Below are 115,343 nucleotides of genomic sequence, written 5' to 3' on the forward strand. Positions count from 1 at the left end.
ATGAGGGCAGGCCGTGACAGTCATCGACCCATGACTCTGAGCTCAAGTACTCTAAATTAATCCAGCTTGGCGGTTTATCTAAACGTTCTAGCTCACTGGTAACACTTGAAGGTAGTTCACAAGCAAACGCCTCAATGAGTACGTCACCTGCTTGCCACTTAATAACGAGCGGATTTTGCCAGTGAATAATGGTCACCCCTTGATGGGTCTGACTATCTAACGCAGGATCTAAAGCTGGTAAAATATGGGTAAAGCTATTGAGATCATCGACCCATAGGCGGACCGAGATGTTGAAGTCATTTGAAAGTTGCCTAGCTAAGCGCCACGTAACGCCTATATCCCCATAGTTATCGATAACCGTACAAAATATATCCCAGTGAGTGGAAGAACTATCAAATTTGGTCATCATATACTCAGCGGTTTAATGGTTAGAAAAAATGCCCTCAGATTGAAGACAACAAAAAAGCGGCGCTATTGCTAGTCGCCGCTTTTTCTTAGGTTAGAAGCATTAATCTTCTAATTCAGCAAGACACATCTCTTCATATATCTGCTTAACCCAAGCATCGACGCGCTCTTCAGTCAATTCAGGTTGTCTATCTTCATCAATACCTAAACCTACAAAGTGCTTCTCATCAGAGGTTAGTCCTTTAGAGGCTTCAAAATCGTAACCTTCGACTGGCCAATGACCGATAACAATGCCACCTCGGCCCTCAACAATCTCATTAACCATGCCCATAGCATCAAGGAAGTACTCAGCGTAATCTTCTTGATCACCACAACCAAAGATTGCGATTAACTTATCTTCGAAATTGATCTGTTCAAGTTCAGGGAAGAAGTCGTCCCAATCACATTGTGCTTCACCGTAATACCAGGTTGGGATACCAAAAAGAAGAAGATCATAATCTTCAATTTGTTCCTTGGTACTTTTGGCGATATCTTTCACCTCAACCATTTTCTTACCCAGTTTTTTCTGGATCATTTTGGCTACGGCTTCAGTGTTACCTGTATCGCTACCGAAAAAAAGACCTACAGTTGCCATTGTCTTTCCTTTATCTTATTCGCTGTAATGTTTTCGTTAACAAAAGCGTTAGGCGCTAACCTGCTTTTGCAATATTAATTCTATTAATTGGCTGCGGCTGATATTACTGGCCAAAGCTTTTTCATTCAAGGCGTCATACAAATCTTGTGACACCTTTAACTCTATTCGTTTTAAACCATTCGCTTTATCGCGTTGGATCTGATTACGCTTATTGATTTTTAGCTGCTGATCTCGAGGTAGTGGGTTACTACGTGGACGACCGCGACGCTTTTCAGTTGCGAATAGATCTATTGTGGTTCTGTCTGATGTTTCTTTTGCCATTGGAACTGTCTTAACCTATGCCTGAACCTTCCCAGGACATCTGAATTAACCCTTTTGCTATGAATCCGGCGCAGCCGAGAAATAAAACTAACCATACGATGTATCGACCAAACTTAGGCACTTGGCCCTGTTTTAGCACATCATGAATGGCCATACCGATAAAGAAAAAAATTGCTGCAAAGAAGAGGTTTAGCCCTAATGCTTCAATTTGTTCCATATGCTGAGATAACATCTATCGCTTCCTCAGGTTCAAAAGAGGCGCGAATATATCATAGTTGAATCCTGTCTGCTATATAGAAGAGCGAGATTTAAGGATCATTCCCTATCATGTTTATTGATAAAGTCACTCACTATTCGATTGAAAATGGTCGGTTTTTGTGCATGAAGCCAATGTCCAGCTCCCTCAATTGTTTTAGCTTGAACACGAGGAAATTGTTTGATTATAGCTTCTCGATGATCCGCAGTAACATAATCAGAATCAGCGCCTCTGATAAACAATGTGCCTTGTTTGTATTGAGCAAAGTCCGTAAGGCTAATATCGTTATACCAGCCGATTAAACTTGGGTAACAGGCTTGCAAACCATCAAGATTCATTTTCCATTTGAAGCCTGTCGCAGTACGGCTTAAATTCTTTAATAGAAATTGTGCTGTCCCCTCATCAATACCGGCACTTGTTAACGCTTGTAGTGCTTGAGTTCTGTCTTGTACTGCATCAAGGTCAATATTTTGTAGCGCATTAAAAATAAGATTATGCCGTTCATGGTAACTAACAGGTGCAATATCGGCGACAACTAAACTAGTGACTTTCTCGGGAGAAGCAAGCGCAGCGGCCATTGCAATTTTCCCCCCCATAGAGTGGCCAACAAGGTGAGCTCGCTCAATATTGTTGTCAGCCATCAGCGCTAAAATTGCTTGGCCAAGTTTTGGGTAGTCCATGGCGTCCCAATGTGGACTTAGGCCATGATTGGGGACATCTACTCGGATAACTTTATGGCTCGACTCTAAGTGTTTTGCCAAGCCTTTTAAGTTATCAAGGTTACCAAATAGGCCATGGATTAGAATTACCACAGAGCCTTCGCCTGATGAGATAAAATGCATGACAGATCCTATTGAGGTTTAAATTACCCCGATTGTGCCTGCATCTGGGTTATCTTGACAAGAATACTTGGTTATTATGAATATAGATGCTGACTTTTTAAACAAACAATAGCTGTTTTAAAGTTCAAATCACGATCTGGTTAATTTTTACTTCGAAGGCTCTTTATTCCTTGCAGCGAGTTGACATACACTTGCTATAGATCGTTGAAGATTAACTTAAACATAATAGATGAAGTGTTTACTTCTGTTCAAATCGAGCAGTTATTCAACAAAATTTCACTTAAGGAAGACTAAGGTCATGAAATATATTGAGGTCGATGAAGAGCTATATCGCCATATTGCAGGAAAAACTGAGCAAATTGGTGAAAGTGCTTCAGATATTCTACGCCGTTTACTAGGGCTAGATGTCGAATCTGTAAATCATGACACGCCTGAAACTATCAGTCATCCTGGTATGGAGGCGGTGACTGCACCTGCTGAAGTCGTAGAAACCCCGCCACAGATAAATACAGACTTTACTGAGTGTATCGATAAAGAGGAGCTGGCAGCCCAAAAGGGTGCTGTTGGACGCTTCCTGTTTATTCTTGAGGCTGTGTACCGTGCTGCTCCCGACCAGTTTTCTCAAGTTCTTCAAATTCAGGGAAGAGACCGCCTCTACTTTGCGACATCTAAAGATTCACTGCTAAAAGCAAGTAAATCAGCGAATCCTAAAGAGATTGGTCAAAGTGGCTTCTGGGTAACGACGAATAACAACACAGCTAAGAAACGCAATATCTTAACTGAAGTGCTGCAGCAATACGGCACAGTAGAAGCACAAATTGAAGCGATCACGAATAATCTGTAATAACTATGTCGCACAATGCACATTAAAATAGCTGAAGTCATTGCTGAATGAATTCAGCTTTTTTATTTGTCGCTATGGTTAAAGAACACGTTTGGTTAAGGAGTCGAGTTTGAGTATTCATGAACGAGCAGGGCAGATCGCACAGCAAAAAGATCTAGTTAACATTCCCAAATTAATGAGTCATTATTTTTCAATTACCCCAGATGTTTCTATTGACGCCCAGCGTGTTTGTTTTGGTACCTCTGGCCACCGTGGAAGCTCATTGAAAACGAGTTTCAATCAACAGCACATCTTAGCAATAACCCAAGCTGTTGTTGATTATAGAGCCAGTGCAAATATTCTTGGCCCGCTATATCTTGGTATAGACACTCATGCCTTGTCTCAGGCAGCTTTTATCAGCGCCATTGAAGTGTTAGTTGCCAATAATGTGCAAGTTGTCGTACATAAAGCGGATGGCTTTACACCTACACCTGTGGTGTCTCATTCAATCATTAATGCTAACCGTTCGAGCAAACTTAATGGTGATGAACTTGCCGATGGGCTTATCGTTACTCCTTCGCATAATCCTCCACAAGATGGCGGTATTAAGTATAACCCGCCACACGGTGGCCCTGCTGAAGGTGAGATAACTCAATGGATTGAAAATAGAGCAAATCAATACTTGAAAGACCAATTAATTGGGGTCAATCGAATTGAGTTCACACAAGCGTTAACGTCGCCTTTAATTGATCAGCAAGATCTGATTACGCCATATGTTGAAGATTTGGCATCTGTTATCGATATGGAAGCAATCGCAAATGCAAATGTCCGCTTAGGAGTCGATCCACTGGGTGGCTCTGGTATTCATTACTGGGCAAAAATTGCTGCGTATTACGGTCTAGATATCACCTTGGTTAATGATAGTATCGACCCAAGTTTCAGTTTCATGCCACTAGATAAAGATGGCAAGATTCGTATGGATTGCTCATCACCTTTTGCTATGGCAGGGCTCCTTAAACAACAAGAACAGTTTGATCTTTGTGTCGGTAATGATCCTGATTACGATCGCCACGGGATCGTATGCCCAGGCTTTGGCTTAATGAATCCTAATCACTTTCTTGCGGTAGCCATTGACTATCTTGTTACCCATAGACCTGATTGGTCTGAAGCGTTAATTATCGGTAAAACCCTCGTCTCTAGCGCCATGATAGACAAAGTGTGTCAGCAGCATGGAAAAACTATGAGCGAAGTCCCTGTTGGCTTTAAATGGTTTGTAGAGGGGTTAGGTAACGCAACACTGGCTTTTGGTGGTGAAGAGAGTGCTGGCGCAGCTTTTTTACGTAGAGATGGTAGTACTTGGTGTACCGACAAAGACGGCTTTATCCTTGCGCTATTAGCCGCTGAAATTCTTGCAGTGACAGGGAAAAGTCCATCTGAGCGATATAACGAGTTAGTGGGCTTACATGGTGAGAGTTTCTACCAGCGAGTCGATAGCCCAGTGGAAGCCAGTAAAAAAGCGAAGTTTGCAGGTATCCTTAAAACGTCAGTTAATATTAATACCTTAGGTACTGAGCAGTTAGCCGGTGAAAAGATAGTAACCGTGCTGACGAAGGCCCCAGGTAATGGGGCTGAGATTGGTGGTATCAAAGTTGTTACTGAAAATGCTTGGTTTGCAGCACGTCCATCAGGTACTGAAGCCTTGTTTAAAATCTATGGTGAGAGCTTTATCAGTCAAGAGCACTTAGAGCAAGTGATTGCTGAAGCACAAGCGATTATTGATGGTTTACTAAGTTAAAAGCTGTCCTAGATAGAAGTGCCTAGTCGCTAGGTCTCGGCACTTCTATTAAAAGATCTGTTATTAAAAAGAGATATGACAGCTTGGGAGGTTATTCTTTTCAAGGTAGTTCTGATGATACTCTTCAGCAAGGTTGAAGGTAAGGGCCGGTACTATCTCTGTTACTATTTGCCTTTCCCCCCATTTAGCGCTTTTGATTAACGCGAGTTTTGATTGCTCTGCAATGTGTTTCTGCTGTTTATCATGGAAGAAGATAGCGCTGCGATATTGGGAACCAATATCACCACCTTGTCGGTTTAATGTCGTCGGGTTATGGTTCTGCCAAAATACGTTTAATAGTGCTTCAAAAGAAACTTGGGTTTCATCATATTCAACTTCAACAACCTCTGCGTGACCTGTGTGGCCAGCTTTTACCTCTGCATAAGTATTACATGCATCGTTTCCACCCATATAGCCGCAACGAGTATGTTTAACCCCTGAGATTTCATTAAAAAAATATTCTACGCCCCAAAAGCAGCCAGCGCCAAACGTTGCAATTGCCATATCAACCTCATTACTGCACTAAATCAAAAATCAAAAATCAATAATCAAACAAAATGCTAACCAGAGATAAAACAGAAATACAACCGTCTGGATGGCTAGACGTCTTGAGTGTGTCTTTTCTGCTAATGATTTGCAAGGCCTAATTCATCATTAAGTAAAGATAATATTTGATGAGCTGATAAATAGCTGACGTGGGGTTATACCAATCAGTATAAGAAAGTGATCTACTCAGAACTATTTTTGGCAAACTAATTCGAGGCGAATAAATGATGCAATGGTGATCCCTTGTGAAGTTATTCAACGAAGAAATAGGCAGCCAAAAAAGCTCCCAAGGGGCGAGTCTTAGCGGTTCTGATGCGGTGTTAACGAATTTGAACGTAGAGCAACTAAGCCCTTCATTCGCTGCCTTGCCTCAGAAGCGCTAAACTCTCGCTGAGCGATCACATCTTTATACTGATTGGTATTAAGTGTTATTATTCTAAGCAATAGATTTTTCATATAAAAATAAATGGATCTTACCTACTGTGAGTGACTTATAGACTGCAGTTCTGGGTAAGGCGATTAAGGAGAATTTTGTGTTACAAGCACTAACTGACTCACAAGACTTTTTGAAGTTCACATTAGATAACCCGCAACATTTTGAGGGCGGCGAGCGTTTTACCATAGGTGAACATACAGACGTAGAAGTGTGGGACACAGGTGTGATTGTTTTTGAACCTAAAAGCATCACAGCGGCCTCTGCTGAACATAAAGATATCGTACTTTCATGTGCTGTTCATGGTAATGAAACCGCACCTATTGAGCTCTGCAATGAATTAGTCAAGGCGCTATTACAAGAAAAGATTATTGCTAAACAAAGAGTGCTATTTTTATTTGGTAACCCGCCAGCAATCATTAACGGAACGCGCTTTATTGAGGAAAATCTCAACCGTTTGTTTAATGGTGCACATTCTGCGGGCGAAGGTCTCGTCAACCCCGAGCGCATAAGAGCGAAGAAGCTCGAGCACTATGTTGATCAGTTCTTTGCTGCATCGAACTCTCCAAAGCAGCGTATTCATTACGATTTACATACGGCGATACGTGCATCAAAACATGAGAAGTTTGCCATTTACCCATTCCGTCCTGGTAGAAAATACAGTAGTGAGCAGATCATGTTCCTGGAAGCTTGTGGCATAGACACCATACTGTTTCATCATGAACCAACTACAACATTTAGCTATTACTCTTCAAAAAACTATCAGGCTGATGCTTTTACCATTGAGCTGGGTAAAGTGTTGCCTTTTGGTCAGAATGATATGACGCGGTTTATAGCACTTAAAGAGATGTTAAATCGCTTAATCACTGACAGCCCTCTAGATCTAGGTGAATTTGATGAAACCAAAGTGAATCTTTATCAGGTTTGCCGCGCGATTAATAAAGGGGTTGAAGATTTTGAGTTCACCTTTGCAAATGATGTCGAAAATTTTACTGCTTTCCCTAAAGGTTACATCCTAGCAAAAGAGGGGGGGACGGCAATTAAAGTTGAGCATGACGTTGAAGCGATCGTTTTTCCAAATGCAAAGGTCCCTGTGGGGCAAAGAACCGTTTTATGTTTAAAGCCTGCGAGCACCGACAATATTGGCTAGTTAGTAAGGGCGTCGACTATGTTGTAAAGCTAAACATACGCATGCACCAAGTGTTAGTTTTTATTCAAGCTAATGCAATGGTTGCTTGCAAGTTTACGTTAACGTAATGTCTTTCCCGCGTATTACAACAAATGCTGATCCGCTCAACAGAGCGATCAATACAGAACAAAGCACTCAGCTGATAAGAGAATATTATGAGCAACGCAACAAGCGATAATGAGACTGTCCATCGCGTCAGTTTTCTCGACAGGGATTCAGTGAATATCCCTATTTTAAAAGTATTGCAAGCCGACGGTACTGTGTACGACAAAGCCGTACTGCCAGCTATTGATGAAGCGTTAGCTCATCGCATTTATGATACATGCGTATTTACGCGTGTTTTAGACGAACGTATGCTCGGCGCACAAAGGCAAGGGCGTATCAGTTTTTATATGACCTGTACTGGTGAAGAAGCCTCTATTATTGGCAGTACAGCATCATTAGATGATGAAGATGTCATTTTAGCTCAGTATCGCGAGCATGCAGCTATTCGTTACCGTGGTTTTACTACTGAACAGTTTATGAATCAGTTGTTCAGTAATGAAAAAGATCTTGGTAAAGGTCGACAGATGCCAATCCATTACGGCAGTGCAGCGTTAAATTATCAAACAATTTCATCGCCGTTAGCGACGCAGATCCCACAAGCAACGGGCGTTGGTTACAGTTTTAAGATGCAAGGTAAGCGCAATGTTGCCATCTGTTATTTTGGCGAAGGCGCAGCATCAGAAGGAGATTTTCACGCTGGCTTAAATATGGCCGCAGTGCTTAACTCTCCAACCATCTTTTTTTGTAGAAACAATGGCTATGCCATCTCAACACCCACTACAGAGCAGTTTTCTGGTAATGGTATTGCTAGTCGTGGCCCTGGCTACGGTATGCACACAATACGCGTTGATGGTAACGACATGTTGGCAGTGCTTGCAGCCACTCAACAGGCTCGCGCTTATGCGGTAGAAAATAATGCGCCTGTATTAATAGAAGCGATGACCTATCGCCTTGGCGCACACTCATCATCTGATGACCCATCAGGTTACCGCTCTAAAGATGAAGAGGCTAAATGGCAGCAACATGATCCCGTTAAGCGTTTTAAACTTTGGATGATTAACAAAGGTTGGTTGACCGAAAAGCAAGATAGCGACATGTACGAAAAGTATCGAAAAGAGGTACTTGAAGAGCTGAAACTGGCTGAGAAGCGACCTATGTGTATGCTTGATACCTTAATCGAAGATGTCTACGACACACCGACGCCTCGCTTACAGCAACAATTAAAGTCGCTTAAAAAGCACCTTAAAAAATACCCGGATTCATATCCACACAGTAAAGGGAGAGTTTAAGCCGTGGCTCAGATTAATATGTTACAAGCCATCAATGATGCCCTGAGTACTGCGATGGAGACGGATGATAAAGCGGTACTTTTTGGTGAAGATGTTGGCCATTTTGGTGGTGTGTTCCGTGCAACTTCTGGTTTACAGGAAAAGTTTGGTAGAGAGCGCTGTTTTAACTCTCCATTGACCGAGCAAGGTATTGCAGGTTTTGCTAACGGGTTAGCTTCAAACGGTATGACTGCAATTGCTGAAATTCAGTTTGCTGATTATATCTTCCCAGCTATCGATCAAATCGTTAATGAGACTGCAAAATTTAGATACCGTAGTGGTAATGAGTTTAATGTTGGTGGTGTTACATTCAGAACCCCATATGGCGGGGGCATAGCTGGCGGTCATTATCATTCTCAATCACCAGAAGCGTATTTCACTCAAACCGCTGGGTTAAAAGTGGTTGTGCCTCGTAACGCCTATCAAGCTAAAGGGCTATTACTTGCCTCTATTCGTGATAATAACCCTGTTATCTTCTTCGAGCCTAAACGCTTGTATCGAGCGAATGTCGGAGAAGTGCCTGATGAAGAATATGAGATTGAACTTGGCAAAGCCGAGATCGTGCGAGAGGGTAAAGATATTAGCTTACTCGCTTGGGGCGCGCAGATGGAGATCATAGAAGCTGCTGCTGATATGGCTGCAAAGAAAGGCATATCATGTGAAATCATAGACCTGAGAACCTTAGCACCTTGGGATGTTGAAACCGTTGCTGCTTCTGTGAAAAAGACAGGGCGATTATTAATTAATCATGAAGCACCACTCACTGGAGGTTTTGCTGGCGAGATAGCTGCAACCATCCAAGAAGAGTGTTTCTTACACCTAGAATCACCTATCGCTCGGGTTTGTGGTCTAGACACACCATATCCTCTTATCCATGAAAAAGAGTACATGCCTGACGCGCTTAAGACTTTTGAAGCGATAAAAGCTACAGTAAATTTTTAGGAGCCAGGCATGATTAAAGATTTTATTCTTCCCGATATTGGTGAAGGGGTTGTTGAATGTGAGTTGGTTGAATGGCTGGTAAACGAAGGTGATATTGTCACCGAAGACCAACCGATTGCCGATGTCATGACCGATAAAGCATTAGTGCAAATTCCTGCGCCTCATGGTGGAGTTATCAAGAAACTTCACTATGCAAAAGGTGAGATTGCCAAGGTACATGCTCCGTTGTACTCTGTTGAAATTAATGGCTCTGAGCAAGTTGTAAGTGAAGGGGATATTTCAGTTGATACACCTGAAGAGCAACATGAGCATAGTTTCAGTGAAAATATTTCACTGCCATTAAATAGCGATATATCAGTTGAGACAGCTGGATTGTCTGTTCAAATAGAAGAGTTCTTATTGCCCGATATTGGGGAAGGCATTGTTGAGTGTGAGCTTGTCGAGTGGCTAGTTAATGAGGGGGATATTGTCGTAGAAGATCAACCCATTGCTGATGTTATGACCGACAAAGCTCTGGTACAAATCCCTGCGATTAAATCGGGAAAAATTGCAAAGCTTCACTACCGTAAAGGGCAACTTGCAAAGGTACACGAGCCGTTATTTTCCGTTGAAGTGGCATCTGAAACAGCTGTTGAGTTAGAGTCTCAAGTTACACAAAGCATACCTAAGCAGGCGACTGATAGCGGTATCAGTGAGCCAGTTGCTCAAGGTAAAGCACTTGCAAGTCCCGCTGTCAGGCGCTTAGCCAGAAGTTTAGATATCAATATCGCTTCTGTCACGGGTACTGGTAAAAATGGTCGTGTATATAAAGAAGACATTGAGCGTCATCATTCAAGTCATCTAGCACAAGGTTCAACCTATGTATCTTCAGAGGATACTCGCAGTGATAAGGTGAGTACCGATACAAGTTATGTCGTAGATCAAACGACGAGTAATGTTAGTAATCGGGTCGAGCCGATACGTGGCGTACAAGCGGTCATGGCTAAAATGATGAGTGAATCAGTATCGACTATTCCTCACTTTACCTATTGTGAAGAGATAGATCTGACAGAGCTTGTTCAGTTACGTGAAGGAATGAAGAAGAAATACTCTACAGATGAGCTTAAGCTCACTATGATGCCTTTCTTTATGAAGTCCTTATCGTTAGCAATCAAAGCATTCCCTGTAATAAATAGCCAAGTGAATAGTGATTGTACTGAGCTAACTTACTTCGCTAACCACAACATAGGTATGGCTGTTGATTCTAAAGTCGGTTTACTTGTACCGAATGTGAAAGATGTACAAAACAAATCTATTTTAGAGATTGCAACTGAGATCACTAGACTAACATCTGCAGCTCGTAGCGGCCGTGTTAACCCAAATGATCTGAAGCAAGGCACTGTGACTATCTCTAATATTGGTGCATTAGGCGGCACAGTTGCCACACCTATTATCAATAAGCCAGAGGTTGCCATTGTAGCCTTAGGTAAATTACAGGTATTGCCTCGCTTTAACGCAAATGGTGAGGTTGAAGCGCGTAAGATTATGCAGGTAAGTTGGTCAGGCGATCACCGTGTTATCGATGGTGGCACAATTGCTAGGTTCTGTAACTTATGGAAGCAGTACTTAGAGCAGCCACAAGAGATGTTACTGGCAATGCAGTGATATCACTCAGTGCCTATCGTTAAAAAAAGAGCGCATATGCGCTCTTTTTTATGGTCTATAGCTCATTTTTAGTTAATTTTTCAATCATATTTACGTATAATCCCGCTAATAAAATCCTCTTTGGTTGTAACGATGAGTCAGTCAGTACCACAAATTGATGCTATTCAATATCCTTTTCCGCCTAAACCACTGCCTTTGACAGAGATTGAGCGTGCACGTTATAAGTCACGTATCAAGCAACTCCTTAAAGACAAAGATGCTGTGCTTGTAGCCCATTACTATACAGATCCAGAGATCCAAGCTTTGGCTGAAGAGACTGGCGGTTGTGTATCTGACTCCCTTGAAATGGCAAGGTTTGGTCGCGATCACCCAGCAAAAACACTTATTGTGGCTGGTGTTAAGTTTATGGGGGAGACCTCAAAAATCTTAAGTCCTGAAAAAACAGTACTAATGCCTGCTTTAGATGCAACTTGCTCTCTTGATGTGGGATGCCCGATAGATAAGTTCAGTGAATTTTGTGATGCGCACCCTGATCATACCGTTGTGGTTTATGCCAATACGTCAGCAGCAGTTAAAGCCAGAGCTGATTGGGTTGTTACATCAAGTATTGCACTTGAGATTGTCGAACATCTTGATAGTGAAGATAAGAAGATTATCTGGGGACCTGATCGTCATTTAGGTAGCTATATCGCCAAAGAAACCGGTGCTGAAATGTTGATGTGGCAAGGGGAGTGTATTGTTCATGATGAGTTTAAAGCTAAGGCTTTACGTGAGCTCAAGCTACAACATCCTACTGCAGCAATTCTAGTACACCCTGAATCACCAGCGAGTGTTGTAGAGTTAGCCGATGCTGTTGGCTCTACCAGTCAGTTAATTAATGCTGCTAAGCAGATGGATAATGACAAATTTATCGTCGCGACCGATAAAGGTATCTTTTATAAGATGCAACAAGCGGCTCCTGATAAGATCTTGATAGAAGCACCTACTGGTGGGAATGGTGCAACATGTCGAAGCTGTGCACATTGTCCCTGGATGGCAATGAATGGACTTCAAGCTATCGAGCAAGCGCTAACAACTCAAGATAGCAGTCTTCATGAGATTTTTGTAGATGATGAATTAAGAGAGGGCGCCTTGATCCCACTCGATAGAATGCTCAATTTTGCTGCTGAGCTAAAAATGCAAGTAAAAGGTAATGCATAAGAGCACACATAGGCATTTTCGGATAAATAGATACTCATAATTACTATGGCTAGCTCATAAAAAAGTATTAAAGTTTGACCAATGTCTCGCTAAATTTGATGTAGAATAAAAAAGCCCTCAATTTGAGGGCTTTTTATTACATTAAGTATTAGTAAACTTAGGTTTATAAACTACACTCTTGCCATATTGTCATTATCCGTTTGATCAAGGAGATCATTTATGAATATTCGATGGATCGAAAATCTAACAATTAGAAACAAACTACTGATTGTTATTCTCCCTCCCATTTTTGGCTGCATCTTTTTTGGGCTTTCTATCGTTTATAACCAGTTTCAACTAAGCCAAAATCTTCGTGGCGTACTAACACTTAGTGAGCTGGCAAGTGTAAATAGTGCACTGGTTCATGAGCTCCAAAAAGAGCGTGGAATGAGCGCTGGTTTTATTAGTTCCCAAGGGCAAGCATTTATTAATGCATTACCAGCGCAGAAGCGAAAGACGGATAGCGCTATCGCCAGCTTTAATCGTTTTGTGGCTAACAAGGAGCTACCGAGCACCTTTGATAGTCAACTTCAACGCGTGGTCACAGCTTTCAATCAGATAAGTCAAATTAGGGACAGGGTGTCAGGGCTGAATATCTCAGTAGCTGAAGAGGTCGCCTTTTATACTGAGCTTAATGCCTCGCTGCTTTCTATCGTTGATCAAACTGCATTAGAGGGAGCGAGCCAGCCAATTGCCATCAAAGCCGCTTCATTTAGTGCTTTTTTACAAATGAAAGAACGTGCTGGTATCGAGCGGGCAGTGTTAAGTTCAACATTTGGCCAACAACAACTTAATGCTAAACGCTTTATCAAGTTTGTGACTTTAGTATCTGAACAAAATAGCTATCAAGAACGATTTATAGCACTCGCAACTGGACTGGTGAAACGTGATTATCAAGCATTGCTTAACAATCAAGCCTCTGCAGATGTTAATAGGTTAAGGGATATTGCGTTTAGTCAAAACCTATCACAAATATCACAACAGAATCCTGAAGCTTGGTTTGAAATATCAACGAGTCGAATAGAGTTACTTAGCCAGTTTGAACAGCGACTCGCTAATAACTTGTTAGGTGATACGCAGCGAGAGCTGTCAGCATCAAATTCACTCATGTATAGCATTATCTTGTTGATGCTTATATCTGGCACTTTAGTCTTTAGTGTTTCAATCATAATTGGTCGTTATATGCATAACAGCGTGCGCAGTATGCACAGGACAGTAATGCAGGCCCAGCAGAATTTTGATTTGAGTCTACGTGTTAACGAGAAGGCAAGTGATGAGCTTGGCCAGCTTGGGTGCGCATTTAACCAGATGATGCAAGATTTTGAGCAAGTGATCTATCGTGTCCGTGATAACAGTACGAGTGTATTAAACGCATCTCAAAAGATGGATAGCTGCGCCACGGTCATGCAAAAAGATGTTGCTATCGGATACAGCGAATCTGAGCAAGTGGCTTCAGCAATGACTGAAATGAGTGCCACAGTGCAAGAGATTGCGCAAAATGCAGTTAGTGCATCTGAAGCGTCAACAGCGGCGAATGTCGAAGCGAAAGAGGGCAGCCGCGAGGTAAGAAAGACTGGCAATAGTATAAAACTTCTTTCACAAGAAATTGGCTCAGCCTCTCAAGCTATTGATGAATTAGACAATGATATACAAGGTATTGTTAGCGTACTTGAGGTGATTAGAGGTATTGCTGAACAAACAAACCTGCTTGCGCTTAATGCCGCTATTGAAGCTGCTAGAGCGGGGGAGATGGGACGTGGATTTGCTGTCGTTGCTGATGAAGTAAGAAGTCTTGCCCAACGAGCACAGTCTTCAACTGAAGATATACGTACTATGACTGAGCGTTTGCAATCAGGAGCCAAAATTGCTGTCAGTGCAATTGAGAAAGGGAGAAGCCAAGCTGAGCTTAGTGTTAAAGAGTCTCAACGTGCTGGTGAAGAATTAGATAGAATCGTCGAAGAGGTGGGGGTTATAGATAGCATGAATGAGCAGATTGCAGCTGCCACCCATGAGCAATCAACAGTCTCTGAAGAGGTGAATCAGAATGCCCTTAGGATCAGCGAAACGTACCAAAACACACAAGGTGTGGCGAATGAATTGAGCGAGCTTAATGAGGCGCTACTTACTAATGCAAATGCTATGGCTAATGAGGTAAGTAAATTTAAGCTAAGTTAATAGGACTCAGAACAAATTAGTTACCCGTTCAACATAAAGCTAAACTCGTGTTTAATGATTTAGCTTTATGTTGATTTAGCCATAGTCGCCAATACCTTACAATCATGTTTTTTAACATTAATCAATTACGCTTTTCTCTCATTCAAGTCTCAATACATCGCTGAGAACTCTCGAGTGGTATCAGGTCACACTTAGTTAAACCAGCTTTGCCATATCTTTTTTAATCACACAGAATCCAGCGACTTAACACGAGCAAGGTAAACTAGTTATATGGCATTTAGGTTTTTTCGCTCTTTTGGAGGGCGCTGGCTGCGTTTTAACGTATCTAAACGCGGAGTTTCATGCAGCATAGGTAAAAAAGGTTTAGCCACAACGACGATTAATAGCGTAGGTAAGTTAACCACAAATATTAATGCACCAGTGCAAGGCCTTAGCTACCGAACTGAGTCCGATCTTAAAAATAAGAACTTGACGAGTAAACAGCAAAGTCAGTGTGCTCAACGGCCTTTTGGTACTCACAAGTATAACCGTCGAGAGTTAGAAGCACTTCATGTTGCTGCAGTTAACCGTATAGCAGAGCTAGAGGCCAAATTGACTGGTGAGCATTGATTTGATTGCTACGAATCTGACGCATCAGGAAGAAATACTTAGATGCAATCATCAGAATTAAAAGTGTTTTGACTAGATGATGTTAAATGTACAAACTACAGACAAAAAAATAGCGACTTTTAAAGTCGCTATTTTTTTAGAATTTGGCGGTGAGGGAGGGATTCGAACCCTCGGATAGTTTAACCCATCACACACTTTCCAGGCGTGCTCCTTCAGCCACTCAGACACCTCACCAGATTGTTTATTCATTTTTCGTGCGAATACAACACGATGGTTTGTGAACTAGTTAGCGTCGGCAGAAGAATCACGCTGTGCGTGCTTATATAACTGCGACAGCCACTCAGACACTTTAACCAGATTGTTTATTCATTTTACGTGCGAATAAAACACTATTGTTAAAGACTATTTAAAAGCAGGCTGAAATGCTTTTGCCTTTAACGGAGCCGTACTTTACGCAATCGATGATTAATGGTCAAGGGATAAAAGTGTCAATTCAAGTGTTTGCGTGTTTGGTAAACAATTTAAACACTTAATTTACGTTAAAGAGAGCGGAAACAACTCTATAGTATCAGGTCTCTTCTACACTTATTCTAAGCTAAGAGGCAATAGTTAAGGTCAAGGCTATGAAGGAGTTCAGTCTACGAAGAATATATCGTTTTACTAAAATGATGAGTTACCTACTCATGTTTTTGACCATGATAGCGTGTCGGGTTTGCAGCGCTAATGAAAGTCTTCAAGTGATCAGAACCATAGCACCTCAGTCTGAAAATGACACTTCACATCAGTACTTTATTAATATCATTCAACTTGCAATAGACAAATCTACTGAGAAATATGGTGAGGCCCAGTTAGTTCTCAGTCCCTATCCGATGACTCAAGCTAGATGGTTCCGCTTACTTGAAGATAGTACTTATTTAGACATTATCTGGTCTGGTGCCAATAAAGAGAGGCAAGATAGCTATCTAGAGATCCCCATCGATCTGCTCGGTGGGATTTTAGGGGTTAGAGCACTGATTATTCGTAAGGAAGACAGGTTGAAATTTAAAGCCATTAAAAGCTTGCAGAAACTTAAAACACTGACAGCCTGTCAAGCTGAGCATTGGCCCGATGCTAGTATACTCAAAGATGCTGGGCTGACTTTGCTTACAGTAAATAAGTTTGATACCAATTTTATTATGCTCACTAAGGGACAATGCGATTATTTTCCTCGTGGGATCCATGAAGGTTACAGTGAAATAGAGAGGTATCATGTTTTACTGGGAGATAACTTAACTTTGTTTGATGACTTTTTAATTGTTTACCCTTTTAATATGTTGTTCTTTGTGGATAAGGGCAATCCACTCCTCGCTAAGCGTATTGAGCATGGCTTGAAAATGGCAATAGGTGATGGGTCCTTCGTCAAAATGTTGCAACAAGACCCTATTACTTCGCACCTTTTCCCGCTCGAACGTTGGGCTGAGACACAAATATTTCAACTTGATAATCAGGTTCAGCACACGCGCAGTAATCCTGAATACACCTGGTTATTACGACAGTTTCCTTTTTACGAAAGATTAGATTTCAACATTAATCAATAAGGTAAAAACACTGAGTGAAATTTCTATTTATTATTGAAAGCGCTTTGAGCCGTTATCTCATTAATTTTGACGCATATACTAGCGTTAACATTAGATAGCGACTCATTATGATCGTAAAATACTCGTTTAGCGCAATGCTCTAAAGTAGTGAACTAAAACAACGGACTAAAGTAATGGGCTAAACAGGTAAAAGAATTGCTCTGTGACACGTTTATACACAGGTCTTTTACGCCACTTATTTACATCAATAACCCACGCGTTTGCCATATAGTCTTGTTGTAACTTGGTCAGTTTTTGTGTGAATGATGGGTCGTCTACAGCAAGGGTAAGTTCAAAGTTGAGCCATAAGCTACGCATATCCAAATTGACTGTACCAATTAAGCTAAAGGCTTCATCAATAACAACAGACTTGGTATGTAACAAGCCACCTTCAAATCGATGAATCTTAACTCCAGCCTCTAATAACTCGCTAAAAAAGGACCTACTGGCCCATTCAACCATTAACGAATCATTTTTGTTAGGAATAATAATATTGACACATACTCCCCGGTGAGCAGCTGCGATCAGTGCCACTTGAAGGTTTTCGCTTGGTACAAAGTAAGGGGTTGTGATAACAATCTTATGCTTGGCTTGATACAGGCTTTGTAGCAGTACTTCATGAATTATCTCTTCTGGCATGCCAGGTCCTGATGGTATCACTTGTACTAGGTCTAATTTTTCATCAATTGAGTGCGGTTTACAGATAGGGGGCATAGGTAGCTGACGGTGATTGGTTTCAACCTCCCAATCCCAAGATTGAATTGCGTTGAGTAATGGCACGCTGCTACCCTGTATTCTCACCACGACATCTATCCACTCGCCGACACCTGAATTGGTTTTAAAACAGCTAGGATCGACCAGATTCATGGAGCCTGTATAAGCAGTTTCATTGTCTATTATGACAATTTTTCTATGCATTCTAAGATCCATACGCCTAAAAAGAACTCGAAACGGTGAGACTTTTAAGGCTCTTGCAAGCTCTATACCGGCACTTTTTAGTTTTTCAGGCCATTGGCTTCTAAAAAATTGAAAGCTTCCTGCAGCATCTAGCAGTAACCTGACTTCAACACCTCTTTCTGCAGCCCTTATAAGTGCTAAGGCTACCTCATCAGCAATACCGCCAGGGTGCCAGATATAAAACTCAAGATAGACATTCTCTGAAGCGCCATCAATATCTTTGATGATAGAGTTAAGTATGTCATGAGGGGATGATTTTAATGTGAGTTCATTGTCGGCAAGTGCAGGGATGCCTAAATGGTTCTCACAGAGTTTTCCGACGGTTTGAGCATATTCACTGAGCATAGATGGTTGATATTGGCGAAGCGTGAAAAGGTGCGAAAACCAATCAGCGTAAGGTTGGTACATCTCTTTCGCTCTTAGAGCCCGCGTACGACCAATATTTTGCTCACCAAAGAGTAGGTAAGCAATAATACCGACAACTGGAATGACATAGATAACCATGATCCAAGCAAATGATACACCTATGGAGCGTCTTCTTATAACGACTCTTGCGGTGATCCCTATGATGATAACCCAGTAAAGCAGTACACTCAGTAGTGTGATGAGTTGGTAAACTTGATCCATGTATCTTGCCCGTTGAGGTTATTGATCCCAGACTAAAAAGGTTCAGTGTTTGGGTGACTGGCTATTTTGCATCAAGCATTCATTTAAATCTGTTTATTTAGTCAAGATTACCCATTTAACCATCATTTTTTTAAAGATAAGCGTGTGATTAACAAATTCTTCAAAGTGCCATGCTGCTTTGCGTTATGATATTGAACACTTAGTTTCTTTTTATACATAATTTTAATATGCAAATGGTTTTCATTAATCGCCGTGTCACTGCTCTGCTATTTGCCTTTGTTGCTCTGTTGATCCTATCTTTAGCGTTATGGGCGAATGACGAGCCTAAGGTGATGACAGATTTAAATAACAGTGTATTTAACTTCCAGTGTGAAGCACATCAAGCTATCGGCTCTTTAGATAATCAGGGGCAACTAAGTGTATCCGTTTGGAACATTTATAAGCAACAACGAGAGGGGTGGGAGGAGCAGTTATCAGCGTTAAATAACGCAAGTCAGTTAGTATTACTGCAAGAAGCGAGTTTGACCCCAGAGTTAAAAAGGTACATTCAACATGCGCCACTTCAAGTTGCTATGGCTCAAGCATTTACCTTATGGGATACAGTGTATGGTGTCATGAACCTATCTAAGGTCTCCGCATCACATGTTTGTGCCTATACCGCTAATGAGCCACTAATTCGTTTTGCAAAGTCAGGAACTTTGGCTTTTTATCCACTATCAAATGATACGAGCTTATTGGTCGTAAACCTACACGGGATAAATTTTGAATGGAATCTCACTCACTATAAGAGTCAACTAGAGGTTTTGGCTGCTGAGTTAACTAATCATAATGGTCCGATAATTCTTGCTGGTGATTTCAATACCTGGAGAGAGGAAAGGATGAAGTTGGTTATGCAGTTTGCTCAAAGGTTTAGCCTTATTGAAGCTAACTATAACGTTGATCATAGGCAGACAGTATTCGGCTATCCGTTGGATCATCTTTTTTACCGTGGGCTAGTACTCGAAAGTGCTGAATCACAACCTACCCAATCTTCAGATCACAACCCGATCACCGCCCACTTTGTCTTAGCTGAAAAATAATAGATTTCATGATACTCAGTTTTGGGTTGTAGGGGATGTTTTCGTGTCTGTGATAATGCCGGATGATGACCAAGAGTAATCGACTTGAGGAGGTTAATCATAGGTTTCAAATCTACATGCTTCAGTGTGAGCGTTAAACTGATTAAGAAAGTCAGGGTAGCTCTGTAGGAAAATTTTACCGAAATAAACCCCTAAAGGTTTGCTAATATTAGGTACGACTTTGAATTGAGACATAGATAAGTGCGCTCTATTAACCGCATCAGAAAACAGCAGCTTGTTTTCCATAATTCCATCAATCTTTCCAGCCTGTAAAAGCTTGATTAACTCCTCCACACGGGTTGTTTCATAAATAACTTTAAAATCATTTCTCTTTAACCAAAAAGTGGTGTTTGCGTGTTTACGACTACCAAATTTAGCGTCTTGTTTAATCGCCTGTTTGTCGAGTGATATTGTGGTGTCTTTAAGTAGGTAAAAATTCCACTGCTGCTCTATAAAAGTGTTGGAGTGGACAGCATAACTGTCTCGGGTGCTGTTTTGAGATGCAGAAAAGAAACCATCATACTTCCCTTGTGCAACGCCATTTTGAGCGCGTCCCCAAGGGAGAAATATCACACGGTAGTCCTGGTTTAATCGTTTCATGACACAAGATAATGCATTGATAGCAAAGCCTGACTGTATACGGTTGGATTCAAATTGATAAGGCGGCCATTGTTGAGTGGTAATGGTGATCTCTTTGTGTACTTCTCTAGCCTGAGCGTGCCCGACGATGAGTAATAAAACAATGAGTCTCAGCAAGAGTGCACCCCAGCTTATGTTAAGCCTGTTTGAGACAACTTGGGGAGCGCCGTGAGTGCATCGCTTTATCATATTCAGAGGTAACCTGACTTAAATTGCTAGTTTAACTGCTAGTTGTAATTCTAGTTTAGGTGAACACCTTGTCAAAAGCTGGCCGTCGCCGAGTATTAGGCAAGGTTCGCTATTTTCGAAGATGCCACAATAAAATAAATACGAATTAAACAGAAAAGCTGTGATATTTCATATGAAACAAGTTTATGCTTACAGATCTATTTGTATCTTTACCTACTCTAACCACTAGCGGGCCCCATTGCATGTCACTGAGCAGCAACACACGAGCATTAACTCTTCTACAATCACATTTTGGTTTCCAGCAATTCAGAGAAGGGCAAGAGCAAGTGATCTCAGCTATCTTAGCTGGTCATAGCGCAGCAGCAATATTTCCCACTGGGTCAGGAAAATCCCTCTGTTATCAGTTACCAGCAACAGTGATGCCTCATTTGACTTTAGTGGTGTCGCCCTTGCTAGCACTGATGCAAGATCAACTAGCATATCTAGCCCAAAGAGGCATTCGCGCGGCAAGTATAGATTCTACACAGAGCCGTGAGCAGGCTAACGAGGTAATGAAAGGGATAAGAGGTGGCCAGATTAAGGTACTCATGATCTCTGTTGAACGTCTCAATAATGAACGGTTCAGACAATTTATAAGTGAAGTGCCTATTTCGTTACTGGTTGTCGATGAAGCGCATTGTATTTCTGAGTGGGGTCATAATTTCAGACCCGATTACCTCAAATTGCCGAAATATCAACACGAATTGAAAATACCGCAAACATTGCTGTTAACCGCAACTGCTACGCCTAAAGTTATTACGGATATGGGCAGTAAATTTGGTATTGATGAGGCTAATGTAACAATGACCGGTTTCTACCGGCCAAACTTGCACCTTGGTGTTATTGGCGTGAAAAGTGTTGATAAGGTTGAACGTTTATCCTTGTGGTTACAATCACGCTTAAATCAATCAGGTATTATCTATGTAACCTTACAACAAACAGCAGAGCAGGTAGCAGAGCAGCTGTCTCGGCGTGGGATTTCGGCTAAGGCATATCATGCGGGGATGTCTGCAGAAGTACGTACGAGTATTCAGCAATCATTTATGGCTGGCAAACAACAGATAATCGTTGCAACTATCGCTTTCGGTATGGGGATAGATAAAAGTGATATTCGATTTGTCGTACATTACGATCTCCCTAAATCTATTGAAAACTATGCGCAGGAAATTGGCCGTGCAGGGCGGGATGGTGGGCAGTCAGACTGCTTAGTATTAGCCAATGGCGATAATCTTAATACGCTTGAAAACTTTGTCTATGGCGACACCCCAGAGTCGTCTGACATCGCTACTGTACTTAATGAGATCCGCGCTGTTTATCAAGCTCAAAGTAAGCCAGCACAGTTTGGTAAAAATAAAGAGTGGGAAGTGGTACTAAATAGCCTCTCTTCTCAATCAAATATTCGCCCTTTATCATTAAAAACCTTACTCGTTTACCTTGAATTACTCAAAGTGATTAAACCCACTTATAGCTATTTTGCTGAGTATAAATTTAAACTACTTAACAGTGAAAGCGAGATTATGGCAGCTTTTAATGCTGAACGTAGCGATTTTATACGCGCTATTTTTAACAGTTCTGATAAAGCTAAAATTTGGTCTACTGTTAATTTTGATAAACTTAATCAAGTCTATGCTAGTGATCGTCAACGCGTGCTTAAGGCAATAAATTATTTAGATGAGAAGGGCATGATTGAGTTACAAAGCAAGCAGATGACACAAGTTTATGAGGTATTAGGCACTGAAATTGATGTGAATGCCTTGCAATCATCTCTGTTTGAGCGTTTTAGAAATAAAGAGCAAAGTGAAGTGGCCCGTATTAATCACCTTGTTGCATTCTTTACCTCAAATCATTGTCTGAGTCAGCAGCTTGCACATTATTTTGCCGATACAGATATGCAGCAGCCTTGTGGTACATGTAGTGTCTGTCTTGGTGACCAAGCCATACTTCCCCCACAGGCCTATTTACAGCCTTTAGATGCGCTAAATTTTACAGAGTTAACCCGTGATGCCAGTAATAAGTTGGGTAATAGGAACTCAGCGGTATTGTTAGCACGTTTTCTGTGCGGGTTAACCACGCCTATTTTCACCCGGCTCAAAATGAGAAGCTGTCATGGCTTTAGTCGTTTGGAACATTATCGCTTTGCTGATGTTCTACAGTGGGTTGAGCACCATAGTCATTACAGTGATGATTAGATTAGCGTACAAGCTTAATGATTTTTGTAAACTTCTATTACAAAATAGTAGCTTAAGCTGATCTTTTTACTCATTCATGTTTAACTGTCAGCCTCGTTTTGCCATTTAAATACAGGGTATACCGTTTGGTATTAGTCCCTGGATAATAACGAAAATAAAATTGGAAACTAAAATGAAAAAAGCCACCTTATCATTAGCGATTGTTTTGTCATTTGCAGGCATAGCAGGTTGTCAAACTCAGAAAGATAAACCTACCCCAGTTAATTCGCAGGCTGCGCAGCAACAGAGCTTTGCTACATTCTCAGCTCAATTTATTGATGAACTATGGAAAGAGTCGCCTACATGGGCATTGTATAGCGGCTTTCACAAATATGATGGTGTGCTGAAAGTGCCTAATGCTGAAAATAGAGCCCATTCACTCGCTTTTAATCAGCGCCAACTTGAAAAGTTAACGGCATTTGACACAACAAAATTAACGCCAAGTGAGTTAATTGATTATCGACTAATGGAGAATCTGCTTCAAAGAGATATCTGGGATATCACTAAATTTAAATCATGGCAGTGGGATCCATCCTCTTATAATGTTGCTGGTGGTTTCGCGCAGTTGATCAATGAAGATTTCGCGCCGCTAGATACTCGTTTACGCTCAGTGCTTGCAAGAATGGAAAATGTTCCTGCGTATTATCGCGCAGCACGCGAAAACATCACTAACCCTACACTTGAGCATACCCAGCTGGCGCATATGCAGAATCAGGGGGCTTTTTCGGTCTTTTCCGATGAACTACTTGAGCAAGTCTCTAACTCTGGGCTGACTGAAGATGAAAAGGCGTTATTCGTCCAGCGCTTTAACCTAGCAACGGATGCAATTAATGAACAGATAACTTGGCTAGAGGATTTAGCGACAAAACTTGAACAGCAAGGCGCTCGTAGTTTTAGAATTGGCGAAGCGCTTTATGAAGAGAAGTTCTCTTTTGATATTCAGGCTGGAATGAGTGGTAAAGCACTGTATGAGAAAGCCTCGGCGGATAAAGTCAGGGTTCAAAAGGAGATGGCAAAGATCACTGAGCAACTTTGGTCTAAATACTTTGATACAGCAAAGCCTGAAGATGACAATATTGCAACGCGACAACTGATTGATAAGTTATCATCTAAACATGTTCAACGTGATAATTTTGTTGATGAGGTTCGCGCACAAATTCCTGAACTGATTAAGTTTGTTAATGATAAAAAGCTGGTTACTTTAGACCCCGAAAAACCTTTGGTTGTACGTGAAACTCCCGAATATATGCGCGGTTTTGCAGGTGCCTCTATCAGTGCACCGGGCCCATACGAAAAATCAAGCAACACATACTACAATGTAACGCCGCTTGATGGCATGAGTGATGAATCAGCTGAAAGTTATCTGCGTGAATATAACCATTGGATATTACAGGTACTCAATATTCATGAAGCGATCCCAGGGCATTACACCCAGCTTGTTTACTCGAATGAATCTCCAAGTATGATCAAGAGCCTGTTTGGCAATGGCGCGATGGTTGAGGGCTGGGCGGTTTATACCGAACGTATGATGCTTGAAGAGGGGTATGGAGATTTTGAGCCAGAACTTTGGTTAATGTATTACAAGTGGAACCTACGTGTTATCGCCAACACCATCCTTGATTACAGCATTCAAGTTAAAGGGATGACTGAAGAGCAAGCCATTGCATTGATGACAGAAGAGGCGTTCCAGCAAACCGCTGAGGCCGAAGGTAAGTGGAGAAGGGCAACACTTAGCCAAGTTCAGTTAACTAGTTACTATTCTGGCTATCGTGAAATTTATGATTTCAGAGAGGAGCAGAAAGCCGCTCAAGGTGAGAAGTTTTCTTTAAAGGGTTTTCATGAGGAGTTCCTAAGCTACGGCAGCGCCCCAGTAAAATACATTAAGGAGCTCATGCTCAAGCAGTAATTTCCACACCACGCTTTTTTAAAAAAGGCCAGCATAAGCTGGCCTTTCGCTTTTTATCGTATCAAGTGCAGTTTATTCACAAACTATTAACCTTAAGTCTTAGTATAAATAACTAGCATGGCTCACAATTATATAAAAAACTGCTGGAAATCTAACATTAGCTATAGTAGTGTTAATGATAACGGTTCGCATTCGCAATGTTTGGTGAGATGAGCAAAATATTACTGGTTGATGATGATCTAGTTTTTAGGGAATTACTTGAGGAAGCGTTAGAGGCAGAAGGACACGATATTGTTTGTGCTGAGAATGGTTTTGAGGCACTGACACTATTAGATAAAGACCTCCCCGACATAATACTGCTAGATATCATGATGCCGAAATTAGATGGATTTGGTTTATTGGCTGCAAGGAAAGATCAGATCCCTGTGATAGTTATTTCTGCCATCGATAATGAAGATGAAAGAATAAAAGGCTATGAACTAGGGGCTGATGATTTTCTGACGAAGCCTTTTAGCGTAAAGGAGCTTTTAGTCCGCATGATTGCATTACAACGTCGCGTAGAGTTAACTCGGGCAGAGCAAGTATTACCGCTCTCAACATCTGACAATGAAGTCAAATTTGATGAGATTCAATATAGTGTTTCTATCGCCTCGAGAAAAGTAACTCTCACTCAAACTGAGTTTAAATTATTTAAATATCTCTTCGAACGAAAAGGAGAGGTGATCACTAAGCAGGAACTGCAACGTAGTGTGTTACAAAAAGATTTAGGTCGATTTGACCGTAATCTTGATATGCATATTAGTAATACGCGGCGAAAATTAGCTGATACTCAGCTACCTAAAACCTTGATCAATACTGTTAGGGGTCAAGGTTATAGTTTTGCAGCTTGGTAATTGATTAACATTTCGTATGTAAAAGCCACACTCGATGTGGCTTTTTTGTTTTTATCCCTACCCAAGTTTTTAATTTCGTTTATCCTATAGGCAATCAATTGAGTCGATAAATAGCAGTGGCTCACTCTATTAGAATAATTAAAGGAATTGGTATGCGGATCAGTGCAAATTTTGATGGTGGAAATATCGAAGTCATCAATCAAGACGATATTAATGATGTGCAATTAGCGATACGCCCAGATGAGGGTGGGGAGTTTTATCAGTGGTTTAATTTCCGTCTCGACGGTGAAGTCGGTAACCGCTATATCCTTAATATTATGAATGCTGGTTCGGCTTCCTACCCACAAGGGTGGGAAAACTATCAGGCTGTGGCTACCTACGATAGACAGCAGTGGTTTAGGCTACCAACTGAGTACAAAGACGGTAAACTGACTATAGCAGTAGATCTTGATTGTGATGCTATTCAAATTGCATACTTTGCTCCTTACAGCTACGAGCGTCATCAAGATTTACTTGCCGCTGTACAGGTCCACCCACTGGTCAGTTTAGAGCATTTAGGGCTGACACTCGATAATCGTGACCTGACCTTAGTTAAGGTTGGCAATGGTGATGAATCTAAAGCAAATATCTGGATCACTGCACGTCAGCATCCAGGTGAAACTATGGCTGAATGGTTAGTTGAAGGCTTTATTAATAATTTGCTCGATAGTGACTGCGCTAATGCCAAAGCCTTACTCGATAAAGCTAACTTCTATATTGTGCCAAATATGAATCCTGATGGTAGCGTAAGAGGACATTTAAGAACGAATGCTGCTGGGGTCAATTTAAACCGAGAATGGCAAAGCCCCTCTTTAGAGAAAAGCCCAGAAGTATTCCACGTGACCAATAAGATGAAAGAAACTGGCGTGGATCTTTTTTACGATGTTCACGGTGATGAAGGCTTGCCATATGTATTTCTTGCTGGCTGTGAGGGCGTTCCTTCTTACAACGACAAGATGGCTAAATTACAGCAAAAGTTTGTTGATGCATTAATGCTAACCAGCGCTGATTTTCAAACTAAATTTGGCTATGACAAAGATGAGCCAGGAAAAGCCAACTTAACAGTAGCGTCTAATTGGGTGGCAGAAACTTTCCAATGTTTATCAAATACGCTTGAAATGCCTTTTAAAGATAATGATAATCTTGCTGATCCTATGTCAGGCTGGTCTCCTGAGCGTTCTATTTACCTTGGCGAAGCATCACTTACAGCCATGCTCGCTGTCGTTGATGAATTGAAGTAATCAACGTGAGGCTGGAGATGACTCTGGCCTCATTTACGTACTATAAGAGCTAGAGGTAGTCATGGCGTTAATAGAATGCCCGAGTTGTAAGAAGCGGATTTCCAATAAAGCAAAAGAATGCAGTTCATGCAAAGCTGATCTGACTGGTAATACTCAATCAATGAAAGTTATCAGTGATATTAAACGTGGGAATCAACTTTTGAACCACAGTATGCTGTGTATGACACTCTTTATTGCTGGGGTTGTTATCTGGTTTTGGGGCGGTGAGCCTGCAGAAGGTATGCGATCATACATTGCTGGCGCTTTTTTCGTTTTAGGCTTTGTGGGATACTTAATCACTAGAGTAAGAATAGTGCTGCATAAACGGAAAAAAGTATGACAGATATTAATAAACTCGTTGATGAGATGCCTCATGAAGTCTATGAAAGGTTAATCACTGGCGTGGAGCTTGGAAAGTGGGAAGATGGTACACGTCTATCTGCTGAGCAGTTAGAGTCGACGATGCAATTGGTTATGCTTTATCAGGCGAGAAGGCTTGAGCAGACTGACCATCTCACCGTTAATGGTAACGGTGAGCTTAACGAACTAAGCAAGTCACAGCTAAAGAAACAGTTTAAAGGTGAGGCAATCGCTGAATTTAAAGAGAAAGACCTCTAACAACAGACTTAGGAGCTAATCACTCGCTCCTAAGCTTTTTATTAATCTTCGCTCAACTCGCCAACTAAACTTCTTTGCATTGCCTGCCTAACTTCATCGGCTGAGAGTGGTTGAGACAGTAGATAGTGTAATTTTGTCAAGGCGGCCTCAGTCGTCATATCAGCTCCACTTATCACACCAGCCGCTTCAAGGGCGTTACCGGTGGCATAGCCAGACATATTTACCTTCCCTTGTAGACACTGAGTTAAGTTGACAAGGATTATCCCTCGTTGACTCGCATCAGAGAGTACCTTCAATAAGGCTGGGTTTTGAGGTGCATTACCGACACCGTAGGTAAGCAAGATAAGAGCCTTAACCGGTTGCTGAAGAATATTTTCAATAATATCTGTGGTGATCCCAGGGTAAAGAGTCACAACACCTATCGGTTGCGGACTAATACATGCAACCCCGAGCTTTTTTTCAGCGTGCTTTGCAATCTCGCCGGCTTTTACACGAATTTGAATACCTGCTTCCAATAACAATGGAAAGTTAGGAGATGCAAAAGCCCCAAAGCCATCAGCATGGGCTTTAGTCGTTCTGTTACCGCGAAATAGTTTGTTATTAAAGAACAAACCGACTTCTGCTATTGGATAGTTTGCAGCGATATAAAGCGAGTTTAGTAGGTTTGTTTGTCCATCAGATCTTAACTGTGCAAGGGGGATTTGAGAGCCGGTAACGATGACAGGCTTTGTAAGGTCTTGCAGCATAAATGACAGGGCTGAAGCGGTAAAGGCCATAGTGTCAGTACCGTGCAGGATCACAAAGCCATCATACTTGTCATAATTGCGCTTGATGTCATCGGCAATCATCTGCCAATCAGTCGGTGCCATATCAGATGAATCGATTAATGGACTGTACTCTTGAATCACAAAATTTGGCATATCATCATGATAAAACTCTGGCATTGCTTTTACACAGTCAGTTAAAAATCCAGCAACAGGCGCAAAACCATGATCTGTTTTTTGCATACCGATTGTGCCGCCTGTGTAGGCTACATATATTGAACGTTTTTTCATTGTTATTTTCTGATGATCGCAATTTGGCAGAAGTATACTTGTTTGAGTAGGTTCACCCAATGATTTATGAGACTAAAGTAGGAAAAAAGTGATTCGGTAGGTGTTATAGCGGTTTCAGGCAATAAAAAAGCCCGATAGTGTTGACTCTATCGGGCTAAGTATACGTTTAGCTTTTAAAGCGTGCAGTTATCACAGTAGAGATACATACCGTTTGGATCATCGAAGCTATTAAACTCATCGATAACGCCTGACCATTTTATCAGCAGTTGCTCTATCACTGAGTTTCCTATGTCACTTTGTGGAAGATACACTGCAGCAGAGGCAAACATTTCCTGAATAAACTGCTCTTGTGGGGTCAGTTCCTGCTCGATAATTTGAGTATCAAAGTCGGTGAGCTCAGCCATCTCTGCCGCTTTTGCTACAGCATTATCAAGATCGCCAACTTCATCGATAAGCCCAAGCTCTAATGCCTTTTGGCCAGACCAGACTCGCCCTTGAGCGATATTATTCACAGCCTCTAGGCTCATCTCTCGTTCGTTAGCCACGAGTGAGATGAAGTCTTGATAACCGCGCTCAATATGACGCTGGATAACACTTTTTATTTCAGGTGTTATCCCTTTAGCCACTGAGATCCCAGCCCATTCAGAGGTCGCTACACCATCGGTGTGTATACCTATGCTTGAAAGAGAATCCTCAAAAGTGGTGATCATACCAAAGATACCGATGGAGCCTGTGAGTGTTGTTGGGGTTGCGTAGATATAATCTGCACTTGCAGAGATCCAGTAACCACCAGAGGCGGCATAACTGCCCATACTCACAACAACGGGTTTACCTGCAGTTTTAAGTGCAATGACTTCTTGACGGATCTGCTCAGACGCAAACGCGCTGCCGCCAGGACTGTCGACTCTAAGCACTACAGCTTTTACTTGATCATCGAATCTCGCTTTTCTTAGCAGTTGTGAAGTACTTTTACCACCAATTTGGCCAGCGGGTTGGTTTCCATTAAGGATTGTACCTTTAGCTACAATGATACCGACTGTATCTTCGATAAGAAGATCTGGAAGGGTCGTGATCAATGATTGATAATCGGTAAGGCTAACTTGCTTGTATTTATTACCTTCAGCAGCTTTACCAACAAGATCAATCATCTGTAAGCGAAACGCTTCTTCAGAGGCGAGTTCATCTACTAAACCTAAATTAATCGCCATATCAGCCGATTTTCCGCCAGCTTTATCGAGCTCAGCAAGGTAGTCCTGAGCATTTAAAACAAGACTATCAGATGCAATATCACGGTTGTTTGCTACCGTTTTAGCATAGCTTGCCCAGAGATCGTTAAGCAGCGCAATATTAGCCTCTTTAGCGGCAGGGGACATGTCGTCACGTATATAAGGCTCAACGGCTGATTTAAAGGTACCAACCCTGAAAATATGGGCATTGATTTTTAACTTATCCAAGGCAGATTTATAATACTGACGATAACGACTTAAGCCTTCGATTTGAACGCTACCTTGGGGGTTTAAGTAGATAGTGTCGGCAAAGCTAGCAAGAAAGTATTGGTTTTGGCCGTAACTGTTGCCCTTTGCAATTATAGGTTTGCCCGATGCTTTAAAGCGGTTGAGTGCTTCACCTATGGTTTGTAGCTTGCTGACGCCAGTCCATCTGAGTTTACCCATATCAAGCACTATCGCAGAGATTCGCTCATCGGCGGCAGCGTTATCGATAATCGTTAATATATCAGCGAGTAATAGTTCACCTGCATCATTGCTTTTATTGCTTTTCATCGCAGCTTCAAACGGGTCAACTTGACGCTTTTGCTCGACAATTGAACCTGCGAGGTTTAATACTAAGGCTGAGCCGTCTTCTACTTTAACCGCTTCATCTGAAGTGACTGCAATCAGCAGTATTGCGAGAATCCCGAAGAAAAATAGGTTCAGGGTAAATTTACGGATCCCATTGATGGTATTCCATAGCAGCAGAAATATTCTTTTAATTAATGAGGGTTTAGCGGACATTATCCAATCCTTTATGGCTCTAATAGGTCTATGCTAACTGAAAAATTACATCAAAGGGTAATTCAATTGTAAAGGAATCTAATAAACTGGCCTCTATTCGAGTATTGAGCTTAACGTAAACAAGAGGTATGCTGATTTAAATCACTTGTTTTAAAAGGATGTTTGAATGTCGTTTCCTTACTTATTAGAACCTTTAGACTTAGGTTTCACCCAGCTCAAAAATCGTGTACTTATGGGCTCAATGCATACGGGTTTAGAAGAGGAGAAGGGCGGCTTTGACAAACTAGCAGCTTTTTATAAGGAACGTGCCTTAGGTGGTGTAGGCCTTATTGTCACCGGGGGTATTTCGCCTAATCTTAGAGGAAGACTTGCGCCTAACGGTTGTCAGCTTAGTTACCCATGGCAAGTGGGCAAGCACAAAGGGATCACGCGCGCCGTACATGATGCTGGCGGTAAGATCTGTATTCAGCTGCTTCATGCAGGCAGGTATAGCTATCATCCATTCTCAGTCGCACCTAGTAAACTTAAGGCACCAATTAATCCGTTTACGCCATCTCCAATGTCTGTCAGGCAGATAAAAGGCACTATCAAAGATTATGCTTCATCAGCTGCCCTATCAAAAAAAGCGGGCTATGATGGCGTTGAGGTCATGGGGTCTGAAGGTTACCTGATTAACGAATTTGTCTGTGCAAGGACCAATGTTCGGACGGATGAGTGGGGAGGTAATTTTGAAAACCGTATTCGTTTCCCGTTAGAGGTCGTTCGCAGCATTCGAGAAAAAGTGGGTAAAGAGTTCATCATTATCTTTAGGCTATCTATGCTAGATCTGGTTGATAAAGGCTCGAGCTGGCAAGAGGTGGTAGACCTGGCTAAACGTCTAGAGCTGGCTGGGGTAAGCATTATTAATACTGGTATTGGTTGGCATGAAGCCAGAGTACCGACTATTGCTACAAGTGTCCCTAGAGGCGCTTTTGCTTGGGTGACTGAAAAACTCAAAACTGAAGTGTCAGTGCCTCTGGTTGCAACTAACCGCATTAATACCCCAGAAGTTGCAGAGAACATTATTGCCTCTGGGCAGGCTGATATGGTCTCAATGGCTAGACCGTTCCTCGCCGATGCGGATTTTGTTAATAAAGCTGCGGCCAACACCCCTGAACTCATCAATACTTGTATAGGCTGTAATCAAGCTTGTCTAGATCATGTTTTTGCCAGAAAACGTTCAACATGTCTTGTCAACCCAAGAGCCTGTTATGAAACAGAACTTAACTTTCACCCTGTTACTAAGAAAAAACGTATTGCGGTGATGGGAGCCGGACCTGCCGGTATGGCATTTTCAGTTTATGCTGCAGGGCGTGGTCATGAGGTGGTACTTTTCGAAGCGAAAAGTGAAGTGGGTGGTCAGTTCAACTTGGCAAGGAAAGTCCCTGGTAAAGAGGAATTTGATGAGACAATTCGCTATTTTAATGAACAGATGAAGCGTAATAATGTTGAGCTTAGACTCAATACTCGCCTCGATGCATCTGTTGTACGTGATGAGCAGTTTGATGAAATTGTGATGTCATCAGGTGTTGTGCCTCGAGCGATTGATATTGAGGGATTTGACGATGCACGCGTCGTTGATTACCAGCAAGTATTAAACGGTGAAGTAAAATTAGGTGAACGCGTGGCGCTCATCGGGGCAGGCGGTATTGGTTTTGATATGGCGCATTTTCTTTGTGAGCGAGAGTCATCAACCTTAAATCCAAACCGTTGGCTAAAGGAGTGGGGAATAGATAAAACCTATGCCGAGCCAGGTGGCTTAATGGTCGCTGAATCTAATCATAGAGACGAGAAAGAGATTTATCTACTGCAGCGTAAGACAAGCAAGATGGGTAAAGACTTAGGCAAAACAACTGGCTGGATCCACCGCGCTGTTTTAAAACAGCATAATGTTAATATGATCGCAGGCGTAAATTATCAAAAGTTTGACGATATGGGGCTTCACATAACGGTAGATAATAAAGCGCAGGTACTAGAAGTCGATAATGTCGTGCTATGTGCAGGACAAGTTTCTAACCGAAGTTTGTTTGACGAAATGCAGGCAACAGGTTTGCCCGTACACCTTATTGGTGGCGCCGATGTTGCCGCTGAGCTTGATGCAAAGCGCGCAATCAGACAAGGTGCAGAACTTGCGATAAAGCTGTAAGTATACACAGCTAAAGTTTGGTAGGCTGATTTAATAGAGAGTATGCTTTTTCTTTGGAACAGTCATCTATCTACAAAGTGATGATCTATAGCAAAGCTTTGACATTTACTTGTTGAATTCAAGCTGCTTAAGTCAAGTTAGTGCCATGATATGAGACTAAGGTCTCCCTATTTGTGGATCGTATTGACGTTAAATTAATTGTTGCCGATAATAATTGATAGTTTTACTTTTTAAGATTCCATATTTACTAAATATGCTTACTATTTTGTTGAGTAATGTTTTAGCACCTAGCTAATCAAAATAAGCAGCAAATGACAGTTAAGTAAAATCAGCCCTGATCAGAAATGCTCGGGGCTGTGTTGGTTTCGGGGTAGGAATATTGCCACTAATTGCTAGCTCACAGGCTCTGTGAGCCGCTTCCCCACCAACTATTAAGGATCTTAAAATGAGTTTATTTAGCTGCTCTAGCGCATCGTTTCATAAGTCAAACTCCTCATATCAAGTCGGTGAATGGTTAAAGAGAGCAAACACGATCTGCTCGGATAACATTGATGTTATCAACTGCTCCAAAGATATGGTTGAATCAGCTTTCTGTATGAATGAAAGGTGGCATACTGGATTGTTTTGTCAAAGATCCAATACTGAATCTTTAGTTTTATCCGCACTTATCAATGGAGCTTGCCACTTCAGAGATACATCCCATAGAGAAACACTTTTTACTGCATTCGCTATTGCGTTAGCTCGCCATGAAACTGGTCATTTAGATTATGCTTTTTACTCAGGAATGGATCTGGAAATGCTCGATACTGCGGTTAAGTTTAAAGTGAGCAATGCTAATCAGTTAAAGAGTGTCATCTGTTCAGAGATATTATTGGAAACGTAATTCAAAGCAATTTTTAGCTGGCTAAAAAGTTACCTTTGATTAGCGGTTGAATTGGTAAACCTTTTAAGAAAATTAAGGTTTTACGCTAGTTAGATGACAGCGAGGGATGAGTTTTACGGCGCTTTGTTCTTTGCGTCGTACTGAATGGCAATTTAAGTCGGGCTGTTTGGCTTAAGCTCGGATGGGCTTGAGACTTGTCGATGGCCTTGAGTTGGCGTCGTAGTAGCTCGCTTGGGCGCAAGCTCTGCACCCGCACTCGATAATGCTAAGTCTAAGTCGCTCGTTGGGGTACAACAGCAAGGCAAACACTCATCATCTTCAAGCTCAATAAGTGGCTGTGTATGATAAACAACACTGCCACTATTGATCTTGGTTTTACATGCACCACAGTAACCGTTGCGGCACTCAGAGAAGACTTTAACTCTCTTCTGTTCGAGTGCATCTAACAGACTGATATGCTGCTGATTGAACAGCAGCACTGGTTGTCCATTAAGGCTTACAATAGGTGCCTTATGTAGGATCTTAAAGTTCGAAGTCATCGAAATCATCATCTGAGACAGTCGCATCAACTTGGCCAACAAGGTAAGAAGTGATCTCACTCTCTTGTGGAGCTACTTGAACGTTATCGCTGACAAGATAAGTATTAATCCAAGGAAGTGGGTTGTTCTTGATGGCAAATGGCGGTTCATAGCCAATTGCTTCCATACGATTATTACTTATATATTCAATATACTGCTTCAATATTTCAGCATTTAACCCGATCATCGAGCCATCTTTAAATAGATAATCTGCCCACTCTTTCTCTTGGTTTACAACATCAAGAAATACTTGGCGTCCCTGTTCGCGTAGCTCTTGAGAAACTTCAACCATCTCAGGGTCATCACTGCCATTAGCCCACAGTTTAAGAATGTGCTGAGTACCTGAAAGGTGTAGCGCTTCATCACGGGCAATCAGTTTGATTATTTTTGCATTACCTTCAAGTAGTTCTCGCTCAGCAAAAGCAAATGAACAGGCGAAACTAACATAAAAACGAATTGCTTCTAAAGCATTCACAGAACACACTGCAAGATACAGACGCTCTTTTAGTTTGCGCTTAGACACTTCAATTGTTGTGCCTTCAACTTCGTAAGTCCCTTCACCTTGCGACTGAAGAAGCTGAGTCGTTAAAATCACATCATCAAAGTATTTGGCAATACTGGTGGCACGTTTCAAAATAGCTGGGTTAACCACGATATCATCGAACACTTCACCAGGTTCTGTGAATAGGTTTCGTAGAATATGGGTGTATGAACGTGAGTGGATCGTTTCACTAAATGCCCAAGTCTCTACCCAAGTCTCAACTTCAGGCAGCGAAACAAGTGGTAGTAATACGGCATTGACTGAGCGAGCGGCCATACTGTCGAGAAGTGTTTGATACTTGAGATTTGAGATGAATATATGCTTCTCAGACTCAGTTAAACGCTGCCAGTCGGCTCTATCTTTTGAGATATCAATTTCCTCTGGACGCCAGAAGAAAGACAGCTGCTTTTCGATAAGTTTTTCAAAAGAGACATGTTTTTGTTGATCATAACGAGAGACGTTAACGGAGTTGCCCATGAACATAGGTTCGAGTAGTTGATCATTTTTTACTTGGTTAAACGTCGTGTAGGTCATGAACGTCCCTTAGAGATAGCTAATTGGTCTGTGATAAATGTCGAAAAAGTAGGTGTACGACTGAATATCACGAAACGCTTACAAAAATTGTGAGCCAATTAAAAAGTAATCTTACCTTTGTTATTGGCTCACATTATTATTTTTCAATGAAAGTAGAGGTGCTTAGATCTTACAAGCGCCGCCTTCACAACCTTCATCTTCTTTTTCGACACTAACGATATCGTTATGAGCATCGGTCGCACCATCACGGGTGTTATGATAATAAAGGGTTTTAACACCGAGCTTGTATGCATTAAGAAGATCTTTTAGCAGTACTTGCATCGGGACCTTCTGACCATCGAAGCGTGATGGGTCATAGTTAGTGTTTGCTGAAATAGCTTGGTCAACAAACTTCTGCATTAGACCAACTAACTGTAAGTAACCATCATTATTCGGCATCTGCCAAAGCAGCTCATAGCTATATTGGTACTTTTCAAAATCAGGTACCACTTGCTTAAGTTGACCATCTTTACTTGATTTAACACTGATTAGTCCACGAGGTGGCTCGATACCATTTGTCGCGTTAGAGATTTGAGAAGATGTCTCTGACGGCATAAGTGCTGAAAGTGTCGAGTTACGTAGTCCGTGTTGGACGATATCTTGACGCAGTGTTTCCCAGTCCATATGAAGCGGTTCATCACAAATCTGATCGAGGTGACGCTTGTAGGTATCAATTGGCAAGATACCTTTAGAATATGTTGTTTCATGGAAAGAGGGGCATGCACCTTGCTCTTTTGCCAGGTTCATTGAGGCTTTCAATAAGTAGTATTGAATGGCTTCGAACGTCTTATGAGTGATGTTGTTTGCAGAGCCGTCAGAGTAACGCACACCTTCTTTGGCAAGGTAGTTTGCAAAGTTGATCACGCCTATCCCAAGCGTACGACGATTCATTGATGACTTTTTCGCTGCGATCAGTGGGTAGTCTTGATAATCGAGTAGGTTATCAAGTGCCCTAACTGCAAGATCAGACAGTGATTCAAGCTCTGAAAGATCTTTAATTGCGCCCAAGTTTAATGCTGAAAGGGTACAAAGCGCGATTTCACCTTCTGGATCATCGATGTTGTTAAGTGGCTTAGTCGGCAAAGCAATCTCTAGACAGAGGTTTGACTGTCTTACTGGTGCAACTTTGCTATCAAATGGGCTATGGGTATTACAGTGATCGACATTCTGAATATAGATACGGCCTGTTGAAGCACGCTCCTGCATCAGTAGCGAGAAAAGCTCACTGGCTTTAACTTGTGTCTTACGTACAGACTCATCTTGCTCATATTGATGGTATAGACGTTCAAACTCATCTTGATCTTCAAAGAAAGCGTCGTATAGACCAGGGACATCCGATGGGCTAAACAGACTAATTGAGCCGCCTTTGATTAATCTTTGGTACATCAACTTGTTAAGTTGAACACCGTAATCAAGTTGACGTACACGGTTGTCTTCAACACCACGGTTGTTCTTAAGTACGAGCAGCGATTCAACTTCTAGATGCCATAAAGGGTAAAACAGGGTTGCAGCACCGCCGCGTACACCACCTTGTGAACAAGATTTTACCGCAGTTTGGAAATACTTGAAGAAAGGCAAGCAGCCAGTATGGAATGCTTCACCACCACGAATAGGGCTACCTAAAGCACGAATACGCCCTGCATTCACACCTATCCCGGCACGCTGACTGACGTACTTAACAATAGAGGAAGCTGTCGCATTAATAGAATCAAGGCTGTCACCACACTCAATTAATACACATGAGCTGAATTGGCGAGTTGGGGTTCGAACGCCAGCCATGATTGGTGTTGGCAATGAGATCTTAAAGGTTGATACCGCATCATAGAACTTCTTAATGTAGCTCAGACGCGTTTCAGCAGGGTATTTCGCGAATAAACAAGCTGCCACTAAAATATAGAGAAACTGTGCGCTTTCATAGATCTCATGACTCACACGGTTTTGGACCAAGTACTTGCCCTCTAGCTGTTTTACCGCAGCATAAGAGAAGTTCATATCACGCCAGTGGTCAATATATCCATCAAGGATATCTATCTCTTCGCGGGTGTAGTCGTTGAGGATATGGGCATCGTATTTGCCAAGCTCAACTAAATTAACGACGTGGTCATAAAGTTTTGGCGGCTCAAACTGTCCAAATGCTTTTTTACGTAGATGAAAAACAGCTAAACGAGCGGCAAGAAACTGGTAATCAGGTGCCTCAGGGGAGATCAAATCAGCGGCGGCTTTAATGATAGTTTCATGAATAGCTTCAGTAGGGATACCATCAAAAAATTGTAGATGGGAGCGAAGCTCAACTTCTGAGACTGAGACATTGTTAAGATCTTTTGCTGCCCAGTCGATGACGCGATGGATTTTTTCGAGGTCAATTGTTTCGCGTTCGCCACTGCGTTTAGTGACTTTCATATTGCTATTCATTAAAGATAGGCCTTGATTCTAATATTATGAAGAAGAGCAGCACAGCTCTCCTTACGATTCCCTGTATAACAATCTTAATTCACACTTCTTCGGTAACTTCCATGAGTTTTTCCGAATGGGTTCTAGTGTCTGCGATTGTCACTTACACACAATATATAGTGTTTTAAAATTTCTAAGGTACAAGATAGTGTTGTTGCCGCCATTTTGCAAGTGTGTTTTCAGTCAATAAGCTGGGGGAATCTTGTGGATAACTTGAGGGTAAAATAATTGGTTAGTAGCGGCTTACCTATAAGGTTTGAACTCATTGGGTTTGAGAGCTTCAGGCTAAATATTCGCCGAATAAATTTAATCGTGAAGATCAGTACAATGATTGATTATCTTTTAGATCGCTAGGTGTAAAAACGATCGGATCCTTTCGATCATGACTTGCAACCGTTGTTGAGTAAGAAATGAAATGTGGCGAATTAAAGCGCGAAATTCGCCACTGGAGCTTTACTCGAGGATTATCATCTTGGGATGTGTATATGAGTAACTATGAGGCCAGTCATTAGGCGAGTCGTTAGGACCTATATAGCCCCATAGTGCTATACCACCATGCATAGCACTATTTTGTGCCGCGATAAGGTCACGCTCTGCATCACCGAGGTAAAGAATTTTTTCAGGATGACAATTGATCTGCTGCGCAGCGAGTAACATCGGGGCTACATGGGGTTTAGAGAATTGTGTTGAATCCCCGCTAATCACTGTTTTTACTCTATCGGTCAGTGCGAGCGCATGCATAAGAGGGCGAGTGAATCGTGCAGGCTTGTTGGTGACCACACCATATGGGATGTTTAAGTCATCTAAATGACTTAGAAACTCACTGACACCATCGAATAAGCGTGAAAACTGACCGTTGACCACCTGGTAGTGATTGAGTAAGCCTTGCTGAATCGAGTATTGTTGCTCATCGCTAGATTGACCAACAGCGGCTTTTACAAGCGCTAAGCTGCCATTAGAGGCTGCCTCTCTGACAGCAGAAAGCTCAACAGACTGGAAACCATGATCATTTAAGCTAAGGTTAAGCGCTGCGACAAGGTCTGGCGCTGTATCGACTAAGGTACCATCGAGATCAAAGAGTACAGCGTGTATTTTATTTGTCGCTTTGCTTAACGTCATTTTAGGCCTGTTATGTTTAGTCGTTACTCTTACGGGTGGCTATCATATAGTTTACGTCGACATTTTTGGTGTAGGTAAACGTTTCAGTGATAGGGTTGTACGTGATACCCGTTGCATCTTCACAGAATAACTCTGCATTTTCAGCAAGAGAGATAAGTTCAGATGGCTTAATGAACTTATTATGATCGTGGGTACCAACAGGTAGCATCTTTAATAGGTACTCTGCACCTAGAATAGTTTCCACGTAGGCGCGAAGATTTCTATTAATAGTAGAGAAAAAGACATGGCCACCAGGTTTTACCATATCGGCGCAGGCTTGGACGACTGAGCGTGGGCTTGGAACATGCTCTAGCATCTCCATGCAAGTGACTACATCATAAGCTTCACGGTGGTTTTCACGATGAGATTCTGCAGTGTCCTGAATATAATTGAGTTCCACGCCAGTTTCTAATGCATGGAGCCTAGCAACATCTAGAGGTTCAGTGCCCATATCAAGGCCTGTGACATCAGCGCCAATTCTAGCCATGCTCTCAGCGAGAATTCCGCCACCGCAACCTACATCAAGGACACGTTTACCAAATAAGCCTTCGCTTGCTTGATCAATATAGTTAAGCCTAAGAGGGTTAAGTTTATGCAGAGGCTTGAATTCTCCTTCAGGATCCCACCAAGTCGCTGCCATCTTTTCAAATTTTTCAATCTCTTTTGGATCGACATTTATTTCTTGCTGAAGTTCCTGGGCCACTATATCACCTCGATAGCGTTTACTGTTTTGGTCATTATACCTATAGGTAATGAGATTCAAAGCCTTGATAAATGTGAAACGAGCGAATATTTCAACAATTGATGAATTAGCGAACATTCTTTGATTTTAATTAACTTATTCGTCTTGTATCACTTATTTTTGGTGAATGTTGAATAGGGTCTGGTAGCAAAAAATAACTGTGTTAGAATGCCAAATCACGTTTTCAGGCTATTCAATTTCATCGCTCCATATGGGAGGATGATATTTAAGCTAATTTTCAAGGGATCGAGCAGTTTATGACTGATCTGGCTTCATCTATAACACCAATTAATATTGAAGACGAATTAAAGAATTCATATCTAGATTACGCGATGAGCGTGATCGTTGGCCGTGCTTTACCGGACGTTCGTGACGGCCTTAAGCCTGTTCACCGTCGTGTTTTATTCGCGATGAGTGAACTAAAAAACGATTGGAACAAACCTTATAAAAAGTCGGCACGTGTTGTCGGCGACGTAATTGGTAAATATCACCCACATGGTGATACTGCGGTATACGACACTATTGTACGTTTAGCCCAACCATTTTCAATGCGTTACACATTAGTAGATGGTCAAGGTAACTTCGGTTCTGTCGACGGCGACGCTGCAGCAGCAATGCGTTACACCGAAATCCGTATGGATAAGTTAGCCCATCAACTATTAGCCGATCTTGAAAAAGAGACCGTTGATTTTGTGCCTAACTATGATGGTACAGAACATATCCCTGAAGTGATGCCTACACGTATTCCTACGCTTTTGGTTAACGGCTCTTCAGGTATTGCGGTTGGTATGGCAACCAATATTCCACCACACAACCTCAATGAAGTGATCAGTGGTTGTTTAGCCTTAATTGATGAGCCAGCGCTATCAATTGAACAGCTAATGGAATATATCCCAGGCCCTGATTTCCCTACTGCGGGTATCGTTAATGGCCGTAAAGGGATTATTGACGCTTATAAAACAGGTCGCGGACGTGCTGTAATGCGCGCACGAGCTGAAGTTCAGACCGAAGATAATGGTCGTGAGCGTATTATCGTTAACGAAATTCCTTATCAAGTTAACAAAGCACGTCTGATTGAGAAGATTGCCGAGCTAGTCAAAGATAAAAAGATTGAAGGCATTAGTGGTCTACGTGATGAGTCCGATAAAGATGGTATGCGCATCGTTATCGAAATCAAGCGTGGTGAAGTGGGTGAGGTTGTTCTAAACAATCTTTACGCACAAACACAAATGCAGTGCTCTTTTGGTATTAACATGGTGGCATTGACCAATGGTCAGCCTAAATTGTTTAACCTTAAAGAGATGCTAGAGTGCTTTATTCTACATCGCCGTGAAGTGGTTACTCGTCGTACTGTATTTGAGCTTAAGAAAGCACGTGAACGTGCTCATATTCTTGAATCTTTAGCGATTGCATTAGCCAACATTGATCCAATTATCGCGCTTATCAAAGCATCACCGACCCCTGCTGAAGCAAAAGTTAAGCTTGTTGCTCAAGGTTGGGCGCTTGGTCATGTACAAGGTATGCTCGAAAAGGCTGGTGATGATGCAGCTCGCCCTGAATGGTTAGAGCCTCAGTACGGTATCCGTGATGGCAACTACTACCTGACAGAACAGCAAGCACAAGCGATACTTGATCTTCGTCTTCACAAGCTAACCGGTCTTGAACACGAAAAGATCTTAGCTGAATATGAAGAACTACTAAAAATCATCGCTGAGCTTCTTTACATCCTTCGTAGCCCTGAGCGCTTGATGGAAGTGATCACTGAAGAGCTGCAGGAAGTACTTGAGAACTTCGGTGATGAGCGTCGTACAGTAATTAATGCCAATGAAGTTGATATGAGTCTTGAAGATCTGATCAACGAAGAAGATGTTGTTGTTACACTTTCTCATTTGGGCTATGCCAAGTATCAACCTTTGACCGATTACCAAGCTCAGCGCCGTGGTGGTAAAGGAAAATCTGCAGCTAAAGTAAAAGATGAAGATTTTGTTGAGAAATTATTGGTAGCCAATACTCACGATACCATTCTTTGTTTCTCTGACTTTGGTAAGCTTTATTGGCTTAAGGTTTATCAATTACCACTTGCTAGCCGTCAGGCTCGTGGTCGCCCAATTGTTAATTTACTGCCGCTATCTGAAGGTGAGCGCATTACTGCTATCTTGCCTGTACGTGAATATGAAGATGACAAGTACATCATCATGGCGACATCGCATGGCACAGTGAAGAAAACAGCACTAACCGCTTATAGTAACCCACGTGCGAACGGTATTATTGCGGTTAACCTTAAGGATGGCGATCAGCTTATTGGTGTCGATATTACAGATGGTAATGACGATATCATGTTGTTCTCTGATGCTGGTAAAGTAGTTAGATTTAACGAAAAAGTCCGTGATTCAGAAACGGGCCTTGTGAAGTTAGATCCTGAAACAAACGAAGAAGTATTGGCACTAAGACCTATGGGTCGTACCGCTACAGGTGTACGTGGCATACGTCTTGAAGACGATCAAAAAGTTGTTTCTTTGATTGTCCCTAAAGAAGATGGGGCTATCTTAACCGTAACTGAAAACGGTTATGGTAAGCGTACAGCACTTGAAGAGTACCCAGCGAAGAGCCGAGCAACGAAAGGTGTTGTTTCAATCAAGGTAAGCGATCGTAATGGTGCTGTTGTTGGCGCGGTTCAGGTCGGTGAAAACGATGAGATAATGCTGATCAGTGATAAGGGTACCCTTGTGCGTACGCCTGCTACCGGCGTATCGTCAATTGGTCGAAACACTCAAGGTGTTACCATTATCCGTACTGCTGACGATGAGAAGGTTGTCGGTCTTCAGAGAATTGATGAGATCCAAGAGGATGAAGTCGAACTTGATGAAGAGGGTAATCCTATCGTAGTTGAAGGCGGTGAAGCTGAAGCAACTGAAACTGTTGAAGGTGAAAACCCAAAAGCAGATGATACACCAGAGGCTGAACCTGCCGAGTAGGTTTTAATCTCTAAAACGAGCGTCCAATTGGACGCTCGTTTTGTTTTAGGCGTCGATTAATAGAAAAGATAATTCCAAATAGAAAAATATTATAAGTAAAGCAACCAGCCATCTGGCAAACTAATCTAAACAGTCAGTTTGTCATTAACAGATACGAGGATAATTAAGTGAGCACGACATATAATTTCTGTGCAGGTCCTGCAATGTTACCCCAAGATGTAATGAAAAAGGCGCAGTCTGAACTCTTAGATTGGAACGGGCTTGGTACCTCTGTAATGGAGATTAGTCATCGTAGCAAGGAGTTCGTTGAACTCACTGCACGCGCTGAGTCAGATCTTCGTGAGTTAATGTCAATACCTGCTAATTACCATGTACTGTTTATGCATGGTGGTGGCCGTGGCCAGTTCTCAGCTGTTGTGAATAATTTCTTGGGTGAAAATGGTCAAGCACTGTACTTAACCTCTGGAAGCTGGTCTAAATCTTCAGTAGAAGAAGCCAGAAAGTTAACCTGTGATGCTCAAATTGATAACCTTGATATTGTTGAAAACACCAATGGAATTAGTCAGGTAGTCATTCCTCAGCTCAATGAAATTGACAAGGATTATCGCTACCTACATTACTGTCCAAATGAGACAGTTGATGGTATCGAAATATTTGATGAGATAGACTCACCTTGGCCTATTATTGCTGATATGTCGTCAAATATCATGTCTCGAGAGATAGATGTCAGCAAGTATGGACTCATATATGCGGGTGCTCAGAAGAATATCGGTCCATCTGGTTTAAGTATTGTGATCGTACGTGATGACATGCTAAACCTGCCATGTTTACCTCAGTCTTCAATTATGGATTATCGTCTAGCGGTTAAACATGACTCTATGTACAACACGCCACCGACATTTGCTTGGTACTTAGCTGCTGAAGTATTTGCCTGGTTAAAAAGTAAAGGCGGCGTTGATAGAATGGCTAACACAAACCGTCAAAAAGCAGCGTTACTTTATGATTTTATCGACAGTAGTGACTTCTATACCTGTAAGGTTCATCAAGCTAACCGCTCTTTGATGAATGTTACCTTTTACCTAGCGAATGAAGAGCTTAACAGTGAGTTTCTCAAGCTCGCAACAGAGACCAATTTAGTCGCTTTGAAAGGGCACCGTAGTGTTGGCGGGATGCGCGCAAGTATTTACAACGCTATGCCAATCGAAGGGGTTGAAGCACTTGTTGAGTTTATGAAAGAGTTTGCAGCTAATAATCGTTAATGCAATTGGTACAACTTCGTTGACTAGATGAAAGCCTACAATGACTTTTCATTTAGCCAACGAAGTTGGCGTCAAATAGCAAAGCGTCCTACAGGGCAAAGCCCGTCGACTAACTTGCTATGCAAGCGTCTTTTAAATCACTTTTGCAATCGATTCTGCGAGGTAATCTACATTACCTAGGCCTATTCCCGCTATGCTTATCCTGCTTGAATCTACCATGTAGATGCTGTGTTCTTGCTGAAGACGTGCGACTTGCTCTGGATTGACACCCAAGAAAGAGAACATACCTTTCTGCTTAGCGATAAAACTAAAGTCTCGCTCCACGCCTTTCTCTTTCAGCTTTTCAACGAGCATACTACGATTGCCATTGATGCGGTCACGCATCACTTTCAATTCGTTTAACCACTGCTGTTTTAGCTCTGCTGAGCCAAGAATAGTTTCTACAATTGCTGCGCCATGAGCAGGCGGCATAGAGTAGATACAACGCACAACATAAAGAAGAACAGAGAAGGCAACGTTGGCTGAATTTGCATCCTTTCCGACAATAGAGCAAGCCCCAATACGTTCACGGTAAAGCCCAAAATTCTTCGAACAAGAACTGCATAAAATCATATTATCAACTGCAGCTGCCATTTTACGTACGCCGTAAGCATCTTCGTCGACACCATCACCAAAGCCTTGGTAAGCCATATCTATCAGCGGGGTAAAACCTTGCTGTTGAGCTATTTCGATGATTTCATCCCATTGGGTTGTGTTTAAATCCATACCACTTGGGTTATGACAGCATGCATGGAGCAAAACAACATCATCTGGCCCAATCTGAGAGAGTGCGGCTTTCATCTCATCAAATTTTAGGCTTTTACTGTCATAATCGTAATAAGGATAAGTTTTTACTTCCACGCCAGCGGCTTCAAACAGCCCTGTATGGTTCGCCCATGTAGGATCGCTAACCCAAATCACTGCTTTTTGTGAACTTGTAGCTTGACTCGCACGCTTAATAAAATCTGCTGCTACTCTCAATGCGCCTGTGCCACCCGGTGTCGAGACGGTACGGACTCGATTAGCTAAAATAGCTGGATTATCAGCGCCAAATGCCAGCTCGCCCAGTAGAGAGTTAAAGTCGGCAGAGCCTGTAGGCCCAATGTAAACTTTTGTTTCCTCGGTATCGATACGGTGTTGCTCTGCTTTTTTCACACAGTCTAAAATCGGTGTATGACCTAGCTCATCTTTATAAACACCAACACCAAGATCAATCTTTTGCGCGTGTGAATCTTCTCTATATTTTGTCATCAATCCAAGAATAGGATCGGAAGGCATCGCGGAGAGTGTATCGAACATAGATAAATAACCCTTTTTATTTGTTGGCTCAATCAGCCATTGGCTCCATGAGTTTAGAGTAACTTAATTCTAATCTTTAATAATAGTAATTCACGCTAAATGGCTAAAGTATTCATCTGGCATTATTTTGTTCCACCTATGCACACCGTTGATTAAGACGTAAACAAAAGTCACTTTTTTACCCATTTTTATAGAATATTTGATGGAAATATCGGGCTTTGAAATAAAATTACCTTTAAACAGCATAAAATCATAAAAAAGTGTTGAATAGTGCCGCTTAATCAGTAAATTTAGTACTACGAAGTTCAAACGCCGGTTAAACAGATCGCCATTTTGTCGTGATGGTGCTCCTAGTGTCTGTTTACCATGAACGTCTAATGTCAACCTGCGGTTTGTTTGTCCCGCAATGAAAAGAAGCATTTTAATGAAGCAGCTACGTCTTGAGCCTATTAACAAGGTCCAGGGAACGATTAATATTCCTGGGTCAAAAAGCATCTCTAACCGTGCACTATTATTAGCAACACTTGCTAAAGGCACCACGACACTCACTAACTTGTTAGATTCTGATGATATCCGCTATATGCTGACATCACTCAAGAAACTTGGTGTTAATTACAAACTCAGTGAAAACAATACTGTGTGTGAACTTGAGGGAATAGGTGCGCCGCTTAACGCGACTCAAGCCCAAACGCTTTTCTTAGGTAATGCTGGTACAGCAATGAGACCTTTGTGTGCTGCGCTTACTCTCGGACAAGGTGAATTCACTCTTACTGGTGAACCACGTATGGAAGAGCGCCCGATTGGCGATCTTGTTGATGCATTACGTCAATTAGGTGCCAATGTCACTTACCTTAAAAACGATGGTTTTCCGCCATTGGCCATAAACGCCACTGGCCTTAATGCCGGCGACGTTGAAATAGCAGGCGATCTATCTAGCCAGTTTTTAACCGCCCTATTAATGGTTGCTCCTTTAGCGAAAGGTGATGTCAACATTAAGATAAAAGGGGAGTTAGTTTCTAAGCCTTACATCGATATTACTCTCGCGCTCATGGCACAGTTTGGCGTTGAGGTTATCAACCACAATTACGAGTGTTTTGAGATTAAGTCTGGTCAAAGTTATGTATCCCCAGGCAAAGTGCTAGTAGAAGGTGATGCTTCATCCGCTTCTTACTTTCTTGCAGCAGGTGCTATTAAAGGTGGTGAAGTTAAGGTCACAGGCGTTGGCCTTAAAAGTATTCAAGGCGATGTAAAGTTTGCTGATGTACTTGAGAAAATGGGGGCTGAGATAGAGTGGGGTGATGATTACATTATCTCTAGAGTGTCAAAACTGAATGCTGTCGATCTGGATATGAACCATATTCCCGATGCCGCTATGACTATCGCGACTGCAGCACTGTTTGCAACAGGCACCACTCACATTCGTAATATCTATAATTGGCGAATTAAAGAAACTGACCGGTTAGCTGCTATGGCCACTGAACTTAGAAAAGTCGGCGCTATAGTTGATGAAGGGCACGATTATATTAGTGTCACGCCACCAGTAAAACCTCATACGGCAGCGATCGATACCTATAACGATCACAGAATGGCGATGTGCTTTTCTATGCTAGCGTTTGCCGACTGCGGTATAACGATAAATGATCCTGACTGTACGTCTAAGACCTTCCCTGATTACTTCAAGCAGTTTTCAGCGCTAGCACAGTAATTTTTACTGTGAAATTCCGAATCAATAAAGTGGGTCTTTAGATCCATTTTATTGATTTTCTACCTCATATTCCCGCTCAATATGCTGAATCAAATCTGAACTGGTACGCGAATTAGCTGAAGTTTTTACCGCTTTATTTATTTACTTGGTTTATAATACGCGCGCTTAATTTTTCAGTGTACGGATAATCTATGTGGGGTCACTGGAAGCACTCATTATAAAAATCTTAGGGAAGATAGATTTTACTGTGGAGAAATTTATGTCAGAACGGGCGCCTGTTGTCACTATTGACGGCCCTAGCGGTGCGGGAAAAGGAACCATTAGTCAATTGCTTGCCGAGAAATTGGGTTGGAAGCTATTGGACAGTGGAGCCATATACCGTGTATTAGCCTTAGCCGCTATTCATCATAATGTAGAACTTAATAACGAAGAGTCGCTTACCTTACTCGCCGCGCACCTGGATGTGCAGTTCATTACCGGCAGTGAAACTCAAGGTATTAAAGTTGTACTCGAAGGTGAAGATGTCTCAACAGATATCCGATCTCAAGAGTGTTCAAGTGCTGCATCTCAAGTCGCTGCATTCCCGCGTGTTAGAGAAGCATTATTACGCCGTCAACGTGCATTTAATGAAATGCCAGGTTTAATCGCTGACGGTCGTGATATGGGGACAGTTGTTTTTCCAAATACCCCAGCTAAAATTTATTTAACAGCATCTGCTGAAGAAAGGGCGCAGAGACGCTATAATCAGTTGCAGGACAAGGGCTTCGATGTTAATATCGACCGTCTTTTATCCGAGATTAAAGAACGTGATGACCGCGATATGAATCGCAGTGTAGCGCCTTTAATTCCAGCTGATGATGCATTAGTGATTGATACTTCGGGTATCGGGATAGAAGAAGTGCTCGATCTTGCATTGACGCACATACAAACAAATTTACCAAATCTAGGTTAATGTTAATCTAGATTTAACCATTCGCAGCATGGATGATGCGAATTATTATACTGACTCCACGTCCAGGATGAGCCGTGGTTTATTAAAGAAAGTAACTTAAAAATGACTGAATCTTTTGCTGATCTATTTGAACAATCCCTTAATGAACTTGAGTTCCGTCCTGGTTCTATCGTAACTGGTGTAGTTGTACGCATCGAGAACGGTACTGTACTAGTTGACGCTGGCCTTAAGTCAGAAAGCCCAATCCCAGCTGAACAGTTCAAGAACGCTCAAGGCGAACTTGAAATTTCTGTTGGTGATACTGTGCACGTTGCGCTTGACTCTGTTGAAGATGGCTTCGGTGAGACTCAACTTTCTCGCGAAAAAGCTAAGCGTCACGAAGCTTGGATTGTTCTAGAAAAAGCGTACGAAGATGCTGAAACTGTAATCGGTGTCATCAATGGTAAGGTTAAAGGCGGTTTCACTGTTGAATTAAACGGTATCCGTGCATTCCTACCAGGTTCTCTAGTTGACGTTCGCCCAGTTCGCGACACTGCTCACCTAGAAAACAAAGATCTAGAATTCAAAGTTATCAAGTTAGACCAGAAGCGCAACAACGTTGTTGTTTCTCGTCGTGCTGTTATCGAGTCTGAAAGCAGTGCAGAGCGTGATGCTCTTCTTGAGAACCTACAAGAAGGTCAATCAGTTAAGGGTATCGTTAAGAACCTAACTGACTACGGTGCATTCGTAGACCTTGGTGGTGTTGACGGTCTTCTACATATCACTGATATGGCTTGGAAGCGTGTTAAGCACCCATCTGAAATCGTTAATGTTGGCGATGAAATCGACGTTAAAGTACTTAAGTATGACCGTGAGCGCACTCGTGTTTCACTAGGTCTTAAGCAACTTGGCGAAGATCCATGGTTAGAAATCAGCAAGCGCTACCCAGAAAACACACGTTTGACTGGTCGCGTTACTAACCTAACTGACTACGGTTGTTTCGTTGAAATTGAAGAAGGCGTTGAAGGTCTTGTTCACGTTTCTGAAATGGATTGGACTAACAAGAACATCCACCCATCAAAGGTTGTTAACCTAGGTGATGAAGTTGAAGTTCTAGTTCTTGACATCGATGAAGAGCGTCGTCGTATTTCTCTTGGTCTTAAGCAGTGTAAAGTTAACCCATGGGATGACTTCGCAGAGCGCTTTAACAAGGGTGATAAAGTTACTGGTAAGATCAAGTCAATCACTGACTTCGGTATCTTCATCGGTCTTGACGGTGGCATCGACGGTCTAGTTCACCTTTCTGATATCTCTTGGAACGGTACTGGCGAAGAAGCTGTTGCTGATTACAAGAAAGGCGACGAGATCAACGCAGTTGTTCTTTCTGTTGACCCTGAGCGCGAGCGTATCAGCCTTGGTGTTAAGCAGACTGAAGACGATCCATTCAACGCTTACCTTGCTGATAAGAAGAAGGGAACTGTTGTTAACGGTACTGTTACAGCTGTTGACGCAAAAGGTGTTACAATTGAACTTGCGGAAACTGTTGAAGGTTACCTACGTGTATCTGATATCTCTCGTGAGCGTATCGAAGATGCATCTACAGTTTACTCTGTAGGCGACGCTGTTGAATCTAAGTTCATGGGTGTTGACCGTAAGAACCGTACTATCAGCCTATCTATCCGTGCGAAAGATGAAGCTGAAGAGAAAGAAGCAATGGCTAGCTTGAACAAGCAAGAAGACGCTGTGATGAGCAGTGCTATGGCTGAAGCGTTCAAAGCGGCTCGCAAGTAATTACTTGCAAGAGTGATCGCCTGAAGTTCTGGGGTGCTTGCACCCCTGTTAGGTGACTGTGTTTGGCTTGATAATAGAGGGTATAGGATGACTAAATCCGAACTGATCGAAAAACTTGCCACTAGGCAGTCGCAGCTGTCGGCTAAAGAAGTGGAAAGCGCAATCAAAGAGATGTTAGAGCAGATGGCTCATACATTGGAAGGCGGTGATCGTATAGAGATCCGTGGCTTTGGTAGCTTCTCACTACATTTCCGTGCACCACGTACAGGTCGTAACCCAAAAACTGGAACCTCAGTTGAATTGGAAGGCAAGTATGTACCGCACTTTAAGCCAGGCAAAGAACTGCGTGAACGTGTCGATGCTATCAACGCATAAATGACATTGTTTTAAAAGCCTCCGTATGGAGGCTTTTTTATGCCTAAATTTTGCGTATTACTAGCTAGTTTGGTCATTTTCTTAGATAATCACTTGATTAAAATAGCTATGTGGGGTGTATCGTGCGGTCATTTATCGTCACAGTGCTAGTAGCACTGCTTTTCTTCTTAGCGCTGATCTTTGGAGCACGTAACGAACAAGTCGTTACTATCAGCTATTTTGTTGCCCAAGGTGAGTTTAGATTACCCATTGTACTTGCAACTGTGTTCCTCTTAGGCTTTCTTATCAGTTGGATTTTTGCCATCTACCATATTGCTAAATTAAAGTTTGCACTGAGAAGTGCCAACAAGAAACTCAACCAACTTGAATCTCAAACGACTCAAGTAGCCACAGTATCGGAAGTCGACGCTTAATATGCTAGAGATCCTGTTTTTGCTGCTGCCTATTGCTGCCGGTTACGGGTGGTACATGGGGCGGCGCAGTGTAAGGCACAAACAGAGTAACCAAAGAAAACAGTTGAGTCGTGATTATTTCACAGGGCTTAACTTTCTGCTTTCTAATGAGTCAGATAAAGCGGTCGATCTATTTATTACTATGCTCGATGTCGATGATGAAACCATCGATACACATCTCTCTTTAGGTTCACTATTTAGAAAACGCGGCGAAGTGGATCGTTCTATTCGAATCCATCAAAACTTAATTGCCAGGCCCAGCCTTACTAATGAGCAAAGAGACATTGCCATGATGGAGTTAGGTAAGGATTATCTAGCTGCGGGTTTTTATGACCGCGCAGAAGAGATTTTTCTTAACCTTGTAAAGCAGGAAGATCACTCTGAAGATGCTGAAACGCACCTAATAGATATCTACCAGGTTACCAAAGAGTGGCAGAAAGCGATTAACATCATTAAAAGTTTAAAGCGAAAGCGTCAGCAGAGCCTTAAACACAGTGCGGCGCATTTCTATTGTGAGCTCGCTAATGAAGAAACTAATACTGCAAATCAGATTAAGTTGCTGCAGTCTGCGTTAAAGCAAGACCCACAGTGTGGCAGAGCGCTACTTACGCTTGCAGAGAAGCACTTAGATTCAGGTGAGCATACAAGGTGTAAAGAGTTACTCGCTAAACTGCTTGAAGCTGACATAGAGCTTTTTCCTGACTCTTTAGCTATAGCACGTCAAGCTTACCATGATAGTAAAGACCTTAATGGCTACAGCGAGCTTCTTAGACAAGCAATACAAAATGGAGCTGGAGCAAGTGTTGTTGTGACGCTTGCAAAGAATATGATTGAGCAGGGAGATCTCCCGGAAGCTGAGCAGCTTGTTCTCGATCGTTTATACCGTAATCCGACAATGAAAAGCTTCCAACACCTTATGCAGATGCATGTTCAGCAAGCTGAAGATGGCCAAGCGAAAGACAGCCTGACTATGCTCGAAAAATTAGTTGAACAGCAGATCAAATTCCGCCCTGGCTATCGCTGTAGTGAATGTGGCTTCCCCTCACATCGCCTTTATTGGCACTGTCCATCTTGTAAGAGTTGGGGGAAAATAAAAAGAATTAGAGGATTAGATGGGGAGTAATTTTCTGTCTAGTCAACAAATCAGCGACCAAGCTGATATTAAAGTGATATCCGTATATTAAAGCAAAGCAATTGGAGAATTAATGAATAACAAATCGATATTAGTCGCACTAGATTTTGATGATAAAAATGCTGCTTTGCAATTGATAGACAAGTTAGACCCAAATATGTGTCGTCTGAAAGTTGGCAAGGAGATGTTTACACTCTTTGGCCCTGACTTTATCAAGGCGATTCATCAACGTGGCTTCGATGTTTTCCTCGACCTTAAGTTTCATGACATTCCAAATACTGTGGCTAAAGCTGTTACAGCTGCAGCTGAGCTTGGCGTATGGATGACCAATGTCCATGCCAGTGGTGGTCTGGCGATGATGCAAGCGGCAAAAAATGCCTTAGAGCCTTATGGGGATAAAGCGCCGATTTTGATCGCGGTAACAGTCTTGACCTCAATGAGTGATGAAGATCTTAAACTTATCGGTATAGACGTACCTGCGTTTGAACATGTTCAGCGTTTAGCTAAATTGACGCAGCAAGCCGGCCTTGATGGCGTAGTATGTTCAGCGCACGAAGCACAGGTATTAAAATCACAATTAGGTGAGGCCTTTAAGCTGTGTACGCCAGGTATCAGACCAGTAGGTGCTGATAAGGGCGATCAACATAGGGTCATGACGCCACCTGAGGCGCTTGAGGCTGGGTCTGATTATCTTGTAATAGGCAGACCTATTACAAAAGCAAATGATCCGCTCGCGGCGCTTACAGAGATCTACCAATCAATTAGTTAAAAGTGTTTGTTACAAGATTAAGAGTAAGTGAGAACAAGATGGCAAATCCATTTCAAGAGCAACTGCTAAAAGCAGGTTTAGTCAGTAAGCAAAAAGTGCAGAAAGCTAAAACTCAAAAAAGACGTGATCGAAAAGCGAAAGTGGATGACGGCTCAGCTGATTTAAAGCAGCAGATCGCAGCACAGAAGCTTGAGCAAGCAAGTAAAGATAAAGCATTGAATGAGCAAAAATTTGCTGCCGCAGCGGAAAAAGGGCTGGTACGTGGACTTGTCACTGAGTTTACTCGCTTAGCAATTAAGTTGCCCCAAAATGCTGAGGTTAAGTTTAACTTTACTCATAATAACAAGATCTTCTCAGTTTATGTGAATGATACACTTCAAGCGCAACTTCAAAATGGCCAACTTGGTATTGTCCGTCACGAAGAAACGAGTTATCTAGTGCCTCATAAGCTTGCTGAAAGGGTTAACATGTTAGTCCCACAGTGGTGTGGTTACCTCTGGGAGAAGAGTGATAACTCGCAAGTGGTTGAAGAGGACGATCCATATGCAGATTATGTCATTCCTGATGATTTAATGTGGTAATGGTTACTGCAGCGTTTTAAAGGTGAGTCACTCACTATTTGCATGAAGGCTTCTGAAATATCAGGAGCCTTTTTTATTGGTAAACTTAAATTTTTAATCAAGCTTTTTATTCACAAGTATTTAAATTTCGCTTTCTTTTCCTACGGTATCTGGTATAAATTAAACAAGTGTTTAAATCCAACGTTTGAGAGTCGAGAATGAATCCATACCAAGCTCCGTTAGCCGAAATGAAATTCCTGTTAGATAAGGTGTTCGATGCGCCTCAAACATGGACATCACTTCCTGCAATTGCTGAAAATGTCGATATGGACACTGCCGTTGCAATTATGGATGAAGCTGAAAAAATCAGTCGTGATCTATTACATCCTATAAATCGTGCTGGCGATGAGCAAGGCGTAGTGCACCAAGATGATAAGGTGATCACGCCTGATGGCTATAAGGAGGCATATAACCATTATGCTGAAGGCGGCTGGGTAGGCTTGTGTGGCGATCCGGAGCTGGGTGGTATGGGGATGCCAAAGATGTTGGGCGTACTCGTTGATGAGATGGCTTACAGTGCTTGTAATGCATTTACTTTATATGGCTCTCTTACTGCAGGTGCCGCGTTATGTATCAATGCTCATGGCAGCGATGAGCTTAAAGAGAAGTATTTACCACAGCTTTATAGCGGTGAATGGGCCGGGGCGATGGATATGACAGAGCCTCAGGCAGGCTCTGATCTTCGTGGCATTCGTACTAAGGCTGTTCCTAACGCTGATGGCAGTTATAACATTACTGGTAGCAAAATATTCATTACTGGTGGCGATCACGATCTAACTGAAAACGTTATTCACTTAGTGTTAGCAAAGTTGCCAGACTCTAACGGAATATCGCTATTCTTAGTACCTAAAATTAAAGTTGATGATGCAGGAACACTCACTGAGCCTAATGGTGTTACGGTTGGCTCAATTGAGCATAAGATGGGCCTGAAAGCTTCTTCAACGTGTGTAATGAATTATGATGAGGCGCAAGGCTACTTAATTGGTAAGCCAAACCGCGGTTTAGTGTGTATGTTCACCATGATGAATTATGAACGTCTCGCTATTGGTATCCAAGGGCTTGGTACATCACAAGCGGCCTATCAGATGGCTGCGGATTATGCCAAAGAGCGTGTACAAGGTGTTGCAGCAGGTGGCTCTCCTACAGGGGCAACAAGTGATCCTATCCTAGTTCACGGCGATGTACGTCGTATGTTACTGAATATTCGCGTGCTAACTGAAGCTGGCAGGGCGCTTTCGGTATTAACCGCTAAGCAATTAGATATCGCAAAATATGGTGAAGGTGAAGAGAAAGCAAAAGCCAGTCGCTATGTGGGTCTACTAACGCCAGTCGCTAAAGCTTTCTTGAGTGATAGAGGGTTAGATGCTGCGGTAACCGCCCAACAAGTATTTGGTGGCCACGGCTATATACGTGAAACAGGTATCGAGCAACTGGTTCGTGATACGAGAATTGCCCAAATTTACGAAGGAACCAATGGCATCCAGGCTATCGATTTCCTTGGCCGCAAGGTTACGGGTGACAATTTAACGGCATTAACGGAGTTTATTGCTGAGTGCACAGACAACCTCGCAACCCTTGATAACGTTGATGAAGCAGACAAGGCAACTGTTATCAGCTTATTTGTGAAGCTTTTAAAAGTCGCGGCTGATATTAATGAAAGCAAGCTTGAGAGACCTGCACTTATTAATGCATCAGCCGTCGACTTTCTCGATGCATTTGGCCATGTACTATATGGCTATTTCTGGCTACTGATGGCTGATAAGTCAAGTACACATGCCGATCCAGCATTTACGCAGCAAAAGCAGATGTTGTCTAAGTTCTATCTAACCAAGATGCTGCCAAAAGCTGAGTACCACCTTGCTCAAGTGATCGCTGGTGATGCGTCTATCATGGATATTCCAGAAGAACTGTTCTAAAAGCTCTACAAGCAAAAGGGGGCGAATACTAAGGTATTCGCCCCCTTTTTAATTTCAGCCCTAAACCACAAGCTTCAGGGGGGATTCTTTATTGGTGAAATTCTATTTGCTAGATGAAATTGAACCGCTGGTATCTACACTTGGCATTAATGGTTTATCCATCATAGATTGTAAAAATAGTGCACTAAAGGGCGCGAGTTGCTCCTTTTTTTCTATTGGGCTTTGACCATTCTCCATAATGACAAATAGCGTATCATCGATGGCCTTAGCGCGGATAAATCCAGCCAAGTTATCAACACCCTGCATAGAGCCTGTTTTAGCTAAAATATGCTGTTTTAACGGTGGCTTATTAAAGCTTGTCTTGTACTTTAAGGTGCCACTGATCCCTGAGATAGGCAACGAGTCGATGATATAGTCGAATCGAGTGTCTTTATAGATTAAGTTTAGTACTTGGCTTAGTTGTCTGGCACTGAGTAAGTTATACCTAGATAGCCCTGAACCATCAATTATTTGGGCATAATCGAGTGCAACGCCGTCACGAACAAGCACCTCTTTAAGCGCTAAAGCACCTTTAGAAAAACTGCCAGGTGCGCCGTATATTGTTCTACCTAGCTCTTTTAATAGGCTATCGGCAATTAAGTTATCAGATTTGACCAGCATGGTTTTCACTATATCTTTTAAAGGTGCTGACTCATGACTAGCGATAAGGCTTCGATACTTAGGAAGGTTGCCATTTAAGTAAACAGAACCCTTAAGCTTTATCTGATTAGATTTAAATAGCTGCGCCAGGCTTTGTTGAGCGAATAGACTAGGATCTGTAATGGCGATAGCAAGCTTAAGTGATTTCGAACCAGGAAAGCAGCCACTGAGATTAAATTGGTTACTTGCCAAACGAGTCAAAGATAGCTCACAAAAAGGATTATTCTCCGTTTTATCAAATACAGCGGTATTCTCAATCGATACAGGCAGGTAACTAGGCATAGACAATTGACTCTTGCTGCTTGCCAGTTTTGCTTTTAACTCCGCGTGTATACAGTTTCTATTGATGATAAAACTTGATACTGGCGCCGCGTAACAGATCCCTAAATCATCCCACACCCAGCCTGGTGCTTGTAATTGCTCGTTTGTTTCACCAACGAGGTAAACATTACCAGATATTTTATGGAGCCCTTGGTCGCTGAGTTGTTTAAATACTTCTCTGAAATCACTTAATTTCAGAGTGGGATCTCCTGAAAACTTGATATAAAGATCGCCATCAATCACGCCATTGGCTATTGGGTAGTGAGAAAAGAACTGGGTTTGATACCTAAACTCTTTACCGAGTACAGATGTTGCTCCAACGGCTGTAAGTAACTTCATCGTACTGGCGGGTAGCAACAAGGTATCGGCATTTTTCTGGAAAATGGTTTCACCAGAGATAAGGTTGGTGGCAATAATGGAGGTATGGGAGTGAGGCGGCTCAATTATTGAGAGAATATTGTTAAAGTAATCATTAGCTAATACGGGTGCTGAAAATGCACTGATAAACACGAGTGTACTGAGTAAATATCGCATAAGGCTCACATAAAAACGCCTCGATGTTACGAGGCGAGACTGAAGAATGAACCATTATCATAGCGTTTATTCATCTTCAGGTTTATCTTTTTCCATTAACCGATACAGCCTGAGAGTGACAAAGGTTACTAACGCGATAAAAAGGGGCAAGATAAAGATGCCTAATTCACTCTTAAAGTGAAAAATAGCCCAAGCGGAAACGAGGGTAATTAAAATAGTCACTAAAATTTTGCTATTCATTAGACCATGCATAAGTAGATTAAGATAATTAATTATAACTTGGCTAAAGGCATAAATCCGTGATTGATAATCGAGAAGTTGTAATTAGTGCGACTTAAGCTTGTATTCAATACAAGCTGTTTAAATATCGAGCTTAGCCCAGTAATCCTTCAGCATTAAATCTAATTAAATTTGATGTTTTTTATACCTTAAATCCACATTTGTTCAAAATTGCTCCGCTTCTTAATGTGTTATCAGGCAAAATTGGAGAAAACCCTTGCCCAATGAGGCGTTAATCGGTAATTTCTATCCCCTTATGAATTATATTAAGGGATCAATATGCCTCATATTCGTATGCGCGGTCTGCCCGAGAGTGTTGTTGCTAAGCTAAGCCATACATTACTCGAGCAATTAGCCGATCTATGTCAGGTAAATGCACAAGGTTTTACCTTAGACTGGATCCCAAGTCTTAGTTACCGTGACGGCAATTTGGACCTCAGTACTACACAAGTAGAAGTACTTTGGTTTCCTAAAGATCCCGAGACCCACGATAAAGTAGAGCAAGCGATCCGTGATGCTATTTCAACAGCGTATCCGGAACTACAACATCTTGCAGTTATGTTTAGAGAGTTAAATCCAGCTTGCTACTATCGTGATGGAAAGCATTTTTAAAGGAGATGACCTTGCTTGATAAGCTAGGTGGAATACCAATTCAACCAGATTCACTTCAATGGTTGCTTACACCCAAAGCCCTTAAGGCTGAGTTATTGAAACGCATTGGTAATGCGGTTCATTCAATCTATATCGCAGCACTCTATCTTGAAGATGATGAGGCTGGGCGTGAAATATTATCAGCACTAATGGCTGCTAAGGATAAAAATCCTGCACTCGATATTAAAGTCTTAGTTGATTTTCATCGTGCCAGACGAGGACTGATTGGCCACAAAGGCGATAGCGGTAATTACCAGATGTACCGTAAGGTCATGGAAAGCGCTGAGCATCCGATTGAGATCTTAGGTGTGCCGGTTAAATCTCGTGAGTTTATGGGCGTGCTCCACCTTAAAGGGTTTATTGTTGATGATGCTGTGGTTTATAGCGGCGCAAGTATCAATAACATCTACCTACATCAACAAGAAAAGTACCGTTTTGACAGATACCATGTCATTGAGTCTGAGGAGCTAGCTCGCTCAATGCGGGAGATGATCCAGACCTATTTAGTTAAAGATGTAGCGGTTAGCTCACTGACCCAGCCAAAAGAGCAGGAGACGCTGCCTAAAAAGAATGATCTTCGCAGCCTCAAGCTGCGTTTAGCCAGCGCTAAGTATAAGTTTGACTCAACCACTATCGGTAACAGGGTGACACCTGTTGTTGGTTTAGGGCGCAAAAAGAATAAGCTTAACAAGATGGTTGTAGACATGGTGTCACAATCACAAGAAGCCTTATTTATCTGCACGCCTTATTTCAACCCCCCTTATATATTGGCCAGAGCACTTGCTAAGCATCTAAGGGACGGCAAACGCATTGATATCGTGGTCGGTGATAAAACCGCAAATGATTTTTATATTCCCCCTGAGGAGGAGTTCTCAACCATAGGCGCGCTGCCATATATGTATGAGCAGTCTTTGCGAAAATTCGCAAAACGTCAACAATGGGCGATAGAGAACGGCCAGTTAAACATTCATCTCTGGAAAGATGGCATCAATAGTTACCACCTTAAAGGGATCAGTGCAGACAGTAAAAAGCACCTCATCACTGGGAGTAATTTAAACCCACGTGCTTGGGCACTTGATCTTGAAAATGGATTACTTCTCCATGATGATTGTGGTGCATGGAAGGAGAGTTTTGAGCAGGAGCAGGCGCATATATTACAGCACACTGAACGTTTGTATCATTACAGCCAGATTGAAACGTTAAACGATTATCCTGTGCCAGTTCGTAAAATCATGACACGTATTAGACGCCTAAAAGCCGATTTTTTACTAAGAAGAATTCTCTAAGCAGGCTGATAACGCTAGTATGAAAAAGGCGAGCAATTATTTGCTCGCCTTTTTTATTGCTTAAGCTTCATCCACGCAATCGATAACTACTGCACCGCAACATCACTGTTATCCAGATCTGTCCCGGTACGAGCATAATTCAAAGCCAGAATCACTAGCACAACCATAAATGCACACAGCGCCCCTATATTCAATTGGCCGTGCATAGGCACTAAAGCAATCAATAACGCAGCTATTCCAGCACCAAAATTTTGTAATCCACCTAAGAGTGCTCCAGCAACGCCCGCGTGGCGAGGGAAGGGCTCTAATGCGGCAGAGGTTAGAACAGGAAATAGCATGCCCGCACCTGAGAAAAATAGTACTGAGCCTATAAGTAAACTCCAACCAATCACTAAGTTAGACAGGCCTGGGATTAACAAAAATAACGCGCCAGCACCGAGCAATGCCACACTTCGGTAGGTGCTTTTGTTGTTATCTCTTAATTTAGCCGCACAATATGCACCAGCGAGGTAGCCAGGTATCGGCGCCACAAAATAGATGCTTACCCATAAAGGAGAAAGTGATAACACTTGGCCATAAAGTACACCAGCAATGGCTTCAAATGCAGCAATACCAGAGAAAGTAGCCACAAGGCATACTAAGTAGCTCTTAAATTTCTTATGGGATAAAACAAACCGATATGATGCTAACACTGCTTCAGGTCTGCGCTTTTCTTTAGGCAATGATTCTTTAAACTTGAAGATAATCAAGCATAAAACTAAAGTGCCAAGTATTGCTAAAAGTAGATAAACCGATTGCCAACTAAAATACTCGGTCATTAAGCTACCAGCGAACGGGGCAATAAGAGGCGAAAAAACCACTGCCATTGAGATATAGCTATTAAGTGATACTAATGGCTCCCCAAAATAGTAATCTCGTGGAATGCTTCTACATAGTGCACCAGCACTGGCAGTTCCAATACCTTGTAGTAATGTCGCTATAATAAGTTGATTATAATTTGTCGCTATACCTGCGCACACGGCACCGATAACAAAAATAGTTAAACCTATGATGAGCAGTGGCTTTCGACCAAATCTATCTGATGCAGGGCCATAGAGGAATTGGAATAAACCATAAGAGATAAGGTAACAGGCCATGATGGCTTGTAATTGTCCCGCAGACACTAAGAAGCTATCTGCAATAGCTGGAAGGGCTGGAACAAAAATAGTCTGCGCCATCTGGCCACAGGCAACCATCATTACAATTAAAAAAATAATAGAGGAAAAATGTGAGTTAATGACATTTGAGGGTGGATCAATATTTGGCCGGTTCATCTGACTTCCAAAACTACAAAAAATAATGCTTTCAATAAGGAGGGCGCATCATACTTATTGATAGAATAATTACAATCTGTTACTTGATAATTTTCAGGTATTTATTTGCATCATTTTCATAAGTTTTTCTAAGGTGTAAACCGCGTAAACCGCGTAAACTGATACTTACACTTTGTATATGTAGTGTTGCAGTCAAATTGTGCTGATAACATCTATTTGTTGGGTTTATCTATCAATATAGCAGTCTGTTTAAGCAGTGAAATAATTTGCTTTGTACTTTGACAAATAGCATGCTTTATTTATGTTCGAGCTTGTAATGGATTAATCGTAATCCTTCAAACAGCTAAAGTATGGTAAAGTCCACCAATCAGTGAGCGTCATAGGCATTTAAAAGTGCCATCAACTTTTTTAACGGTACCTAGTAGATTATGAGTTTTGAGCCACATGCAGTACATCAGCTTTATCAATATCGTAAAGCTATCTCTTCAAAACCTTTTACAGCACGTGGAAAAAATATTGTCAGGTGTGAATTGTGTCTACTCGCTGAGCAGTTTTGTACTTGTCAGTTTCGGCAACAAGTTAGGTCAAATAGCGCATTTTTATTGATCATGTACGATGATGAAGTCCTAAAGCCGAGCAACAGTGGCAGATTAATCGCAGATCTTATTCCTAACACACACGCTTATATCTGGTCTCGGACTCAGCCCAATCGGAAAATACTAGAACTGATCAATTCATCAAAACATCAGCCATACCTTGTGTTTCCTGGTGAGTATGCCTATCCAGAACAGGAAGTCGTCAGTTCAGTACCTCACTCTCAGTGCGAAACAGGTAAAAAGCCCCTGTTTATTTTATTAGATGGGAGCTGGCGTGAAGCGATCAAAATGTTTCGAAAGAGTCCTTATCTTCATAATCTACCTATCTTGTCCTTTACGCCTGAAACCGTGGCAAAATATGGTTTACGCAAAGGCAGCCGAGATTTTCAACTGGGCACAGCTGAAGTCGCAGCTTTAGCGCTTGGCGCGTGCGGTGAAGTGCATAATGCAACCTCTCTTAATGCTTGGTTTGAATTATTTATCGAGTCTTCGTTGTACAGCCGTAGCCGGCATAGTGAAGCTCAACTTAGACCGCTTAATCTACTTGCGGACAATTTCAAAAATTCACTCTCGAAAAAATGATAACTGGCTAATTTGACTGCTAACTTTTTGTTGTATTATTTGCCCATATCAAAATATGTTTAGTCAGGCGTGTCACTCTTGTTAACAGAGTGACTGCTTCGCTGGGTATTAGCCGTTACATTTGCCTAATTATCGCGCTAATTATCAGTAAAACTAAAATTATCTTGCTCTGACTCTTGCTGTAGCATACACATAGAACTTACACTGAGTTCACATCTTTATTGCAACTCTTTTTGGCACGCGTTTTAGCGCATCTAATTGATTTTTAAAAATACAAATTTAGACAGCCGATCATCAATTTCCGGGACGAAAGAATGGCACACCTCCTAAATCGCTCAGTATTTAAGCTTGCTCTGGTCTTTTCCTCAATGGCTGCACTTACAGCCTGTGAAAAAGAGCCGATTCAAATTACGCCTAAACTCGTCGTCGTTGAACAGGTATCAACGGCCACCGTTCCCCTGTATGGAAATTATGTCGGCGTAACGAAAGCATCTCTTGATGTTGAAGTTAGAGCTCGCATTGATGGCTTTGTTGAAAATAAAAGCTTTGTAGAGGGAAGTGCGGTTAAAGAAGGGGCTTTACTGTACCAAATTGATAACCGTCCTTACTTAGCGGTGGTTAACCGTCTCAGTGCGAATGTTGAATCGCAACAATCTGCGCTTCAAAAAGCACAACGAGATGTCGAACGCTTAAAACCTCTCTATGAACAAGATGCAGCCAGCCAACTCGATTTTGATAATGCATTGTCGATATTGTCTCAGGCGAAATCCAGTGTTGCTGCAAGTAAAGCTGAACTTGAAGAAGCGCAATTGGAGCTTAGCTACACTGAGATTAAATCTCCTATTACAGGTCTAGTTAGTCGCTCTGAGGTGGATATTGGGGCTTTAGTCGGTAGTAGTGGTCAATCTTTACTGACGCGGGTCAAGCAGGTCGATCCAATCTATGTCACCTTTAATATGTCGGCACTAGACTATCTTAATGCCCGTAGACGCATGACAAGTTACACGGCGCAAAAGGAAGCTGAATCAGAGGGTAAGGCTGTAGAAGGTTTTGTGACGATCACCTTGCCTGATAACAGCGAATATCGTTACCTTGGTGACGTCCGCTTTACCGACCCTTCAGTTAACCCTGAAACAGGTACCTTTCAGGTAAGAGCTGAACTACCCAATCCTGATAAAGAGCTGCTACCGGGTCAATATACCAATGTACGCATCAAGTTAAGTGAAGTCAGCGATGCCATCGTTATTCCGCATAAGGCAACCCAAGTAGAGCAGGGCGGTGTTTATGTCATGGTCGTACTACCAAATAATAAGGTGGAGCGCCGCTTTATCGTTATAAAACACCAAGGCAAAGAGGGGGTTGTTGTCCAGAGTGGTCTAAAAGCGGGTGAACTTGTTATTGTTGAGGGGATGCACCGTGTGCGTCATGGCCAACTCGCTGAGCCTTTAACCGCAGAGCAATACTACAAAAAAGAAGATGTTAAAGAGAAAGAGCAGGCATTAAAACAGCAGGAGCTTGAACAAAAACAGGAGCAAAACTAATGGCTCAGTTTTTTGTTAACCGTCCCGTATATGCAAGCGTGATATCTATTGTTATCGTGCTGCTGGGCTTGATCGCTATGTTTCAATTGCCTATCGATCAATATCCCTATATCACACCGCCACAGGTGAAAATATCCGCGTCATACCCAGGTGCGACTTCAACAACTGCTGCAGAGTCAGTGGCTACACCATTAGAGCAGGAGTTAAACGGCCTGCCTAATATGATCTATATGAGCTCTAAGAGCACCAACTCTGGCAGTGCCAATGTCACTATCACTTTTGATGTGGGTACTAATCCCGATCTTGCCGCCGTTGATGCTCAAAACTCAACCCAGCAAGCAACGGGCAGTTTACCTATTGATGTACAAACAGAGGGCGTGTCAGTCTCTAAAGAGGCTTCTGTTGAATTACTGAAACTGGCCTTAACCTCTGAAGATGAACGCTATGATGAGATCTACCTGAGCAACTATGGCACCATCAATATTCAGTCGGCGCTGAAGCGTATCCCAGGCGTTGGCCGTGTGAGAAATACAGGTGCTAGGAGCTACTCTATGCGAGTCTGGTTAAATCCAGACACTATGGCAGGGTATGGACTCACCACAGGAGATGTCACTGACGCGATTAAGGCGCAAAACAAAGAGTCACCGGCCGGCAGCATAGGCTCACAGCCCAATACAGAATCTCTAAGTATGACGCTGCCTATTACAGCGGCTGGACGAATGAGCAGCGTACCTGAGTTTAATGAAATCATCGTACGTGCAAATTCAGACGGCTCTATCATACGCTTGCGTGATATCGCCAAGATTGAACTAGGCTCTTCAGCTTACACCTTACAGTCTCAACTCAATGGTAAAAACGCCACCATTTTACAGGTATACCTGTTACCGGGTGCTAATGCCTTAGAGGTGACTCAAAAGGTCAAAGATGAGATGGCAAAGCTGGCTCATAAGTTCCCTCAAGGTATGGATTGGGAAGTCTTCTTTGATGCCTCTGTGTTCATTGAAAACTCAATCGATGAAGTGGTTAAAACCCTAGTCGAAGCACTCATATTAGTCATTTTTGTCGTCTTTCTATTCTTGCAAAATATTCGCGCCACGCTTATTCCTGCGATTGCCGTGCCTGTCTCTTTGATTGGTACGTTAGCCGCTATGTTAGCGTTTGGCTTTACCATCAATACAGTCAGTCTACTCGCACTCGTACTGGCAATTGGTATTGTGGTTGATGATGCGATTGTTGTGGTAGAAAACGTTGAACGCTTAATGCATGAAAAGGGGTTAAGTCCTTCTGATGCGACGAAAGTGGCCATGAAAGAGCTCTCCGGTGCGTTAATCGCAACCAGTTTAGTGCTTGCCGCGGTATTTGTGCCTGTCTCTTTCTTGTCAGGGATCACAGGTATTATGTATCGTGAGTTTGCTGTAGCCATTACCGTTGCTGTACTTATTTCAACTGTCGTGGCTCTAACGCTATCTCCTGCGCTTTGTGCACTGCTGCTTAAACCTGGCGATAAAGCAACGTCTGGGTTCTTTAAGTGGATGAACGATCGCTTAGATACCGCAACAAATAAGTATGTAGGGCTTGTAGCACTGACAAATAAACATGCTAAGCGCAGTTATCTGTTGTTCGCGATAATGGTGGGTGGCGTATATTTAATCATGAGTTCATTGCCATCAAGCTTTATGCCTGATGAAGATCAGGGACGATTCTTTATCGATATGTCTCTGCCTAACGGTGCGACGGTTAACCGCTCTCAAGAAGTATTGAAAAAGGCAGAAGCTAAAGTGCTTGCACATCCTGCTGTTGCTTACTCGTTTACCTTAGCGGGCGAAAACAGACGTTCAGGCTCTAATCAAGCCAATGGTCAGTTTGAAATTATTCTTAAGCCTTGGTCTGAGCGAGTAGAGAGTGACGCGACAGTTCAAAAGGTGATGAGTGAGATTAAGCAAGATCTAAACGATGTCCTCGAAGCTGAGTTTAATATCTATCTGCCATCAGCTGTACCAGGATTAGGTAATGGCTCTGGGGTTGAGATGGAGCTGCAAGATACCTCAGGCACTAACTTTAAAGGTTTAATGGAAACTGCAGATGAGTTAGTTGAAGCACTTAAACTGCAACCTGAAATCGCTACAGCAGGTCTGTCACTGCAAAGTGCAATACCTCAGCTACACCTAAGTGTCGATGAAGCAAAAGCGATGGCTATTGGCGTCAAAGTCTCAGATATTTATGGCACCATTAAAACCTTTACCGACTCATCTACAGTCAATGACTTCAACCTGTTTGGGCGAGTTTACCGCGTTAAAGTCCAAGCTGAAGAGCAGTTCCGCCAATTCCCTGATCAGATAGAGGATTACCATGTTCGCTCTTCATCGGGTGCTATGGTACCAATTGGTGTGTTGGCTAAATATGATTACTCGGTAGGACCTGCTGCAGTGACTCATTACAATATGTTCACCAGTGCTTCTATTAACGCATCACCAGCACCAGGTTATGCATCCGGTGATGTGATCCGCGCCATTGAACGTGTTGCTAAACCTATGCTACCCAATGAATTTAGTTATGAGTGGACAGGCATCACCTATCAAGAGGTCAAATCTGCTAACCAAACTGCCATTGCGGTCACTTTAGCTATGATATTTGTCTTTCTGTTTCTTGCAGCTCTCTATGAGAGTTGGACTATTCCAATCGCGGTATTGCTTATCGCACCAATTGCTATGCTCGGTGCAGCCTTAGGCACCTTAGTCAGTGGTATGGAAAGTAATCTTTTCTTTCAAGTGGCGTTTATTGCCCTGATTGGTATGGCTGCGAAAAACTCAATCTTGATTGTTGAGTTTGCAAACCAGTTGCATAAAGAGGGCAAAAACCGTTTAGATGCAGCGCTGGAAGCAGCAAATATGCGCTTTAGACCCATCTTAATGACATCACTTGCTTTCATTCTAGGGGTTCTACCTCTGGTGCTCTCTGTTGGCCCTGGTGCTGTGAGTCGGCAAAGCATCTCTATTCCCATCTTGTGTGGCATGATTTTCGCGACCACGATAGGCATAGTGTTAGTACCGCTATTTTTCGTGACTACCGCAGGTTGGGTGAGATCTAAACTAGCTGATAAGTCTGATACAGCGGAGGTAACGACTAATGCTTAATGATACAAGCAAACAGCAATGCAAAAGCTTACCTTTTAAGCTTAAGGCGCAAGCAGCAATACTCGGTACAAGTTTACTCGCAGGCTGCGCTATGGGGCCTGATTATCAAAGGCCGGAGCTAGATATTCCAGAGCAGTTTCATCAAGAATTGCAGCAAACGGGTGGTCAGAACATAGGTTTATCTCATTGGCGGGAGTTTTACTTAGACCCAGATTTACAAGTACTCATTGAGCATGCATTGGCACAAAACCTGGATCTTGAAGGGGTGCGTTCAAGGTTGTTAGCAGCTCGAGCTGGCGTTACTGTCACTGATGCGGCCTTGTACCCTGTTGTGGGTCTCAATGCTAATGGAGAACGGGCACTCGATAGCGCATTAACCAATACAGACCCTGTCAAAGAAGATACGTTCGATATTGCAGGTACAGTCTCTTGGGAGCTTGATATTTGGGGGGCTAATAGACGCCGAAGTGAAGCTGAATACGCGAACTTTATCTCATCACAAGAGGCCCTGAACTTAGCGACGATTAGTCTCATCAGTGATGTTGCTAGTCGTTATTATGAATGGCTAGATATTGAGCAGCGTTATCAGATCTCTTTAAATACCGTCGAGCTACGAAAAAAAGAGCGCGACTTGGCTCGGCTTCGTAAACAAAATGGTGTGATATCTGGGCTACAGGTAAGGCAGGCTGAGGTGGAATATCAAAGTGCTAAAGTAACTTTGCCTGATCTTGATTTTGAGCGAAATGAAAAAGCAAACCAACTGCGCATATTGTTAGGTGAATTTAGCTACCCACTGAAAGTAAAAACCGAAAGCCAAATGAGAGCAGAAGGTGCTTTGTTTCCCGAATCGTTTGCTGTAGGTATTCCATCGCAAATGTTGTCTCAAAGGCCCGATGTCAAATCGGCTGAGCAAGCGCTGATCGCTGCAAACGCTAATGTGGGTGTCGCTAAAACAGCATTCTTTCCAAAATTTACCATTAGCGGCAGTTACGGTACTGAATCAGAAGATTTAAGTCAGATATTTGATAGTGAGGGCGTGACTTGGTCATTACTCGGCGGCATAACGGCGCCCATTTTTAACTCAGGTAGTATCTCAGCTCAGTACGATATCGCTCAGGAGAGTGCTAAACAAGCAATGCTTAGCTATCGAAGCACAGTGTTGAGTGCTTACTTTGAAGTGAATGATGCGATGAACAGTTTTAGACGCTCTGAGCTTGCGATTGATGCTCAGCAGGAGTTAGTTGCGGCATCAACTGAGTATACACGCCTCGCTATGCTCAGATATCGTAATGGTGTATCAAGCTCACTGGATCTGATGGATGCGCAGCGTAGCTTATTTAGCGCTGAGTTAACGTTAAGCCAAGTGAAGCGTGATAGGTTGCTATCGATGATAACGCTTTATCGAGCATTAGGTGGTGGCGTACTGACAGTTGAAGAGATGCAAGCTGAGCTCGAAAAACCAACTGGCTCACCTCTATCATCCAAGGATGATGTGCCAACGACAGAAGAGTAAACCTTGTAGCGCTTTAAATCATACTGTTTCAACGGTTACATAAGTTAACGCAGTAAAATAATAGTCTTTGCCATCTTAGCTCGACTTCCCTATATTTATAGGAGGTCGAGCTTTTTTAGCAACAGATGTTAATTATAAAAATAAACAAGCCTCATCATTGATGATGACCCTGATAGACAGTTTTTAACGCGGCGCTCAGGATAGTCGCAGCAGAGGAAGGAGTCGTAGATGGCATTGAATATTTGCAGTACATTTTCATCAAAAACGTTAAGCATGGCGCTTGGCCTTGTTTTAGGAGTAGTACTTGCTACTAGCTCTAGCTGCTTACTATTCGTGGTAGATCAAAATAATTCACCGCTAAGTGTTCAAGCGACGCATTCCAACCCGATAACATTGAGCTATAACCGCTATCAAGCAGGCTTTGCTTGCCGTGAAAATGGTTGGGAGTTCTGCCAAGGCTGGGTGTATCGAAGAGGTCGGTTAGCTTAATCATAATCACATAGCCGCTTACTTTTATTCCTTTTTTTATGCTTGCTGCATAACATGATCCCCTAAGTCACTTCTGAAAGAAAAATATACTAAAACATATTGTTACATTACCTAAATGATATTAATGTTTATAATTATTTGGCCTGAGTAGCTCTATTCTATATTCTCTGTTCACTGTATTTATCGATACTCCACGTCCCTGTAGCTTTTGTATACAATATCTCTAGGCATTTTGTTTTAAATTCAATAATGAACTTGCCAATGTCGCCCTTGATTAGAATGTTTTAGACTCAGTTGTTAGAAAATTTAACAATGTAGAGCTAAAACGGGTAGGGCATTATGGTCGATGAACAGGTAACGGGACTATTTTTTGTCGGAAACCTCCATCGTATGTGGATTCTGTACACCGAAATGCATCCGGAGCGTATTGATGGGATCAATAAAGATGAATATTTAGAACTACTGGAAAATATTAGTAAAACCAATGGAACACGATATGAGCTCTACAGCTTACTGCTGCGCAAATGATAAAGATAGCCACGTGTTCTCAATTTTTTTAAGAAATACTCGACAACATAATGATCTTTCTCAAGAGCAGTTATGCCTGCATTTAAGAGAGCAAAGTAGCCTTTTTTATAACCTTGATACGATCACAGTCAGTCGTTGGGAGCGGGGAGTGAACATCCCTTCTCTGGCTAAACAAGCCGAAATTGTTGAGCTTTATAACCATGAACTTGTGGATATATATGGCAAAGATAATGAGTTTCTTAATGAGTGCACTAAGCTATTGGCCTTACCGATTAATAAACGAAAATCCTCCCACCCTTACTACAGTAACGATGAATACATCATTAAAGATATCAACAACAAACATCCTTGTTTCCATCTGATCTTAGCAATGATTTTACAATATGAAGGTAATCCTTGTTTATCTTTAGAGCAGATAGACGCTAAGCGGGAACAGCTTAGTGATCTCAACATTAGTGTTGCCAGTGCATTTGGTGGACAGATTGTTGGTCACTGCTTATTTATTGAAACGACTTCTCAGCAAGTACTCGAGTTACTTAACTTTAAAATATCATTACAAGAAATGACCCAAGCCCAGGGAGTTGGCCGGTCAAATGCGGTGTTAGTTCTGTCTTCTGCGGGTGCTACGACTCAAATTGAAAACAGCTTAATGTCTATTTACATGAACTATTTTGTAAGAGTAAAGCAGCTTACATATTTAGCGATTAGTACTTGTGATGACGTATTCAACAAAAAGCTTAATCGAGCCAAACTTGTTCCATTTAAGGTGAAGTCGATAAGCGAAACTAAGAAGAAAGTCGATATAACTTCTTTTCTAATTAGTCGTTCAGAAGTGATGGCAAACAGTTTTTTATTGAAGTTATCCGTAATTTCACCGTCCAAGCTTAGCAAAGTTTTAGCTGTAAGCGTTAAAGGAAAGTAATCAAGATGAATATTCTTATTGTGGATGATCAACGATTTATCCGTGAAAGTATTAAAGCAGAATTTGAAGTCCTGATGCAGGATCATAGTTTAACATTTACCGAAGCTGACTGTGGCAACAGTGCCATAGAGCTGCTAATGCTAAGTGAACAAGCGGTATTTTGTCCCTATGATCTGGTTATTGCCGATCTGAAAATGGATAACGGTGATGGCCTTGCGATTATTAACCATATGGCGACCTGTAGAACCTGCTGCGGGATCCCATTAGCGGTTGTAAGTAGTTCTGATGTGAGGACCTTAGAGCTTATCAGTAATATTACCAAAAGCTTTAATTTAAACTTAGTTGGTGTGTTTCAAAAACCAGTTGATATCAGCCAACTGTTTACCCTGTTAACGGCCCTTAAATATAAGGCGCCTAAGTCATCTTACCTAAATGACACAGATACCATCCGTCATGGGCATATTAGTGAGCTGCTTAATCAAGACAACTTGATATTGTGCTATCAACCTAAAATCGATATTGCAAGTCAGGCTATTGTTGGGTTTGAAGCCTTATCCAGGTTATGCATTCAAGGTGACGGCTTTATCTACCCAGATAGATTTATCCCCTTAATTAGTGAAGCTGGGCTTAATTGCCACTTTTCTCAACTCGTGATTGATCAAGCACTGAGCCAATGGGAGCTTTGTCCTCAACTCCAACCATTTTCATTGTCAGTGAATATCAGTGCACAAGATCTATTAAATGAAGCGTTTATCGAATATGTGATTGATAAAAAGCATAGCCTTCCAAATATTACGCTAGTGCTTGAGCTCACCGAAACACAAGAAACAATCGATCAAGATTTGGCACTTCGCTCAATAGCAAAATTAATCATCAATGACATCATTATCTCTCTCGATGACTTTGGTAAAAGCTACTCCACTTTCGACAGGCTGGATAATATCCCCTTTGATGAGATAAAAATTGATAAAGATTTCATTTCAGATCTCGATAGGAATGCAAAACACCTTGCCATCGTCGAATCTACAATTGCACTGGCTAAAAAGCTCAAGGTTACAGTGGTTGCGGAAGGAGTCGAAACCTTAAGTGTATTAAGGCTGCTTAAGCGTTTGGGTTGCGAGGTTGCACAGGGCTACTATTTTAGTCCACCCATAGAGGGCCGGTATGTCACGTCATGGGTTGAAAACTACGGTTGCACTAAGGAGAACTATGGATAGTCAGAGCGATAGAGTCAGAAAAAAGATAGCGGCATTTTTTGATCATCAGCACGCAGATAAGCGGTTTCAGCTATTTAGCATTCTCAGTGAAGAGCTCGACCTTTTATTTGAACAAGCTGAAATGTTAGATGCATCAGAGCGACATGGTTTGTCATCTCTTTCCCATCAGTTAAAGGGAATATGCAGCTATTTAAGTCTTCACAATGAACCTGTTTTTCAAAAAACGGCGAATAAACAAGAGCTGCTATTAAATATCTCTATGTTAAAAAATGAAGTAAAGGTTATTCAAGGTGAAATTTAATGCGTCTGCACTATTAAGTATTGTGATTGGGTTTATCTCAACACTTATGGTGATCCTTATCTTACTCAATCACTCCTATAATGAGTTTGAAGATGATTATCAGCGCAAGGCTGACCTAGTCTTTAGTTCAGCCTACGACATGATGTTGCAACATAAGATAATGTTGAACGCATTAAAGTCCTTCTTCGATGCTTCGGCAATTGTCACGCCCGAAGAATTTAACCTTTTTTCTGAAGAGTTATTAAAGATAAAATCGGCAGTGGCTTTTACCTTAAATGACAGAAACACCCTCAGATATGTGTCAGATCCCAGTTTTAAATCAGATATTATGAGCGGAGAGTTTGTAGAAAACGAGGGTGATGATTTCTACGAAATGCGTGGATACTCTACGATATTGTTTCATATTGATGAGCCCAATATGCCCTATCTGGTTTACGCAATCTCTCATGAGCGAGTACAGCAACGAATTGATAGCCATAGCGGCGTTTGCGTTCAGCTCACGCTAGATAATATTACCTTCGAAAATAGTAACTGCTTAAACCCAAGTATCAGCTGGCTTTCATCGCTGTTTAGCTATAGTGGCGCCGATATTATCGCAATTCCTGAGTATGCTCAGCAGTACAATCTTAATGTCAGGTATTGGGCACCTAAGAAAGAAACTTATGAAGTTTTTGTGTTGGTACTGTTAATTATGGCTATGGGTTTTACTATCTCAGTACTCCTATATTTAAAAGTGCGTAACCATCTTCACATGGCGCAACTTGCCATACAAACTAACTCTAAAATAGCGCTTTTATCAACCATTAACCATGAGATCCGAACCCCAATAAATGCTGTTTTGGGGTACAGTAATATGCTTAAAAATAGTGACTACTGTGATCTATCTGGACGTGCAACGTTAGATAAAATTATTTGGTCTGCCAATCTCCTTAATAGTGTTGCAGAAAATACCCTCAACTTTTCCAAATCAGTGGCTGGCCACCTTAAACTTGAAAACAAAGAGGTTGATCTATTCAATGAACTAAAAAACATTGATGAATATTATCAAGCCTTCAGTCAGATACATTCAAAGCGCTTGGTTATGCAACATCATGGCGCCTTACCCGACTCAATGTTGCTAGACAGCACTAAGTTTTTTCAGCTAACCACTAACTTTATCAATAACGCGTTTAAGTACAGCTCAGGCCCTGAAGTGATCTTTGATATCAGTTTAAAATCATCAAGGCTGCAACACTTTATACGTGTGGCGGTTAAAGATTCAGGAAAGGGGATGTCAGCAGGCTCAATGAAAGCCATCACCCAGCCCTTTAATACCGGTTCTGAGTTAGGGCACAACGATCAGTCGGGGATCGGGATAGGTCTATATACCTGTAAGCGAGTCATCGAAGATGTTGGCGGGAGTATTCGAATACGCAGCGCTGAGAATAGAGGAACCTTAGTTGTGTTCCGCTTCCCGTATCACCCCATCGAACGTGTCAATCACAGAGCTGATGGTTTCAATGCTTCATTAACTGGAAACGGTATTACCAATAATAAAGCGTCAGTGATGGGTGAGCAAAGGAGTAATAATGAACATGTTAGCCCTCTACCTCCTTCACTAGCACACAGCTCGCTACTATTGGTTGACGATAACCGGTTTAACCTAGAGGTCTGCAGTAATATTTTACAAAATGAAGGGTTTAATGTCAGTGTAAAAGCTGATGATGTATCAGCGTTAACTGAGTTCTCTCAATTACAGCCAAACATTGTTGTTATGGACTATCGCTTAGGTAATACAGATGGGTTAACGTTAATTTCTAAGATGAAAAAGAAGCAAATTCACCAAGTCCATTACTTTATCTTGTCAGCTAATGATAAAAGTGAGATCCCAAATGCAGAGGCCTACCCAGATATCGCATATTTACAGAAACCACTCAATATCGATGTTTTTTTGCAGCTGCTGGATCTAAAACAAAAACTAGCATGAGATAAACATAACAAGGTATTAGACCTAAGAGGGAGTCAATTTTTACTCCCTCGACTTAGCCATTAAATACGCCAGTTCAGCAACGTTATTCACTGCCATTTTTTGCATCACCTTTTGTCTATGCAGCTCAATTGTGCGCTGTCCAACATTCAAATCAGCGGCGATCACTTTATTGAGTTTACCCTCTAACACTTGTGTCATTACCTGAGTTTCACGGCTTGTCAGACTATTCACTTTATCTTCTAAGCTGTTTAGCTTGGACTGTGTATTAAAATTGTCTTCGGTTATTTGCTTGGCTTTTTCTAGTAAAATTTTAAGCTTGTCACCGTCAACAGGCTTCTCTAAAAAGTCCATCGCCCCTTGTTGTATCGTATTTACTGCCATAGCAATAGTGCCATGGCCAGTTAACATGATAATGCTCATAGGGCTTTTGTGTTTTTTGATATGGTTTAGTAAGGCGATGCCATCCATTCCAGGCATTTGAATATCTAAAATGGCTATCCCGGCTTGTTCAATATCAACGCTGCTTAGGAAACTGTCGGCGCTAAGAAAGCCTTTAGTTGAAAGGTTTAGCCCATCTAGCATCCAACCTAATGAGTCTAGTACGTCTTGATCGTCATCGACCAGATAGATATTACACATAAGTTCGCTCCTAAGTGCGTGCTTTCATAGGAAGATGGATCGATATGACTAACCCCTTGGTTAGGTTACCGAGTTGATCTATGGGTTTGTTAGAGGCATTGATCACTCCCCCATGTTCTTCAATAATTCGCTTACATACCACCATACCAAGGCCTAAACCATGCTCTTTTGTGGTTTCAAATGGAAAGAATAAACGTTCTAACGCTTGATCTGATAAGCCAATACCATTGTCTTGAATAGTGATCACTGCCTGCTTATCTAACTCTTTTACTGTGATTGACAGTTTTGCAGCAGATACGGTCTCCATTGCATCTAAAGCGTTTCTAATCAAATTGACTAATACTTGCTGTAATAAGCTGACATCAGCCTCTATCTCTATCTTAGCAAAATGGAGTGATGGACTAATAGATAAGCGATTGAAATCTGGCTGCATCAGTTTTAAAACATCTTCAATCAAGCTTGTTATATCACAGCGTTCAAATTGACTCGACTGATGACAAAACTGTCTGAAACGTTTGATGGTGCTTTGAGCTCGGTCAACCTGTTGGATTGTCTTCTCTAGTGCCGTTTTTAACTCAAGTTGTTCATCTGTAATACGATAAATACACCCTTGTGTTAGATATCGAATACCAGCGAGAGGTTGATTAAGCTCATGAGCGATACCAGATGCCATTTCACCAGTTAATAGCACACGTTGAGCCTTATAAAACTGTTTCTGCTGCTCAAACAGGGTCTTTTGCGTATTTTTATGTTGCTCCATCTCATCTGACAGTGCGCGGGTTCGCAACACTACAAGTCGTTTCACTCTTAAATGGTGTAAATATCCTAGAAGCAAAGCCAAAAATATAGCGAACGTCCAAGGCACAGCATCTTTAACTAACCTGTCCCAATTAGTCACAAATGGCCATTGATTAAGTTGCTTAAGCAGGTGGAACACATGGCTATCATTAACTGGGGCTGACCAATATTGATAACGCCCCTTCGCCGCTGCTTTATCAGAGGCTTTTATGGTTAACATTGCTGCGACAATTTGGGTCGCAAGTTTATGGTCTACATGGCCTAATTTAGACAGCGCATAAGAGGGATAAAGTCGGCTAGATGACTGACACTCAAAATCTTTATGGGGTGTGCTGAGTACCACTTTTAGCACACCAGGCGCGATTTCATTATCTTTGACTGCAGCTTCAAGTACACAAGTAGGCAAAATGGCCACATCCGCAGTACCATCAATTAATAGATTGAGTAGTTTGCTTTGAGGAAAGCCGACAAAAGTTAACTTGCCTAAGTCATTAAAAGGGTTGAGTTCATGGTTTGCCATCTCACCAGCCATGATCTGAAAACCGCCAAAAGCCTTCGGATCTGATGAGATAACAGTGAGATGTTTAAGATCTGAGAAGTTATCCACTTTTACATTGGCGCGAGTAATAAGGGCTGAGCCCACTGCGCGCTCAGGCCGTTCATGATGATCTGGAACCAATGTAAGTAGCTGACTCACGCCAAAATCTTTTTTAAATTCAACCGTTGTTAACGCATTCCCTATAATGAAATCCAGTTTCTTATTTGCGACATACTCGTTGAGCTGTGTCGGCGTAAGCGGAATTAAGTCAAAGGTGAGCCCCGTTTGTTCAGATACTCTGTCAAAAGTTGGCTGCCATCTATGACTCACTGCATCTGGAGAGGCAAAAGCAAGTGCACCGATACGAACAGGTTCTGCAGAATACGAGGAACTTGAAAAGCAAAAGCAAAAGCAAAAGCTAACAGCCAATAGCACGCAAAAAATAGGTGAGATTATATTCATAATGTTATGTGATCAGCAGTGCTTTACGGGTAGGGCAATTATACTGTTCATTCTAGACGAATAGAGGCGTGAAGCTAGTAGTTTATGACTAGCTTCACAGTGTTAAAGACATTACGGAAAACCGAAGTATAATAATCTTATCACTCGTTTATAATGCTCAGATTTATCAAGCTAGGTATCAATTTAATTACTAAGCATTAGATATTAAGCGTTGGTTATTAATCATTAGTTATTAAGTTAGTCATTAATAACTTTTCCAAATAATATGTTTATGTAAGCACCATCGATTTCCTATATTTAATTGTTCGTGTAAACTTAATTAATCTAGTCATTAAAGTTATGACTAAACCGTTTGTTACCGTCCTCATCCAAATACCATACAGATTTTATATATTGGTTTTCATCTGCGAAAGTAATAGCTTGCTCTATAGGCATTAAAAATAATGCTGTAGATATCACATCGGCGCATATCTGCTTTGATTTAAGTATTGTAGAAACTGAGATGCCATCTTCTTTAGGGTATAGTGTTTTCGGATTGATAATGTGATGGTAATCTTTTCCATCAACCGTAAAGTAGTTTAAATAGTTACCACTTGAAACGATGGTCAGATCTTCACCTTTGATAATTTCATGATATAAACCTGACGGTGTTTGACATCGTTCTAGTTGATAATCGGATTTTTTACATAGTGGGTCTTCAATAGCTGTAGCAAATTCTCGCCCCTCAGGGTGCCTGCCAAAGTGCCGAATATTGCCACCAGCATTGATCATAAATGAGGTCATTCCATCAGACTTGAGTTGCTCATACACTTTTTCAGCCATCCAGCCTTTTGCTATCCCCCCTAAGTCAATACTCATGCCAGCTTTCATTGAAATCGTATTGTTTTCAGTATCTAAATTAATGTCAGAGATTTTGGTATATTGAGCAGCCTTAGTTAACTCAAGATCACTTGGCAGCTTACATATTCCCTTTTTATTACAGTTGTTTCTGTATGTTCGCCACACATCAATTACAGGTGAGAGCGCGATATTAAAGTAGCCATCACTTAGCCCATACCACTCGATACTAGCAGCCAATATTTCAGTTAATTCAGAAGAAATTGTATGGCGTGTTGCCGGGTCATTGTTGATGGATTTTACATTCACAATATTTGGATATGTACTGTAGTTTGATGCATGGTAATGATATTTTTGAATGACATTCAATGCGTTGCAGAGCGCCACTTTCCCTTCACTCGTCTGTGCATCATAGAGGTCTATCGTAATCGATGTACCAAAATACTTAAGCGTATTTAGGCTAATCACACCCTGATTTTCACTTATCAGTGCATTACCATCGCACCGATAGGGCTCAAATATTTCTGTTTTTGCTTCATAGTGAGGCTCAGAGCTTATGTGCTTAGCTGCGGCTGAACTTGATAATAGCATTGCCGATACTGCACAAAGGACAAAACTAGACGTTTTATAAAGGTATCTCATTTTATATCCATTACTTTAATAGTTATATATAAATAGGTGCGATTTACTATATTTATATGTTTGGCTTTATATGTTTACCTTTGTATTGCCATGGCGTTTAACTTAATCGTGAACCTATAACTTGGTATCTATTAAATCAGTTAATACCAACGTTCGGTTAGTTCGTTATTTTAATAGATAACATGGTGAGCATTTATTTAGTAATAAATGGTCAGATATTGTTAACTAGATCAAACATTCTAAAACAAAGCACAAAACCTTCGGTTTTCCGTCATTGTCGCAATTTCCAGCTTGGTTATTCTTAGCCACAAGTTAAGAACATAATTAAGGCGGGTTGGATGAGATCACTTATTACATTAAGAAAAAGTTTAATTTGTACTGGAGTCGCTTTAGCGATTGTAGGCTGTGCAACAACGACAGCGCCGGCAGGCAAATACCTTGATGGGACACATGAAGTGAGTGCCAAAGGTAAAAAAAGCGTTATTACGCTGAATGTTCAAGTAGCAGATGGCAAAATTACAGATATCACCACTAAATCCCATAATGAAACGGAATCACTATTTTTAAATGCAGAGCGTTTGCTAGCAAAAATTGTGACAAACAATGGCCACGAAGGCATAGATGCCGTTTCCGGCGCAACGTTTTCATCAAATGGCATTTTAAAAGCGATCAACTCGCTACCAAGAACAGATGGTACACAGCCTGAATATGTAGCTGTTGGCTCTAAGGATGACTCAAGTAGCGACGACTTTAAACTGAAGTGGTCAATTCAACCGCAATTAGGCTTGATAATCGGTGACTACTACTATGAAGAAGCAAGGTTCAGACAAGGTCACATGGGCAGTATGGCTGTCGTGTTAGACAGTGCAAATCCAAGTGATGTGATATTAGCTGAATTTAATGAAAGTGGACGCCCTAACTATTACACCCGCATGTATCAAGATGTGCCAAAACGTATGTCTGAATACAACTTCTCTATGGGTAAGAAAAAGGGGACGGCTTGGGTACAATCTGCGCTAACCATGGAAAAATTGATAGTAGAGCAAGACAAGTTAACCTTTGAACTCAATCCTGATTATGATCCAGCGCTTCGAAACAAGCTAAAACAACCTAACCGTTTAAAGTATGCTGATATCGATGTCGTAGCGGGTGCTTCCAACAGTATTCAGCAGTCTATGATCCCATTGACCGCCAAAATACACAATCAAATTAACGGTGAAGGCACAAGCTTAAAGTTCTACCAAAATGCTGAAAAACTACTTGATGCAAAAGGCAATTGGACCGGTGTGACATCTGTTTTACGTTTAGTGGTTGATACTAATACCAAAGCAATTACAAAAGCCTATTACGATGAAATCTTTGCAGACGAAAAATCATCAATCAAAGATGCATCGCTGAAGAAATTCTATCGCCAATCTAAGTACGCTTCAATTAACTATGTAGAGCCTGCGCGTATCGGATTTAACGTCATGGTTGATGCGCTCAACGTTCACCTGCAAGAGGGTGGCTCACTATTTGATATCAATGACCTACCTGCCACTGGCGACACCGGAAGCTACGCTGCGACTGGATTTACTAAGCGCTCAAACTCTTGGGATATCTACCTAAATCAAGCCGAACTGCTTTACAAGCAGATGAAACAAGATGGCGTTATCTCAACGCATAGCAAACCTATCTAATTAAAACGCCGCGTAGTGCTAAGCCTCAATATGCTACGCGGTTATACAGCTTTGAATTATTATAAAATTTAAGAGAGATGATGATGAACAAATTCCAACTAAGCTTTTTAACTGCAGCTTTACTGGCCTCACCGCAACTATTGGCTGATGACTATCGCTTTTATGGCCGTATCGATTACTCCATAACTAGCTCAGATAGTGGCTCCGCGACTCACAATGGTAAAAGTGGCATGGTGCTAGAGAATAACTGGAGCAGACTGGGCATTAAAGGCGCATCAGAGCTCGCTACTGATCTTGATCTTTTTTATCAGATTGAGGTTGGCGTTAATGGTGGTTCACAAGACAAAGGCAGCAACCCTTTTTCAGCACGCCCTACATTTATCGGTCTTAAGCATGCAAGTGCTGGACAGCTAGCATTTGGCCGTATCGACCCAGTATTTAAAATGGCAAAAGGCGGCGCCGATGCCATGGACATGTATTCGTTAAAACATGACCGTTTGTTTGCAGGGGACAAGCGTTGGGGCGACTCTTTTGAGTATAAATCTGCCAAATGGAATAATTTGCAGTTTGGTGCAAGTTATTTGATGGAAGATAACTACTACCAAGATGGCGATCAACGTAAAGAAAATGGTAACTACCAATTGGCGATCACTTATGGTGACAAACACTTTAAATCTGGAAATGTGTACCTAGCAGGTGCTTACACGGATGGTGTTGAAGATATCAAAGGTTTCCGCGCAGTAGCACAAGTTAAGATAGATTACTTAATGCTTGGCACAATGTATCAGGCTTCAGAGATGGTCAATGAAGGAAAAACTGGTTGGGAGCAACGAGACGGTGCAGGTTTTATTGTTAGTGCTAAATATAAAATTGATAATCTCACACTTAAAGCCCAATACGGCCAAGATGACTCAGGTACTGGTCGCATTGCTGGCAAAATCTATGACTCAATTGGTGAAACCTTAACTGAGGCGCCAGAAGTAACCACTTGGGCAGTAGGCGCCGAGTATCGTTTGTCAAAATCTACACGCCTGCATACTGAAATTGGCCAATTTGATGTTAAGCAACATGATGATTTTGATGACACTATCATCAGCTTAGGTATGCGTTACGACTTCTAATTTTTCTATGTTAGAAGCCGATAGTTAAAATATCCCTGCTTGGATTAGTGCTCCCTGCAGAGCCGCACAAGGAAGTGCCCCCCTTATTTACTTTCCTCATTAATCCTGTGTCACCTTTCACTCACTACCGTCATCCTGAACTAGTTTCAGAATCCAGCATATACCATACAAGAATAGATTCCGGCTAAAAGCACACCGGAATGACATACTTAGGTCATCCTGAACTAGTTTCAGGATCCAGCTTATAACATACAAGAATAGATTCCGGCCAAAAGCACGCCGGAATGACGAACTTAGTTCATCATGAACTTGATCCGGGATCCCGCTTTGAGTTTAAATGTATCTTGTACTCATTAAGAAAAATCATCAAAGGCGATTTGAGTGTTATCCACGCCTTTAGCTCTCAAGAACTCTATTGATGAATTCATCATGGCAGTAGGGCCGCAGAGGTAAAACTCAAACTCTGAAATAGCGCCATGCTTTGATAACGTTTTAAAGTCATCGGCAATTTTATCTTGCACGTAACCAGTGCTTCCTGGCCAATGTTCATCTGTTCTCGACAGTACAGGGTTATAGGTGAAATTCTCATAACGAGCAGCTAAGGCTTCAAATTGTGTAGCGTAGATCAGATCAACTTGGGTTCTGGCGCCAAAATAGAAGTGAATAGGGCGCTTGCTATTGAGCTTTATCAACTGCTCCTCTATTAATGCTTTAAGCGGTGCCATGCCAGACCCTGCACCAATTAAGACCATAGGTGAGTTAGAGCCTTCTACGGCAAAAAACTCTTCAAACGGCCCGACAGCTTCTATGGTTTGGCCTTCGGCCAGATTACAGATGTAACTTGAGCCAATACCTGGGGTTACCTTGCTGTTAGGTGATGTTTGGATTTTAATAGTAAAAACAAGCTCATTGCTCTTCCCATCACCGTTAGCTAACGAATAGTTACGACTACAAGCTAAATGGTCATACTCTTGCTCAAGTACATCTTGCCAGTGATGCATTAACTCTGGTGGTAAGTTCACCGGAACAGACACCCCTTTTGCTGCAGGAATAAAGAAACGCATATATGCACCAGCTTTAAATTCAATGGCTTGCTCATTTAAGGCTATAAACTTAAGCTCTTTAATATAGGGACTAATAAACTCACTACTCATCAGTTTTAATTGATGGTTGGAAGCCTGAGTTACATCAAGCAAGGTCAAAGCTTGTAACTCATCGCTACTATGCTGGCAAGCGAGTCGAAAACCCGAGGCTATTTCATCTGCAGTGAAATGTGCGATGTCGGCAGAGGTTGCTATAACATCTTCCGTTGTTTGTATTTTGCACCTGCCACACGTACCGCCACCAGCACAGGTTGAGGGCAGAGCAATGCCATGATTTAACAAGCTATCTAGTAAGTTTTCATGGCTAGACATGTCAAGCGTTTCTACTTGTTTGCCATTTTTATTGAATATCTCTACTGGCCTAGTTGTCGCTAGGTTTGTGAAAATTGCGCTGAGTTTATATTTGCCATTAAACGCTGATTCAATAACCCAGATAAAACCGGTTAAAGCAAAAAACAGGGTAAATATAGCGAATATAATGATTTGAATATTATTAAAGCTTCGCTCTTGTGCATAATCCATAAAGTGCAGCATAAACACGAGATCGATGATCCGCTTATCATCATTTGCATGGCCTATCAGCCTGCCTGAGCCTGCGTCGATATAGACACTCGTATTGATAGCATCGTCAAAGTTTACCCGCCAAAGTGGATTTTTTTCTTTGAGTCTATCCTCATGAGGAGGGAGCAGCTTAACCGTTGAGGTAATTTCCCCAGGCCCAGAATAGGAGCTCAGCGCGATGGCATTGGCTAACGCCTGCTTAATCACAACTTGCTTGCCCGTTTTTGCATCAACTAAGGTGTATTCATTTTTAAAATGTTTATACAGGCCTTTTGTATGGGTAAGTAGATAGTAAGGTTTCGCTAATAAATTAACCTGCTCTAGACTCACTGCGAGTGGAAAGCTGTTTAACACTTTTTGAGGCTCAATAAGCTGACTCAGAGAAACATCGACCTTGTCTTGCTTTATAAGGTACTTGGTACCTTTTGCCTTCTCATGATCCATAACATTAAAAAACAAGCCGGTTCCAATCCAGATAAGTAGTTGTAAGCCAACCAACAAAGACAGCCATTTATGACAAACTTTTATGAGAGACATTAGCGCATCTCCTTTGGTTGCTTACCTTGGGTATCGAGTGAATCGGATTTAAAAATCCTGTAGTAAGTCAGTATTAAACCGAGTACTGATGCGGCTAACGAGAATGTGACAAAGAAAAAGAGTAACCAGTTACTGATATCTTGCTCTTTATAGTCCATCACATGTAGCGAGAACATAAGATCAAAGGTGCGCCAGAACTCATGACGCTTAGTGACTAACTCACCAGTACGTGCGGAGATATACAGTGAGGGGCTACCAAAATCATCAAAATTTATCCGCCATGCGGGCAAGTAACCTTTACTTAATTCTGAGGGAAGCTTGCTTGAACTGGATGTGAATAACTCTGCGGAACTGATTTTTCCACTACCTGTATATTCTGAACTTGCCATCAAGATTGCAGCGGCTTTATCAATAGGGGATAACAACTCTCCTGAGCCTGCATCTAGCATAAAACGCTTATCTTCATGTTTAAACCGATATACAGGGCGATCAACAAACACACCAAGCGATAGCTGTTTGGCTTGAGGGTATGCTTGTATGAGTTCGTTAAGAGAGTAGTTAACGTGACTTGGGGAGATCTTAGTCTGATTATTTTCAACCAAACTATTACCGTGTATATAGTTGATATCGAATATCACCATATAGGCACCCGATACTGACCAGATCACAAACTGGACGCCAAGAAAAAGCATCAACCATTTATGGGTTTTACGACTTATTTTTAATAAGTTCATTGTTATTATCTCTCGTGATCGTTGCAGCTAAAGTGGCGTAATGGGAATAACCAGCTATTGCTATGCTAGAACCATCGGCATAGGGGGAGTCATCGCAATAGCCACTTAAAACATTGATGCAATAATGTAACAGATCTCCTTACTTCACTCACAACCTTCTTTTTAAATTACTAATATTTGTACTAATGATCTTACAGTCTTTATTAAGCTATTCATAAAAAGCTACTTAGCTGAATCAAGTTGCGACCTAACATCTATTCGCGGTAATCTAAAATGACTATCAAGGAGTGATATAAGATGATTAAACCTGCCGCTAGCGTGTTTTTTATTTCAACAGCGCTTCTAATGCCACAAAATGCAAATGGTCTTGAAAAGAGTGAACAGCTAAGTGAAATCGAGCAAACGAGCAAGCCGCTAACACAACAAGAGAAGTTAGCCGAACAGCACTCTGCTATTTTGAAAACTCTCAAAGGCTGTGGTCCAGAAAACGCAAATCAAATTGAAAATAGCCCAACCTCAAAAGGCGCTTCTGAGATCTACACTTGGGTTGATGACAAAGGGCAGATGCACTTTAGTGATAACCCAAGGCAGAGTCAGCAGTACCAAGCAGAGTTAACTGATTATCACGATACCCAATATGGCTTTGAGTTAAACCTTAAATCGACTGGGGGAAGCTTTCCTGTCTCTTATAGAGATAATGTTACCGCAGCGATTAAGAAAGTAAGCGAAATCTATAAGTTTTACCTACCAAGCTCAGGTGTACCTGAAGCAACGGTCAATCTAACATTGGCTAAAGATCGGGCGAGCTATCATAAGCTGGTACAACAATATGCGCCAGGTATGGGTCAGAGCCAAGGCTTTTATATCTCAGAGTTTAATCTCGCTGCTGTGTGGTATCGAAATGATGCTCAGGCCCATCAAACCTCTATTCATGAATCGGTGCACGTGCTTAATGCGAGATTATTTGGTCTCACTCCACGCTGGTTTAATGAGGGCATGGCTGAATATTTTTCAGCGATAAAAATGCAAGGGCATGCTGCCAAACTTGCTTCGCCAAATTGGCAACAGATTTTATCGGGCACTCAGCTTAATCTTACCGCTTTAATTAGTGCGAAAGTACAACATTGGAACAGCGGTAGTATACAAAGCTTACTCTATGCGCAGTCTTACTCATTAGTGCAATATTTAATGAGTACCAGTAAAGGCAAGCAAACAATGAAGCTGTTACTGGCCCATCTTGTTGATACTCGCTGTGAGCCAAACGCACAGGTCAATTCGATTTTAGGTCAATATCCTGGTGGGATTAGAAAGCTAGAATCAGATTGGATTGACTGGGTAAACAATAAGCGCTATCGCAGCCAATCTTTTTAATTCATTGCATGAAATATTCACTACAGCTCTGTCATTTTGCATTGGTATATCATTATGGGTTGGTTTGTCATTTAGCATTGATCCGTCATTCTGAACTAGCCTGTCATTGTGAATTAGTCTGTCATTCTGAATTTATTTCAGAATCCAATTCCACGCAGGCTAATAAGAATTCCGGCTAAAGTAACGCCGCAATGGCTTGGCGCAACTCTTCTTATCTTGTTCAGGTAAAGTAATCAATCTAGCAAATAAGCTGTCTAGCGCAGCGTCACCTTAGCTCCATCAGACCAAAGGCCATCATCTTTGCTCTAACAGGCAAAGCCGTCTTCTTAGCTTTAAACTGCAAACTTCTTCTTAATTGTTCTCCAACAATCGGTATAGTTTGGCTGTCTCTCTTTACCCTCTAGTGCATATTTAGTTGGCGAGAATATATAGCGAGACTCAAACATAAAGGCGAGGGTGTTTTCATAACGTTGCGGTGCAAGCTCTGCATTGGATGCTTTTTCAAATACATCCGCTTCAGGACCGTGCGGAGACATACAGTTGTGCAGACTTGAACCGCCAGGTACAAAGCCTTTCTCCTTAGCATCATATACACCTTCAATCAGCCCCATAAATTCACTCATCATATTGCGATGGTAATAAGGCGGTCTAAAGGTGTTCTCTGCCACCATCCAACGTGGCGGGAAGATTGCAAAATCAAGGTTGGCCACACCTGGGGTACCAGAAGGTGAGGTGAGTACAGTAAAAATCGATGGGTCGGGATGATCGAAACTCACCGTATTCATTACATTAAAACGGGCTAAGTCATACTTGTACGGGGCGCTGTTTCCTGTCCAAGCAACAACATCTAATGGAGAGTGGCCAATATCACAGCGGAACATATTGCCATTAAACTTAGCGATTAACTCAAAATCTCCTTCTTTATCTTCAAAGTGAGCAACCGGGTATTTAAAGTCTCTGTCATTAGCAAAACCATTAGCACCAACAGGTCCACGCTCGGCCAATACATACGGATGGCCATAGTTTTCACAGATATAACCACGCGCTTCATCTGTAAGTAGTTCAACCGAAAATTTGATCCCACGAGGAATCACAGCGATTTCGCCAGCTTTTATTGCTAACTTGCCACACTCGGTGTTTAACACTATCTCGCCAAGTTCAGGCACAAACAGCATCTCACCGTCGGCATTATAGAAATAACGATCATGCATCGAGCTGTTGATCGAGTAGATATGAACGCCTACACCGGCTTGGCCATTAGCACTACCATTGGCGGCCATTGTCACTAATCCATCAACAAAATCAGTTCTATCCGTTGGTATGTCAACTGGATCCCAACGGAACATGGTTGGCGGAGTCACAGCTTCAGTAATTGGGGCTGTGCGGATTAGGCCATTATCAATTGCTTCATAATCACCTTGAACGACAGATGGGCGAATACGGTAGAACCAGTTACGACGATTATCACTACGTGGTGCGGTAAAAGCGGTGACGTTAAACTGCTCTGCATACAGATCATACTTAACTTTTTGCGGGCTAAATTGACCTACTGGTAGGGCACCTGGTAGTGCTTCAGTTTCAAATTCGTTACCAAAACCATGCATATATTCAAGTTCAGTTGTCATCTTATCGTCCTTTACCTTGCATTATTCTTATCTTCTATCAATAAAACTACTCTCAAGTGAGACTAGTTTCAAGTTTGAATAGATTCTTACTAAAAATGCTTATGGTTAAAAGTGTCAACTTAGCAGACATATTGTAAAGCAATAATTACAAGCTTTAATCTGTCCATTCTAAGGCATATTCACCTAGTTAAAACCAGTATGCTTTTACGTGCGAAAAAAGTGTTAGTAGATTACCAAGCCAAATCTAATTAAATGATAAACAGTTATTGCAATAATCTATTCTCATGTGAGAATAGATTGTGTCGATTTGAGATTGTAAATAATCCTGTAAATATGACTATGAGTAAATGACAATGAATCAACATATCGCCGCTGAACAAGATGACTCAAGCCTTTCTTTAAACCAGTTTCTTCCCTATAGATTAGTGAACTTGGCGCAAAACGTGAGTGACAAGTTTGCAGAGGTGTATCAGGTTGAATTTAACCTTACTGTTCCTGAATGGCGCATACTCGTTCACTTGGCTCAACAACCGAATAGCGGCAATGCTAAACTAAGCCATGTAGACCAAGGAATCAGTGCAAAAGCGTTAACTGTGCTGGCATCAATGGATAAATCTACCGTTTCACGGGCAGTTAAACTGATGCTAGATAAAGGCTATTTGGTAAAACAGATAGACTCAAAAGATAAACGCGCTTCGCTTTTAGAGTTAACGCCTAAAGGCAAACAGCTTTATCTATCAATCGCCCCAAAGGCACTCGAGTGGGAAGCAGGGCTGTTAGATGCGATTACTGCATCTGAGTACCGAGACTTAATGCGGATAATTGAGAAGCTAGATAGTAGATTAACTTAAACACTCTACACCGATAATCTAGCGTAATAGTTTTAGGGATAAAATGATTTCTTTCCGTTAAACCCTTCTATAACTTTTAGTGAACTTGAAATGGAGCCCCACCAATCTATTAAAAGCTAATATGTTATAGGTCAAAAAAATGTGACATTACTTTCTTTTATCTATTTCAGTATGTTAACGTCCTTTATGTTCACATTAATCAAGAATCGGTTTAGCGAACTAAGGTAGAGGGTCGTGACTAAAGCTATAAAAAGTGAATCATCACATGAAATAAATATTCGATTCTACAATGAGCATGCCGTTAAACTAGCTGAACAATATGACTCAACTCAGTTTGAAGCGGTTCATCAAGCTTGGTTACCAATACTAAAAAAGAGTATCCGAGGTTCAAAGCTAGTATGTCGCATCCTAGACATTGGAGCTGGTTCTGGCCGTGACGCAAAATTTTTAGCACAGTTATCAACAGATGAAAACCTAATACAAGTTTTTGCTGTTGAGCCTGCATACTCGCTAGCGAAGCAAGGTAAAAATAATACATCGAAAATTACCACTAAAAATACTCTACCTGTTACTTGGCTCAATGATTCACTCCCCTATTTATTAGTAACAAAAGCAGTTAATTTAAAGTTTGACCTTATTTTACTTAGCGCCGTTTGGATGCATATCCCACTAGGTAAACGTAGCGATTCAATTAATTCATTAAAGGGGTTATTAACACCTAATGGAAAGCTAATCATTACACTCAGGCATCAAAGGGGGAGTGGAAGTAGTGGAGATGAGAGAATTATGTACAAGGTTAGTATTGAAGAGCTTCAAGCACTATGTTCAAACAATGAACTCACTGTGATTGAACACACTCAGCTTGAACAAGACAAATTAGGCCGTGATCAAGTTCAATGGCAAACCGTTGTGATATCACATGTCAATAATTGTGGTTCAGAAGAGCAGAAACTATTCTATGAACAGTGATAACTTTGAAGTTGTCGATGCACAAAAACAAGTTAATTTTATCGCTTATTTACAGCGTCTCTTAGTTGAAGGCGAATTCAATGCTACCTATAAGTTTGCATTGCTTCATGCTTTAGCTGATATCTGTATTGAACGGCCAATAAATAATAAATTTCGGAGTTCGTCTCATTCCAGCGGTATGCAAAACATACAGCAAAACGTGATAATTATTGATGAGTTGGTCGAGAAATTTATCGAACTATACTGGCAACATTCTTTGCCCTACATGTCAGGTGAAAAGTGTCAGGTCCCCACAATCTTGCTTCAAAATTCAGGTAGCCAATCGGCATTAATCAACAACCTCGCTTATTACCGTGAACAAGGCATCAGAACGCTTTCCCAGCTTAAGAAAAATGATAATTGGGGCAAGTTAATGAGTCAAACCCGTAGAACCTTAAAAGAGGGGCCATTATGGCGATTACAGTTATTAGCAGGAAAAGAAGAATGCTACTTTTACCCCCACACTGGTAATAATAAGCAGATTGTACTTAATCCTGATATCGCATATTGTTTTCGTCGTTTTCATGACCTAGTGGTATCACTAGCTCGAAGCCATTGGACACAGAAAGTATGTAGTTTATTGCCTAACCAGTCCTTGATTGGTGGGCAAGGTGATTTGTCCGATTTTCTGTTTGGCTGCAGCCGTAAATCATTATTCAAGGCAAGACCTGTGCTTTATGATATACAAAAAGGCCGATGTTTTTATTGTAATAAATCTATTAATGAAGATGAACTAGCAATAACTAAAAATGAAATTGCAGATACAAGCCGAGGATCGAGACAGAAAATGATGCCAGAGGTTGACCACTTTATACCAAGAGCTAGATACCCAAATGATCTTGCCCATAATTTTGTTTTAGCCCATGGTAAATGTAATAAGGCTAAGAGTGATCATCTTGCAGCAGAGGAGCATAAAGATCGTTGGTTTGAACAAAATATCATTCTAAATTCTTCAGAACTGACTGAACGTTTACAGCCGTATTTTAACTGCGATCAACATAGAACTGAAGCCATTGCCACATGGGCTTATAAGCAAGCAGCACACAATGGCTCAATGCTTTGGTTGAAAGGGAAAAGCTTCGAGGTATTTGATCAAAATAGTATTGCTGTTGCGCCAGAACAACCCGATTTTTGAACCACTTATTTATGACGAACTCACATTAAAGTATTATTTTAAGGAATATTTTCTTTAAAAAAGTATCCGCTGTTTAAATATTAAATTGATGATCTTACCTTTAAAATGATGGCTGCTTAGAAACATTATTGTAAATAGCAGGGTGAAGTATACCGAGATTAGTAGCAGAAAATGTTGAGATTGTTTAACAATGCAAATGAACTTTTGTGTTGCTGGTCGTTATCTATTACCCCACTTGTTTAGTACTTCAACTATGTCAGCTTTTTTGTAGGGTTTATTTACTATTTCATCCATACCTGAACTGATGCACCTTTCTCTTTCAAGGGTTGTAGTACTGGCCGTTAAGGCAATGATAGGTTTCTTATAACCTTGAGCACGCAGCTGAGTTGTTGTTTCAAAACCATCCATAATTGGCATACGACAGTCCATAAGAATCACATCAACAGATCTATTTTTTAAAAAGTGCAGTGCATCTTGTCCATTACTGACTATATGTGCCGTAACATTTAAGCGTTCCAGAATTGCCGCAATTAGCATTTGATTAGTTTGGCTATCTTCAGCAACAAGTACCGACAACGTTGAGATAGGAAAGGGGGTTGCTGGTTGTTTTGTTAACTCTGGTGCTTCTGTGGATATAGTTAAAGGTAACGATACTTTGAAACAGCTACCTTCACCCAATGAGGTGGTTAGTTCAATGTCGCCCTGCATGATTTCAATAAGCTGTTTACAAATCGCTAATCCTAATCCCGTTCCTTCAAATTGACGATTACTGGCTGTATCAACTTGCGTAAAGGGTGAGTAGAGACTTGCAATTTTATCATGTGGGATCCCTTGGCCTGTATCTGCAACAGCGAAGGACAATCTGTTATCTTGCCAGCAAACTGATACGGTTATCGTTCCTTGAGCGGTAAACTTTAGCGCATTACTAATTAAATTGACTAATATTTGCTTAATTCTATCGGGATCACCATTTAATTGTATAGGAAGTGAAGTCAAATACTTAAAAGTAAAATCAATATTGTTTTGAGCCGCTTTGAGGGAGAAAACGTTCTGAGTTGTTGTGAAAATCTCAAGTGGTGAAAAGGCGTGCGAATTTATCTGCAGCATTCCAGCACTCATCTTACTGTAGTCTAATAGATCATTGATAATAACCCGCAGCAGTTCGCCGGATTGTGTCATGGTTTTTTGGAGTTTCTTTTGGAATGGTGTTAACTGAGTCTCTTTTATTAGATCGACAGAACCGAGTATTCCATTAAGTGGCGTTCTCAGTTCATGGTTGATCATGGCCACAAAATTCTTCGTCGCTTGTTCAGAGTGTTCTGCTCGTTTTTTTTCTGATATCGTTTTGGTAAGTAAGGCTTGTCTCTCATGAGAGGCTGTGATCATCTCGGCAAATAAGATGAGCTGCTTGCCAATTGTTTTTTGCCAGCTTAATGGTGAGTCTAGATGAAAAGAGAAATACCCTAATTGTTTAAGCTCCCCCCTAATGAATACCAACACAATATTTCCATCTTCATACCAGGTTAATCTTGATTTTTGATCAAGCGGGTTATAGTTGGTTTTAACTCCATTCAATATTGTTACGTCACCAGCATAAAAAATTTTGTTTTTACTGCCTAATTCGTCTGTCAATATAGATAAATGAACACCTTTAATCTGTTCTATTGCTTGTAGATCATTAACTAACCCCTGTAAGAGGTGAGAGGATAATGGGTTTTGTAATAATAGCTGGTGGTAGTCCAGTAGTATTGACTCTACATAAGCTTTGAATTTTAGTAATGTAATATCTTTTTCTGATTGCTGTTTGACGATAACTAATGAGTCTTCAACTAATTGTTTTGCGAGATAAAGCTCCCGACTTTTTTTTTCCAATAACTGCTCAGCGGTAATTTTCGCCGCTTGTACTCGCTTGAGTTTACGTTGTAGAAGCTCTATCTCTTTGTCTTGGCTCATTGGGCCTTGTTTCGACATATTAAACCTATTTTATAAATGAGCTAAATGAAACCTGACATGAGTATTATCACTGTTAATGGCGTGCATCTTTATTTCAATCTCTTCTTTAAAGTGTGCTGCACATCCCTTTATGAGCCCGAAACAAACATGAGATAGACAGCGGACTGAAATGTAATCCATAACTAATTCAGTTTCAGAAGATGAGATGAAGTTAAACCTTGGCGGGTTAGCATTGGGGTATAACTTTTTCACTTCTATGTGTATATAGTTTTCTACACTCTTAATGAAATCAAATGTGGTGTTAGATTGGCCTTCTAGACTTGGCATACTTTGATAAAGCTGATTAAAAACTGCTGCTCCATATACTTCTTGTAGTTCTTCTACGGGGATGTTTGTTAATTTGCTTAACGTCATGATTAGCTTGATAAGTTCTTTATGATCATAGCTACCAACACTCGTATAATTACCTTCGTTGTCATTGAGGTCTAACATCTCTTGACACATTTCTAAGCCAAATGTGTCTTCAACCAGTACGATGAACTCAGAAAATAAAATACCTTTCATAACAAACTCCCTAGTTTCTATATTACAAAAGTAGACTAATTTATTACTGTTTACAATCTGTTATCGATACCAATAAGGAGTGGGTTCATTCATTTGAATGTTTTAAATCGTAGGGGCACTTGTGATGGGAAGGGCTAAAAGTCAGATAAGTATGGTGATCATGCTTTACTGTTACGGAACAGTGAAATTGGTTGGATTAACCGGTGCCTGTTATTTGTGAATCAACGAGCAAGAAGGGACAAGGGAAGTGGTTTTAAGCTTAACAACGTAAAGCTTTCTTTGCCCGGCGAAATAGAAAATACCAAGTTTTGATTAAAACTGTATTTTCTATGTAAGCCTCTTTTGTCATGCCGATGACAAATCTACTTCTTTTTTCGGCAACTCAAAGTCAATAATACTGCAAAGAAAATGATTGTGGTTATTACGATGACAGTATTCATTATTTATTCCTCTTTAGAAGGTGTTGGTACATGAAATATGCCCCTATTGAAATAATGATAAAAGGGACGACGGTGACGGCAACATTGAACATGAGTTTAGTCACTGGAATGATGATGATTGTTGCCACAATCAGCACGACCATAGTAACTAACGCGATAAAAACTAACTGGTTCATATCATTTCCTAAAGGCTGTATTGCAGACCTGCTTTACTCAATATGTGTTGATTTACATAATTTTCAGCACTTAGTGAATGTTCGTAATTATTGCAGGATTAGCTTAGCTATCCCTTAATTGAATTTTAAAAAATTAACTCTTCTGTATATAAGTCTCTAATGTTCAGTGTTTTAAGCTGGTTTCTTTATCAAGCTATTGTGCCTTATATCACCCTATAGTCTGTGTTGTGACGGTTATCATCTAAGCCCTGAAAACCTTACTTTGTAAATGCATCCCCAACTATTGAAATAGGAATCATTACTGTTAACCTTAGCGCCATTGTGGGTAAATTATAAAAATAGATATGACCAAAATATTAAAGCTTGTACATAATTGGGTTGGATTTTTTATCAGTTTGATCATGTTAGTGGTGTTAACGACAGGGGTATATTTAGGCGGTGCAGATCTGCTTAAACGTATGGATAATAAGGGGCAAGTTTTTGCTGAGATAAGCAAGAATCTAGATCACGAGCTTAAAGCTGAACTCGCGTCTAAAGCGCTTGATCAATATCCAGATGCGAGCGGCGTAAAACTACCGACTAAGATGTATCCCTATGTCGATGCGCATTCTCGTCAAGGATCTGTATTTCTCGACACAGAATTTAATGAAATAGAAACTCTGGTAAAGAGTAAAGACTCTCTGCAAAGTTGGATGTTCTGGTTCCACCGTAATTTTCAATTAGGGGATGTGGGTAAGCATGCCAATGCGATCAGCGCTATTTTGGCAACAGTTATTATGTTTATCGGCCTATATCTATGGTGGCTGATTCGTAACGGCTTTCGTTGGAAGCATACTTTACCTAAAAATAGTAAAAACAGTGCATTAATTAAGAGCCACATTCAATTGGGGCTTATCTTTTCAATTCCTATGTTAATCATGGCAATTAGTGGCGCTTACATTACCTATGGTGTTAGAACTGCTGCAAGCTTTGATGAAAACCAGCCAAAACTTAGCCAGGCGCTTGCCAATGACTGGGAGTCCCAAATTCTTGCTGCGCAAAAGATATGGCCAGAGTCAGAGCTAGTTTCTGTGTCTAAACCACGTAAACCAGTAGAGGGCAGCTATATCTATTCACTTAACTTTAATGGAGCCAATCCAGTGGGGTTATTACAAGCTGATACGATTCAGATTGACTTGCTTTCAGGTAAACTCGTGACAGCTCAAACCTTTAGCCAAAGGAGTTTTACGAGGCAGTTAAGCTACAGCGCGCGCTTTTTACATGACGGTGCAAGAATGCCAACTTGGTATCTGCTTATGTTAGTTATCAGTTCTATCGTGGGTACAGCTATGGTCTCCTTCGCTTTACTGACTTTTGTCAGAAAGGAGTTTTTAGAACGCAGAGCTAAGAAGGTGAGAAAAGAGACAGCGGTAACAGCTTCGTCATAACCTGAAGTAGTAGCAAGGCCATTTACACATCTAAAAGTGAAATGGCCCTTTAACTAACAACACCATCAATTAAAGAACTCAATCGTTTCGTAAGTAGAGCATCTAGTTAACTCTCGGCGCTCATGCTAGTCACTAGTTTAATAATTCAATCTCTAATACCTGATTTCAAAATGAGTAATGGCTGACTCTTATCCTTGTACTTGTCTTTATTCTCTTAGCTCATGCTCTACCGTCCTACCAAGATTATACTCATATGAAATCGATTAAGAGTCATCATATGTGGACGGTTGAGATGATCGCTGTTGACTATTTTCTAGCAGCTTTTCGAATAGACTTTTTGCTGCTGGCCCTGTTTTTACCCCCTTGGGGAGCGTTAAATGCATAGGGACTTGATAGCGTTCGGCATGTTCTAACTTTAACACTGAGATTTTACTGTCGTCACGGCTTTTTAGTTGATGTGCTGGCATACGGCAAAAGCCAACCCCTTGTTCAACGGCCTCCCAAGCGTGATCAAAGTTATCTAGCGTAATGCGCTGTTGTGCTTTAAGCCAACCTACATCTTGTTTGGAATCACTGCCTAAATCTCTCACTACTATTTGGCAATGGGTGGTAAAGTCCGCCAAACATAATCCCTCTTTTTTGGCCAGTGGGTGGTCCTTAGCTACAACGGCTTGCATAGTCACCATACCAAACGCTTCACAAGGAAAGTTGGTGATAGGTAAAGTAACAATAGAAATATCCGCTTGCTCATCTGTGACCATTGAAGATGTTTTAGATAGTGATGTTTCGACGACTTGAATGGAGGTGTTGCTATTATCTTTTAAAAACGTGGCCATGGGGTGATACAACCAACTTCGGTCGCATAAATGATCGATGGCGACAGTAATTTCAGACTCAATGCCTTTAGCCAATTGTGTACTCATCTCTTCCAGTGCTCTGGCTTGCTCTAACATTGAATCAGCTCGTCGTAGCAGCGATTTCCCGTCATCAGTCAGTACGGCTCTACGGCCTTTTATCTCGACCAAACTAACATCAAGTTGTTGCTCCAGTTTCTTCACTGAATAGATAAGCGTGGTGTGACTCTTGTTAAGGGTTACTGCTGCCGCTTGAATACTGCCGGCACGATCTATCTCATACAAGGTTAACCATTGTTCTAGTGTTGTTTTGAGTCTCATCTGTCAGTTTTTCCCACAGTAATGCGCAATATTATGAACTTTTATGTTCAATCTGTGCAGGTATTATGGCACTTAAGCGAGAGAAGCGAATAAATAATGCTATTCGCCACTCTTAATTCAGACATAAACAGTTGTTGGTGGAAACGTAACATGAAGAAATTACTACAAGTAGATTTTAATTTTACTGGTCCTTATGGTGATGAGATGGCCGAGCAGATGCTTGAGCTGGCAAAGTCCATTAATGAAGAGCCTGGGATGATTTGGAAAATTTGGACTGAAAATGAAGCCTTACAACTTGGTGGTGGGATCTATCTATTTGAAGATGAGTCCAGTGCTCAGGACTATTTAAAAATGCATAGCGCTCGTTTAAAGAAGATGGGCATAGAGAATATTAAAGGTACTGTTTTTGACATAAACACTGCTTTATCGATAGTTAACCAGGCGCCTTTATTGCCAGTTTAACTAGTCGAATTATTTAAGCAGACTTTTAAAGCAGAACCTTAAGTAACAACATAGCTTAAGCAGAAGAATATCAGTTAGTAATAGTGAGTAGGGTAGTATTATGAATAACAGAACATTTTTGACAGTACATGGTGGTATCTACGCGATTTTTGCATTAGCGCTTTTTATTATTCCGGCGCTTATGTGGCCCATGTATGGTGTTGAGATAAACGATCAATACGCATATTTTCTGTCACAACATACTTCGATATTTCTAGGAGGGATTGCTGCCATTAGCTTGTTACTGCGGGACATTGAACCTGGAAATATTGCCAAGAGACTGTTTTTAGCGTTACTCATTTTAAATCTGTTAGGGGTCGTGATCACCACCTATGCAGGACTTACTGGCATATTTAGCGGAATAGGCTGGAGCGACCCGGTGTTTTTTACATTTTTGTCAGTGATGAGCTTGTTGCAGTTTAATAAGCAAAAGGCTTAGCGCCTATGAATTATTACTAAAGATTTAACGAAGAAGTCTTATCTCTAAACAGATCTGGGGACAATTGAAGAATGTGGGAGTATCGTTAACTTTGGCTCAAATTAGCCTTGCAATAGCTTAGGTTAGCCTCACATTCTTCTATTGATGCTATCCACTATACTGAGTGATCGGGATCCATTTGCTGAAATAACATCAACATCTAGATCCCGAACAAGTAAATCCCAGAATAAGCCTAAAGGCAATCCACTAAAATAACTCACTTACAGATAACTATTAATAGATGACCATGCATAGAGATACCGATGACTATCGAAGGATCATCTGGTCGCGCTCTGGTCCTACTGAGACCATTTTAATAGGGACTCCCATGAGCGCCTCGATACTAAGCACATAGTGCTGAGCAGCTTGGGGCAGGCTATCAAAGGTTCTACAAGCGGTAATATCCTCGCTCCAACCTTGCATCTCTTCATAAACAGGTGAAAGGGCAGCGGTTTGAGGCCAGATTGGGTTTTGAGTGTGCTCGCCTTCATAAGATACGCAGATCTTAAGATCTTTCATGCCCGTCAAGCAATCAATCTTAGTCAGTGCAATCTCTGTTGCGGCTTGTAATTCGATTCCATTACGAGTGGCAACGGCATCAAAGTAGCCCATATCACGAGGACGCCCAGTGGTTGCACCATATTCATTAGACGTTTCACGGAAGTTATCTTGCTCTTCCATCGCTGTCACTAAAGTACCAGTTCCTACTGATGAGCTAAATGATTTAGCCACGGCAATGATCCGCTCTGGGCGTAGTGTTGGTAACCCGCTGCCTATTCCTGCATATGCTGCAGTGACGTTTGATGAGGTCGTCCATGGGTATTCCCCATAAACCAAATCTCGGCCAGCGCCAAGCTGTGCTTCAAACAGTAAACTAGCATCATTGTTTTGCATAGCTTTCAAAGGCTCTGTGACGTTACAGATAAATTCACGCCAAGGTGCGGTAACTTCTAATAACCATTCTGTCATCTCTTCAGCGCTTTGGCTGAAATCACAGCTAGGGTAGAGTGCCTTTAATTGAGGCATCTTCCAATCGAGCATAAATTGTATACGCTCAAGTAGCACTTCTGGTTGTTTTAACCAACCAACAAGTATGCCTTTTTTCATTACTCGATCACCATAGGCTGGTGATATCCCTTGTCTGGTAGAGCCATAAGCAGCGTCACCTAGACGCTGCTCCTCAAGGGTATCTTCCAAAGCATGTAATGGCAGACATAAGGTAGCGCGATCTGAAATGTGCAGCTTTACACTCACGCCAGCAGCTTTCACTTCGGCAATCTCTTCGCTTAATGCTGCAGGACTGATGACCATACCAGGACCTAACACCGCAGTGCAGTCAGGGTTGAAGATACCACTTGGAAGTTGATGCAGTTTAAAGGTACCAAAGTCATTGACGACGGTGTGGCCGGCGTTATTACCACCTTGAAAACGAATACTTGCAGCGGCATCTGCTGCTAAAAAGTCAACTATTCGACCTTTTCCTTCATCACCCCAATTAGCACCCACAACAACAATAGACGGCATAGCTCACACTCCTGAATAATTAAGCGACTATGCTAATTGAATATCGTAAATATGGTAAATTAATTATTATTATCAAATCAATAAGGATTTCATATGGGGTAATTTGATATATGATAAGCCCATAAATGATAGTGAGCTAAAACTGACACCAAAAGGTATGATCATGCTAGAACTCAATTGGCTAAAAACATTTGTTACGTTAGCTCAGTACCAACACTTTGGTAAAGCTGCTGCAGCGCTTCATATGACTCAACCAAATGTCAGTTTGCATATCAAACAGTTAGAAAATAATACTCGTGTCAAGTTGATTGAGCGCAACCCTTTTCATTTAACTCAGGCGGGCGAACGTTTACTGCTTACTAGCCAAGAAACGTTAATGGAGCTGCAGATCTGCCAAGGGGATCTCAATGCTATTAATGATCTCAGCCAAGGCACGCTCACCATAGCAGCCAGTGATATTATCTCTCGGTTGCTGTTAATATCTCCCTTTCAGTTGTTCAAAACCCAATTCCCAGGTATCGACTTCTCACTGTTAAATACCACCTCATCTCAGGCATCTGAATTAGTAAAAAGTGCCCAAGCCGACTTAGGCTTTGTTATTGCTCAAAAAGAGAGTCAACCGCTGCACTTCACTGAGCTGCAACAGATCCGCTGGTGTGCACTGGGTGATAACTTAGCCTTATGGCAAAATGCGAAGCAGCAACCCGAACGGGAACTTGAAAGTGAACCGACTCTAATCTTATTAGGCCATGATACTCGCACCCGTGATCTACTCGATTCTGCGCTATCATCACTCGATTTACCTCAGTATCGCATAATGGAAGTGGGCAGTGTTGATGCTCAGATTGATTGGGCAGAAGCAGGTTTTGGTGTCGCAATTGTACCAGATTTTTCAATATCTAGTAAACGAAACTTAAAGACTCAGGTGACGCCGTTACCTGAATTCCCAACGACTAGCCTTGGTTATATCGTGCGGCAAAACCAGATATTATCTAAAGCGATCAAGCAGCTATTAAAATGGGTGGATGAGGAGATCATCCGTTCGCAAAATAGGTAAAAGGAATAAGGGCACTATGCTTGGGAGCTTAGATGATAACCTGCGGTTTTGTAGAGCAGAGATGGCGACCTTCGGTCTTGGAGAGCCAAGATGATGGCCGATGGCCTAGTGAAGCTAAGGTATCGTCATCCTGAACTTGTTTCAGGATCCAGCTTTTGAACATACAAGAATGGATTCCGGCTAAAGGCACGCCGGAATGACAGCCTATTCATATCCTATTCCTGAACTAAAGACAGGTCATTGTGAACGTGCTTCAGATACAAAAATGCCGCTGACTTACTATTAAGTTGGCGGCATTTATTGCTATCGGTATTGATTCATTTTCAGCTTCGAACTGTCCAAGCCGCTAATGGTGATAGCAAGTATTACGCGGTGCCTTTTGCTAAGGCTTCAGCTGTGCTGGCAAGGTACTCATCAAATGTACCGTGGAAGCTAACTAGCTTTTGATCTTTTACATCAATAATGTGAGTTGCCAATGAAGATACAAACTCTCTGTCATGGCTGACGAAAAGTAGGGTACCTTCAAATAGTTTAAGCGCATTGTTTAGTGCTTCAATGGCTTCCATGTCCATGTGGTTTGTTGGCTCATCCATCACTAGCACGTTGATGTCTTGCATCATTAACTTGCCAAATAACAGACGGTTTTTCTCGCCACCTGAGCAGTTTTTGGCTTTCTTGTTGGCATCGTCTTCGGTAAAGAGTAGGCGACCTAGCATACCGCGAACCATTAGGTCATTGTGCTTAGGTGTACGCCACTGAGACATCCAATCAAATAATGACAGATCATTGTCGAAATCTTTGCTGCTGTCTTGCGGGCAGTAACCAATCGCGGCATTTTCAGACCACTTGATGGTACCTTCATTATTAGCAAGCTCGTTGACTAAACAGCGAAGCAGGGTAGTTTTACCAACACCGTTCTCACCGATAACGGCAAGCTTAGCACCAGCTTCAAGAATCAAATCGCCACCAGAGAAAAGGGTCTCTCCATCAAAGCCGTGACCGAGTTCTTCGATGACAAGCGCTTGCCTGTGCATCTTTTTGCTTTCATCAAAACGCAGAGAGGGTGTCATACGGCTTGATGACTTTACATCATCAAGACTGATTTTCTCGAGCTTTTTAGCACGCGAGCTTGCTTGCTTCGCTTTAGAAGCATTCGCACCAAAGCGGTTTACAAAGTCTTGTAGCTCAGCCATTTCGGCGCTCTTCTTTGCATTACCGGCTAATAGCTGTTCTTGAATAAGACCAGAAGCTTCTAGGAAGTATTCGTAGTTACCAGGGTAGATACGCAGTTCGCCGTAATCAATATCCGCCATATGAGTACAGACTGAGTTAAGGAAGTGTCTGTCGTGGGAGATGATGATCATGGTGCATTTACGTTGATTAAGCTCACCCGCTAACCATGAGATAGTATGAATATCCAAGTTGTTGGTTGGCTCATCAAGCAGCAAGATATCAGGGTTTGAAAAAAGTGCTTGAGCGAGTAATACCCTTAATTTCCAACCTGGAGCGACTTGCTCCATAAGTCCGAAGTGAAAGTTCTCTTCGATACCCGCTTCAAGTAAAATCTCGCCAGCGCGACTCTCGGCACTGTAGCCGTCCATTTCAGCGAATTCACTTTCGAGTTCCGCAACCTTCATGCCGTCCTCTTCGCTCATCTCTGGCAATGAGTAGATACGGTCACGTTCTTGTTTGACTTCCCACAGTTTCGCATCACCCATGATCACAGTATCAACAACACTGTATTGCTCAAAGGCAAACTGATCTTGACTCAAAGTACCGACTTTTAAGCCCGGTGTGATTGAGACATTGCCTGAACTTGGTGCTAGTACGCCACTAAGGATTTTCATAAATGTGGATTTACCACAACCGTTTGCACCAATAAGGCCATAACGATTGCCGTGACCAAATTTAGCTGAAATGTTTTCAAACAAAGGCTCAGCGCCAAACTGCATGGTGATATTGTTCGTACTAATGATAACGGCGATCCTCGGGGTAAATAGCGGAATAAATGAGCTTTAAAAGCAGCGCGGCAGTATACAGAATTTAAGAAAAATAAGATAGGAGAAACTGGTTTAGGTTAACGCTAACTCAACAACATTATTTTGGCTAAACGTTATCTATCACGTGTTTATAAGATAGAGGCCTGAACTTTAACCTACATTACACCTTCCAAAATGGTTCAAGGGATATGAATGTATCAGGCACTGCTTACAGCAATAAAGATAAAGTGGTTACCCCGACACATCGTGAAAAAAATGCAGTTTCTAACAAAGATTTTGGCACCGTGATGTTTACGGTGGGTTACCGATTCTAATTTCTTAGGCTATTGTCAATCAGTGACTTGATAAGCATAAGGTCGCCATCTTCTGACGGCCTTTTTATTCTCATTTACTGACACTGTTACGACCAAGATGTTTTGCTCGATACAGTGCTTCATCAGCACGGGCAACTAAGCTTTTGGTATCATCTGTCACTTGAAATTCAGCAATACCAATACTCACCGTGAACTTAACAATATTGTCCTTATCGTTAGTCACATTTAAATGCTCAATTTTTTTTCTCACTCTTTCAGCACTGTCTTTTGCTTGAGCTAAGTTGGTATTTGGTAATAATGCAATAAACTCCTCTCCGCCATACCTTGCTAATAGATCAACTTCTCTTAAAACACCACTTGCGGCCTTTGAAAACTGTTTAAGCACTTCGTCACCAAATAAATGACCATGGTTATCATTGAGTAGTTTGAAGTTATCTAGATCTAACATAAGTATAGAGAAACACATATTAAACCTTTTAAACTGCAAACTCATATTATCGAGTTGTTGGTTAAAGTAGGTTCTGTTTTTTAAGCCGGTTAAATTATCAGTGTTTGCTTGTAAGGTAAGTTTATCTATAAGCGCCAATCGATTTGAAATGTCTCTGATAATAGCGGTGAACTCTAGCTCTCCTTCTACGACTATCTTAGAGATGCTTATTTCAGCTGGAAATTCAACACCGCTTTTTTTAACGCCAGTGATTAATACACGATCGCTTCTATTTCTACTTAATATGTTAGATTTAGAAAACTGATGAATATAGCCAGCATGTGCATTGCGATATTTTTCTGGCATTAAACAGGTAACAAATCGGCCCAGTACTTCACTTGCTTGATACTCAAACATACGTTCTGCTGCATGATTAAAAAGTGTAATTCTCTGCTCTGTGTCAATGCTGATAATGCCATCATAGGCCGTGTCAATGACTGAGCTAAAGCGGGAGTTTTCAGTTTGAAACTCATCATGGGTTTCATTGATATGAATACCTATAATCATGACTCGCTTGGGTTTAGTTGTAGCATCTTCCATGGGATTTAAAAACAACCGCCACCAAGGGGCTTGTTTTGATTGACCAAAACTACGTTCAATCTCTATTGCTTCATGTAACTGAAATACGGCGGGCAGGTAAGTGCTAAACAGCTCAGCTGCAGCAGCTGATACTAATGCACTGAGTAGGCAAGGTTTAGGGATTTTTGTTGATTCTTGCCCCAGCATTTGAAGGAAAAGCTGATTGTAAGCCACGACTCGATATTGTTGTTTGGTGTCGCACTCAACAATAGCCACACTCGCAGCTATGTCATCAACCAGTTTTTGTAATGCCTCTGCAGTTTGAGCCATCTGTAACGTTCTGTCTTTTCATCGCATTAATTAAGTTTAGTTGTAAATAGTGCTTATGAGACAAACTTGTATCTAAAGGTATTCAACTTAACGCTTGCCTGTGGCATCTCAGGTACCTTTTGTGCATATTTACCCTAAAAAATGCATAGAGGTTAAAAATATCTCGGGGTTATATTTTTAAAACTGCATAAGTCGTGCATAACCAGTGAAAGTGAGTACAGGCTGTGAATCACAGCTATTGTGCGATCTGTTAGTTAAAGTTAACTGTTTTTTTAGGTTTAAAAACCACATTTAAAGTAATATGGTTTTTAAAATTTTACATAAGGAGCAAATGTGAAAATCCCTAACAGTGACAGGTTAACCTTTCAGTTTATGACCCGTAACGATGCAGATGCCTTGTTTGAGCTTGATCAAGACACTGAAGTAATGAAGTTTATCAATGGCGGTAAAATGACAAGCATGGAGGATATTTTGTCAGTATCGCTCCCAAGACTTGAAAGTTATGCTGACGAGACTGAAGGCTGGGGAATTTGGAAAGTATCATTAAAAACGCCGTGTGATGATTTTAGTAGTGACTATTTAGGTTGGGTACTGGTGCGGCCGATGGACTTTTTTACAGACCAACCTCAATACCATAATTTAGAGCTAGGTTGGCGTTTTAAGCGAGCGACATGGGGTAAAGGGTTTGGCACAGAGGCCGCTAAGGCTGTGATGGAAGCTGTGAGTGCAGATGAAAAAATTACCACAGTCTCTGCTTTAGCAATAGAGAATAACCATGGCTCCATCAATATAATGAAAAAGCTAGGGATGACATTTTTAAAGAAAGAAGTACACCGAGACCCCCTTGGTGATATGGAGTTAGTATTTTATCAAAAAGTGTTATAACCATAATTAAAGTGATTTATGCCGGTTTTTTACACATAAATCGGCATAAATCAACAAATCATACTTTCTGTTTATCTCTTAGCTTGCCTTCTAGTAACTCTTTATATTTTCATTTATGAACTCAAAGAGTTAATAAGATAATGGTTAAGTGATGAATTTGTGAGGGGCTTAATCAAACAAATAGTTAATAAAACTCCATCACTTTTTTTAATCTTGTCGTTTACTGATTTGCATTTTTTATAAAATAAACTCTTTTCAAAATTCCAGATTTTTTATTTAGTTGAACATAAGCCGTAAATATAATTTTACGCAGGTTAACTCTCCCGACGCAACAAACTCTTTATCTAATATTGTACTTATTTATTAATAAACTAGGTTAACTCTGCCCCTGAGGCATTAATTAATATAAATGGAGTTAAACCATGTATAAGAAACATTTGATAGCAATAGCAGTTACCACAGGATTGGCATCAACTGCTATTCAAGCACAAGAGTATCAAGCACAGATGATTGAGGTCGAACAATCACGTGCTATTAAAGATACCTATATCGTTGTTTTTAACACGCCAAGTGTACTTAACCTTTCAGATGGCCTTTCAATTAAAAGTTATGCGCAGCAACAAGGTGAACAGTTAACGAATCGGTTTGGTGTGCGTATTAAAAAACACTTTGGTAGCGCATTAAATGGTGTTGTGGTAAATGGAAGCAAAGCAGACATTAACAAGATACTCAATGACCCCAATGTTAAGTATGTTGAGCAAGATCAAATGATGTCTATTAGTCCGTTAGCAAGTAATCCAGGCGATCAAGGTAGCCCGACTTGGGGTTTAGATAGAAGCGATCAACGTGATCTGCCTTTAGATGGTAACTACCATTATGATTTTGATGGTGCTGGTGTAACGGCGTATGTGATCGATACCGGGGTACTCAATAGCCATAACGAGTTTGGTGGCCGCGCTGTCAGTGGTTATGATTTTATTGATAATGACAGTGACGCAACAGATTGTAATGGTCATGGTACCCATGTTGCCGGTACGATTGCAGGTTCAAGTTACGGTATCGCTAAAAATGCCAATGTCGTTGGAGTACGCGTGCTCAGTTGTAGCGGCTCAGGCAGTAACTCAGGGGTGATTGCCGGTATCAACTGGGTAAAAGATAATGCTCAGGGGCCATCGGTTGCCAATATGAGCTTAGGGGGAGGGGCATCACAAGCTACTGATGATGCGGTAAATGCAGCCGTTGCTTCAGGGATAACCTTTGTTGTTGCTGCTGGTAATGATAACACCAATGCCTGTAACTACTCGCCTGCACGGGCTGCAGACGCAATTACAGTAGGCTCTACAGCTAGCAATGATAGTCGTTCTAGTTTTTCAAACTATGGTACTTGTTTAGATATTTACGCGCCAGGTTCAGGTATTACCTCCGCGTGGTACACGTCAAACTCCGCCACTAACACTATCAGTGGCACCTCTATGGCGTCTCCCCATGTTGCTGGTGTAGCCGCACTGTATCTTGATGAATCACCTTCTCTTACACCAGCTCAAGTTGATGCGTTGCTTTCAAGTCGAGCTACAGCAGGGAAAGTCACAGATGCCAAAACGGGCTCGCCCAATGAGCTGCTTTTCGCGCTTGATGGTGCAGGTGGTGGATGTGGCAATAACTGCCCAGTAGAAGAAACTGAGTTGACTAATAATCAAGGGGTCGGCGCAAGTGGCGTGACAGGTTCTGAAACGGGTTACTTTATCGATGTACCTGCAGGTATGAGTACGTTAGCAGTAAATCTTGCTGGCGGTAGTGGCGATGCAGATCTCTATCTACAGCAAGGCAGCATGCCGACACAAAGTAGCTATCAATGTCGTCCCTATGAAAGTGGCAACAATGAATCTTGTAGCATCAATAACCCAGCTGAGGGTAAATGGTATGTGATGTTACATGGGTATAGTAGCTACGCTGATACGACACTGACCGCAAGCTATTCTAGTGGCGGTGGAGGCGGTAGCTGTACCGGTACTAACTGTTTAGAAAATGGCGTAGCAGTCACTAATATCAGTGGCGCTAAAAATTCTGAATCAGCTTATCAAGTCTATGTGTCTGCCGGCTCTCAGCTCTCTGTGGTGACAACAGGTGGCAGTGGTGATGCCGATCTCTATGTAAAAGCAGGGAGTGCGCCTTCGACAGCCAGTTATGATTGTCGCCCTTATAAAAACGGTAATGAGGAGAGCTGCTCAATTACTGTTAGCCAATCTGGTATGTACCATATCATGCTAAGAGGTTATCGCGCGTACTCAGGCCTTACGCTAACAGCTAGCTTTTAAGTTTATTGCTAACTGTGAATAAATCAAGTAATGATAAAGCCCTATAAATTAGGGCTTTTTATACTGTTACGCGTTTATTCAAGGGATTTGTTGGGCCTAATAATTAGCATCTAACCTCATAGCAAGCAGTACAAATTTTGCCAAAATGTCTATTACTCTGTTTACTCCCATCGGTTTTGTGTAAAATTCGCTTCAATTATCAAGATAGTAACTCAATGAGCATTAATGCAGCCTCAAGCCGATCCATTTATCGTCCCTAAATGTCATGAAGAGATTGAAATCCTGTTCAAGGACGAGCATATACTTGTGATCAATAAGCCAAGCGGTTTGTTGAGTTTATCGGGAAAGCATCCACTTAATATAGATTCTGTTCATCATCGCCTAGTGAAGGACTTTCCAACTTGTACCTTGATCCACAGGCTAGACTTTGGCACATCCGGTGTCATGTTGCTTGCCATGAATAAGCAAGTTAACGCCTTATTATGCAAGCAGTTTAGCGAACGTAGAGTTGCTAAACGCTACACCGCTTTATTGCATGGCAAACTTAAGTTAAATGAAGGGATTGTTGATGCTGCTATTGCTAAAGATATCGATAACTTTCCGCTAATGAAGATTTGCCAAGACACAGGCAAGCCAGCTCGCTCTAAGTTTCGTGTGTTAGCGCATTTCACTCAATCTCCTAATGATAAGTTTTATGTCGATGATGTTAGAGCGGGTAGCAGGCAAGTGACGCGTGTTGAGTATGAGCCTGTTACTGGACGTACTCATCAGCTGAGGTTACACAGCCAACATCTTGGTCACTCTATTTTAGGTTGTGACCTTTACTCGCCTGATGAAACTTTTTTTATGGCTAGTCGATTAATGTTACATGCTCAAGAGTTAACATTTGAGCACCCAATCAGCTTAACGCCTATGGTAATAAAGTGTAACAGTCCGTTTTGATACTTATAGCAACTTAACTTTCACTACTGCTCACCACCAAAAAGTAACCTACTGATTTTGCACGATTAATTGAGTGAGCTTCATCAGCCAGAGTTTTTTATTTGTGATAAAACCTCAAAAAACTCTTATCAAACCATTATGAATGAGCAGCGCTTTCGTAAATCAGCCAAGATACGCTAGCGCTGAATGTATTAGCTTTGTTAATATTGCGCAACTTGTTGTTAAGCCTAGGCAGTCGAAGCACTCGAGTGCGAGTTTATTGAGTGTGCACTTTCGACTGAGCTTCATCTTTTTGGGGTTAACTTCATCTCAAGTTTTTCAAATCGTCAAATTTAAACAGCGCTAACAATAATAAAGGAATAGATATGTATCGAGTTATGGCCACTGGCTTAGTAACTGTTTCTCTGCTTGGAGCAGGTGAGTTACAAGCAAATCAATTTGTATTGAGTAAACATGCAAAACCAATTTCACAGGCTGTAAGCTTAGCGCTGGATCCCTATCAGGATAGTTTCTCTGGTAGTACTGACATTAAGATCCAAGTTGTTGAGAAAACGAAAGTTATTCAGTTAAACGGTGTTGATTATACCGCAACTAACATTCAACTATCTGGCGAACAGTCCTGTGATATGACCGCTAAAATGCTAGATACAGGCATTGTCAATTTGATATGTGATACCGACATTACGCCAGGTACTTACCAACTTCACTTGGATTTTACCGCACCGTATAATCGTCAAGCTGTAGGTCTATATAAGACAATAGATGCAGGCCAGCCCTATTTATTTACTCAGTTTGAAATGAGTGACGCGCGCAGAAGCTTTCCTGTCTTTGATGAGCCTGAATATAAGATCCCGTTTCAAGTCACCATAACATCCCCAAGTACCGAGCAAGTGTTTAGTAATACGCCGGTAGTCAGCAAACAAGTGAGTGGGGACCAAACAACGCATGTTTTTGCTCAAACAAAACCGCTCCCTTCGTATTTAGTGGCATATGCCATTGGTCAGTTTGAATCAATTAAAGTAGAAGGGATGAAGATCCCTGGTAAAGTCATTACGACCAAAGGTAAAATCGGTTTAGCTAATTATGCCGCCAATGAGATGCCTGCGATCCTTGAACGTTTAGAGTCTTACTTTGGAGTTGATTACCCCTATAAAAAATTAGATTCTGTTGCGCTACCTGAGTTTCCGTTTGGCGCCATGGAGAATGCGGGTTTAGTAACATATCGTGAAGACATTTTACTGCTCGATGAAAGTACAGCTAATCAAAATACCAAACGTACTTCAGTATCAGTCGTCGCCCATGAACTGGCTCATCAGTGGTATGGCAATCTCGTCACCATGCAGTGGTGGAACGATCTCTGGTTAAACGAAGCATTTGCAAGTTGGATGGCCGCTAAGGTCACTCATGAACTTCATCCAGAGTTTGAGTCACATCTTAGATTGTCTAAAAATCGTGTTATGAGTATGGATGCACGTTTATCGACTAAGCCAATTCGTAAACCGATAAAAACAGAAGCGGATATCATGGATGGCCTCGGTCTCGCTTATAGCAAAGGTTCAGCCGTGTTATCTATGGTTGAAAATTGGATTGGTGAAGAGGAGTTTAAGCAAGGGATCCGTCAATATATTAAAGATAACGCATTTCAGAATACTACCGCAGATGACCTCTGGTCTGCGCTTTCTAAAGCGTCAGGTAAAGATGTCGGCAAAGTGTTAAGTACCTTTATTGAACAATCTTCCTATCCACTCATCAAGGTTAAGGTTAATGGTAAAACGTTAGATCTTTCTCAAGAGCGATTTGTATATTCAGGTAGTGAGGCGCCAGCACAACAATGGGTTGTCCCAGTATCTATCAAGTATGGTAAAGATGAGCGACAGATCACTCAAACCGTATTGTTAGATAGTAAAACAAAGCAAGTCACGCTTGAGTTTGAACCAGATTGGATCTATCCAGATGCGGAAGCTATGGGTTATTACCGTTGGTTATTAGATGACAAGCAGCTATCGAATTTGCTTAAAAATGCAAAAGCGGCGTTGACAGATAGAGAGCGTAAAGCGTTAATTTCATCAGCTGATGCGCTGCTTGATGGCGGTTTTATCACTGCAGGTGAACTCCTATCTCTTTTAGGAGAGTTTGTAGATGATGCGCATCCTCAAATTGTTTCATCGGCTTTGTCTTATTTACAGATCCAAAAAGATACCTTTATAGATGAATCTAATCGTGCTGAATGGGCAACATTTATTAGTGGGAAAGCGCAAAACGCGATAACTAAATATGGCAGTGTTGCTGTTGATGGTGAAAGTGCTGCGATCAGTAAACTAAGACCGAGTCTGATTTCTATTTTGGCATTTGAAGCTAAAGATAAAACGGTTATCAATGCCGCTAAACAAGCAAGTTTAGATTATCTTAATGAGAGTAAGCACTTTGATGCTTACTTGATTGGCACTCAACTCCAAATAGCTGTTTTCTATGGTGATAATAAGCTTATAAAGCAATTTAAAAATAAATTTGAGACCACTAAAAACCCGCAAATGCGCACAAAACTAATGTACGCATTAGGCTATGCAGCAGAGCCTAAAGCACAAAAAGCGATGCTAGATTATAGTTTAACGGATAAGTTAAATTCGCCAGATTTAAACTACATCATGTACGGTCAATCTTATACACCAGCAAGAAAAGCATTATTTAGAGATTGGCTGTATGCAAATTACCCAGCAGTGAAAGCTAAATTACCCCCATTTTCTGTTGCTAAATTGCCCAATTATACGGGCAGTGGCTGTGATGTTAAGGCCCTTGAGCGAACCAATGATTTCTTTACGCCTAAACTTTCAAGCTCGCCAGAGTTTAAACGTTCGTTAGCTAAGCTAAATGAGCAAGTGGGTAACTGTGTCAAACTTAAAAATAGAGAGCAGGCAAGTGTCGATGCTTTCTTGCAGAAGCTATAAGACTAATTTAGTGGGTTAATTAAAACCTGTGGTTTTTTTGAAAAACTCAGCGTTTCAACCTGTTCGATAATCTAAAAAAGCGAAGCTATCTAGCTTCGCTTTTTTATCTCTATCTGTTTAATTAGTATACATTTTGTTCTATCTTAACTTTCTTAAATGGCAATACTTACCAGTAAAAAATCAATTCATGATAAAGTGGTGTAACCATTTTATAGGAGATGTATTTACTCTATCAACCAGAAGATAAAATGAGATTAATATAGTCTGATTAATCTTTAGGCTTTAAATAATGCCTTAATGAACGAGGGTCGGTATGACCTGTTCGACCCATGATATACAGATGGTCTTTATCATTTTCATGTAGCTGAGTAACACAGCCGCTGCGCAAACTATGTGCGCCATAAAGATCTGAACTTAAGCCCGCTTTATGACAATACTTTCTAATGATTTGGTAAATATCATCACCGCGTAAAAAACCACTATTTTTTTGAACACCTGCATCCTGATCAAGGTCAGATTTTGCTTGAAAGTAGGGGCGTAGGCTTTCGCCATCACGTGACAGTGAACGAAAAAGATGTCCCTGTTTAATTTGTGATTCATCAAGCCAGAGCTTTACCGCTGACATGGCAGAAAATGGTTCGGCCTCAGGCAGATCTTTCCATTCTTTATGACCTTGTTGATTACTTTTAGAGTAAGCGAGTCGTACTTTGAGTTTATTACGTAAAAAATTAACGTGACTAACTTGAATGCTCGCGAGTTCTGAACGCCGAAAACCTCCCTGAAACCCAAGTTGAATTATCGCCTTATCCCTGGCTTTTGTTAATGTCTGCTTTTGGTTATCAATCGTCTGGATCAGCAGTTCAAGCTCATCATATAAAATAGGCTGTTGATCATAATCGCTAGTGACTCTTAACTGATTTCGACTCAAGCCTCTCATAACACGAAGCACTAATGGGTGTTCGGTAGGAGAATGAAAACCTGCCTGAATATGAAAAAATCGGATCGCAGCAAGCCTAGTCGTTAATGTTTGCTTAGACAGCTGCGCGCCTGTTTTTTGATTAATCAGCTCTTTTTGCTGACCAATAAAAGAGATGACTGAGCGGGGATCTGCCGGCAGGGTATTTAATCCATGTTGCTCGCAATATCGGCTAAAGATATTAAAGCTTGTTTGGTAAGCACGGCGTGTATTGTAAGAGATCTCATACTGAGTTTCACTCGCTGCACTTTTGAAGTCATCTAAGATAGAGATAGGTAGGGCTTGCTCTTCAAAAAACAGATTGTCTTCAGTTAGCTTTTGCTGGTGGCCATTATTTGAAACAAACGAATTTGGCAGATGTTGAGTTAACTTAGACATATTTATTCAAGAACCTTAATACCAATGTAATGTTCGTTTGTAGCAAGGATGCAGCTTTTTATAAGCCACAAATTATATCTAAATGGCATCACAGCTACCAGTGATAATCGTCATTATCACTGGTAGAAATTAACAGAAAGAGTATTAGAATAAATATCACACAGAAATAGTACTTATTGGTTTAATTATTAAACAAGTAAGTGTGACCGGGTATACTAAATGATTTTGTCATCTGAAAAATGTTTTTTTAATGGAATTGGCTTTTTTAGCAAGGGGTGAAAAAGATTGTCAGTTCAGGCAAAGCTCGATAACTTAACTGCATGTTTAATCGCCAATAAAATCAAAACACGTCATTAATAATGGTTGCACCATACTATTGAAGTAAGGGAGTTTGCTGGTACAATGTCGTCAATTATTGATGGGGTAAAGCAAGATTTTAGGCTGTCCAATTCGAATACACCGTTAAGCGAAATTGATAGAAGTTGATACTTGATGTATTTATCAGTAAAAATTCTACGGAGAAAATATGAGTTTGAAATACCCTTGGGTCTACCATGGTGAAGCACCAAAAGCTGGACGGAAACTCTTGTTGCTTGAAGAGTCTGAGTTAACCGTTTCACTGCCGTTGATCTTTAGAATTGTTCACCCAAGTGAACTTGATTTACGAAAAGATTGGTTTTCAGATTTAATTATCGAAATGGATAAAAGTGATAACCCAGAATATATAATTTTAATGGAGCGTTTACAGCAAGTGACCTTGAACAGAAAAAAACAAGGTACAGCTTTAACCCAATCACTCACGCTATTGAACCAGCAGCTAAATCTATACTTTAGCGATTATGGTTGGCGTATGGTTCGTAAAGAGTTATCACAAATAAAAAAACGTCAAAAAAAATCGCATATTGAACTTAGCAATGATCTGATAGTGAAAATAAAAATGTATATGGAAAAGGAGAGGTTTGATAGTTTTGATCAGGCTATTGATAATTTACTGACTGAAGCTGAGGCGATAAAAAAAGAAGCTGAAAATTGTTAGTGCTTTTTGGTCTGGCTTTAGTTAATCGAGCAAAATTGATTTATTATCAATATTGCTCGGAAGCTTTATGTCCCATCGGTTAAGCTCATATTCACTAAAAACAAATTGTCCCCGTGAGGGCGTTGAGATTGAGGGGAGCGTGCCTGTTGCAAAAAATTGATTCGCTTTGTTAGCCGCTTCGATTCCTTGTTGAGTACCACTGATCGTAAGCCCACCAATCGCTTTTCCCTTACCGATTGAATAGGACCAAAAAGCAAACATAGGAACAGTGCTATTTTGGCTCGTCCATTCACTCACCTCATCTAAGCTAATGTTATTACCTGATTTATCACTTAAAGCCGCATAGTTCGCCACTATAATAGCGTCATATTGTTGATCTTTTGATTCAGTTACCGATACTTTCCAGTCTACAAAATTCTTCTGTAATTTAATATCAATCTGAGTGCCTGCAATATTTTGATTAAACTTGTCATCAAAAGACGTTTCTAAAATTGCATAAGAGGTGGGGTTTGAATCCATTAACACTTTGATTTTACTTATATCAGGTAATATAGATTTGAGCATCATAACTGAGCGTTTAAGTAAGGGTCGCTCAAGTGCGCCACTTACTTTTTTATTGAGCTTAATATAGTGTCTAGGATTGGCATTGATACCTAAAAATATAACTGGGATATTAGCGTGATTTATCTTACTGCCAAGTAATTTTAACGCGTTATCGTCGGCAATCACCAATAGCTTAGGCTGTTCCTCGGAAATTAACTGCCAAGTTTCATCAGCAATTTTATCAAACTCTTCAAGTTTTTTGCGTTTAGTATCCATGTGATACTCACGAATACTATTACTTTTAATGGTGGCTAAAAATCCATCTCGATACTCCTTTACCCACGGGTAATCAAGATGATAGCTATGAACGAATACAATATCAGACGCCATTACTTCTGTAGATAGTGCAGAGAGCAGTAATGTAAGTATTGTTTTATTCATTTAAATAACCATCAGTAGTTAATACCAATCTGTATAAAGGCGCTTCTTAAACATAATTTATATCACGAATTAGCTGGACGAATGAATCAATTTGAAAATGAACTCAAATGCTTGGTTAGTTTGAATGTTTGTTAGGAAAGAAGAGAGCCGTGATTTCGTAAGGTATGTGTCCTATGACACGTTTGGCTTAATGCCGATTTACGTTTATCCGTTAGCTCTCTTGTTACAAAGCTTAGTCGAGATTAGTGCAAATTGAAATTTATGCTCAATAAAAACTATTCGTCAGATACCTATGAGTCCCTTTGTTTGTCTATGTTTTGTCTTATTCATGAAAGCTTTTTTGCTTTAGCTATTCACTTTACAAGTGTATCTTATCTCGTCAGTAAATGTTAGGCGATGATTTGAGACTGGCTATTACTTGCACCGCCATCGAACGACTAAATTCATTATTCTTTTTATGATCAGGTGACCAGCCAAGGATAAACCGATGAAAATCTGCCCAAGCTATTGAAAACAGACGTGACCATTCATTTTCAACTTCGCTAGCATCAATATTGTTTTTATGGCGTTGTAAAGCGGTATGTAAGGCTGAGAAATAGTAACTACAAAGTGCTTTATGTGAAGCTTCACACTCTTTATCTGTTAAACAACTGCCAATAAAGTAGACGAGGTCACGCATGCCACATCCACCACCTACATACTGGAAGTCGACTGCAGCGACTTGCGTAGAGTCTGTGTTGAAGCAAAAATTGGCAACTTTTGCATCACCATGTATTAGCGTCTTAAAGCGTGTGGAGTTAAGAGATTTATCTAGTAGAGGTGCTAGCCGTTTTATCTCACTGCTGGGCATGGCTTTATATTCGTCTTGTCGTGTTTCTAAATGCCAGTAACAACCCTTATCCCACAAGCCTTGTGGCCAATCTGCAGAAGGTGAGTCTTGCATAAATTTTCCATGAAAATTTGCTAACCACTTAATACACACTTTGGCTTGGGCGAGTGTTAAGGCTTGATGGCGGATGGGAAAGCCATGGAGGTCAAGATCGCTCAGCAAAATGGTATTAGATTTGTTAGCATCAAATGCTGAACCGTGAACTGACGCGGTTTTGAAGTTTAACACTTTGATATCAGGTGCTATTTCAGGTTGACCTGCAAGAACATCAATCTTATCTGTATTTTGAACTTGAATGAATTGTGGAATGTCATTTGCCAAGATACCAAAACAAGTTGGGACAGCGCAGCTTACCTCACAAAGGCTTGACCAGTACTGATACCAATTCGCTTCAACTTGATAAGAGATAAGTTTTCTAACATGTGATGTCTTCGTGCTCCAACCTCTTGGGTGCGAAGCATCAAGTATCTCTGTTGGTGGTAAAATATGTTTTACAATTATACTGTTAGGGCAGTTATCCTCACTGATTGAATAACGAACTATCTCCCCATAACCACTCCACAGTGCTTGTACTGTATGAGTGGCTTCTAGGCTATCGCATGCCATTGTTTGCTTTATAAACGTCTCTGTATTCAAGGTAAATCCAGCTTTTTTGGAGATAATAACTTAATTAGACCCTAAATTGTGATATTTGATTGTTGAGCTGTTCAGTTTGCTGGCCCGTATTTGTGATTGAGTCATTAACATGAAGTATTTGCTCAACACTTTCTTGTGCTTTATCACTGATTTTAATGATGTTTTCACTTACTTCTTGAGCGGTAGTATTCTGTTGATTAATAGCACTGGCTATTTCGTTGGTTTGAACTTGAAACTGGCCTAGAACTTGAGCGATGTTCTCAAAAACTTGAGTAATATCATTGCTATGAACTTTACTATTATTAGCTTCATTTTGACTCGTATCCATCACACTTACCGCCTTTGAGGCACTTGTTTGTAATTTTATAATAATGTCTTGAATACTGGCTGTAGACTCTTGAGTCTTAGATGCTAAAGAGCGTACTTCATCGGCGACAACAGCAAAACCACGGCCTTGTTCGCCCGCTCTTGCTGCTTCAATCGCAGCGTTTAAAGCCAGTAAGTTAGTTTGCTCTGCAATGGTTCGTATCACCTCTAGCACTGCTGAAATATTAAGGGCTTCTTTCTCTAACCCTTTAACAACCATTGAAGCGTCATTAATCTGCTCTACTAACTGCTCAATTCCTGCTACCGACTTGGCAACGACCAGCATACCTTCGTCAACGTTTTGCCCTGTTTGTTTAGCTAACTCATGCACCGCTTGCGCTCGACTAGCAACATGCTCGGAAGTCTGGGCCATTTCAGTTGCTGCTGCGACGACTGTACCTATTGCTTGTTTTTGACCATTAATATATTCCTGCGACAGTTCGATAGCCGTCTGTGCCGTAGAAGTTTCTAGCTTCAGGCCTGTCGCTGAATCCCTTGTACCATGAATGATTACTTGCAGTTGTGAAACAAAATTATTGAACGCGTTTGCAAGCACACCGAGTTCATCTTGTCGAGTTAAGGTTATTCTACGAGTAAGATCGGCTTGACCTGACGCTATATTTTCAAGGCCATGTACTAGAGTTTGCAGTGGTGCCAGTTGCCATCGACTATAAAAGGTTATCACGAGTATCATCAGTGCAAGTATGATAAAAGCCCTGACAGCTTCTTCTAGCTGGGCTGCATTGACTGGTGTTGAGATGGCGCTTTCAGGTAGCATTATGGCAACTTGCCAATCAAGGTATGGAGATTTAATTTTGATTGGCTGACTAAAAACCAGATATTGTTCTCCATGCCAGGTAACCTTTGCACCACGGACAGTGTCATTAAGCATAGCGGTTTGTAACTGTGCAAAACCTTGTGCCCCTGAATAATGCTTGTCTACATCTGCAATTTTGAGTTTGCTGCCTGTAAACTTACCCATATCAGGGAAGGCTACCGCAGTACCTTGTTCTGTCATCAGAAACGATTCACCAAGACCATTAATTTTCGCTATTTTCATCAGTTCCTGCGTAAACTCAGTCATTTGAATATCCATGCCGATACTGCCAATGAGTTTATTATTTCGATAAAGAGGTTCACGCATGGCAAGAGCAAGGCGGCCTGACAGATCCCGTTGAGGATCTTCAATATAGGAACGATTTTGGCGTAATAGATCGTCCCACCATGGGCGCTTAGACACGTTATAGTCATTCTCCAGGTAGCGGCCAAATTTATCAAAATACTCATTGGTGACCGCTGAGGAGAAGTAGGGGGTGACGATTAACGGATCGTTATCTGAGACTGATTTAATGTACTCAAGTAAGGTAACAATTGCTTGGTTATCTTCATAGCTTGCAGCCCTAATTTTTAGGCTTTCAATAGCATCTAACGTCGTTGGGTTCATAAAAAGCATGTCGGATTGTAATTTCTTCGTTTCTAAAATCCCGCTTAGTTGGGTTTTTACTCGCTCTAGCGCTAGCGTAACTTCTCTTTGGTAATACGCATTAGTGGTTTCTGTAACACGCTGAATATTCAACATCCCATTGATGAGTGTGATTATAAACAGTGCAATAGACAAACCTAAAGTGAGCTGGGCAACGAGGGAGCGCTTAATGAAAGTGAGCATATAATGACT

Annotated in this window: 93 protein-coding genes and 1 tRNA gene (1 of these 94 only partly in view); 57 read left to right on the top strand and 37 right to left on the bottom strand. The window is 41.3% G+C overall.

All coding sequences use genetic code 11. The annotated features are described in order from the left end of the window. The 5 genes from earP to BM736_RS09765 form a co-directional block, all read right to left on the bottom strand. On the bottom strand, window positions 1–406 hold the 5' end (the start) of the coding sequence (earP, locus tag BM736_RS09745; RefSeq protein WP_076411363.1) for an elongation factor P maturation arginine rhamnosyltransferase EarP. The gene continues 755 nt to the left of window position 1, outside the view; the window shows 406 of its 1,161 coding nt (coding positions 1–406); the start codon lies at window positions 404–406; the stop codon falls past the left edge of the window. Between the two features lie 102 nt (window positions 407–508). Beyond that, on the bottom strand, window positions 509–1,039 hold the full coding sequence (fldA, locus tag BM736_RS09750) for a flavodoxin FldA (protein WP_076411365.1): 531 nt from the start codon (window positions 1,037–1,039) through the stop codon (window positions 509–511). Between the two features lie 48 nt (window positions 1,040–1,087). Further along, window positions 1,088–1,360, bottom strand: a complete 273-nt coding sequence (gene ybfE, locus BM736_RS09755) for a LexA regulated protein (protein ID WP_076411368.1) — start codon at window positions 1,358–1,360, stop codon at window positions 1,088–1,090. Window positions 1,361–1,370: 10 nt separating this feature from the next. Next, complete coding sequence (locus BM736_RS09760; protein WP_076411371.1) at window positions 1,371–1,592, bottom strand: DUF2788 domain-containing protein; 222 nt, start codon at window positions 1,590–1,592, stop codon at window positions 1,371–1,373. Between the two features lie 83 nt (window positions 1,593–1,675). Then, a complete protein-coding gene (locus BM736_RS09765; RefSeq protein WP_076411374.1) occupies window positions 1,676–2,458 on the bottom strand; it encodes an alpha/beta fold hydrolase in 783 nt (260 codons plus the stop codon). A gap of 298 nt (window positions 2,459–2,756) precedes the next feature. Here BM736_RS09765 and seqA point away from each other — a divergent pair, with 298 nt between their 5' ends. Together seqA and pgm are read left to right on the top strand one after the other, a co-directional pair. Continuing rightward, window positions 2,757–3,302 (top strand): replication initiation negative regulator SeqA, encoded by a 546-nt coding sequence (gene seqA, locus BM736_RS09770; protein ID WP_076411377.1) that lies wholly within the window; start codon window positions 2,757–2,759, stop codon window positions 3,300–3,302. A gap of 109 nt (window positions 3,303–3,411) precedes the next feature. Beyond that, a complete protein-coding gene (gene pgm, locus BM736_RS09775) occupies window positions 3,412–5,076 on the top strand; it encodes a phosphoglucomutase (alpha-D-glucose-1,6-bisphosphate-dependent) (protein WP_076411380.1) in 1,665 nt (554 codons plus the stop codon). Window positions 5,077–5,139: 63 nt separating this feature from the next. Here the strand turns inward: pgm and msrA are convergent, their stop codons facing one another. Continuing rightward, complete coding sequence (gene msrA / locus BM736_RS09780; RefSeq protein WP_076411383.1) at window positions 5,140–5,619, bottom strand: peptide-methionine (S)-S-oxide reductase MsrA; 480 nt, start codon at window positions 5,617–5,619, stop codon at window positions 5,140–5,142. Window positions 5,620–6,194: 575 nt separating this feature from the next. Between msrA and astE the strand changes: the two genes are divergently transcribed. The 7 genes from astE to BM736_RS09820 all read left to right on the top strand — a co-directional run bounded on the left by astE (window position 6,195) and on the right by BM736_RS09820 (window position 15,265). Continuing rightward, window positions 6,195–7,244 carry a succinylglutamate desuccinylase gene (gene astE, locus BM736_RS09790; RefSeq protein ID WP_076411386.1) on the top strand — a complete coding sequence of 350 codons (1,050 nt, stop codon included), beginning with the start codon at window positions 6,195–6,197 and terminating at the stop codon, window positions 7,242–7,244. Between the two features lie 194 nt (window positions 7,245–7,438). Beyond that, on the top strand, window positions 7,439–8,617 hold the full coding sequence (locus BM736_RS09795) for a thiamine pyrophosphate-dependent dehydrogenase E1 component subunit alpha (RefSeq protein ID WP_076411389.1): 1,179 nt from the start codon (window positions 7,439–7,441) through the stop codon (window positions 8,615–8,617). Between the two features lie 3 nt (window positions 8,618–8,620). After that, window positions 8,621–9,598, top strand: coding sequence for an alpha-ketoacid dehydrogenase subunit beta (locus BM736_RS09800; RefSeq protein WP_076411392.1), 978 nt, complete (start codon window positions 8,621–8,623; stop codon window positions 9,596–9,598). 9 nt (window positions 9,599–9,607) lie between these two features. Beyond that, window positions 9,608–11,242 carry a dihydrolipoyllysine-residue acetyltransferase gene (locus BM736_RS09805; protein ID WP_076411395.1) on the top strand — a complete coding sequence of 545 codons (1,635 nt, stop codon included), beginning with the start codon at window positions 9,608–9,610 and terminating at the stop codon, window positions 11,240–11,242. Window positions 11,243–11,374: 132 nt separating this feature from the next. After that, window positions 11,375–12,442 (top strand): quinolinate synthase NadA, encoded by a 1,068-nt coding sequence (nadA, locus tag BM736_RS09810; RefSeq protein WP_076411397.1) that lies wholly within the window; start codon window positions 11,375–11,377, stop codon window positions 12,440–12,442. 219 nt (window positions 12,443–12,661) lie between these two features. Further along, a complete protein-coding gene (locus BM736_RS09815; protein ID WP_076411400.1) occupies window positions 12,662–14,656 on the top strand; it encodes a methyl-accepting chemotaxis protein in 1,995 nt (664 codons plus the stop codon). Between the two features lie 270 nt (window positions 14,657–14,926). Beyond that, window positions 14,927–15,265, top strand: coding sequence for a DUF4236 domain-containing protein (locus tag BM736_RS09820; protein WP_076411402.1), 339 nt, complete (start codon window positions 14,927–14,929; stop codon window positions 15,263–15,265). Between the two features lie 144 nt (window positions 15,266–15,409). Here the strand turns inward: BM736_RS09820 and BM736_RS09825 are convergent. Next, window positions 15,410–15,499: transfer RNA gene (locus tag BM736_RS09825), tRNA-Ser, on the bottom strand. A gap of 389 nt (window positions 15,500–15,888) precedes the next feature. Here BM736_RS09825 and BM736_RS09830 point away from each other — a divergent pair. Further along, on the top strand, window positions 15,889–16,842 hold the full coding sequence (locus tag BM736_RS09830) for a hypothetical protein (RefSeq protein ID WP_143562374.1): 954 nt from the start codon (window positions 15,889–15,891) through the stop codon (window positions 16,840–16,842). 165 nt (window positions 16,843–17,007) lie between these two features. On the opposite strand, the gene cls is transcribed toward BM736_RS09830, so the two are convergent. Continuing rightward, entirely contained in the window at window positions 17,008–18,465 is a 1,458-nt protein-coding gene (cls, locus tag BM736_RS09835; protein ID WP_076411406.1) for a cardiolipin synthase, read from the bottom strand. A 227-nt stretch (window positions 18,466–18,692) separates the two neighbouring features. On the opposite strand from cls, the gene BM736_RS09840 reads away from it, so the two are divergent. Then, a complete protein-coding gene (locus BM736_RS09840) occupies window positions 18,693–19,544 on the top strand; it encodes an endonuclease/exonuclease/phosphatase family protein (protein WP_076411408.1) in 852 nt (283 codons plus the stop codon). A gap of 93 nt (window positions 19,545–19,637) precedes the next feature. Here the strand turns inward: BM736_RS09840 and BM736_RS09845 are convergent, their stop codons facing one another. Further along, on the bottom strand, window positions 19,638–20,339 hold the full coding sequence (locus BM736_RS09845; RefSeq protein WP_179079035.1) for an ABC transporter substrate-binding protein: 702 nt from the start codon (window positions 20,337–20,339) through the stop codon (window positions 19,638–19,640). Window positions 20,340–20,653: 314 nt separating this feature from the next. On the opposite strand from BM736_RS09845, the gene BM736_RS09850 reads away from it, so the two are divergent. From BM736_RS09850 to BM736_RS09875, 6 genes are all read left to right on the top strand, one after another. Further along, window positions 20,654–22,639 carry an ATP-dependent DNA helicase RecQ gene (locus BM736_RS09850; protein ID WP_076411774.1) on the top strand — a complete coding sequence of 662 codons (1,986 nt, stop codon included), beginning with the start codon at window positions 20,654–20,656 and terminating at the stop codon, window positions 22,637–22,639. 172 nt (window positions 22,640–22,811) lie between these two features. Continuing rightward, window positions 22,812–24,584 (top strand): DUF885 domain-containing protein, encoded by a 1,773-nt coding sequence (locus BM736_RS09855; RefSeq protein ID WP_076411413.1) that lies wholly within the window; start codon window positions 22,812–22,814, stop codon window positions 24,582–24,584. Between the two features lie 209 nt (window positions 24,585–24,793). Then, on the top strand, window positions 24,794–25,477 hold the full coding sequence (locus BM736_RS09860) for a response regulator transcription factor (RefSeq protein WP_076411776.1): 684 nt from the start codon (window positions 24,794–24,796) through the stop codon (window positions 25,475–25,477). A gap of 152 nt (window positions 25,478–25,629) precedes the next feature. Beyond that, window positions 25,630–26,757, top strand: a complete 1,128-nt coding sequence (locus BM736_RS09865) for a M14-type cytosolic carboxypeptidase (protein ID WP_076411415.1) — start codon at window positions 25,630–25,632, stop codon at window positions 26,755–26,757. Window positions 26,758–26,818: 61 nt separating this feature from the next. Then, window positions 26,819–27,136, top strand: coding sequence for a zinc ribbon domain-containing protein (locus tag BM736_RS09870; RefSeq protein WP_076411417.1), 318 nt, complete (start codon window positions 26,819–26,821; stop codon window positions 27,134–27,136). Beyond that, window positions 27,133–27,414, top strand: coding sequence for a YeaC family protein (locus BM736_RS09875; protein WP_076411419.1), 282 nt, complete (start codon window positions 27,133–27,135; stop codon window positions 27,412–27,414). Before BM736_RS09870 ends, BM736_RS09875 begins: the two co-directional genes overlap by 4 nt. A gap of 41 nt (window positions 27,415–27,455) precedes the next feature. On the opposite strand, the gene ansA is transcribed toward BM736_RS09875, so the two are convergent. Together ansA and sppA are read right to left on the bottom strand one after the other, a co-directional pair. Beyond that, a complete protein-coding gene (ansA, locus tag BM736_RS09880; protein WP_076411421.1) occupies window positions 27,456–28,469 on the bottom strand; it encodes an asparaginase in 1,014 nt (337 codons plus the stop codon). A 173-nt stretch (window positions 28,470–28,642) separates the two neighbouring features. Further along, window positions 28,643–30,481 carry a signal peptide peptidase SppA gene (gene sppA, locus BM736_RS09885; RefSeq protein ID WP_076411423.1) on the bottom strand — a complete coding sequence of 613 codons (1,839 nt, stop codon included), beginning with the start codon at window positions 30,479–30,481 and terminating at the stop codon, window positions 28,643–28,645. 166 nt (window positions 30,482–30,647) lie between these two features. On the opposite strand from sppA, the gene BM736_RS09890 reads away from it, so the two are divergent. Continuing rightward, entirely contained in the window at window positions 30,648–32,666 is a 2,019-nt protein-coding gene (locus BM736_RS09890; RefSeq protein ID WP_076411425.1) for an FAD-dependent oxidoreductase, read from the top strand. A gap of 445 nt (window positions 32,667–33,111) precedes the next feature. After that, the gene (locus BM736_RS09895) at window positions 33,112–33,549 is read left to right on the top strand and encodes a hypothetical protein (RefSeq protein ID WP_076411426.1); all 438 of its coding nucleotides are present in this window, start codon (window positions 33,112–33,114) and stop codon (window positions 33,547–33,549) included. A gap of 152 nt (window positions 33,550–33,701) precedes the next feature. Here the strand turns inward: BM736_RS09895 and yfaE are convergent, their stop codons facing one another. From yfaE to ubiG, 5 genes are all read right to left on the bottom strand, one after another. Beyond that, the gene (gene yfaE / locus BM736_RS09900; protein WP_076411428.1) at window positions 33,702–34,088 is read right to left on the bottom strand and encodes a class I ribonucleotide reductase maintenance protein YfaE; all 387 of its coding nucleotides are present in this window, start codon (window positions 34,086–34,088) and stop codon (window positions 33,702–33,704) included. Continuing rightward, window positions 34,072–35,202, bottom strand: a complete 1,131-nt coding sequence (gene nrdB / locus BM736_RS09905; protein WP_076411429.1) for a class Ia ribonucleoside-diphosphate reductase subunit beta — start codon at window positions 35,200–35,202, stop codon at window positions 34,072–34,074. Before nrdB ends, yfaE begins: the two co-directional genes overlap by 17 nt. Window positions 35,203–35,364: 162 nt before the next feature. Further along, window positions 35,365–37,653: a class 1a ribonucleoside-diphosphate reductase subunit alpha gene (gene nrdA / locus BM736_RS09910; RefSeq protein ID WP_076411431.1), complete on the bottom strand. Its 2,289-nt coding sequence runs from the start codon at window positions 37,651–37,653 to the stop codon at window positions 35,365–35,367. A gap of 492 nt (window positions 37,654–38,145) precedes the next feature. Beyond that, window positions 38,146–38,811, bottom strand: coding sequence for an HAD family hydrolase (locus BM736_RS09915; RefSeq protein WP_076411433.1), 666 nt, complete (start codon window positions 38,809–38,811; stop codon window positions 38,146–38,148). 16 nt (window positions 38,812–38,827) lie between these two features. Next, on the bottom strand, window positions 38,828–39,553 hold the full coding sequence (ubiG, locus tag BM736_RS09920; RefSeq protein ID WP_076411779.1) for a bifunctional 2-polyprenyl-6-hydroxyphenol methylase/3-demethylubiquinol 3-O-methyltransferase UbiG: 726 nt from the start codon (window positions 39,551–39,553) through the stop codon (window positions 38,828–38,830). 296 nt (window positions 39,554–39,849) lie between these two features. Between ubiG and gyrA the strand changes: the two genes are divergently transcribed. Both gyrA and serC read left to right on the top strand, forming a co-directional pair. After that, window positions 39,850–42,567: a DNA gyrase subunit A gene (gene gyrA, locus BM736_RS09925; protein WP_076411435.1), complete on the top strand. Its 2,718-nt coding sequence runs from the start codon at window positions 39,850–39,852 to the stop codon at window positions 42,565–42,567. A gap of 167 nt (window positions 42,568–42,734) precedes the next feature. Next, on the top strand, window positions 42,735–43,826 hold the full coding sequence (gene serC, locus BM736_RS09930; RefSeq protein WP_076411437.1) for a 3-phosphoserine/phosphohydroxythreonine transaminase: 1,092 nt from the start codon (window positions 42,735–42,737) through the stop codon (window positions 43,824–43,826). 132 nt (window positions 43,827–43,958) lie between these two features. Here serC and BM736_RS09935 read toward each other — a convergent pair whose 3' ends face one another. Continuing rightward, window positions 43,959–45,164 (bottom strand): amino acid aminotransferase, encoded by a 1,206-nt coding sequence (locus tag BM736_RS09935; RefSeq protein ID WP_076411439.1) that lies wholly within the window; start codon window positions 45,162–45,164, stop codon window positions 43,959–43,961. A gap of 424 nt (window positions 45,165–45,588) precedes the next feature. On the opposite strand from BM736_RS09935, the gene aroA reads away from it, so the two are divergent. The 9 genes from aroA to BM736_RS09985 all read left to right on the top strand — a co-directional run bounded on the left by aroA (window position 45,589) and on the right by BM736_RS09985 (window position 54,855). Next, window positions 45,589–46,869, top strand: coding sequence for a 3-phosphoshikimate 1-carboxyvinyltransferase (gene aroA / locus BM736_RS09945; protein WP_076411443.1), 1,281 nt, complete (start codon window positions 45,589–45,591; stop codon window positions 46,867–46,869). Window positions 46,870–47,128: 259 nt separating this feature from the next. Then, window positions 47,129–47,821 carry a (d)CMP kinase gene (cmk, locus tag BM736_RS09950; protein WP_076411445.1) on the top strand — a complete coding sequence of 231 codons (693 nt, stop codon included), beginning with the start codon at window positions 47,129–47,131 and terminating at the stop codon, window positions 47,819–47,821. A 102-nt stretch (window positions 47,822–47,923) separates the two neighbouring features. After that, complete coding sequence (gene rpsA, locus BM736_RS09955; protein ID WP_076411447.1) at window positions 47,924–49,591, top strand: 30S ribosomal protein S1; 1,668 nt, start codon at window positions 47,924–47,926, stop codon at window positions 49,589–49,591. A gap of 87 nt (window positions 49,592–49,678) precedes the next feature. Further along, entirely contained in the window at window positions 49,679–49,966 is a 288-nt protein-coding gene (ihfB, locus tag BM736_RS09960) for an integration host factor subunit beta (RefSeq protein WP_076411449.1), read from the top strand. A 122-nt stretch (window positions 49,967–50,088) separates the two neighbouring features. Continuing rightward, window positions 50,089–50,379 carry a LapA family protein gene (locus BM736_RS09965; protein WP_076411451.1) on the top strand — a complete coding sequence of 97 codons (291 nt, stop codon included), beginning with the start codon at window positions 50,089–50,091 and terminating at the stop codon, window positions 50,377–50,379. Between the two features lies 1 nt (window position 50,380). After that, the gene (gene lapB, locus BM736_RS09970; protein ID WP_076411453.1) at window positions 50,381–51,541 is read left to right on the top strand and encodes a lipopolysaccharide assembly protein LapB; all 1,161 of its coding nucleotides are present in this window, start codon (window positions 50,381–50,383) and stop codon (window positions 51,539–51,541) included. A gap of 82 nt (window positions 51,542–51,623) precedes the next feature. Continuing rightward, window positions 51,624–52,319 (top strand): orotidine-5'-phosphate decarboxylase, encoded by a 696-nt coding sequence (pyrF, locus tag BM736_RS09975; protein ID WP_076411455.1) that lies wholly within the window; start codon window positions 51,624–51,626, stop codon window positions 52,317–52,319. A 38-nt stretch (window positions 52,320–52,357) separates the two neighbouring features. Continuing rightward, complete coding sequence (locus BM736_RS09980; protein WP_076411457.1) at window positions 52,358–52,900, top strand: DUF2058 domain-containing protein; 543 nt, start codon at window positions 52,358–52,360, stop codon at window positions 52,898–52,900. A gap of 197 nt (window positions 52,901–53,097) precedes the next feature. Beyond that, complete coding sequence (locus BM736_RS09985) at window positions 53,098–54,855, top strand: acyl-CoA dehydrogenase (RefSeq protein ID WP_076411459.1); 1,758 nt, start codon at window positions 53,098–53,100, stop codon at window positions 54,853–54,855. Between the two features lie 102 nt (window positions 54,856–54,957). On the opposite strand, the gene dacB is transcribed toward BM736_RS09985, so the two are convergent. Together dacB and BM736_RS25140 are read right to left on the bottom strand one after the other, a co-directional pair. Then, entirely contained in the window at window positions 54,958–56,409 is a 1,452-nt protein-coding gene (gene dacB, locus BM736_RS09990) for a D-alanyl-D-alanine carboxypeptidase/D-alanyl-D-alanine-endopeptidase (RefSeq protein WP_076411461.1), read from the bottom strand. 66 nt (window positions 56,410–56,475) lie between these two features. Beyond that, a complete protein-coding gene (locus BM736_RS25140) occupies window positions 56,476–56,649 on the bottom strand; it encodes a hypothetical protein (protein ID WP_179079036.1) in 174 nt (57 codons plus the stop codon). 318 nt (window positions 56,650–56,967) lie between these two features. Between BM736_RS25140 and BM736_RS09995 the strand changes: the two genes are divergently transcribed. Both BM736_RS09995 and pssA read left to right on the top strand, forming a co-directional pair. Then, window positions 56,968–57,300, top strand: coding sequence for a DUF1904 domain-containing protein (locus BM736_RS09995; protein WP_076411463.1), 333 nt, complete (start codon window positions 56,968–56,970; stop codon window positions 57,298–57,300). Between the two features lie 11 nt (window positions 57,301–57,311). Then, window positions 57,312–58,625: a CDP-diacylglycerol--serine O-phosphatidyltransferase gene (gene pssA / locus BM736_RS10000; protein WP_076411781.1), complete on the top strand. Its 1,314-nt coding sequence runs from the start codon at window positions 57,312–57,314 to the stop codon at window positions 58,623–58,625. Between the two features lie 86 nt (window positions 58,626–58,711). Here pssA and emrD read toward each other — a convergent pair whose 3' ends face one another. After that, the gene (gene emrD / locus BM736_RS10005; RefSeq protein WP_076411465.1) at window positions 58,712–59,938 is read right to left on the bottom strand and encodes a multidrug efflux MFS transporter EmrD; all 1,227 of its coding nucleotides are present in this window, start codon (window positions 59,936–59,938) and stop codon (window positions 58,712–58,714) included. 428 nt (window positions 59,939–60,366) lie between these two features. On the opposite strand from emrD, the gene BM736_RS10010 reads away from it, so the two are divergent. From BM736_RS10010 to BM736_RS10050, 9 genes are all read left to right on the top strand, one after another. After that, window positions 60,367–61,116 carry a tRNA-uridine aminocarboxypropyltransferase gene (locus tag BM736_RS10010; RefSeq protein ID WP_076411467.1) on the top strand — a complete coding sequence of 250 codons (750 nt, stop codon included), beginning with the start codon at window positions 60,367–60,369 and terminating at the stop codon, window positions 61,114–61,116. Window positions 61,117–61,484: 368 nt separating this feature from the next. Then, window positions 61,485–62,657 carry an efflux RND transporter periplasmic adaptor subunit gene (locus tag BM736_RS10015; protein ID WP_372828697.1) on the top strand — a complete coding sequence of 391 codons (1,173 nt, stop codon included), beginning with the start codon at window positions 61,485–61,487 and terminating at the stop codon, window positions 62,655–62,657. Continuing rightward, on the top strand, window positions 62,657–65,791 hold the full coding sequence (locus BM736_RS10020; RefSeq protein ID WP_076411472.1) for an efflux RND transporter permease subunit: 3,135 nt from the start codon (window positions 62,657–62,659) through the stop codon (window positions 65,789–65,791). The genes BM736_RS10015 and BM736_RS10020 overlap by 1 nt, the downstream gene beginning before the upstream one ends. After that, window positions 65,784–67,304: an efflux transporter outer membrane subunit gene (locus BM736_RS10025; RefSeq protein WP_076411474.1), complete on the top strand. Its 1,521-nt coding sequence runs from the start codon at window positions 65,784–65,786 to the stop codon at window positions 67,302–67,304. Before BM736_RS10020 ends, BM736_RS10025 begins: the two co-directional genes overlap by 8 nt. Window positions 67,305–67,532: 228 nt before the next feature. Further along, window positions 67,533–67,793 (top strand): hypothetical protein, encoded by a 261-nt coding sequence (locus BM736_RS10030; protein ID WP_076411476.1) that lies wholly within the window; start codon window positions 67,533–67,535, stop codon window positions 67,791–67,793. A gap of 496 nt (window positions 67,794–68,289) precedes the next feature. After that, window positions 68,290–69,243, top strand: a complete 954-nt coding sequence (locus tag BM736_RS10035) for a helix-turn-helix transcriptional regulator (RefSeq protein WP_218638754.1) — start codon at window positions 68,290–68,292, stop codon at window positions 69,241–69,243. Window positions 69,244–69,248: 5 nt separating this feature from the next. Next, window positions 69,249–70,460 (top strand): EAL domain-containing protein, encoded by a 1,212-nt coding sequence (locus BM736_RS10040; protein ID WP_076411479.1) that lies wholly within the window; start codon window positions 69,249–69,251, stop codon window positions 70,458–70,460. After that, window positions 70,453–70,761 carry a hypothetical protein gene (locus tag BM736_RS10045; protein WP_076411480.1) on the top strand — a complete coding sequence of 103 codons (309 nt, stop codon included), beginning with the start codon at window positions 70,453–70,455 and terminating at the stop codon, window positions 70,759–70,761. Before BM736_RS10040 ends, BM736_RS10045 begins: the two co-directional genes overlap by 8 nt. Then, window positions 70,751–72,727 carry an ATP-binding protein gene (locus BM736_RS10050; protein ID WP_076411482.1) on the top strand — a complete coding sequence of 659 codons (1,977 nt, stop codon included), beginning with the start codon at window positions 70,751–70,753 and terminating at the stop codon, window positions 72,725–72,727. The genes BM736_RS10045 and BM736_RS10050 overlap by 11 nt, the downstream gene beginning before the upstream one ends. Before the next feature lie 42 nt (window positions 72,728–72,769). Here BM736_RS10050 and BM736_RS10055 read toward each other — a convergent pair whose 3' ends face one another. From BM736_RS10055 to BM736_RS10065, 3 genes are all read right to left on the bottom strand, one after another. Continuing rightward, the gene (locus BM736_RS10055; protein WP_076411484.1) at window positions 72,770–73,369 is read right to left on the bottom strand and encodes a response regulator transcription factor; all 600 of its coding nucleotides are present in this window, start codon (window positions 73,367–73,369) and stop codon (window positions 72,770–72,772) included. Window positions 73,370–73,379: 10 nt separating this feature from the next. After that, window positions 73,380–75,167: a PhnD/SsuA/transferrin family substrate-binding protein gene (locus BM736_RS10060; protein ID WP_083700027.1), complete on the bottom strand. Its 1,788-nt coding sequence runs from the start codon at window positions 75,165–75,167 to the stop codon at window positions 73,380–73,382. A 324-nt stretch (window positions 75,168–75,491) separates the two neighbouring features. Then, window positions 75,492–76,646: an FAD:protein FMN transferase gene (locus BM736_RS10065; protein WP_256717777.1), complete on the bottom strand. Its 1,155-nt coding sequence runs from the start codon at window positions 76,644–76,646 to the stop codon at window positions 75,492–75,494. 338 nt (window positions 76,647–76,984) lie between these two features. Between BM736_RS10065 and BM736_RS10070 the strand changes: the two genes are divergently transcribed. Together BM736_RS10070 and BM736_RS10075 are read left to right on the top strand one after the other, a co-directional pair. Next, window positions 76,985–78,325, top strand: a complete 1,341-nt coding sequence (locus tag BM736_RS10070) for an FMN-binding protein (RefSeq protein ID WP_076411486.1) — start codon at window positions 76,985–76,987, stop codon at window positions 78,323–78,325. An 83-nt stretch (window positions 78,326–78,408) separates the two neighbouring features. After that, complete coding sequence (locus BM736_RS10075; RefSeq protein WP_076411790.1) at window positions 78,409–79,446, top strand: porin; 1,038 nt, start codon at window positions 78,409–78,411, stop codon at window positions 79,444–79,446. Between the two features lie 353 nt (window positions 79,447–79,799). On the opposite strand, the gene BM736_RS10080 is transcribed toward BM736_RS10075, so the two are convergent. After that, entirely contained in the window at window positions 79,800–81,647 is a 1,848-nt protein-coding gene (locus tag BM736_RS10080; protein ID WP_076411488.1) for an NADH:ubiquinone reductase (Na(+)-transporting) subunit F, read from the bottom strand. Next, window positions 81,647–82,381: a hypothetical protein gene (locus BM736_RS10085; RefSeq protein ID WP_083700029.1), complete on the bottom strand. Its 735-nt coding sequence runs from the start codon at window positions 82,379–82,381 to the stop codon at window positions 81,647–81,649. The genes BM736_RS10080 and BM736_RS10085 overlap by 1 nt, the downstream gene beginning before the upstream one ends. 297 nt (window positions 82,382–82,678) lie before the next feature. On the opposite strand from BM736_RS10085, the gene BM736_RS10090 reads away from it, so the two are divergent. Then, window positions 82,679–83,752: a DUF4124 domain-containing protein gene (locus BM736_RS10090; RefSeq protein ID WP_076411490.1), complete on the top strand. Its 1,074-nt coding sequence runs from the start codon at window positions 82,679–82,681 to the stop codon at window positions 83,750–83,752. Window positions 83,753–84,084: 332 nt separating this feature from the next. Here the strand turns inward: BM736_RS10090 and hmgA are convergent, their stop codons facing one another. Then, window positions 84,085–85,377 carry a homogentisate 1,2-dioxygenase gene (gene hmgA / locus BM736_RS10095; protein WP_076411492.1) on the bottom strand — a complete coding sequence of 431 codons (1,293 nt, stop codon included), beginning with the start codon at window positions 85,375–85,377 and terminating at the stop codon, window positions 84,085–84,087. Between the two features lie 353 nt (window positions 85,378–85,730). Between hmgA and BM736_RS10100 the strand changes: the two genes are divergently transcribed. The 3 genes from BM736_RS10100 (at window position 85,731) to BM736_RS10110 (ending at window position 88,371) form a co-directional block, all read left to right on the top strand. Continuing rightward, window positions 85,731–86,228, top strand: a complete 498-nt coding sequence (locus BM736_RS10100; protein ID WP_083700032.1) for a MarR family winged helix-turn-helix transcriptional regulator — start codon at window positions 85,731–85,733, stop codon at window positions 86,226–86,228. Window positions 86,229–86,462: 234 nt separating this feature from the next. Next, the gene (locus tag BM736_RS10105) at window positions 86,463–87,197 is read left to right on the top strand and encodes a bifunctional 2-polyprenyl-6-hydroxyphenol methylase/3-demethylubiquinol 3-O-methyltransferase UbiG (protein WP_218638755.1); all 735 of its coding nucleotides are present in this window, start codon (window positions 86,463–86,465) and stop codon (window positions 87,195–87,197) included. Then, window positions 87,187–88,371, top strand: coding sequence for an HNH endonuclease domain-containing protein (locus tag BM736_RS10110; RefSeq protein WP_076411496.1), 1,185 nt, complete (start codon window positions 87,187–87,189; stop codon window positions 88,369–88,371). The genes BM736_RS10105 and BM736_RS10110 overlap by 11 nt, the downstream gene beginning before the upstream one ends. 219 nt (window positions 88,372–88,590) lie before the next feature. Here the strand turns inward: BM736_RS10110 and BM736_RS10115 are convergent, their stop codons facing one another. From BM736_RS10115 to BM736_RS25145, 3 genes are all read right to left on the bottom strand, one after another. Continuing rightward, window positions 88,591–90,324, bottom strand: a complete 1,734-nt coding sequence (locus tag BM736_RS10115; RefSeq protein WP_076411797.1) for an ATP-binding protein — start codon at window positions 90,322–90,324, stop codon at window positions 88,591–88,593. A 30-nt stretch (window positions 90,325–90,354) separates the two neighbouring features. Then, window positions 90,355–90,888: a heme NO-binding domain-containing protein gene (locus BM736_RS10120; protein WP_076411498.1), complete on the bottom strand. Its 534-nt coding sequence runs from the start codon at window positions 90,886–90,888 to the stop codon at window positions 90,355–90,357. 439 nt (window positions 90,889–91,327) lie between these two features. Next, entirely contained in the window at window positions 91,328–91,504 is a 177-nt protein-coding gene (locus BM736_RS25145; RefSeq protein ID WP_179079037.1) for a hypothetical protein, read from the bottom strand. A gap of 344 nt (window positions 91,505–91,848) precedes the next feature. On the opposite strand from BM736_RS25145, the gene BM736_RS10125 reads away from it, so the two are divergent. Continuing rightward, window positions 91,849–92,931, top strand: a complete 1,083-nt coding sequence (locus BM736_RS10125; protein WP_076411500.1) for a PepSY domain-containing protein — start codon at window positions 91,849–91,851, stop codon at window positions 92,929–92,931. Between the two features lie 263 nt (window positions 92,932–93,194). Here BM736_RS10125 and BM736_RS10130 read toward each other — a convergent pair whose 3' ends face one another. Then, on the bottom strand, window positions 93,195–94,106 hold the full coding sequence (locus tag BM736_RS10130) for a LysR family transcriptional regulator (protein ID WP_076411502.1): 912 nt from the start codon (window positions 94,104–94,106) through the stop codon (window positions 93,195–93,197). A 150-nt stretch (window positions 94,107–94,256) separates the two neighbouring features. Here BM736_RS10130 and BM736_RS10135 point away from each other — a divergent pair, with 150 nt between their 5' ends. Together BM736_RS10135 and BM736_RS10140 are read left to right on the top strand one after the other, a co-directional pair. After that, complete coding sequence (locus BM736_RS10135) at window positions 94,257–94,568, top strand: monooxygenase (RefSeq protein ID WP_076411504.1); 312 nt, start codon at window positions 94,257–94,259, stop codon at window positions 94,566–94,568. Between the two features lie 100 nt (window positions 94,569–94,668). Next, on the top strand, window positions 94,669–95,046 hold the full coding sequence (locus tag BM736_RS10140; protein WP_076411506.1) for a hypothetical protein: 378 nt from the start codon (window positions 94,669–94,671) through the stop codon (window positions 95,044–95,046). Between the two features lie 306 nt (window positions 95,047–95,352). Here the strand turns inward: BM736_RS10140 and BM736_RS10145 are convergent, their stop codons facing one another. Then, entirely contained in the window at window positions 95,353–96,609 is a 1,257-nt protein-coding gene (locus BM736_RS10145; protein WP_076411508.1) for an adenylosuccinate synthase, read from the bottom strand. Window positions 96,610–96,772: 163 nt separating this feature from the next. Between BM736_RS10145 and BM736_RS10150 the strand changes: the two genes are divergently transcribed. Further along, the gene (locus BM736_RS10150) at window positions 96,773–97,666 is read left to right on the top strand and encodes a LysR family transcriptional regulator (protein WP_076411799.1); all 894 of its coding nucleotides are present in this window, start codon (window positions 96,773–96,775) and stop codon (window positions 97,664–97,666) included. Window positions 97,667–98,031: 365 nt separating this feature from the next. Here BM736_RS10150 and BM736_RS10155 read toward each other — a convergent pair whose 3' ends face one another. Next, entirely contained in the window at window positions 98,032–99,642 is a 1,611-nt protein-coding gene (locus BM736_RS10155) for an ABC-F family ATPase (protein ID WP_076411510.1), read from the bottom strand. 212 nt (window positions 99,643–99,854) lie between these two features. On the opposite strand from BM736_RS10155, the gene BM736_RS25410 reads away from it, so the two are divergent. Next, the gene (locus BM736_RS25410) at window positions 99,855–99,980 is read left to right on the top strand and encodes a hypothetical protein (protein WP_256717779.1); all 126 of its coding nucleotides are present in this window, start codon (window positions 99,855–99,857) and stop codon (window positions 99,978–99,980) included. A 70-nt stretch (window positions 99,981–100,050) separates the two neighbouring features. Here the strand turns inward: BM736_RS25410 and BM736_RS10160 are convergent, their stop codons facing one another. Then, on the bottom strand, window positions 100,051–101,316 hold the full coding sequence (locus BM736_RS10160; RefSeq protein WP_076411512.1) for a sensor domain-containing diguanylate cyclase: 1,266 nt from the start codon (window positions 101,314–101,316) through the stop codon (window positions 100,051–100,053). Window positions 101,317–101,649: 333 nt separating this feature from the next. Here BM736_RS10160 and BM736_RS10165 point away from each other — a divergent pair, with 333 nt between their 5' ends. The 4 genes from BM736_RS10165 to BM736_RS10180 all read left to right on the top strand — a co-directional run bounded on the left by BM736_RS10165 (window position 101,650) and on the right by BM736_RS10180 (window position 108,403). Then, window positions 101,650–102,201 (top strand): GNAT family N-acetyltransferase, encoded by a 552-nt coding sequence (locus BM736_RS10165; RefSeq protein ID WP_076411514.1) that lies wholly within the window; start codon window positions 101,650–101,652, stop codon window positions 102,199–102,201. A 422-nt stretch (window positions 102,202–102,623) separates the two neighbouring features. Next, window positions 102,624–104,516 (top strand): S8 family serine peptidase, encoded by a 1,893-nt coding sequence (locus tag BM736_RS10170; RefSeq protein ID WP_076411515.1) that lies wholly within the window; start codon window positions 102,624–102,626, stop codon window positions 104,514–104,516. 225 nt (window positions 104,517–104,741) lie between these two features. Continuing rightward, on the top strand, window positions 104,742–105,458 hold the full coding sequence (locus tag BM736_RS10175) for an RluA family pseudouridine synthase (protein WP_076411517.1): 717 nt from the start codon (window positions 104,742–104,744) through the stop codon (window positions 105,456–105,458). Window positions 105,459–105,823: 365 nt separating this feature from the next. After that, entirely contained in the window at window positions 105,824–108,403 is a 2,580-nt protein-coding gene (locus tag BM736_RS10180) for a M1 family metallopeptidase (protein ID WP_083700035.1), read from the top strand. Window positions 108,404–108,671: 268 nt separating this feature from the next. Here the strand turns inward: BM736_RS10180 and BM736_RS10185 are convergent, their stop codons facing one another. Further along, window positions 108,672–109,757: a tyrosine-type recombinase/integrase gene (locus tag BM736_RS10185; protein WP_076411519.1), complete on the bottom strand. Its 1,086-nt coding sequence runs from the start codon at window positions 109,755–109,757 to the stop codon at window positions 108,672–108,674. A gap of 526 nt (window positions 109,758–110,283) precedes the next feature. Between BM736_RS10185 and BM736_RS10190 the strand changes: the two genes are divergently transcribed. Continuing rightward, entirely contained in the window at window positions 110,284–110,793 is a 510-nt protein-coding gene (locus BM736_RS10190) for a hypothetical protein (RefSeq protein WP_076411520.1), read from the top strand. A 21-nt stretch (window positions 110,794–110,814) separates the two neighbouring features. Here BM736_RS10190 and BM736_RS10195 read toward each other — a convergent pair whose 3' ends face one another. The 3 genes from BM736_RS10195 to BM736_RS10205 all read right to left on the bottom strand — a co-directional run bounded on the left by BM736_RS10195 (window position 110,815) and on the right by BM736_RS10205 (window position 115,334). Further along, window positions 110,815–111,777, bottom strand: a complete 963-nt coding sequence (locus BM736_RS10195; RefSeq protein WP_076411522.1) for an ABC transporter substrate-binding protein — start codon at window positions 111,775–111,777, stop codon at window positions 110,815–110,817. 379 nt (window positions 111,778–112,156) lie between these two features. Further along, entirely contained in the window at window positions 112,157–113,302 is a 1,146-nt protein-coding gene (locus tag BM736_RS10200; protein ID WP_256717780.1) for an ecdysteroid 22-kinase family protein, read from the bottom strand. Window positions 113,303–113,336: 34 nt separating this feature from the next. After that, complete coding sequence (locus BM736_RS10205; protein ID WP_076411526.1) at window positions 113,337–115,334, bottom strand: methyl-accepting chemotaxis protein; 1,998 nt, start codon at window positions 115,332–115,334, stop codon at window positions 113,337–113,339. Window positions 115,335–115,343 lie beyond the last annotated feature (9 nt).

This window comes from Shewanella sp. UCD-KL12, assembly GCF_001957125.1.
Classification (GTDB): domain Bacteria; phylum Pseudomonadota; class Gammaproteobacteria; order Enterobacterales; family Shewanellaceae; genus Shewanella.

Bases quoted from the DNA above. Each gene is read 5' to 3' on its own strand.
- fldA (WP_076411365.1), bottom strand. From the start codon at position 1,039: ATGGCAACTGTAGGTCTTTTTTTCGGTAGCGATACAGGTAACACTGAA.
- ybfE (WP_076411368.1), bottom strand. From the start codon at position 1,360: ATGGCAAAAGAAACATCAGACAGAACCACAATAGATCTATTCGCAACT.
- BM736_RS09760 (WP_076411371.1), bottom strand. From the start codon at position 1,592: ATGTTATCTCAGCATATGGAACAAATTGAAGCATTAGGGCTAAACCTC.
- BM736_RS09765 (WP_076411374.1), bottom strand. From the start codon at position 2,458: ATGCATTTTATCTCATCAGGCGAAGGCTCTGTGGTAATTCTAATCCAT.
- seqA (WP_076411377.1), top strand. From the start codon at position 2,757: ATGAAATATATTGAGGTCGATGAAGAGCTATATCGCCATATTGCAGGA.
- msrA (WP_076411383.1), bottom strand. From the start codon at position 5,619: ATGGCAATTGCAACGTTTGGCGCTGGCTGCTTTTGGGGCGTAGAATAT.
- BM736_RS09795 (WP_076411389.1), top strand. From the start codon at position 7,439: ATGAGCAACGCAACAAGCGATAATGAGACTGTCCATCGCGTCAGTTTT.
- BM736_RS09805 (WP_076411395.1), top strand. From the start codon at position 9,608: ATGATTAAAGATTTTATTCTTCCCGATATTGGTGAAGGGGTTGTTGAA.
- nadA (WP_076411397.1), top strand. From the start codon at position 11,375: ATGAGTCAGTCAGTACCACAAATTGATGCTATTCAATATCCTTTTCCG.
- BM736_RS09815 (WP_076411400.1), top strand. From the start codon at position 12,662: ATGAATATTCGATGGATCGAAAATCTAACAATTAGAAACAAACTACTG.
- BM736_RS09820 (WP_076411402.1), top strand. From the start codon at position 14,927: ATGGCATTTAGGTTTTTTCGCTCTTTTGGAGGGCGCTGGCTGCGTTTT.
- BM736_RS09830 (WP_143562374.1), top strand. From the start codon at position 15,889: ATGAAGGAGTTCAGTCTACGAAGAATATATCGTTTTACTAAAATGATG.
- cls (WP_076411406.1), bottom strand. From the start codon at position 18,465: ATGGATCAAGTTTACCAACTCATCACACTACTGAGTGTACTGCTTTAC.
- BM736_RS09840 (WP_076411408.1), top strand. From the start codon at position 18,693: ATGCAAATGGTTTTCATTAATCGCCGTGTCACTGCTCTGCTATTTGCC.
- BM736_RS09850 (WP_076411774.1), top strand. From the start codon at position 20,654: ATGTCACTGAGCAGCAACACACGAGCATTAACTCTTCTACAATCACAT.
- BM736_RS09855 (WP_076411413.1), top strand. From the start codon at position 22,812: ATGAAAAAAGCCACCTTATCATTAGCGATTGTTTTGTCATTTGCAGGC.
- BM736_RS09860 (WP_076411776.1), top strand. From the start codon at position 24,794: ATGAGCAAAATATTACTGGTTGATGATGATCTAGTTTTTAGGGAATTA.
- BM736_RS09865 (WP_076411415.1), top strand. From the start codon at position 25,630: ATGCGGATCAGTGCAAATTTTGATGGTGGAAATATCGAAGTCATCAAT.
- BM736_RS09870 (WP_076411417.1), top strand. From the start codon at position 26,819: ATGGCGTTAATAGAATGCCCGAGTTGTAAGAAGCGGATTTCCAATAAA.
- BM736_RS09875 (WP_076411419.1), top strand. From the start codon at position 27,133: ATGACAGATATTAATAAACTCGTTGATGAGATGCCTCATGAAGTCTAT.
- ansA (WP_076411421.1), bottom strand. From the start codon at position 28,469: ATGAAAAAACGTTCAATATATGTAGCCTACACAGGCGGCACAATCGGT.
- sppA (WP_076411423.1), bottom strand. From the start codon at position 30,481: ATGTCCGCTAAACCCTCATTAATTAAAAGAATATTTCTGCTGCTATGG.
- BM736_RS09890 (WP_076411425.1), top strand. From the start codon at position 30,648: ATGTCGTTTCCTTACTTATTAGAACCTTTAGACTTAGGTTTCACCCAG.
- BM736_RS09895 (WP_076411426.1), top strand. From the start codon at position 33,112: ATGAGTTTATTTAGCTGCTCTAGCGCATCGTTTCATAAGTCAAACTCC.
- yfaE (WP_076411428.1), bottom strand. From the start codon at position 34,088: ATGACTTCGAACTTTAAGATCCTACATAAGGCACCTATTGTAAGCCTT.
- nrdB (WP_076411429.1), bottom strand. From the start codon at position 35,202: ATGACCTACACGACGTTTAACCAAGTAAAAAATGATCAACTACTCGAA.
- nrdA (WP_076411431.1), bottom strand. From the start codon at position 37,653: ATGAATAGCAATATGAAAGTCACTAAACGCAGTGGCGAACGCGAAACA.
- BM736_RS09915 (WP_076411433.1), bottom strand. From the start codon at position 38,811: ATGACGTTAAGCAAAGCGACAAATAAAATACACGCTGTACTCTTTGAT.
- gyrA (WP_076411435.1), top strand. From the start codon at position 39,850: ATGACTGATCTGGCTTCATCTATAACACCAATTAATATTGAAGACGAA.
- BM736_RS09935 (WP_076411439.1), bottom strand. From the start codon at position 45,164: ATGTTCGATACACTCTCCGCGATGCCTTCCGATCCTATTCTTGGATTG.
- aroA (WP_076411443.1), top strand. From the start codon at position 45,589: ATGAAGCAGCTACGTCTTGAGCCTATTAACAAGGTCCAGGGAACGATT.
- cmk (WP_076411445.1), top strand. From the start codon at position 47,129: ATGTCAGAACGGGCGCCTGTTGTCACTATTGACGGCCCTAGCGGTGCG.
- rpsA (WP_076411447.1), top strand. From the start codon at position 47,924: ATGACTGAATCTTTTGCTGATCTATTTGAACAATCCCTTAATGAACTT.
- ihfB (WP_076411449.1), top strand. From the start codon at position 49,679: ATGACTAAATCCGAACTGATCGAAAAACTTGCCACTAGGCAGTCGCAG.
- lapB (WP_076411453.1), top strand. From the start codon at position 50,381: ATGCTAGAGATCCTGTTTTTGCTGCTGCCTATTGCTGCCGGTTACGGG.
- pyrF (WP_076411455.1), top strand. From the start codon at position 51,624: ATGAATAACAAATCGATATTAGTCGCACTAGATTTTGATGATAAAAAT.
- BM736_RS09980 (WP_076411457.1), top strand. From the start codon at position 52,358: ATGGCAAATCCATTTCAAGAGCAACTGCTAAAAGCAGGTTTAGTCAGT.
- BM736_RS09985 (WP_076411459.1), top strand. From the start codon at position 53,098: ATGAATCCATACCAAGCTCCGTTAGCCGAAATGAAATTCCTGTTAGAT.
- dacB (WP_076411461.1), bottom strand. From the start codon at position 56,409: ATGCGATATTTACTCAGTACACTCGTGTTTATCAGTGCATTTTCAGCA.
- BM736_RS25140 (WP_179079036.1), bottom strand. From the start codon at position 56,649: ATGAATAGCAAAATTTTAGTGACTATTTTAATTACCCTCGTTTCCGCT.
- BM736_RS09995 (WP_076411463.1), top strand. From the start codon at position 56,968: ATGCCTCATATTCGTATGCGCGGTCTGCCCGAGAGTGTTGTTGCTAAG.
- emrD (WP_076411465.1), bottom strand. From the start codon at position 59,938: ATGAACCGGCCAAATATTGATCCACCCTCAAATGTCATTAACTCACAT.
- BM736_RS10010 (WP_076411467.1), top strand. From the start codon at position 60,367: ATGAGTTTTGAGCCACATGCAGTACATCAGCTTTATCAATATCGTAAA.
- BM736_RS10015 (WP_372828697.1), top strand. From the start codon at position 61,485: ATGGCTGCACTTACAGCCTGTGAAAAAGAGCCGATTCAAATTACGCCT.
- BM736_RS10020 (WP_076411472.1), top strand. From the start codon at position 62,657: ATGGCTCAGTTTTTTGTTAACCGTCCCGTATATGCAAGCGTGATATCT.
- BM736_RS10025 (WP_076411474.1), top strand. From the start codon at position 65,784: ATGCTTAATGATACAAGCAAACAGCAATGCAAAAGCTTACCTTTTAAG.
- BM736_RS10030 (WP_076411476.1), top strand. From the start codon at position 67,533: ATGGCATTGAATATTTGCAGTACATTTTCATCAAAAACGTTAAGCATG.
- BM736_RS10035 (WP_218638754.1), top strand. From the start codon at position 68,290: ATGAGCTCTACAGCTTACTGCTGCGCAAATGATAAAGATAGCCACGTG.
- BM736_RS10040 (WP_076411479.1), top strand. From the start codon at position 69,249: ATGAATATTCTTATTGTGGATGATCAACGATTTATCCGTGAAAGTATT.
- BM736_RS10045 (WP_076411480.1), top strand. From the start codon at position 70,453: ATGGATAGTCAGAGCGATAGAGTCAGAAAAAAGATAGCGGCATTTTTT.
- BM736_RS10055 (WP_076411484.1), bottom strand. From the start codon at position 73,369: ATGTGTAATATCTATCTGGTCGATGACGATCAAGACGTACTAGACTCA.
- BM736_RS10060 (WP_083700027.1), bottom strand. From the start codon at position 75,167: ATGAATATAATCTCACCTATTTTTTGCGTGCTATTGGCTGTTAGCTTT.
- BM736_RS10065 (WP_256717777.1), bottom strand. From the start codon at position 76,646: ATGAGATACCTTTATAAAACGTCTAGTTTTGTCCTTTGTGCAGTATCG.
- BM736_RS10070 (WP_076411486.1), top strand. From the start codon at position 76,985: ATGAGATCACTTATTACATTAAGAAAAAGTTTAATTTGTACTGGAGTC.
- BM736_RS10075 (WP_076411790.1), top strand. From the start codon at position 78,409: ATGAACAAATTCCAACTAAGCTTTTTAACTGCAGCTTTACTGGCCTCA.
- BM736_RS10080 (WP_076411488.1), bottom strand. From the start codon at position 81,647: ATGTCTCTCATAAAAGTTTGTCATAAATGGCTGTCTTTGTTGGTTGGC.
- BM736_RS10085 (WP_083700029.1), bottom strand. From the start codon at position 82,381: ATGAACTTATTAAAAATAAGTCGTAAAACCCATAAATGGTTGATGCTT.
- BM736_RS10090 (WP_076411490.1), top strand. From the start codon at position 82,679: ATGATTAAACCTGCCGCTAGCGTGTTTTTTATTTCAACAGCGCTTCTA.
- hmgA (WP_076411492.1), bottom strand. From the start codon at position 85,377: ATGACAACTGAACTTGAATATATGCATGGTTTTGGTAACGAATTTGAA.
- BM736_RS10100 (WP_083700032.1), top strand. From the start codon at position 85,731: ATGAATCAACATATCGCCGCTGAACAAGATGACTCAAGCCTTTCTTTA.
- BM736_RS10110 (WP_076411496.1), top strand. From the start codon at position 87,187: ATGAACAGTGATAACTTTGAAGTTGTCGATGCACAAAAACAAGTTAAT.
- BM736_RS10115 (WP_076411797.1), bottom strand. From the start codon at position 90,324: ATGAGCCAAGACAAAGAGATAGAGCTTCTACAACGTAAACTCAAGCGA.
- BM736_RS10120 (WP_076411498.1), bottom strand. From the start codon at position 90,888: ATGAAAGGTATTTTATTTTCTGAGTTCATCGTACTGGTTGAAGACACA.
- BM736_RS25145 (WP_179079037.1), bottom strand. From the start codon at position 91,504: ATGAACCAGTTAGTTTTTATCGCGTTAGTTACTATGGTCGTGCTGATT.
- BM736_RS10125 (WP_076411500.1), top strand. From the start codon at position 91,849: ATGACCAAAATATTAAAGCTTGTACATAATTGGGTTGGATTTTTTATC.
- BM736_RS10130 (WP_076411502.1), bottom strand. From the start codon at position 94,106: ATGAGACTCAAAACAACACTAGAACAATGGTTAACCTTGTATGAGATA.
- BM736_RS10135 (WP_076411504.1), top strand. From the start codon at position 94,257: ATGAAGAAATTACTACAAGTAGATTTTAATTTTACTGGTCCTTATGGT.
- BM736_RS10140 (WP_076411506.1), top strand. From the start codon at position 94,669: ATGAATAACAGAACATTTTTGACAGTACATGGTGGTATCTACGCGATT.
- BM736_RS10145 (WP_076411508.1), bottom strand. From the start codon at position 96,609: ATGCCGTCTATTGTTGTTGTGGGTGCTAATTGGGGTGATGAAGGAAAA.
- BM736_RS10150 (WP_076411799.1), top strand. From the start codon at position 96,773: ATGCTAGAACTCAATTGGCTAAAAACATTTGTTACGTTAGCTCAGTAC.
- BM736_RS25410 (WP_256717779.1), top strand. From the start codon at position 99,855: ATGAATGTATCAGGCACTGCTTACAGCAATAAAGATAAAGTGGTTACC.
- BM736_RS10160 (WP_076411512.1), bottom strand. From the start codon at position 101,316: ATGGCTCAAACTGCAGAGGCATTACAAAAACTGGTTGATGACATAGCT.
- BM736_RS10170 (WP_076411515.1), top strand. From the start codon at position 102,624: ATGTATAAGAAACATTTGATAGCAATAGCAGTTACCACAGGATTGGCA.
- BM736_RS10175 (WP_076411517.1), top strand. From the start codon at position 104,742: ATGCAGCCTCAAGCCGATCCATTTATCGTCCCTAAATGTCATGAAGAG.
- BM736_RS10180 (WP_083700035.1), top strand. From the start codon at position 105,824: ATGTATCGAGTTATGGCCACTGGCTTAGTAACTGTTTCTCTGCTTGGA.
- BM736_RS10185 (WP_076411519.1), bottom strand. From the start codon at position 109,757: ATGTCTAAGTTAACTCAACATCTGCCAAATTCGTTTGTTTCAAATAAT.
- BM736_RS10190 (WP_076411520.1), top strand. From the start codon at position 110,284: ATGAGTTTGAAATACCCTTGGGTCTACCATGGTGAAGCACCAAAAGCT.
- BM736_RS10195 (WP_076411522.1), bottom strand. From the start codon at position 111,777: ATGAATAAAACAATACTTACATTACTGCTCTCTGCACTATCTACAGAA.
- BM736_RS10205 (WP_076411526.1), bottom strand. From the start codon at position 115,334: ATGCTCACTTTCATTAAGCGCTCCCTCGTTGCCCAGCTCACTTTAGGT.